This window comes from Kitasatospora sp. NPDC058444, from assembly GCF_042721415.1.
Classification (GTDB): domain Bacteria; phylum Actinomycetota; class Actinomycetes; order Streptomycetales; family Streptomycetaceae; genus Kitasatospora.
Map to the genome: position 1 here is coordinate 1 of NZ_JBHXLL010000035.1, position 87,275 is coordinate 87,275.

86 protein-coding genes and 2 pseudogenes are annotated in these 87,275 nt (G+C 70.4%); 31 read left to right on the forward strand and 57 right to left on the reverse strand.

Going from position 1 to position 87,275, the window contains the following annotated elements; genetic code table 11:
• Positions 1 to 630 precede the first annotated feature (630 nt).
• A complete protein-coding gene (locus ACFWP2_RS28835) occupies positions 631 to 3,204 on the forward strand; it encodes a Helicase associated domain protein (RefSeq protein WP_380456704.1) in 2,574 nt (857 codons plus the stop codon).
• A gap of 112 nt (positions 3,205 to 3,316) precedes the next feature.
• Here the strand turns inward: ACFWP2_RS28835 and ACFWP2_RS28840 are convergent, their stop codons facing one another.
• The gene (locus tag ACFWP2_RS28840) at positions 3,317 to 5,146 is read right to left on the reverse strand and encodes an SIR2 family protein (protein ID WP_380456706.1); all 1,830 of its coding nucleotides are present in this window, start codon (positions 5,144 to 5,146) and stop codon (positions 3,317 to 3,319) included.
• Positions 5,147 to 5,591: 445 nt separating this feature from the next.
• A complete protein-coding gene (locus ACFWP2_RS28845; RefSeq protein WP_380456708.1) occupies positions 5,592 to 7,043 on the reverse strand; it encodes a hypothetical protein in 1,452 nt (483 codons plus the stop codon).
• A gap of 256 nt (positions 7,044 to 7,299) precedes the next feature.
• Between ACFWP2_RS28845 and ACFWP2_RS28850 the strand changes: the two genes are divergently transcribed.
• The gene (locus tag ACFWP2_RS28850; RefSeq protein WP_380456710.1) at positions 7,300 to 7,437 is read left to right on the forward strand and encodes a hypothetical protein; all 138 of its coding nucleotides are present in this window, start codon (positions 7,300 to 7,302) and stop codon (positions 7,435 to 7,437) included.
• A gap of 259 nt (positions 7,438 to 7,696) precedes the next feature.
• Here ACFWP2_RS28850 and ACFWP2_RS28855 read toward each other — a convergent pair whose 3' ends face one another.
• The 8 genes from ACFWP2_RS28855 to ACFWP2_RS28890 form a co-directional block, all read right to left on the reverse strand.
• The gene (locus tag ACFWP2_RS28855; RefSeq protein ID WP_380456712.1) at positions 7,697 to 7,897 is read right to left on the reverse strand and encodes a hypothetical protein; all 201 of its coding nucleotides are present in this window, start codon (positions 7,895 to 7,897) and stop codon (positions 7,697 to 7,699) included.
• A gap of 268 nt (positions 7,898 to 8,165) precedes the next feature.
• Positions 8,166 to 9,266: a hypothetical protein gene (locus ACFWP2_RS28860; RefSeq protein ID WP_380456714.1), complete on the reverse strand. Its 1,101-nt coding sequence runs from the start codon at positions 9,264 to 9,266 to the stop codon at positions 8,166 to 8,168.
• A gap of 252 nt (positions 9,267 to 9,518) precedes the next feature.
• Positions 9,519 to 10,058 carry a hypothetical protein gene (locus tag ACFWP2_RS28865; RefSeq protein WP_380456716.1) on the reverse strand — a complete coding sequence of 180 codons (540 nt, stop codon included), beginning with the start codon at positions 10,056 to 10,058 and terminating at the stop codon, positions 9,519 to 9,521.
• Positions 10,059 to 10,300: 242 nt separating this feature from the next.
• Positions 10,301 to 10,822 carry a hypothetical protein gene (locus tag ACFWP2_RS28870; protein WP_380456718.1) on the reverse strand — a complete coding sequence of 174 codons (522 nt, stop codon included), beginning with the start codon at positions 10,820 to 10,822 and terminating at the stop codon, positions 10,301 to 10,303.
• A 375-nt stretch (positions 10,823 to 11,197) separates the two neighbouring features.
• On the reverse strand, positions 11,198 to 11,878 hold the full coding sequence (locus ACFWP2_RS28875; RefSeq protein WP_380456720.1) for a DUF1524 domain-containing protein: 681 nt from the start codon (positions 11,876 to 11,878) through the stop codon (positions 11,198 to 11,200).
• 270 nt (positions 11,879 to 12,148) lie between these two features.
• A complete protein-coding gene (locus ACFWP2_RS28880; RefSeq protein WP_380456722.1) occupies positions 12,149 to 12,703 on the reverse strand; it encodes a hypothetical protein in 555 nt (184 codons plus the stop codon).
• Between the two features lie 41 nt (positions 12,704 to 12,744).
• Entirely contained in the window at positions 12,745 to 12,939 is a 195-nt protein-coding gene (locus ACFWP2_RS28885) for a hypothetical protein (RefSeq protein ID WP_380456724.1), read from the reverse strand.
• A 146-nt stretch (positions 12,940 to 13,085) separates the two neighbouring features.
• Positions 13,086 to 13,622: a hypothetical protein gene (locus tag ACFWP2_RS28890; protein ID WP_380456726.1), complete on the reverse strand. Its 537-nt coding sequence runs from the start codon at positions 13,620 to 13,622 to the stop codon at positions 13,086 to 13,088.
• A 71-nt stretch (positions 13,623 to 13,693) separates the two neighbouring features.
• On the opposite strand from ACFWP2_RS28890, the gene ACFWP2_RS28895 reads away from it, so the two are divergent.
• The 3 genes from ACFWP2_RS28895 (at position 13,694) to ACFWP2_RS28905 (ending at position 15,452) form a co-directional block, all read left to right on the forward strand.
• Entirely contained in the window at positions 13,694 to 14,212 is a 519-nt protein-coding gene (locus tag ACFWP2_RS28895) for a helicase associated domain-containing protein (protein ID WP_380456728.1), read from the forward strand.
• 408 nt (positions 14,213 to 14,620) lie between these two features.
• Complete coding sequence (locus ACFWP2_RS28900; protein ID WP_380456730.1) at positions 14,621 to 14,746, forward strand: hypothetical protein; 126 nt, start codon at positions 14,621 to 14,623, stop codon at positions 14,744 to 14,746.
• A gap of 67 nt (positions 14,747 to 14,813) precedes the next feature.
• The gene (locus ACFWP2_RS28905; RefSeq protein WP_380456732.1) at positions 14,814 to 15,452 is read left to right on the forward strand and encodes a helix-turn-helix domain-containing protein; all 639 of its coding nucleotides are present in this window, start codon (positions 14,814 to 14,816) and stop codon (positions 15,450 to 15,452) included.
• A 418-nt stretch (positions 15,453 to 15,870) separates the two neighbouring features.
• Here ACFWP2_RS28905 and ACFWP2_RS28910 read toward each other — a convergent pair whose 3' ends face one another.
• Both ACFWP2_RS28910 and ACFWP2_RS28915 read right to left on the reverse strand, forming a co-directional pair.
• Entirely contained in the window at positions 15,871 to 16,368 is a 498-nt protein-coding gene (locus tag ACFWP2_RS28910) for a Pycsar system effector family protein (protein WP_380456734.1), read from the reverse strand.
• Positions 16,368 to 17,087 (reverse strand): adenylate/guanylate cyclase domain-containing protein, encoded by a 720-nt coding sequence (locus ACFWP2_RS28915; protein WP_380456736.1) that lies wholly within the window; start codon positions 17,085 to 17,087, stop codon positions 16,368 to 16,370. Before ACFWP2_RS28915 ends, ACFWP2_RS28910 begins: the two co-directional genes overlap by 1 nt.
• 369 nt (positions 17,088 to 17,456) lie before the next feature.
• Here ACFWP2_RS28915 and ACFWP2_RS28920 point away from each other — a divergent pair, with 369 nt between their 5' ends.
• Complete coding sequence (locus tag ACFWP2_RS28920; RefSeq protein ID WP_380456738.1) at positions 17,457 to 17,690, forward strand: hypothetical protein; 234 nt, start codon at positions 17,457 to 17,459, stop codon at positions 17,688 to 17,690.
• 484 nt (positions 17,691 to 18,174) lie between these two features.
• Here the strand turns inward: ACFWP2_RS28920 and ACFWP2_RS28925 are convergent, their stop codons facing one another.
• From ACFWP2_RS28925 to ACFWP2_RS28960, 8 genes are all read right to left on the reverse strand, one after another.
• Positions 18,175 to 18,639 carry a hypothetical protein gene (locus ACFWP2_RS28925; RefSeq protein ID WP_380456740.1) on the reverse strand — a complete coding sequence of 155 codons (465 nt, stop codon included), beginning with the start codon at positions 18,637 to 18,639 and terminating at the stop codon, positions 18,175 to 18,177.
• Between the two features lie 812 nt (positions 18,640 to 19,451).
• Positions 19,452 to 19,889 carry a hypothetical protein gene (locus ACFWP2_RS28930; RefSeq protein ID WP_380456742.1) on the reverse strand — a complete coding sequence of 146 codons (438 nt, stop codon included), beginning with the start codon at positions 19,887 to 19,889 and terminating at the stop codon, positions 19,452 to 19,454.
• A 62-nt stretch (positions 19,890 to 19,951) separates the two neighbouring features.
• On the reverse strand, positions 19,952 to 21,157 hold the full coding sequence (locus ACFWP2_RS28935) for a helix-turn-helix domain-containing protein (protein ID WP_380456745.1): 1,206 nt from the start codon (positions 21,155 to 21,157) through the stop codon (positions 19,952 to 19,954).
• Between the two features lie 168 nt (positions 21,158 to 21,325).
• Positions 21,326 to 21,604: a hypothetical protein gene (locus ACFWP2_RS28940; RefSeq protein WP_380456747.1), complete on the reverse strand. Its 279-nt coding sequence runs from the start codon at positions 21,602 to 21,604 to the stop codon at positions 21,326 to 21,328.
• A gap of 460 nt (positions 21,605 to 22,064) precedes the next feature.
• On the reverse strand, positions 22,065 to 22,499 hold the full coding sequence (locus ACFWP2_RS28945) for an ATP-binding protein (protein ID WP_380456749.1): 435 nt from the start codon (positions 22,497 to 22,499) through the stop codon (positions 22,065 to 22,067).
• Between the two features lie 261 nt (positions 22,500 to 22,760).
• Positions 22,761 to 23,609, reverse strand: a complete 849-nt coding sequence (locus tag ACFWP2_RS28950) for a helix-turn-helix domain-containing protein (protein ID WP_380456751.1) — start codon at positions 23,607 to 23,609, stop codon at positions 22,761 to 22,763.
• 39 nt (positions 23,610 to 23,648) lie between these two features.
• On the reverse strand, positions 23,649 to 24,176 hold the full coding sequence (locus tag ACFWP2_RS28955) for a DUF6879 family protein (RefSeq protein ID WP_380456753.1): 528 nt from the start codon (positions 24,174 to 24,176) through the stop codon (positions 23,649 to 23,651).
• The gene (locus ACFWP2_RS28960; protein WP_380456755.1) at positions 24,130 to 24,411 is read right to left on the reverse strand and encodes a hypothetical protein; all 282 of its coding nucleotides are present in this window, start codon (positions 24,409 to 24,411) and stop codon (positions 24,130 to 24,132) included. Before ACFWP2_RS28960 ends, ACFWP2_RS28955 begins: the two co-directional genes overlap by 47 nt.
• 386 nt (positions 24,412 to 24,797) lie before the next feature.
• Between ACFWP2_RS28960 and ACFWP2_RS28965 the strand changes: the two genes are divergently transcribed.
• From ACFWP2_RS28965 to ACFWP2_RS28975, 3 genes are read left to right on the forward strand one after another with little or no spacing between them, the layout of a single operon-like run.
• Positions 24,798 to 25,817: a hypothetical protein gene (locus tag ACFWP2_RS28965; protein ID WP_380456757.1), complete on the forward strand. Its 1,020-nt coding sequence runs from the start codon at positions 24,798 to 24,800 to the stop codon at positions 25,815 to 25,817.
• A complete protein-coding gene (locus ACFWP2_RS28970) occupies positions 25,814 to 26,581 on the forward strand; it encodes a hypothetical protein (RefSeq protein ID WP_380456759.1) in 768 nt (255 codons plus the stop codon). The genes ACFWP2_RS28965 and ACFWP2_RS28970 overlap by 4 nt, the downstream gene beginning before the upstream one ends.
• Positions 26,578 to 27,138 (forward strand): hypothetical protein, encoded by a 561-nt coding sequence (locus ACFWP2_RS28975; protein WP_380456761.1) that lies wholly within the window; start codon positions 26,578 to 26,580, stop codon positions 27,136 to 27,138. Before ACFWP2_RS28970 ends, ACFWP2_RS28975 begins: the two co-directional genes overlap by 4 nt.
• A gap of 237 nt (positions 27,139 to 27,375) precedes the next feature.
• Here ACFWP2_RS28975 and ACFWP2_RS28980 read toward each other — a convergent pair whose 3' ends face one another.
• The 3 genes from ACFWP2_RS28980 to ACFWP2_RS28990 are packed head-to-tail and all read right to left on the reverse strand — an operon-like array spanning position 27,376 to position 29,409.
• A complete protein-coding gene (locus tag ACFWP2_RS28980; RefSeq protein ID WP_380456763.1) occupies positions 27,376 to 27,765 on the reverse strand; it encodes a hypothetical protein in 390 nt (129 codons plus the stop codon).
• Complete coding sequence (locus ACFWP2_RS28985) at positions 27,765 to 28,190, reverse strand: restriction endonuclease fold toxin-2 domain-containing protein (RefSeq protein ID WP_380456765.1); 426 nt, start codon at positions 28,188 to 28,190, stop codon at positions 27,765 to 27,767. Before ACFWP2_RS28985 ends, ACFWP2_RS28980 begins: the two co-directional genes overlap by 1 nt.
• Entirely contained in the window at positions 28,090 to 29,409 is a 1,320-nt protein-coding gene (locus ACFWP2_RS28990; protein ID WP_380456767.1) for a hypothetical protein, read from the reverse strand. Before ACFWP2_RS28990 ends, ACFWP2_RS28985 begins: the two co-directional genes overlap by 101 nt.
• A 244-nt stretch (positions 29,410 to 29,653) precedes the next feature.
• Between ACFWP2_RS28990 and ACFWP2_RS28995 the strand changes: the two genes are divergently transcribed.
• The 4 genes from ACFWP2_RS28995 (at position 29,654) to ACFWP2_RS29010 (ending at position 33,270) form a co-directional block, all read left to right on the forward strand.
• Positions 29,654 to 29,866: a hypothetical protein gene (locus ACFWP2_RS28995; RefSeq protein WP_380456769.1), complete on the forward strand. Its 213-nt coding sequence runs from the start codon at positions 29,654 to 29,656 to the stop codon at positions 29,864 to 29,866.
• A gap of 103 nt (positions 29,867 to 29,969) precedes the next feature.
• The gene (locus ACFWP2_RS29000) at positions 29,970 to 31,157 is read left to right on the forward strand and encodes a response regulator (RefSeq protein ID WP_380456880.1); all 1,188 of its coding nucleotides are present in this window, start codon (positions 29,970 to 29,972) and stop codon (positions 31,155 to 31,157) included.
• A 347-nt stretch (positions 31,158 to 31,504) separates the two neighbouring features.
• A complete protein-coding gene (locus ACFWP2_RS29005; protein ID WP_380456771.1) occupies positions 31,505 to 32,221 on the forward strand; it encodes an AAA family ATPase in 717 nt (238 codons plus the stop codon).
• Positions 32,218 to 33,270, forward strand: a complete 1,053-nt coding sequence (locus ACFWP2_RS29010; RefSeq protein WP_380456773.1) for a ParB/RepB/Spo0J family partition protein — start codon at positions 32,218 to 32,220, stop codon at positions 33,268 to 33,270. Before ACFWP2_RS29005 ends, ACFWP2_RS29010 begins: the two co-directional genes overlap by 4 nt.
• A gap of 389 nt (positions 33,271 to 33,659) precedes the next feature.
• On the opposite strand, the gene ACFWP2_RS29015 is transcribed toward ACFWP2_RS29010, so the two are convergent.
• The 8 genes from ACFWP2_RS29015 to ACFWP2_RS29050 all read right to left on the reverse strand — a co-directional run bounded on the left by ACFWP2_RS29015 (position 33,660) and on the right by ACFWP2_RS29050 (position 40,039).
• Complete coding sequence (locus ACFWP2_RS29015) at positions 33,660 to 33,818, reverse strand: hypothetical protein (protein ID WP_380456775.1); 159 nt, start codon at positions 33,816 to 33,818, stop codon at positions 33,660 to 33,662.
• Complete coding sequence (locus tag ACFWP2_RS29020; RefSeq protein WP_380456777.1) at positions 33,818 to 35,080, reverse strand: hypothetical protein; 1,263 nt, start codon at positions 35,078 to 35,080, stop codon at positions 33,818 to 33,820. Before ACFWP2_RS29020 ends, ACFWP2_RS29015 begins: the two co-directional genes overlap by 1 nt.
• Positions 35,081 to 35,461: 381 nt before the next feature.
• Positions 35,462 to 36,133, reverse strand: a complete 672-nt coding sequence (locus ACFWP2_RS29025) for a hypothetical protein (RefSeq protein WP_380456779.1) — start codon at positions 36,131 to 36,133, stop codon at positions 35,462 to 35,464.
• Between the two features lie 190 nt (positions 36,134 to 36,323).
• The gene (locus ACFWP2_RS29030) at positions 36,324 to 37,181 is read right to left on the reverse strand and encodes an endonuclease/exonuclease/phosphatase family protein (RefSeq protein WP_380456781.1); all 858 of its coding nucleotides are present in this window, start codon (positions 37,179 to 37,181) and stop codon (positions 36,324 to 36,326) included.
• A 109-nt stretch (positions 37,182 to 37,290) separates the two neighbouring features.
• On the reverse strand, positions 37,291 to 38,163 hold the full coding sequence (locus ACFWP2_RS29035; RefSeq protein WP_380456783.1) for a DUF4097 family beta strand repeat-containing protein: 873 nt from the start codon (positions 38,161 to 38,163) through the stop codon (positions 37,291 to 37,293).
• Positions 38,164 to 38,275: 112 nt separating this feature from the next.
• The gene (locus ACFWP2_RS29040) at positions 38,276 to 39,067 is read right to left on the reverse strand and encodes an ASCH domain-containing protein (protein ID WP_380456785.1); all 792 of its coding nucleotides are present in this window, start codon (positions 39,065 to 39,067) and stop codon (positions 38,276 to 38,278) included.
• Positions 39,068 to 39,227: 160 nt separating this feature from the next.
• Complete coding sequence (locus ACFWP2_RS29045; RefSeq protein ID WP_380456787.1) at positions 39,228 to 39,446, reverse strand: hypothetical protein; 219 nt, start codon at positions 39,444 to 39,446, stop codon at positions 39,228 to 39,230.
• Positions 39,447 to 39,661: 215 nt separating this feature from the next.
• Positions 39,662 to 40,039: an AAA family ATPase gene (locus tag ACFWP2_RS29050; protein WP_380456882.1), complete on the reverse strand. Its 378-nt coding sequence runs from the start codon at positions 40,037 to 40,039 to the stop codon at positions 39,662 to 39,664.
• Between the two features lie 134 nt (positions 40,040 to 40,173).
• On the opposite strand from ACFWP2_RS29050, the gene ACFWP2_RS29055 reads away from it, so the two are divergent.
• Positions 40,174 to 40,728 (forward strand): DUF4262 domain-containing protein, encoded by a 555-nt coding sequence (locus tag ACFWP2_RS29055; RefSeq protein ID WP_380456789.1) that lies wholly within the window; start codon positions 40,174 to 40,176, stop codon positions 40,726 to 40,728.
• On the opposite strand, the gene ACFWP2_RS29060 is transcribed toward ACFWP2_RS29055, so the two are convergent.
• Both ACFWP2_RS29060 and ACFWP2_RS29065 read right to left on the reverse strand, forming a co-directional pair.
• Complete coding sequence (locus ACFWP2_RS29060) at positions 40,729 to 43,248, reverse strand: tyrosine-type recombinase/integrase (RefSeq protein ID WP_380456791.1); 2,520 nt, start codon at positions 43,246 to 43,248, stop codon at positions 40,729 to 40,731. It abuts the gene before it with no gap.
• The gene (locus ACFWP2_RS29065) at positions 43,238 to 44,479 is read right to left on the reverse strand and encodes a tyrosine-type recombinase/integrase (protein WP_380456793.1); all 1,242 of its coding nucleotides are present in this window, start codon (positions 44,477 to 44,479) and stop codon (positions 43,238 to 43,240) included. The genes ACFWP2_RS29060 and ACFWP2_RS29065 overlap by 11 nt, the downstream gene beginning before the upstream one ends.
• A gap of 306 nt (positions 44,480 to 44,785) precedes the next feature.
• On the opposite strand from ACFWP2_RS29065, the gene ACFWP2_RS29070 reads away from it, so the two are divergent.
• From ACFWP2_RS29070 to ACFWP2_RS29085, 4 genes are all read left to right on the forward strand, one after another.
• On the forward strand, positions 44,786 to 46,237 hold the full coding sequence (locus ACFWP2_RS29070; protein WP_380456795.1) for a site-specific integrase: 1,452 nt from the start codon (positions 44,786 to 44,788) through the stop codon (positions 46,235 to 46,237).
• Between the two features lie 104 nt (positions 46,238 to 46,341).
• Entirely contained in the window at positions 46,342 to 47,973 is a 1,632-nt protein-coding gene (locus ACFWP2_RS29075; protein WP_380456797.1) for a hypothetical protein, read from the forward strand.
• Complete coding sequence (locus tag ACFWP2_RS29080; RefSeq protein WP_380456799.1) at positions 47,970 to 50,081, forward strand: integrase; 2,112 nt, start codon at positions 47,970 to 47,972, stop codon at positions 50,079 to 50,081. Before ACFWP2_RS29075 ends, ACFWP2_RS29080 begins: the two co-directional genes overlap by 4 nt.
• A complete protein-coding gene (locus ACFWP2_RS29085) occupies positions 50,078 to 50,494 on the forward strand; it encodes a hypothetical protein (RefSeq protein ID WP_380456801.1) in 417 nt (138 codons plus the stop codon). The genes ACFWP2_RS29080 and ACFWP2_RS29085 overlap by 4 nt, the downstream gene beginning before the upstream one ends.
• On the opposite strand, the gene ACFWP2_RS29090 is transcribed toward ACFWP2_RS29085, so the two are convergent.
• The 19 genes from ACFWP2_RS29090 to ACFWP2_RS29180 all read right to left on the reverse strand — a co-directional run bounded on the left by ACFWP2_RS29090 (position 50,491) and on the right by ACFWP2_RS29180 (position 65,698).
• Positions 50,491 to 50,844 carry a cupin domain-containing protein gene (locus ACFWP2_RS29090; protein ID WP_380456803.1) on the reverse strand — a complete coding sequence of 118 codons (354 nt, stop codon included), beginning with the start codon at positions 50,842 to 50,844 and terminating at the stop codon, positions 50,491 to 50,493. The genes ACFWP2_RS29085 and ACFWP2_RS29090 overlap by 4 nt on opposite strands.
• A gap of 1 nt (position 50,845) precedes the next feature.
• Complete coding sequence (locus ACFWP2_RS29095) at positions 50,846 to 51,295, reverse strand: hypothetical protein (RefSeq protein ID WP_380456805.1); 450 nt, start codon at positions 51,293 to 51,295, stop codon at positions 50,846 to 50,848.
• A gap of 204 nt (positions 51,296 to 51,499) precedes the next feature.
• Positions 51,500 to 51,670, reverse strand: a complete 171-nt coding sequence (locus ACFWP2_RS29100) for an AAA family ATPase (protein WP_380456807.1) — start codon at positions 51,668 to 51,670, stop codon at positions 51,500 to 51,502.
• Positions 51,671 to 51,796: 126 nt separating this feature from the next.
• Positions 51,797 to 52,054 (reverse strand): hypothetical protein, encoded by a 258-nt coding sequence (locus ACFWP2_RS29105; RefSeq protein ID WP_380456809.1) that lies wholly within the window; start codon positions 52,052 to 52,054, stop codon positions 51,797 to 51,799.
• Between the two features lie 159 nt (positions 52,055 to 52,213).
• Positions 52,214 to 53,128: a hypothetical protein gene (locus ACFWP2_RS29110; protein ID WP_380456811.1), complete on the reverse strand. Its 915-nt coding sequence runs from the start codon at positions 53,126 to 53,128 to the stop codon at positions 52,214 to 52,216.
• A 194-nt stretch (positions 53,129 to 53,322) separates the two neighbouring features.
• Positions 53,323 to 53,703 (reverse strand): hypothetical protein, encoded by a 381-nt coding sequence (locus ACFWP2_RS29115; RefSeq protein ID WP_380456813.1) that lies wholly within the window; start codon positions 53,701 to 53,703, stop codon positions 53,323 to 53,325.
• Between the two features lie 554 nt (positions 53,704 to 54,257).
• Positions 54,258 to 57,131: a hypothetical protein gene (locus tag ACFWP2_RS29120; RefSeq protein ID WP_380456815.1), complete on the reverse strand. Its 2,874-nt coding sequence runs from the start codon at positions 57,129 to 57,131 to the stop codon at positions 54,258 to 54,260.
• Positions 57,132 to 57,360: 229 nt separating this feature from the next.
• On the reverse strand, positions 57,361 to 59,883 hold the full coding sequence (locus ACFWP2_RS29125; protein ID WP_380456817.1) for an FtsK/SpoIIIE domain-containing protein: 2,523 nt from the start codon (positions 59,881 to 59,883) through the stop codon (positions 57,361 to 57,363).
• 149 nt (positions 59,884 to 60,032) lie between these two features.
• Positions 60,033 to 60,551, reverse strand: coding sequence for a hypothetical protein (locus tag ACFWP2_RS29130; protein ID WP_380456818.1), 519 nt, complete (start codon positions 60,549 to 60,551; stop codon positions 60,033 to 60,035).
• Between the two features lie 59 nt (positions 60,552 to 60,610).
• Positions 60,611 to 60,946: a hypothetical protein gene (locus ACFWP2_RS29135; protein ID WP_380456820.1), complete on the reverse strand. Its 336-nt coding sequence runs from the start codon at positions 60,944 to 60,946 to the stop codon at positions 60,611 to 60,613.
• The gene (locus ACFWP2_RS29140; protein ID WP_380456822.1) at positions 60,943 to 61,362 is read right to left on the reverse strand and encodes a hypothetical protein; all 420 of its coding nucleotides are present in this window, start codon (positions 61,360 to 61,362) and stop codon (positions 60,943 to 60,945) included. Before ACFWP2_RS29140 ends, ACFWP2_RS29135 begins: the two co-directional genes overlap by 4 nt.
• 16 nt (positions 61,363 to 61,378) lie before the next feature.
• The gene (locus ACFWP2_RS29145) at positions 61,379 to 61,867 is read right to left on the reverse strand and encodes a hypothetical protein (protein WP_380456824.1); all 489 of its coding nucleotides are present in this window, start codon (positions 61,865 to 61,867) and stop codon (positions 61,379 to 61,381) included.
• On the reverse strand, positions 61,864 to 62,508 hold the full coding sequence (locus tag ACFWP2_RS29150; protein WP_380456825.1) for a hypothetical protein: 645 nt from the start codon (positions 62,506 to 62,508) through the stop codon (positions 61,864 to 61,866). Before ACFWP2_RS29150 ends, ACFWP2_RS29145 begins: the two co-directional genes overlap by 4 nt.
• Positions 62,501 to 62,626 (reverse strand): hypothetical protein, encoded by a 126-nt coding sequence (locus ACFWP2_RS29155; RefSeq protein ID WP_380456827.1) that lies wholly within the window; start codon positions 62,624 to 62,626, stop codon positions 62,501 to 62,503. Before ACFWP2_RS29155 ends, ACFWP2_RS29150 begins: the two co-directional genes overlap by 8 nt.
• A 136-nt stretch (positions 62,627 to 62,762) precedes the next feature.
• A complete protein-coding gene (locus ACFWP2_RS29160) occupies positions 62,763 to 63,278 on the reverse strand; it encodes a hypothetical protein (protein WP_380456829.1) in 516 nt (171 codons plus the stop codon).
• Between the two features lie 369 nt (positions 63,279 to 63,647).
• Entirely contained in the window at positions 63,648 to 63,926 is a 279-nt protein-coding gene (locus tag ACFWP2_RS29165; protein ID WP_380456831.1) for a hypothetical protein, read from the reverse strand.
• Positions 63,926 to 64,111 carry a hypothetical protein gene (locus ACFWP2_RS29170; RefSeq protein ID WP_380456833.1) on the reverse strand — a complete coding sequence of 62 codons (186 nt, stop codon included), beginning with the start codon at positions 64,109 to 64,111 and terminating at the stop codon, positions 63,926 to 63,928. The genes ACFWP2_RS29165 and ACFWP2_RS29170 overlap by 1 nt, the downstream gene beginning before the upstream one ends.
• Positions 64,112 to 64,113: 2 nt before the next feature.
• Positions 64,114 to 64,668 carry a hypothetical protein gene (locus ACFWP2_RS29175; protein ID WP_380456835.1) on the reverse strand — a complete coding sequence of 185 codons (555 nt, stop codon included), beginning with the start codon at positions 64,666 to 64,668 and terminating at the stop codon, positions 64,114 to 64,116.
• A gap of 175 nt (positions 64,669 to 64,843) precedes the next feature.
• Positions 64,844 to 65,698, reverse strand: a complete 855-nt coding sequence (locus tag ACFWP2_RS29180) for a hypothetical protein (protein ID WP_380456837.1) — start codon at positions 65,696 to 65,698, stop codon at positions 64,844 to 64,846.
• A gap of 368 nt (positions 65,699 to 66,066) precedes the next feature.
• Here ACFWP2_RS29180 and ACFWP2_RS29185 point away from each other — a divergent pair, with 368 nt between their 5' ends.
• The 6 genes from ACFWP2_RS29185 to ACFWP2_RS29210 all read left to right on the forward strand — a co-directional run bounded on the left by ACFWP2_RS29185 (position 66,067) and on the right by ACFWP2_RS29210 (position 73,457).
• The gene (locus tag ACFWP2_RS29185; RefSeq protein WP_380456840.1) at positions 66,067 to 66,798 is read left to right on the forward strand and encodes a GntR family transcriptional regulator; all 732 of its coding nucleotides are present in this window, start codon (positions 66,067 to 66,069) and stop codon (positions 66,796 to 66,798) included.
• A 264-nt stretch (positions 66,799 to 67,062) separates the two neighbouring features.
• Positions 67,063 to 68,076 (forward strand): AAA family ATPase, encoded by a 1,014-nt coding sequence (locus ACFWP2_RS29190; RefSeq protein WP_380456884.1) that lies wholly within the window; start codon positions 67,063 to 67,065, stop codon positions 68,074 to 68,076.
• On the forward strand, positions 68,073 to 69,284 hold the full coding sequence (locus ACFWP2_RS29195; protein WP_380456842.1) for an HAD-IA family hydrolase: 1,212 nt from the start codon (positions 68,073 to 68,075) through the stop codon (positions 69,282 to 69,284). The genes ACFWP2_RS29190 and ACFWP2_RS29195 overlap by 4 nt, the downstream gene beginning before the upstream one ends.
• Before the next feature lie 41 nt (positions 69,285 to 69,325).
• Positions 69,326 to 70,129, forward strand: a complete 804-nt coding sequence (locus tag ACFWP2_RS29200) for a DUF1932 domain-containing protein (RefSeq protein ID WP_380456844.1) — start codon at positions 69,326 to 69,328, stop codon at positions 70,127 to 70,129.
• Between the two features lie 1,172 nt (positions 70,130 to 71,301).
• The gene (locus tag ACFWP2_RS29205; protein WP_380456846.1) at positions 71,302 to 72,570 is read left to right on the forward strand and encodes a hypothetical protein; all 1,269 of its coding nucleotides are present in this window, start codon (positions 71,302 to 71,304) and stop codon (positions 72,568 to 72,570) included.
• A gap of 35 nt (positions 72,571 to 72,605) precedes the next feature.
• Entirely contained in the window at positions 72,606 to 73,457 is an 852-nt protein-coding gene (locus ACFWP2_RS29210) for a DciA family protein (protein ID WP_380456848.1), read from the forward strand.
• Between the two features lie 220 nt (positions 73,458 to 73,677).
• On the opposite strand, the gene ACFWP2_RS29215 is transcribed toward ACFWP2_RS29210, so the two are convergent.
• On the reverse strand, positions 73,678 to 74,928 hold the full coding sequence (locus tag ACFWP2_RS29215) for a hypothetical protein (RefSeq protein ID WP_380456850.1): 1,251 nt from the start codon (positions 74,926 to 74,928) through the stop codon (positions 73,678 to 73,680).
• 225 nt (positions 74,929 to 75,153) lie between these two features.
• Here ACFWP2_RS29215 and ACFWP2_RS29220 point away from each other — a divergent pair, with 225 nt between their 5' ends.
• The 5 genes and pseudogenes from ACFWP2_RS29220 to dnaB form a co-directional block, all read left to right on the forward strand.
• Positions 75,154 to 77,493, forward strand: coding sequence for a hypothetical protein (locus ACFWP2_RS29220; RefSeq protein WP_380456852.1), 2,340 nt, complete (start codon positions 75,154 to 75,156; stop codon positions 77,491 to 77,493).
• Positions 77,494 to 77,501: 8 nt separating this feature from the next.
• Entirely contained in the window at positions 77,502 to 78,503 is a 1,002-nt protein-coding gene (locus ACFWP2_RS29225) for a hypothetical protein (RefSeq protein WP_380456854.1), read from the forward strand.
• 133 nt (positions 78,504 to 78,636) lie between these two features.
• Positions 78,637 to 78,915 (forward strand): annotated as a pseudogene (locus tag ACFWP2_RS29230) (ATP-binding protein); the annotation flags it as partial.
• Between the two features lie 42 nt (positions 78,916 to 78,957).
• Positions 78,958 to 79,470 carry a DUF1877 domain-containing protein gene (locus ACFWP2_RS29235; RefSeq protein ID WP_380456856.1) on the forward strand — a complete coding sequence of 171 codons (513 nt, stop codon included), beginning with the start codon at positions 78,958 to 78,960 and terminating at the stop codon, positions 79,468 to 79,470.
• Between the two features lie 236 nt (positions 79,471 to 79,706).
• Positions 79,707 to 81,114, forward strand: a pseudogene (dnaB, locus tag ACFWP2_RS29240) (replicative DNA helicase); the annotation flags it as partial.
• A gap of 105 nt (positions 81,115 to 81,219) precedes the next feature.
• Here the strand turns inward: dnaB and ACFWP2_RS29245 are convergent.
• Positions 81,220 to 81,936 (reverse strand): hypothetical protein, encoded by a 717-nt coding sequence (locus ACFWP2_RS29245; RefSeq protein WP_380456858.1) that lies wholly within the window; start codon positions 81,934 to 81,936, stop codon positions 81,220 to 81,222.
• A gap of 107 nt (positions 81,937 to 82,043) precedes the next feature.
• Here ACFWP2_RS29245 and ACFWP2_RS29250 point away from each other — a divergent pair, with 107 nt between their 5' ends.
• Both ACFWP2_RS29250 and ACFWP2_RS29255 read left to right on the forward strand, forming a co-directional pair.
• Positions 82,044 to 82,787 (forward strand): hypothetical protein, encoded by a 744-nt coding sequence (locus tag ACFWP2_RS29250; protein ID WP_380456860.1) that lies wholly within the window; start codon positions 82,044 to 82,046, stop codon positions 82,785 to 82,787.
• 34 nt (positions 82,788 to 82,821) lie between these two features.
• Positions 82,822 to 83,145 (forward strand): hypothetical protein, encoded by a 324-nt coding sequence (locus ACFWP2_RS29255; RefSeq protein WP_380456862.1) that lies wholly within the window; start codon positions 82,822 to 82,824, stop codon positions 83,143 to 83,145.
• Between the two features lie 741 nt (positions 83,146 to 83,886).
• On the opposite strand, the gene ACFWP2_RS29260 is transcribed toward ACFWP2_RS29255, so the two are convergent.
• From ACFWP2_RS29260 to ACFWP2_RS29270, 3 genes are all read right to left on the reverse strand, one after another.
• The gene (locus ACFWP2_RS29260; RefSeq protein WP_380456864.1) at positions 83,887 to 85,035 is read right to left on the reverse strand and encodes a glycosyltransferase; all 1,149 of its coding nucleotides are present in this window, start codon (positions 85,033 to 85,035) and stop codon (positions 83,887 to 83,889) included.
• Positions 85,036 to 85,068: 33 nt separating this feature from the next.
• Positions 85,069 to 86,271: an MFS transporter gene (locus ACFWP2_RS29265; RefSeq protein WP_380456866.1), complete on the reverse strand. Its 1,203-nt coding sequence runs from the start codon at positions 86,269 to 86,271 to the stop codon at positions 85,069 to 85,071.
• A gap of 70 nt (positions 86,272 to 86,341) precedes the next feature.
• The gene (locus ACFWP2_RS29270; protein WP_380456868.1) at positions 86,342 to 86,953 is read right to left on the reverse strand and encodes a helix-turn-helix domain-containing protein; all 612 of its coding nucleotides are present in this window, start codon (positions 86,951 to 86,953) and stop codon (positions 86,342 to 86,344) included.
• Positions 86,954 to 87,275 lie beyond the last annotated feature (322 nt).

Sequence of the window (87,275 nt, forward strand, 5' to 3'; positions counted from 1 at the left end):
ATCAACACTCTACGTGTGGTGGGCAGCTTATGTTGTTTATAACAGACCCCCCTACGGGCCTTCGGCCCTCCGTTCGCGGCCGTCCTTCGGACGGCCGGCGGACCCGCTCCGCGTGTCCGCACCCGGGCTTCGCCCGGGTGGGCCCGGCGCTTCGCGTCCGGGCCGGCGCCACTCCGCTTCGCTCCATGGCGCCGGTGGGCTGATGTCTGATCAAGTTGTTGAGCTGGGATTTTGGCTGATCTCACGGCAGGCTGACTGAGGGGAGAGGTGGCGCTGAGGGGGCGCGTGCGGGACGGCTTCACTCCCTCTCGGAGTGGTCTAGGCCGAGATTCGGGCCCCATTCTGGCCGGTGGTGCGCTACTCTCGAAGTGCGAGTGACCAGTGCCGGTGTATCAGTCTTACCCTGTCATGAGATCCTGCCAAACACGGGGTCCGGATCCGCCGATTCAAGGATTCCCAGGAATTCTGCGCGGGACCTGATAGGCTATTTGAGGCCCGCTCGCAAATGGGCCCTTATTGCAATTCTGAACGGCCTCACGCGTTCGTCCGGCAATTGTATCAGAAACGCACCGTCAGTATTTCCTGCCAGATCCCGGGTCCGGTCCGGGGCATTCGAGGGGAGACCTTTCTGTGAGCGTGGAGACTTTCCTGGCCGAGGCTCAGGAGCCCGAGGGGATCACGCTGCGGGGGCACCAGGAGGAGGCCCTGGAGGCCATCGTGCGGGGGCTGTCGCAGCGGCCGGGGGTGGAGGTGCCGGTCGGGCTGCGGGTGAACGTGAAGATGGCCACGGGCACCGGGAAGAGCTACGTCGGGGCGGTGGCCGGACAGCGGATCGCGCCGCGGGGCTCCGTCCTGGTGGTGGTGCCGACCCTCGACCTGCTGCTGCAGATGATCGCGTCGTGGCGCAGGGCCGGCCGCGCGGGCGAGATGTACGCAGTGTGCTCGCTGGAGGCCGGCGAGCTGCCGTACGACGTGGAGCGCTCGACCAACCCGGTGCAGATCGCCTACTGGCTCACCTCCGCGGCCCGGAGGCACCGACCCGTCACGCTGTTCGCCACCTACGCCTCCACCGGCGCCATCAAGGACGCCTACCGGGTCGACCCCGCCCTGATGGGCGGGCCCGTGCCCCCGCTGGACCTGATGCTGTGCGACGAGGCCCACCGGTCGTCGGGATCGGTGGAGAAGACCTGGACGGTGGTGCACGACCAGGAGGCGATCCCGGCGGTGCGCCGGCTGTACATGACGGCGACGCCGCGGGTGTGGGCGCCGCCCAGGTCGGTACGGCGGCGCGAGGGCGCCTACCAGCCGCTGGAGGAGGGCCTGCTGTGCTCCATGGACGACACCGCGGTCTACGGGGAGTGCGTGTTCGACCTGGGGCTCCAGGCCGCGGTCGACCAGAAGCTGCTGGCACCGTTCGAGATCGTGGTGATGGAGCTGCGCGACCCGGTGAGGAACCGCGCGGCGGCGCGGCGTCAGCCCCTGCCGTACGGGCCGGGGGTGGGCGAGGACGAGGAGGACGACCAGGTCCACCCCGAACGGGTCGCCGCGATCCAGGCCGCGCTGATCAAGACGATGGCGGAACGGAAACTTCGGAGGGTCATCACCTTCCATACCCGCACCATCGAGGCCCGGTATTTCTCCGAGACGCTGAACCAGACCGTGGAACGCCTCAACGGCGAGGACCCGGACAAGTATCCGGAGGAGTTCTGGTCGCAGTGGATTTCCGGGGAGCACCCGACGGATTTCCGGCAGGAGGTCATCGGCGGCTTCGGAACGGCCGAGAACGAAGGACTTCAGCACGCTGTCCTCTCGAATTGCGTCGTCCTCGGTGAAGGGGTCGATATCCCGAGCGCTGACGGGGTGCTCCTCCGGGGCCACGGCTCGATGGTCCAAAACATCCAGCGGATCGGCCGGGCCGTCCGTCTCGACCCCGATAACCCGGATAAGGTCGCGTCCCTTCTTGTACCGGTCTTCCTCAAGGACGACGAGGAACCCGACGATTTCCTGGAGTCGGACTCCTACGCGCCCCTGGTCAAGATCCTCACCTCGCTGCGGGCCCACGACGCCAAGGTCGTCGAGAACCTCGCCGTCCCCCAGCACAGCGGGCACCGCACCAGCGGGCGCAGCGCCGAGGCGGTGCAGCCGCCCGGGCTCTCGGGGCCTGGCGGGAAGCCGTCGTTCAGCTTGCCGGTGCGGTTCCTGGCGCCGAAGGACCCGGATTCTCTGGCGCTTTTCGTGCGGACCCGGGTGCTGACCGGAGAGGGGCAGTACTGGCGTGAGGGGATCTCGCACGCCAGGGCCTGGCACCAGGAATTCGGGAATCTTGAGGTGCCCTATTCGGCGATGACCGGGAAAGAGGGGAAGTTCCCGCTCGGGAAATGGCTTTCGGGTCGGCGGGTGGAGTACGCGGCGGGTGATCTGGCGCCACATCGGGTCGACATGCTCGACGCGCTGGGGATGGTGTGGTCGGTGCCGGACGCGCGGTTCGAGGCCGGCCTGGACTGGGCTCGGGTCTGGGCGCGCGAGCACGGCGGCAGCCTGGCGGCGCCCGCCCGGGCGTCGATCGGCGGCTACCCGATCGGCACCTGGCTCTCCGCCCTGCGGGCTGCCGCCCAGGTTCCCGCCGACCAGGCCGGGGCGCTCTCGGCCCACCGGCGCCGGCAGTTGGAGGAGATCGACCCCTGGTGGTGCCCCGCCTGGCCGATCACCTGGCAGCGCACCTACGCCGCGGCCCGTCGGTGGTGGCTGGAGGCCGACGGCCGCGTCGACTGGAGGCAGCTGTCCGAGGATGTCGTCTTCGAAGGCGAGCCCCTCGGCCGCTGGGTGCGGGCGCAGCGGGCCGGCTGGGCCGAGCTCGACCAGGAGCAGCGGGACCTGCTGACGGCGCTCGGCATCGAGGAGGACCAGGAACTGGTGGCCGCCAAGGCCGCCGCCGAGGCGAAGCCGAAGGTATCCCGCACCGACCGGTTCCAGCAGGGCCTGGCGGCGCTCGCCGCCTTCGTCGAGCGTGAAGGGCACGCGGCCGTCAGGCGCCCGCACAAGGAGGAGATGGAGGCTGTGGAGGCTGGCCCCGGTGGCGAGGAGCAGGTGGTGGTGTCTCACTTCGCGCTGGGCACCTGGCTCAACAACCAGAAGAGCCGGCGGGCGAAGCTGACCCCGGGCCAGCTCGCGCAGCTCGCCGAGCACGGCGTGGAGTGGGCGTAGCGGGCCTCATCAGGGGTGATGTTGTGGCTCGGCGGTAGGCTGCCGAGGCCCTAAGAACGCGCTGGAGGCCGCCACCCTGATGGGTGGCGGCCTCCGGCCCGTTTGGGTCCCGTCAGTTCAGGTCGTTGGGGTAGAACGGCCCGGACCGGTTGACGGGCAAGGTGGTCGCGTCGATGCGGTCGACCCACTGGGTGATGTGGGTGGCCAGTGTCTGCTGCGCGGTGGTGATCCGGTCGGGATCACCGCCGAGGAACCCTGAGAGCAGCAGGGGATGCTGGGTGGCCATCAGCTGGGAGTGCGGATTGTCCCGGGGGCCGAGTTCGCGGTCGAGCCAGTTCGAGGCCAGCGGGCGGTAGTCGCCGCGCCATCCGGCGACGCGGAGATAGGGCGTTTCGACGGACTGCTGGGCGTCCTGTTGGACGAGGAGGCGCAGGTACTCGAACCGCTCCCACGCTTCGGTGAAGGCGCTCTCGTTGGCCACCACATGGCTGGTGAAGATGGGCTTGAGGTACTGGTACAGCTGCGCCGACGACGTGCGGAGGCCTAGGACGGTCTCGGGGCCCAGAAGGGCTGCGGCCGACTGGTCTTCCCGACGCAGGATGTCCTGGGCGCGGGGGCCGGTGAGCAGGCGTGCCACCAGAGGCCAGCGTTCGGCGGCGACGGCGGCTACCCCGGCGCTGTGCAGGAGCAGGGTGGCCGGCGCACGGCGCAGGTGGTTGAGCGAGGCCTGCCCGGTGTCCCAGGTGGTGGTGGCGAGGCGCTCGATGTCGGCGAACCAGTACCGGTCGGTGGTGTCGTTGCCCCAGTAGGCGGTGACTGCGGTGAGGGCGGCCAGCGTCTCGGTCTCGGCTTCCCATTCGGTGAGCCGCCGCCCGTGTTCGGCTTGCAGCTCGGGCTGGGGGATGTCGGAGGTGGCCGTGCGCAGCGGATGGTCGGCGATCCGGGCGGTTTCGCGGCGTAGGGCGTCGTGGAGGTTGATGGCGGGGCCCTGGCCGCGCAGTTCGCGCTTGGCGGTGGCGACCGCGACGGCGATGTTGTTGGGATTGTTGCGGTTACTCTCGGCGAGGGCCGTGACGGCGTCGGCGGTCCGGCTGAGGAAGCGGTCGGCATTGGCCGCGACGTAGGTGCCCTGACGGTGCTTCAGTAGCTCGGAGGCGGCGGCGGACAGGGGGTAGGGGTCGGCCCAGTAGGTGGCGAAGCGGCGGGTGGGGCAGCGCTTGAGGGCGGTGCCCAGGGCCGGGTCGTAGATGGCGGACCAGCCGGCGATGATGAGGCCGTACTCGTCGAAGACCTGGTCGAGGAAGCGGTTGACCTCCGGCTCGTACTCGGCCAGTTCCTCGGGGGTGTTGCGCATACTGGTGGGGTCGAGGTAGTCGCCGTGGAGGTGGACGACGACGCCTTGGCGCTGAGCATGCAGGGGAAGCATCCCGATCAGGTCGGTCGGGTGCCTGATGACGGCCGGGTTGAGGCCCTCGTTGCGCAGGGCGCTCTCGACCAGGTGGTCGAAGTTCAGGGTGATGATCACCCTGATGTGCCCGGAGGCGACCAGCCGGGCCAGGGCCCGGTGAGCGTCCGTCGGGCGCTTGAGGCCCTGCTCCCGCTCGGTCTCGTTCGGCTCGAAGTAGCTGCGCAGCAGAGCCTGGCGCTCGCTGCGGGTCTTGGCCAGGTCGTCCAGGAGGGTGTCGTAGGCGGGCTCGCGGTCGAAGCGGCTCACGTACCAGTCGTACGGCCCCGTGTCGGTGTCGGGTATCTCCGCGCCTTCGACAGTGGCGATCTTGCTGATCAGGTCGCACTGGACACCCCAGGCCGAGAGCATCCCGGAGGACACCGAGGCGCCGGCACCGAGCAGCACCGCGTACCCGCCGGGTACGGCTCGGAGACCGAACGCGAGATTCACATGGGGTTCCATCGACTGGTCGACCACGGCACGCCTCCTGGGCACGCGAGAGCAGGGTGGCCAGAGCTGACCACCCGCCAGCAGTTTATGTCACATTGACGAGAAGTGTGGCTGTCCGGCGAGCCTGCCCCCTGCTGGGCCACCTTCTGAGGCGCCGGACGGGAGTGTCCGTCGGCGCCGTACCGGCCGATCTCGGTGGGGATCGCGGCGCCCTCGACAAACTGCCCAACGCTCCAACCGGTGTCCAGGAGCAGACCGAGCTCGCCGCCGACGCGAACGGCGGCCGAGGCAGGGTCTGTGGCGCCAGCATCGCAGTCGGCACCGACACCATGGGCACGAGCCGGGATCGACCTGTGCCAGCTCGGGGTCCGGGGCGACAGGCCAGCCTTTCTCCAGCGAGGGAACGCGCCCCCTCCTGTGCCCGCGACTATGCCAGCGCGAAGGTGGACTCCGGTCCGGTTGGCGGCGCGAGCGTCCATCCGGTCTGGTCTCACATGAGGAAGAGCATCCGAAGAACGTGTTCGGCGCTCATCAGCAGGGCTCGCACGCTGTTGATGTCACCTTGGCCGGTGTGCTTGATGCTCTGAACTCTGCCTCTGATGTGGGTGTTCATCACGAGAATGCTCTCCACCATGCCGATGGCCACCTTGGCCTCCTCCTTCGAGGGGCCTGCGATGTATCTGATGCGCAGGGCGTGCGGCGGCTGCTTATCCGGGTCCGGCCAGAGCTTGCGGTCGAGTCCGGACGTGGGGAACCAGGCCTTCAGGACATCGTTCGGAGCGGCCTTGCGGAGAGTTCGGTCGAGTGCTTCGACGATGCAGCTGGCTGCTTTGTCGACAGCGCCCGGGCCTTGTCGCGCGATGTCGTCCCAGGCGCCGTCCAGAAGTCCGGGTACCGTCGGGTCGAACTCGCGAAGGTGAGCGTAGAGCTCGTCCACGACGTCCTGGCGGGCTTGTTGCCAAGGGGCCAGGATCTGCTGCTCGACATCGAAGGCGGCGTCATCGCGTTCGTCGGGATCCGCAGAGATTGCTACCTCGGCGGCCACGATGCCGAGAGAGGTCTGTCCAGAGACAAGGACGTTCTCGATGTGGCCGGGGGTGGGGAGCGGCGGAAGATCAGCGATGTAGTTCCGCCAGTGACCGACAGGTCGGGCGCTGAGATCTGGAGCGTCGGGGATACGGACCCGGGAGAGCGCGCCCGTCAGGTCGGCGTGGAGTTGTCCGATTTCAGTCAGCTGGGCCAGCGTAGCCGTGAGCGGGAGGGTGCGGTCTGCCTCGACCTGGAGGATCGCCTTCTGCGCCTGGATCGAGAGCCAGTAGCTGTTCTGGGGGCCTGCCGCCATGCGGGCTGCGTCGGCAAACGCGTTGCGCACTGACGCAGCCGGGTACCCGAGGACGGCCGACTTCGCGAGATCCACAAGAACCGGTCTTGCGTCCGCCCGACCGAACGATTCCGCAGTGCCGCTGAGCCCGAAGAGCCGTACCTGCTCGGCCGCTCCTCGGCCAAGCGACTCCAGGGTGGTATTCAGCCCTGAGGCCTTCAGCTGGCCCGCCATCATCCGGCTGACCGAATCCAGCGTGCCGCTCAGTCCGGAGAGCCGCACCTGCTCGGCCGCTCCTCGGCCAAGCGACTCCACGGCGGTGTTGATCCCTGAGAGCTTCAGCTGGCCCGCCATCATCCGGCTGACCGAATCCAGCGTGCTCTTCAAGCTTGCGGTCGCGATCCCGTGCTGGTCGAGGACCGACTGGGACTTCGATATGTCGGCGATCATGCGGTGGATGGGCATCGCGACTTCGGCCAAGCTCGCGCCGATCGCCGCCTGCGCCCCAATGGTGTCGAGTCCAACAACGTCGTGGGAGGCCGTGGAGCTGGACAGCGGGCGTGTCCGTCGACGAACTGGCGTTGTTTCCGTGCCGTCGGCCGGCGTGGGGTCAGGTCCCATCTGAGCTCCTCGCTGGGGGAAGCGGTGCGTCTCAGACGGACACCGCCATTCGGACCACCCTACGCGCGGGGTCCGACATTCTTACTTCTCGCACCGGGCCCGCCCCGCCCTGCCCGAGGCGCCGCGCACACTGGAACGTCGTCGTGTGCGGCTGAGTCCGTTCAGCCATCCACGACGGAGGGGATCCTTCATGACCACACGCAGTTCACGGCAGCGCCCCGCGCCGTGCACCGGCAGGACGAACCGGTACTCCCGGATGGCGACACAGCCGGAGCGGCCGGCCTGGCGGGATCCGGGCCGGATGCTGGGCTCGGTGCTGTCGAACACCGGCGCCGGGGCACTCCTCGCCGCGGTGGTGTTCCTGGTGCAGCACATCGAGGTGACCTGGCGCTGACACCTCGGCCGGGGCCGGTCCGCTGTCCGCTTGGGGGTTCGGGCGCGGACCGGCCCGTCCAGTGTGCGCGGGTCGGAGAGGCACGGCGGTCCGGGCGGGTCAGGCGGTGTCGCCGGCCCAGTTCCAGCAGCGCGGGTCCGAAGATCGTGGCTCGTAGCGGGCACGGCCACCGGCGCCGAACTTCCAGGTGTTGGTAGCCGTGGTGACGACGGCATAGCCGTCGTCACCTGGTGGGGATCGGCGGAGATCGGCGGCTGGGCTATCGCAGGCGCAGGTTGCCCCTCGTGTCCACGATGATGGTCAGCTCTCCGTCGAGGCTGTCCCGGAGGATCTTGGCGAGCTGCGGCCAGTCGAAGGGATGTCGGGGAAGCGGGAGCACCGCTCCCGAGCCGGGCGGTTCGAGTCCGCCGTCGCCCCAGGTGGAGTCGAACAGGAACGCATCGGCGATCGTGCGCGCCATGCTGGGCCCTTCTTCCGGCGAGGTGGCCGGGCGATCACCATAGATCTGCCTGTGACCTGAGGGAAGGGCCGCCCGCGGCATCGCCCCGGGTGTTGACAGTGCTGGAAGGCGGTGCGCCTGCCGGCCACCGGCCTGCCAGGCACCACCGCGCTATAGCGGGTGAACAAATCCTCGCTGTGCCAGGCCCGCGCCCGACTCGGCCCGGAGCCCCAGCAGGCGGGGTCGGCAGCCAGGGGGCCGGTGGCCGGAGCGAGCTTCCCTGAGGAGACTAGAGCGGCACTCCGAGGCGCGCCCACTGCGCGTGGACCTCGTCGAGCGCCGTCCGGTGGCGCTTGCGGCGCCGGCCCAGCATCAGATCGGCCACCACCTCGCGTACCGCCGGGCCGTCGAGCTCCAGCACCACGAGCAGCGATTCGAGGCCCGCCGCCATCTCGGCCGGCGTCGGGTAGTCCAGGTCCTCCCCGAGGAGCAACAGCGTCGGCCGCAGCGCGGGCCGTGGGTTCGTCTCGTCCTCGGCCGCGGTGCGCAGTGCGGCGGTGACGTCGCGTAGGGCGTTGAGGGCCCAGGCGGGCAGGGGGTAGAGGACGGCCTGGGTGGCGGTGTCTGGCGGGGTGTCGGGGAGGCTGGCCGCGAGGTCCTTGAGGAGGTCGGCCGCGTTGTCCAGGGTCAGGGCCGGCAGGGGGTAGTCGTGCGGACGGGCGCGGGCCGCGGCGGCGGCCAGGCCGAGGACGTCGGCGAGGTAGGGGGCGGGCCGGATCCAGGCGGGGGTGCCGGGCAGGATCCTCGGCAGGTCCAGCACCAGCGGCCTCGTGCGGACTGGCGCCGTGGTCGCGACGGTGCGCCGGCCTCGGCGCCAGGGCTCGCCGCCGGGCGGGAGGAAGACGCGGCCGGGTCGGGTGCGCAGGTCCTCGTGCTCGGCGGCGGCCAGGTGGCGCAGCAGGGTGGAGAGCTGTTCCTGGGTGTGCTGGCCGGGCGGGGCGGAGGCCGCGACGGTCAGGGCGGCGTCGAGGTGCCCGGCGATCTCGGGGGTCCAGGTCCTCTCCTGGACGTTGGCGCGCAGCCGGTCGACCCAGGTCCGGTGCTCGCCCTGCGGCTGGGGGGTGATGAGCCAGAGGCGGAAGAAGTCCTCCATGATCTGGGTGGCGGGGCGGTGGTCGAGCATGGTGCCGCAGGCGTAGTGCGTGCGGTCGGCGGCGTCCCGCGGCCGCAGGTGGTGAAGCCCCCCGAAGTCCCGGGCGAGGATCTCTCCGTGGTGGCGGCAGGAGTAGATCACCCATCGCAGGCGCGGGGGCTGGTGCCGGCTCTGCCGGGCCGTGGCGTGGGTGGCGGGCGCCGGACAGTGGGTGAGACGGCGGACGGTCGGCGGCACGGGGGCTCCTCGGTCGTCGGGGCGTGCTGCGGGGGTACCCCGGCGGGTAGTACGGCGCGGCCGCGCGGCCCACCAGGCCGTCCTGACGGCGTAACCCGGGCTGGCCCGGCGCGGGCCGGCCGCACCGATCCGGTACGCGTCCGGCGCGCGCAGTGGGCGGGCGGGTGGCTATCGCGTCGGCGCCGGCTGTCTGCCGCACGCCCGGACCGCCGAGCGGGCTACCGTCCGGCGCGGCGCTGGGTACCGCTTCGCCTACAGCTGGACCCCGAGGTGGACCCACTGCGCGAAGACCTCGGTGAGCGCCGTTTCGGTGCCGGCCTGCCACCGGTTCAGGGCCAGGTCGGTGGCCGCGGCCCGTACCGCCGGGCCGTCGAGGGCCAGGACCCCGACCACCGGCTCCAGGTCCGCCGCCATCTCGGCCGGCGTCCGGACCCTCGGGGGGTCCAGGCTCTCCCCGAGCAGCAGCAGCGTCGACCGCAGGGACGACTCCTCGTCCCCGGCCGCGGCGTGCAACGCCGCGAGGACTTCCCGCAAGGCCCTCAGGACCCAGGCGGGGAGGACGTAGAGGACGACCGGAGGCGCGGTGTCCTGTGCGACGGCGGTGAGCTCGGCGGCGATCTCGCCGACGGCCTCGCCCGCCGTCTCCAGTGTCAGGGCCGAAAGCGGGTACTCGTGCGGGCGGACGTAGGCCGCCTTGGCGACCAGGGGCTCTTTGTCGTCACGGGGCGAGTATCCCGGCCCCGTGGTGTCCGGCGGGCAGCTCCGGCGAAACCCCCTCCCCGCCGAGGACACTGCGGTATCCGACGGGGGCGGGGGCGCTCAACACCGACGGAGGCTGCCGGAACGACAGCGCGGCGAGCCGGACCGCGGCCGGACAGGCGGCACCAAGACAGGCGACGGCCGACACAAACGGGGACGGGGGACGGGGACGGGGACACAGCGGGCCGGACGACGGCCAGGCACTCAGCGCCGAGACGAGCCGGACGCCGGGCGGGACGACGCGCGGGCCCGCGGCGCGCGCCGGGAGGCGGCTCCTACGGGTGCTTCCAGGGTTCGTCGGGTGTGGTCATCGGCATGACCGCTCGCCGGTAGGCCGTCTCGGCCGCGGCCATCGCGGCCAGGACGCGCGCTTCCAGGTCCGCTTCCCGCTCGCCCGGGTCGACGAGCGACTCGGCCAGGGCCAGCGCGAGGTCGACCTGGTCGAGCGCCGACGGATAGTGCTCGGCCAGTACGTCGTAGCGGTAGTCGTGAGCGCTCCGGAGTCGGTGGACCCAGGTGCGCCGGCCGATCTCGCCGGTCGGCGGCTCCATGTCGGGCAGCCAGCCCCGGTGGTGCGCGTCCATGATCCGCTCGAAGGGCCGGTGGTCGATCACGGTGCCGCACTGGAGCGCCTCCGTGGCCCGGAACATGCCGCCGCAGCTGGCCGCGCCGGCGACGTACGCGACCCTGCGCCGGTGCGCGCGGCAGCCGAACGCCTCGAAGCCGCCGCCTCGCAGCCGGACAGTCTTGTACACGGCCAACTCGGTGCACGCGTTGAGGTTGCGAATGGACGGCACGGCGCTCTCCCCGGACTCGGCTCTCACGCTCTTGGACCGGAGACTAGACGCGCGGCGGCCACCGCTGCCTTCCAATGGCAGCACCACAAGCCCGACATCCGTGCTACAGGCTCGGCGGGGTTGTCGGTGTGACAGTCGGCGCCGCGCCGGAACGCGATCCGACCAACTGCTGCCGGGAGCCTCATGCCAGTGGCTGATAGTGCGGCGCGGCCGCGCGGCCCGCCAGGCCGTCCTGACGGCACGCCCCGAGGCATCAGCTGCCTCGGGGCGCCGGCAACGTACGCTCCACGCCGGTGCGGTCAGCCCTGCTGGCTGACCGCACCGGTCACGCGCCCGGGCGGATCAGAGGTCGGCCACCACCCGCACCGGGTGCTGCTACGCGCAGGTGTCGAGCATGTCGGCCAGGGCCTGCTGTTCGCTGGCGGTAACGTTGAGGTGGTAGAGGCTCTTCATGTGGACCCACGCCCGGGAGTAGGTACACCAGTAGGAGCGAAGCGGCGGGCGCCACGCCTCGGGGCCCTTGTCGGCCTTGGCGCGGTTGCTGGCGGCGGAGACGGCGACGAGCTGGGGGTCGACGAGGTCGTTGGCGAAGGCCTTGCGGGTCTTGGTGTCCCACAGGTCGGCGCCGGAGCGCCAGGCATTCGCGAGCGGCACCAGATGATCTACATCGAGATCTTTCGAGTTGGTGAAGGTCTTGCCGTCGTACGGGCTGGTCCAGACGCCGGAGACAGCGTGGCACTGGTCATCCTGGGCGACGTCCTGGCCGTCGCGTTCGAGGACGACCTCACGGGTGTCGCAGGTGCCGTACTGGAGGGCCCAGTGCGGGAACTTGGCGCGGCTGTAGCCATCCATGGAATGCGGTTCGGAGACGGGCAGATCGGCGAGTTCGTCGCGGGCTGTGTAGACCGGCGGCGGTTCCGGAAGCGCCCGATACGAGGCCGTCGCGCGGACGGCCGGGGCGGAGGTCTCGGCGTAGGCGGGGCTCGCGGCCGACACGGCGGTCAGGGCGAGTGCGGCGAGGAGTGTGGCGGTACGGCGCCACGTGAAACGGATCATGAGGCCACGACTACCTGATCGACCGTCTGATGAGGATGCGTCACCCGGCGGTCGGCGTGTCACCGCTCATGTTGACGCGGCCCAGGCGGCCGACCGGGCCTGGAGGTAGGCGGTCCAGTCGGTGGCCGCTCGGGCTCGCCACTTGGTGGCGGTAATGAGGTGGAGGCCGAGCATGGGGGCACTTCACGCTGATCGAGACCGGCACCCGGTGACAGCTGGCCGGCTGCAGGAACCGGCACCGTGCTGCGCCGCCGACGGTACGACTGGTGGTCAGGGGTTGTGGCCGTCGCGTACGACTTCTTCGGCTTCTTCCAGCGCTTCGAGGACGGCCTTGCGGACGTCGGGGTGGGGGTGGGTGGCGTGGCGGTGCAGGAAGTCGAGGATCTGGGGTGCGCTGTCGGCGAGTTGGGGGACGAGGAAGCAGACCCCCCGGAACTGGTCGAGGTCGGCCGGGTCTGCGGTGCGCAGGATGTCGGGGACGGCGTCCAGAATCCGGGCCCGGCAGTACGCGGCGGTGTCGACCGCTCTGCCGCCGACGAGGACCGTGGACCCCGGGGTCCTGGCGCTGAGGATCTCCTCCAGAGTTCCCAGCGCAGCGCTGTTCAGCCGCCCGCCGGCGCGGGCGTGCGCGGCGAGGAAGTCCGCGCACGCCGCGGCCGCGGTGTAGAGCTGTCCCTGGTTGGAGACCTGGCAGTAGAGGACCGAGCGGGCTCTGTGGCTCTCCTCGGGGCTACCGGTCACCAGCCGCTCCAGATATTGGGGGAGCTCGGAGGTCGGCCGGCTCATGGCCTTCAGGGACGACCAGTCCCACGCCTGCGTCATCACGTGCTCGACTCCTTCGCCGACGGTAGAGGGGGAGGGTGTGTTCACCACCCGGGCACCCAGGCCCGGACTTCGGAGTGCCGGATGCCGACGTCCTCGACAGCGCTGCCGGTCTCCATCGTCGGCGGCATGACGGCGTACAGGTTCCCGGTCTCCTCGATCGTGCGGGTGAGACGGACCCGGGCCTGGGTGAAGCCATCGAAGGCGATACCCACCAGAGCGGTGGCAGCAACGGTCACGGGCTCACCCTAGAGGTGGGCCCGGTCTTTGGGCGATCGGGTTCTTGCCGGACCCCGCTCCCCGTGTCAAGGCGGGCACACGGAGCCACGGCTACGGGCCTGCGGCGGCGCGTCTGTGGCCGGGCCGCGGCCCGGCCGCAGACGGGTCACTCGACCGAGGCGTCGTAGTGGTCCGCGTTCTCGGGGACCCAGGGGAAGTGGGCCCACGGATATCGTGCGGGCACGTGACCACTCGGATCGAACGCGAGGACCGCCTCGATGAAGGGCTGGGGCGGCCTGTATCCGTGGTCGATGACGTAGTGCCCGATGAGTGTCGGAGCGGCGAACGCTCTTCCCGGCCTGTCCGGGATACGGATCTCACCTGTGCCGACACTGCTTCGCTGATGTCCGGGCCGTGGCTTGTACGACTCGGGTGGCTGCCTGTCCGAGGGCGGGCAGAGCTCGCACTCGTGGAGGCCCAGCATCTCGTTGACGGCCTGCACGGCAAGGACAGCCTCAAGCCGCTGGACGAAGCCCGCCGGCGCCGCGCCGCCGGCCCACGGCCGGTCGCCCGACAACCAGCCGACGTTCACGCGCTCGTACGGGGGCTCGAACTTCAGAAACCGATAGCCCGTGGTCATGTCGGTGAAGGTCTCTCCACCGTTCCAGTAGGTGTAGGGAGTCATGTCCTCGTAGAACGTCACCGCGTGTTCCTACCACCTGAGCCTGCAACCGGTCAGCCCCGGGGCCGTCGTTCTCATGGCTCTTCCCTCTGGTGTGGTGGTGCCCGCACTGGCCAATCACCTGGCAGCGCTCCTACGCGGTGGCCCGGCAGTGGTGGCTGGAGCGCGACGGGCGGGTCGGCTGGGCGCGACTGCCGGTGGAGACCGCGTTCGAGGGCGAGGCGCTCGGCCGGTGGGTGCGGGCGCAGCGGGCCGGGTGGGCCGGGCTCGACCAGGAACAGCGGGACCTGCTGGCGGCGCTCGGCATCGGGGAGGACCAGGAGCTCGCCGCCGCACGGGCGGCGGCCGCGGCGAAGCCGAAGGTGTCCCGCAGCGACCGGTTCGCACTCGGGGTCGCCGCACTCGTCCAGTTCGTCGAGCGGGAGGGCCGCGGGGTGCGGGTGAAGCGTCAACACGTCGAGGAGTTGGAGCTGGTGACGGTCGGGGCCGGTGGCAAGGAATCGGTGGAGACGGTCTCCGTCTCGCTCGGCACCTTTTTGAACAACACGAAAGCCCGCCGGGCGAAGCTCACACCGGGCCAGCTCGCCGAGCACGGCGTCGAGTGGGCATAGGACGCCACGGGAGACGTCGGTAAGCGGTCGGGCCGGGCTTTGAGTGCACGGTGGCCGTCATCCTGCGGGGTGGCGGCCACTGGCGTTCCCAACCCTCTGGGCCGGGCGAAGCCGTTTGGGTGCTTGGTCGGCCGACACCGGTCGGACGGCCGTGAAACAGAGAAGACCGCCATTGAACAGGGCAGTCTCAGGACGAGTCTCAAGACGAAATGGCTGTGTTCGACCCGCTCACTATGGTTCTCAGTGACGGGATCGGCCGCCGCCTGAAAAGGCGACGGCCCCCTGCGCCAACAGGGAGCCGTCATCAGAACGCACTGACAACCGGCCATCCGTCCAGGAGGAATCATCAGTACTGACCACGAGCCTACGGGCATCACCGAGCCGACGGCACCCCCGGCCCGTGCGGCCGTGAGCCGAGCACGACTGGGCCGTCAGCTCCGCCGCATCCTCTTCTTCAGCTACGTCAAGGGCGCGGCCACCGCCGCCGGTGGGGCCACCATCACCCTCGCCCTCCTGTGGGCGCAGCGCCACTGACAACTAGCGAACGAGGCGGGGGACCATTCATGGTGCCCCGCCTTCCTGCTCTGACCAAGGAGGGAACGTGCCCACCCAACGTGGCAGGACCGACGTACCGATAAGCGCAGGGGGTGCCCAGTTCGCAGAGCTGGTCCGTGAACTGATCAGCACCACCGGGTTGAGCGTGACGGAGCTGGCTGAGGACGCGGCCGTGCCACGGTCCTCGCTGTACAAGGTTCTGGCCGGGCAGCGGATCCCCAGCCGCGGGTTCATGGATCTTCTGAGCTGGTCCCTGGAGAAGCACAGCACGCTGCTGGGACAGGAGCGGTCTGTCCTCATCGAGCAGCTCCTGGAGCTTCACCATGAGCTGCGCAGGGCGCTGCCTAAGCCCAGGAAGCCGGCTCCCGCCGTGCACGTCGAGGTCCTGCCCCAGCAGGTCGAACTCGCCGCCGCCTTCACTGCCTTCCTGGAGGAGTTGGAGCGGCGGGAAGTCGATCTCTGCGCGGACAGCTGGATCGAGCGGGACTGGCTTCGGCGCTACGCCCGGGGCGACAATATTCCGTCCTGGTCCACGCTCTACGACTTCATCAACCTGCTGGAGAAACGCGGCGTCGAGGACGCCAAGAACCTCGTCTACCCGCTGCAGAACCTGGCTGAGGCCGCTCTCCGAGCGCGTGCTGAGGCACGGCGGTGGGCACGTGTGCTCGCCGGAGGCGACCCCTGAAGCACCTCAGGGCGCAGTGCTGACGGTGACCTGAACGTGCTCGTCGGCAAAAAGCGAGCCGAGCGCCACGGGGCACAAGCTTGACCAGTCCGCCTACCGCAACCGGCACTTCGAGTTCATCGACGTCGAACTGCCCGCACCCGGCCAGACCGTGCCGAGGCAGCAGACGAACAGCCTCAGCATCAGGCAGGCCGTGGGCCGGATGATGGGCCTGGACCGCATGTAGAAGCCCACCGGCGGTGGCCACGCCGCAGGCGCCGCTGGGTCGAGGACCGGCCCGCCACGTTCCCGGTCCTGTTCCTTGATCCGTACGGCGCAGCCGCCGGCGACCGCGTTCCGCGGCACCACTGGCGGGTACCCCGGGGATGCATCGCACTCCGACCGGTGGGCCGGCCTCTTCGTGGCCGGCCCACCGGGTTCAGGAGAGCATCCAGGCGGCGAAGACGAACAGCGCCCCGAGGCCTGCGGCGGCGAAGGAGTGCTGGACGAAGCGGTGCTTGCGCCAGACGATCTTGCTGGTGTTGACGAGCTGGTGGCTGAGTACGGGGAGGAAGTCCTCGTACTCGAAGGCCTTCTGCAGGTCGTCCGGCTTCCAGTGCATAAGGTGGCCGAAGTACAGGAAGTTCCCCCGAGCCTCGGCCTTCACCTTGCCGGCCCGCAGCCGGGGGGAGACCACCAGGATGGCGAGGACGGCAGCGGCCAGGAGCAGCAGGACGCCCAGCCACAGCATCACCCGCAGGGCGGGTTGGTCGATGCGGGAGAGGAGCTTGTCCTTGTCGCTGAGGGCGACGATGCCGGCGAGCGCGGCGGACTCCAGGGTCAGGGCGAAGCCCGCCTTGGCGTCCACCCGGGTCGTCCACTCCCCGAGCGCGGTGTGGACGCGCCAGGCCTTCTCCTCCGGGTCGGATATCCCCATCAGGGCTTCCACTGCCAGGAGGACTTGTAGATCGTGATCTCCTCGCCGCCCACCTCCCGGCCGAAGGGGCCTTCCCACATGGAGTCGCGGTTCTTGCCGCCGTACGAGACGTCGTAGCCCATCCCGTCGTAGACCTCGGCGGTGATGTACGTGTTGTACGGGTGGGCCCGGACGTCGCTGAGCTTGGCGGCGACGTTGGGCGCCCGGCCGATCGAGACCAGGTCGCTGTTGTTCATCCGGACGCCGCCTCGGACGACCAGGGCCGAGCCGGAGGCGATGCCGGTGCAGTGCTTCAGCTGCCAGCCCTTGGTCACGAGGGAGGGCAGGTTGCGCTCGACCGTCGGCCGGACGATCTCCTTGACCACGTAGTTGATCTGGAGGGCGCACTTCGCGGCGGCGTCGTACCGGCTCTCGCCGACGAAGATGGCCATGACCCGGTCGCCGTCGAAGCTGCGGATCTCACCGCCCCGCGCCCTGATGACCCGGCAGACGGCGTCGAGGTAGCAGCGGACGACCTTCGCCGCGGTCTTCGGCGGGAACTCCCGGGCCAGGCCGGTGGAGTCCGCCATGTCCGCGTAGAGGTAGACGGCGTCCAGCTGGACCGCGCCGTTCTTCAGCGTGACGTCCTCGGTGCGCGGGACGACCTTGCCCGTCCTGATGTCCCAGTTCGCGCTCGCGATGGTCGTCACGGCGCTCTGGATGTCGTCGGCTATGCCCATGTTCCCCTTCTAGAAAACGGAGTTGAGTGGTCCGCTCGGAAGGTACCAGCCGGGTCCGACACCTGGGCCCCATCGTGCACGCAGAGATGTTCAGGCCATCCGCTTCGCCCCGGGGCGCTCGTCCCGCCCGGGCGCGGGCGGGGCGTTCCGCGACCCCGCGATCGAGCGGTCCCGGGGCATCAGACCGCGGCGACCGCTCGCGGCGGCGGGCACCCGCTCACCGCCGGCACGAACGAAGGAGCCAGAGCTCCCGGCAAAGGGCGCAGCGCCCGCCTTCGCGCGCCGGACTGCGGGGGTAGGCGACACGGCCCGTACTCGCCCGGGGGTGGCGGCGGGGATCCGTATGGGTGTGCGATCTACGATGTGGCGGTGTCCGACACTGACGACTTCCCTCTTGACCTGCTCGAACTCCAGCGGCGCTGGTACGTGGCTGAGGCTGCCTGGGCCGTCGACCCCAGCGAGGAGAACCGCGCGGCGTTCAGCGCCGTGAGCGCCGAGCTGCACGCCCACCCCTACTGGGCCGGTACGGAGGACCGGCACAAGGCCGCGATGAAGCTCAAGCAGGCCGGCCGCCCGGAGGCCGGAGCGCCGCCGTCTGTTTGAGGAGCGGCCACTGCGCCCGTCCCCGTCTTGGCCTTGGGCTCGCGTTCGACGCGGGGAGCGGGCACCGGGGTGGCCGGCGAGCGAGGAGGGCAGTCAGCGTCTCGTCGGGATATCCGGCCGCCGGCCGCTCCATCTCCTGCCCTGCAGCCCTCCATCGCCGTCCGGTCCGCGAGGCAGGTACGGCGGTAGGACGCCAGTCGACGGCCGGGGCGGTCCTGGGCGGTGGCGCGCCGTCGGCCACCGGGCGGCAGGCCGCTCCGGGCAACCCGCTCCGGCTGCCCCGGGTTGCGCCGACCTGAGTGCGGGCTGCCCGTACTCAGGTCGGCACGATGGCGCGGATCCGCTCGCCCAGCCATCTACCGTGCGCCGACGGCGCCGAACCCGAGTCGCCGGACTCGTCGCGCGCACCCCTCGTGATCGGCGCTCTCGACGCCTGACGTTCGACGCGGGAACCGCGCCCGGCCCCGACTGGGCCGAGACGGTGTCATCCCCCGGCGTCAGCGGTCCCATCGGGCTCACCTACCGACGGCGCGAACACGTCCCCGACCGACCCGAAGGACCCGGTGTCAAGGGGGTCGGGACCAGCGGCCGGATCCGCCGTGATCTCCTCGGGCAACCCCGCTCCCCGGGTCCAGTCGGCCAGGGCCCTCACCATCTCCAGCACCACCTGCTGGCGCCGCTCCGGCAGGAACGGCCAGCAGATCCACGCCGGTGCGGACAACACCACAACCACGACCACGGGCAACACCCTCAGTCCGGCCGCGGCATACCGGAAACCTACGAAACCCAACGAAAAGCCAGCCTCAATCCGCGCACAGCGCGGGGTCAGGCCCTGCCTGATCTTTGGCTCAAACTCGGGGTCAAACAGTGCCCCGAGGCTGGAATTGATCAAATTGCAGGGTTTTTTTTTGAGACGGCCGTTGGGGTCGGCGAGCGCAACGGACGACAAGCGGGCACAAGGGCCCGTACGAGAGCGTAGAGGGCAAGCCGCCCTCGGTCCAACTCGGCCCTGTGCACGGCACCACAGTCCTGTTCAGTCCTGCCCGACATCACCCGCCGAGCAGCCCTGAGCAGGGCCGTTGAGTGGGGGCACCCGGCCGGTGATGGCCCCGGGGACGATGTGCGTCTCTCGGGTCCGGCGGGCGCCCCCTCGGGCAGGTACCCGGCCATGCGGACCCCAGCCGCAGGACCGGGAACGGCCGCGGTGTCAAGTCGGTCCCTGCTGCCCAGCGGGAGAGACGAACTCGGCCCCGGGAGACGAGGTGCGCGCGGCATAGTGCGAGAGTGACCGCGACACCGAACCCCCTGACCTGCCCGCCCGCCGACGCCGCCACGCACGGCTGATCGCTGCCCTGACCGAGCTGATCGGCGCCGGCGCGGCCGGCGAGGTCTACCGGCCGATCGCCGCCGCCCTGCCCGACCAGGAGGCGGTGGCAGTGACCCTCCTGCCATGCCTCCAGGTCTCCCTCGGCGCCCGCTCTGCGTCCCCGGGCCGGTGCTCGGGGTGGCCGGGGTGGGAGCGGGAGAACGGAACTGCGCTGGTCACACCCCCACAATAAATCGAACATGCGTTCCCATCAGGCGCCGGGCACTGGCCCCCGGCGGCCAGCGCCAGTTAAGCAGCAGGGCGAGGAGGGTGCGGGCTTCGCGGCGGCGCTGCGAACGTGAGAAGACCGCCCCGGTACGCGCAGGGTCGGAACAGCGTCTGCTGTTCCGACCCTTTCGGTATGCACGGCCCCAGCCCGTCCGGAGCCGAAGCGGTCAGGCGCCGTGATGGGAGTGCGCGATCGCGAGGATCTCGGCGTACACGGCGGCGGTTTCGGTGCCGGTCAGGTTCGCGACCTCCTCCGCCGGCAGCGCGAGGGCGTGGTGCAGGAGCACGATGTCCTGCTGCCGGGGGGTGAGGTGGGCCAGGGGCCGCAGTGGGCCGGGGCCTGCGAGGAGGCAGACCCGGTGGCGCAGGGCTTGCCAGGCGAAGGCGCGGGGGTTCGCGGTGCCGACGGCGTGGGTCCATTCGGAGGTGAGGTAGTCCTGGGTGGCGCGCAGGGCGAGGTCGGCGTCGGTGGGGGCGAGGAGGAGGTCGGCGTAGTCGCGGTAGAGGTGTTGGTGGAGGTCGTAGAGGGCTTGCAGGCCGAGGTCGTGGTGGGGTCGGCGCTGGCCGGCGGGGGAGGCGGTGGGTTTGGGCGGTGTGGTGGGCATGGTCTCTCCCTCCGGGGGTGTGGTTGGGTGGGCCGCTCGAGGGGGCGGCCCACCCGGCGGGTTCAGCCGAAGGCGGCGAGTACGGAGCGGGAGCCGTGTTCGGGGGTCCAGTAGGGGTCCTGCGCGACCTGGACGTGTTCCCACAGCGGGCGAACCATGTCGGCGTCGGCGTTCAAGGCGTCGACGACCTTGTCGATGGTGGGCCAGTCCGGCAGGACGGCTCCGGCCTTCTTGTCGAGGAGGTCGGTGATGTCGCGAGGGGTGAGGGGGCCGCGGGCCAGTTCGCACAGCAGGGAGGGCGGTGGGCTGAAGGCTGCCAGGTGCAGGCCCCGCAGGGCGGACCGCAGGGTGGCCAGGGCCTCGGTGACCAGTTCGCGGTCGTTTCGGCGGATCATCGGCGGCCGGGGGCGCGCCCCTTGGGCGGTGTGCCACAGGATGCGGACGTCGTCGGGGTTCGCGCCGCATGCTTCGGCGATCGCCTGGGTCACCGCCCAGGAGGGCATCTTGTGCCCGGACAGGACCCGGCAAACGAAGGACGGGGATACCCCGGCCGCTCTCGACAGTTTCTTGATGGTGGTGCCGGAGCTGCGCTGAAGGTGGGACAGGGCGCGGGAGATCAGGGCGGTGTCGCGGCCTTCCGCTCGGCGGCCCGGTGGTGCGCCGTCTTCGGCGGGGTCGGCCTCGGTGCTGGTGTCGCCGCCTGGCTCACCCCCCTCGGCCGAGCCGGACTCCGGCGTCCGGCTCTCGACAGCGGCTGGGTGGGCGAGGGCATTGGGCAGCCCGGTGTCGGGCAGCTTGGCCTCGGCCGCCAGTCGGAAGGCGGGCGGCTGGATCTGCGCGCGGCGGCGACGGTTTTGGCGGCGGCGGCTCAGGTGCCCGCCGGTGAACAGGCGCCCCGCGTACTTCGCGCTCAGGTGGAGCGTGCCGGCGATCGTCTCCCAGGAGTTGCCCTGCTGGCGGGCCTGTTGGACGGCGTGGGCTTTGAGGTCCTTCAGGTCGTGCTCGATCAGGGTGATCTGGTCGAGGATCCGCAGGGGCTGGCGCATGCGGCTCAGGCGTTCGATCTCCGCTCCCCGCTCGGCTACGGAGCGGGAGACGGCCACCGCGTCCGCGTCGCGCGCACGCACGAGCTTGCCCAGCTTCTGGCCTCGGCGGGTGGCGTTGCTCTGGCGGCGGCACTGCTCCGTGCAGTACTGCGGGATCCGGCCGCGGGTGCTGGGGCGCTGAAACGCCGCCTTGCATCCGTGGCAGATGAGGTTGGTCTTCATGGTGACGGGTCTCCTGGCCCGGCCGCGCCCGGACGGGCGCGGTGCGCGGGCGATCGGGGTCGTAGCGGCCCTGCCGGTGATGCCCGGGGGAAACGGCTCAGGCGTGGCCCGCCGGAGCCGGGAGTCGGGCCGCCGTACCGGTCGGAACCGGTGCGGCGGCCCGGGCGTTCACAGACGGGTGGTAGCGCTCAGCCGCAGGTACGACCCGCTGAACCAGGACAGAAGAGCCGCCACGGCCAGGCCCAGGGGTGCGCCGTCGAGCGCGGACGAGAGCAGCAATGGGGCTGCGAGGGCCGTTCCGGCGCCGGTTGCCCGGACATTCACCACCAGGTCAACAGCCAGCCGGCGGCGGTGCGTTTGGAGACCCGCCGTGCGCGGGATGCTACGGTCGAACCCATCGCCCGGCAGTGCCTGTGTGCTGCCGAAACTGCTGCGGAGTGCGGACATCAGTCCTCCTCAAAAGGACGTGGCAGGGGGTAGCGGAGCCCCGGCACGCAGTTTTCGACGACCGGCTGCCGGGGCCCGCAGACCAGCGACAGTAGCGGGGACGACACGCACAGTGGTAGCCGCGCAGCTCATAAATGCGATTCACAGTCATATGCACCAACGTGAATGCGCGTCTGACCGATCGCTCCGGAAGGACCCGGTCATAAGCGGTCAGAACCAGCTGAACTTTCGCCAGAACCGGACGATACCGACGATCAGGCGGACTTCTACCGATCTGAGCCGTTTTGAGCGTTCTGCCCGTTACGGCACGCACGCGGCACCCATCGACCGCTGGTCCCCGACGGACTGACCAGCACCTACGACTGCCCTCACCAGGTCGGATCATGACGGCGGGCCCCATCGGCATTGAGGGCGGCCCGCGCGGGTCCCACGGGCGGGTGCCCAGTTGGGCAGCAGGAGGTCAGCCGGATGCGGTGGGGCCGGTGCGCAGGTCGGCGTGGACGGTCTTACCGTAGGTCTCCAGCTCGGCGCCCCAGTGGCCGCCCGTGAGATGGTGGACCAGGGCCATGCCGCGGCCGGACTCGGCAGCGGGGCCTGCGTCGATCAGGCAGGGCAGAGTGCGCGAGCCGTCGCGGACGCTGATCCGCACGCACCGGTCGGTGATGCGCTCGACGGTGACCGCCATCTCCTGTCGGCAGCCAGTCTTCGCGGCGTTGCCGACCAGCTCACTGACGATGAGCTCGGCGGCCTCGACCAGGTCCTCCAGCTCCCAGGCGGGCAGTGTGGTGCGCACCAGGCGGCGGGCCTTGCCGGCGGACTGCGGGTCGTACGGCAGCAGCGTTCGGGCGGAGTCGGTGGCCTCGGGCTGTGCTGGGGTCTCGACGGCGGCGGTCACCGTGGGCCTCGCACCCGCCGGCGCCGCCCGAGTGCGGCCGCAGTCGTGACCGGTGGGCGCGGTTCGGGGTGCGTGGCCACGGTGGCTCTCCGTTCTCTCGTCGGCGGTGACGGCTGCACGGAGTCGATAGGGGCTGGCCCGCGCGGCGGCCTCGGTTCGCCCGCCGGGGTCCGGGCGTCCGGCTCGTCACGTCAGGCGACGGATCGACGGTAGGGAATGCGCGGCCTGGCACTCAACGAGGTTGCGCCATCTTGCACGAAGTCACCCGAGAGTAGCTATCGCCGCGGTGATCAGCTGACGGGCCCCGGCCCCGTGAACGGCCATGGAGGCCAGGTCGGTGAAGGTGCGCACGTAGTAGGCGATCTCGCGTGGCTGGGTGATCCGCAGGTAGCCGGAGGTCAGCTCGACGGCCACCTCGGCCTCGTCGAACAGGTAGAAGTCCTCGACCGGCAGGTGCGGGCGGTCGGGGCCGGTGGGGATGACGCCGACACTGACGAATGGACTGGAGGAGACGGCGAGCAGGTGGCCGAGCTGGGCCGCCATCGTCTCCCGGTCGCACACCGCGGCGCGCAGCACCCATTCCTCGATGAGCAGGCCGAAGCGGTGCCGGCCGGAGAACAGCATCCGCTGGCGCTCCAGGCGGGCCTCCACGGCGTCGGCAACGTCGTCGACCTCCACGCGGACACGCTGGATCGAGCGCAGGACGGCGGCGGTGTACTCGGGGGTCTGCACCATGCCGGGCAGGACGCGGCTGGCGTAGACGCGGAAGTGGCTGGTGCGGCGATAGAGGGCGGCGACGGACTCCTGGGCGGCGCGCAACCCGGTACGCTCCATGCGGCGCCACTCGGTATACATGGAGTCGACCGCGCGGGCGGCGGCGATGAGATCGGGCGCCTGGTCGGCAGCGTCGCAGGCGGTGCACCAGGCCCGCAGGTCGTCCTCGGAGGGGGCGGACTTGCCGCTCTGGATGCGGGAGGTCTTGGCCGGGTGCCACCGGCAGCGGGCGGACAGCTCGTCGCCGGTCAGGCCCGCGTCCTTGCGCAGGCCAACCAGGCGGCCGGCGAGGGCCTTGCGCGCCTGGATGACGCTGGACGACGGGGACGACGACATGGTGCTGGCTGCCCGGCGGGGTGGCGGTGGACGGGTTGGTCAGACGACGTACTGCGCGTGCGGGACGGCCCGGGCCCAGACCGCCTCGAAGGCGCCGGTCACCATCTTCACGACGGCCGGATCCTCGGTGACCTCGTGGCCGGCCCACTCGCCGTCGCCGGTGAACCAGTGGAACAGGACCAGGCGCTCGTCGACGAGCCACAGGTCATTGCCCGGCAGGGCGAGGTGGGAGGCCTTCGACCTGGACAACCAGCGGACCTGCTCTCCGAGCGCGACGTTGTGCCGCTCAGTGATCGCGTGCTCCCACCGGATGTACGCGGTGACCGGCTCCGAGACGATCCGGGCCCGGCGCATCACCACACCCCGGGCAACCGTTTCCCGCACCAGGGCGGCCCAGGCCGTGTACTCCGCCGGCAGGTCGTACGCCTCGACACGGTCCACCGGCAGGCCGGCGCGCCAGTCGACGAAGACCGGGTCGTCCATGTAGGAGTCGCGCATCTCCAGGTGGCACGCGGAGCGCTCAGCACTCCTCAGCAGGGCGCCAAAGTCCGGCACGCTCGGCTTCATCGCACACCTTCCTCAAGAACGGGATCATCCGCACCGGAATCCGGACCACGCCCTCGTGGTCCGGTACGCCGGTGGCGTGGCCCTCCACCCACTCGGTCTCGCTGATCATGCGGTACATCTCCATGTCGGGCAGCCAGCCCTGAATGACGATCTCCGCCTTCTCGTCCTCCAACCACACGGTCGGAGAGCCGCCATTGGGCGTGTCCGGGTCGATGCCCCTGAACCGTAATGCCACGACCGCTCCTTGTGCCAAGCCAGTTGCGGATCCTTGCGCCTCCACCGTTCCGCTCGGCTGGCGCATCGTCAAGAGTGCGGCCAGAAGGTTGTTCCTCCTTCGGTCAAGTGTCCGTCACTGGGTTGGCCCTGGGCGGGCAGCGTTGACCGGCGCCTTGATCTGCTCGGCTATCTGCTGCTCGGCTGCGTTGCGGCGGCGCTCCTCTATCAGTTCGCTCGGGGGCCTTGAGCGCACCTTGACGGCGGCCTCGGTACTGAGGGATCTGATCCGCAGGCCGTCGTCCACACAGCTCATAAATGCTACTTATCACCCCATGGAGTGCATTCTGCGCTCCCCGAGCATTCTGGGCTGCGCTTCTGACAGACCGTACCCGTACCGTCACGCGCATGGACCAAGAGCCGATCGAGCCCGGCGACGCCACGAACTACAGCGCCGCCCAGGTTGAACGAGGACGCCAGCTTGTAGCCCGCGACGACAATGCCGAAGCCCAGCAAGTGCACACGCGCCTCGAACTTGGCGACCTCGTGCTAGAAGCCGTCGGCGGCAGTCCCGTCAGCCGGTTCGCCGCAGACATCGGGATCACCATCGGTATGGCGAATGAGTACCGGAGAATCGCCGTGGCCTGCGACGCCGAGCTGAGAACGCTCCTGGCCACGTCGGCGGTGATCGTTCCCTACTCGGTCCTGCGCGAGGTCGCGGTCGGATACTCGCTCGACAAGGCCGCCAAGGAAGAAGAACGGGCGTCCGCGGAGGTCGCGGAGAGCAACCGGCGGGGCCGCGTCGAGAAGCTGCGCGCACTGATGGGCGAGGACGGACGCACACGCGTGACCGCGAAGGAGATCCGCGAGGCTATCGGGGCCGTACCGATCCCCAACTCCGCGTCCGCCATGACCCCGGCAAGGTACGTGGAACAGGTCGCGACGCGGGTCGACGTCCGCGAAGCCGTCATCGCCCACCTCGCCTCGGACCCCGAGTCGGTCAGGACGGTGACCGCGGCCTACCTTGTGGACAGGCCGGCCGCGCTGAAGGCCGCGGTGAAGGCGGATCCGGAGATGGCGGCGCACGTCCGCGCCGCCGTTGACCGCCGCCCCCAGCTCGAGACTGGGGCCGTGATCCCGACGCAGAACCCAAGCCCCGAGGACACCCTGGCCGAACTGGTCTCGGCGCTCGGCGGCGGAAAGCCCAGCGAGGACGCCCAGCTCGCCCAGTGGCGCAAGCAGTTGAGCGACCGCCTATCTGGCATCCGTCTCCTACTCGACCAGTTCCCCGCCTCGGATGTAGCCGTCCGGGCGGACGGGGCCCTACACACCCGAATCAGGCTCCTGGCCTCAGACATGACCGCATGGGCCGACGAGGCCTGCGCGGAGACCCGCCCCGCCCTTCGGATCGTTGGAGGTACCTCATGACCGCACCCACGTTCGGCGCGACCCGCCACGTCCTTTCGCGGTACTCGGCGCACACCTCGCGCCAGCTCATCAAGATGCTGGAGCGGGTCGCCGCCGCAAATCCCGGCAGGCCGGCCGTGTGGAAGAGCGAGCTCACCGCCGAGCTGGAGAGGCCGCTGACGGGCCTCCAGCCTCACGAGCAGGAGGTCTTCAGGATCGCCGTCCCCGCGATCGCGAGCTACGTCGTCGGCCGCTACCTCGCGGCGCGGGAAGAGGAAGTGCCCGTCGTCTCGAAGCCGGGGGGCTGTGGTGGCCCCAGCACCGTTGTGCCGCCGCAGACCGGGCCCCGCGGCGAAGGCGCGATCCCCGTCCCCATCGTGCCCGGGCAGTCCACCGGCGGCGACGGCGTGGTCATCGTCCACCCAGGCGCCACCGGCCCGACGGACACCAACGCGCCCGTGGCCATCCAGGAAGCGCTCTTCGTCCTCTCCCAGATCGACACCCTGACGGCCGCCCTGCCGATGCAGATCGCCGCCAAGAAGACCGAAATCGATCACCTGGGCAAGCAGCGCAGCGACACCGAGGCCAAGCTCACGAAGGCGATCGACGACCTGCGGGACATGGAAGAGGCGGCAGCGCAGCTTCCCCGGCTGCGCGAGGTCGCCGTGTCGCACCCCCTCGTGGAGACCCTGGAGCAGGTCGTCGAGATCACCCAGGAGATCTCCGCCGAGGTCCCGCTCACGCAGCGCGCCCTGCGGTGGATCCGCTCGGCGATCGCCGCATGATCGAGGCGGTCGCGTACTGCCCCCACTGCGGGATGCCGCTCGACGCCGGCCCGGCCCCGGGAGGCGAGACCGAGTGGCACCGTTGGTGGAAGAACCGGGCCCCGCGCGACCGCCAGGAGGTCCCCTTCCCTCCGCGCCGTGCCGACGTGCTCGCCCACGACGGCACGGTGGTGGAGATCCACCGGAAGTCGATCTCACCCGACGAGATCGCGGGGCGCGAACGGCACTATCCGCAGATGGTGTGGATCGTCGACGCCCGGGGACCACATCAGGAAGGACGGCTCGTCCTCGGCCTCCAGTCGCTGATCGTCGGGTTCCGCTGGCGCTCCCCCCGCACTACGTTCGCCACGAGCCGCCGCGCCGTGTACTTCGACCTGGGGGACTCTCCCCAGCCCAACCAGCACGTGCTCCTCGCCGCAACCGGGGCGGACGCCGCCCGCGGCCGGGGTACAGGCACTCTGGTCACCGCCACCGCAATGCACGCGTGGATCGCCCACGGCGTCCCGCTGACGGCCTGGAATCCACCCACCGACATCCCCCACATCCGCCTCGTCTGACCGCAAGAGCGTGTCGGCTCCTGCCGGGCCCAGCAGGTTCCTGAGCGAATTCCGCATGAGCCGCTCTCCCAGGTCGACCGGCGGCAAGGAGAGCACCGTCACCAAGGCCGAGCTCCACCAGGACGCCATCGGCCTCGGTATCCCCCGCCGCCCCACCATGACCCGCGACCAGCTCCAGCACGCCCGGACGACGCCATCGGCAGGCGGCGTCGTAGCCCTGTCGGCGTGCCGGTGGGGCTACCCGACGTCGAAGAGCGACTGCAGGATTTCGCGGATCTGCGCTGCGTCGGCCCCCGCTGGGAGGGTGCGCACGCTGTCCGGGTTCGACTCGGTCATGGCGATCGCCCGGGCATCGGCCGGCAGGAGGCCGAGGAACCAGGCCGCGGTGTCGGCCCACAGGTCGGCGTCGCCGTCGTCCAGGATCAGGTGGCCGCGCTCGAAGTAGCTGCCGTGCCGGCTCGTCCCGTCGAGGTCGACCTGGAATGTCAGGTAGTCCTTCCCGCTGGCGGGCGCGTGTTCCTGCCAGGCCTTCAGGTCGGGGAAGCGGGCACGGAGGTGGTCCTCGGCGTCCTGCGGCGAAAGCGCCCAGGTGGTGCCTGGGGCCGCCGCGAGATGAATGGTGTCCATCAGCCCTCCTCGGGCTCCGGCGCGGGCATGGTGACGACGCGGACGTTGCTCTTCACATGGTGCTTGGCGAGCAGGTACTGCCAGTAGCCCACGGTCGCCGGGTCGGGTGTGTCGACCTCAAGGTACTGGGCGTGGTTCGCCGGATTGTCGATGGCGCCCTTGTAGCGGGCGAGTTCGTCCTCGTCCTTGTCCAGCACGAGCCCGGTCTTGAAGTCGTTCTCCTGGAGGCCCTTCAGCGACCGCGGACTGCAGCCGGCCTTCCTCACGTTCTTCGCGTCGATGAGCGCACCGTCAGCCGGCCGGAACCCGTCCGCCCAGACCTCCTTACCGTCCGCGCCCTGCACGCGCCGCTCGGGCCTGCCCGCCGTGTACACCTGGTAGGCACGGTCCTCCGCCGTCCCATAGTTCGGCGCGCGCTCCGGCATCCCCTCGATCCACGTCTTGGCCGCCATCTGCTGCGCCCCGTCGTAGAGCGGGTAGGCCGGCGGCTTGGGCGGGGGGATCGGCCCGACGAGCGGGTTGGCGAGCGGACTCTGACCGCCGGCGGTTCCCGCCTCGTCGCCCCCCGGGTTGCTGGCCCGCCGGGTCGGGCAGCGTGGCCGCGCCCGCCGAGTCGATGCCCGTCACGGCCGGCACCGCGGCGGCTGCGGCGGCTGTTCCGGCGAGCACCACCAGGCGCGACGCCAGGGAGGAGACGACCGCCTCGGCCTCCGCGACCGCGGCGGCCGCGGCCAGCTCCGCCTCCGCCGCGGCAAGCGCCTCGGCGGCCAGCGCGGCATCCGCCGCCAGGGCCGCATCGGTGGCCACCGCGGCCGCATCCGAAGCCCCGAACGTGAAGAAGGTGAGGACCACCCCGGCCGTGGTGACGACACCGGCCGCAACCCCGAGCCCGATCAGCGTGTCCTGGCAGGTCTCAATCGCCTGCGCGTACTGCTCGCAGATCGCCTGCAGTTCCCGGCAGGCCGACGAGATGTTCACCATCAGCGGCTGCGACGCCGCCACCACGGTCCCGCCGGGCGGGCACGGGTCGTACACCGTCGCCGCATACGACTTGAAGCCCTCGAACGCCGCACCGGTGCACTTCTCCATCACCCCGGCGGCATGCCGGCCAGCGTTGCGCTGCGCCGTGTCGATGACCGAGGCGCACTGCGCCCACACCTGGGCCGCGCTGCGCAGGCGCTTCGGGTCGCCCTGGGGCCAGAACTTGCCGATCACCGGGATCTCGTGGACCTCCTTCGAGCCGGTGACCATCGGCAGGCTGTTGTGCGCCTCGTTCTCGGCGCACTGCTGGGCGCCCTTGGCCAGCGGCGCCGACGTGTTGATCTTCCCGGTGAACGCGGCGGCCACCGAGTCCTGGACGGCCAGGTAGCCGGCCGCCATCGTCAGCAGGCGGCTGGAGATCGTCGCCATGCCCTGCCCGGCGGTCCCGATCGCCTTCACCACGCTCTTGGCCGCCGGCTCGTACTTCTTCGCGAAGCTGTGGGCGATCGTGTCGTCGCCGGCCATCCCCGCCGAGGACGCCAGGTCGCCCGCCACCCCCGAGGCGATGTTGTAGACGAAGTCCTTCGACCCGAGGAACTGAACCGACGCCCGGAACACCACGTCCGGATCGACCTCAAACCCTCCCGACGCCGTGTCACCCAACGTTCGCTCCCTCCCCCGCCCACCTTCGGGTACCCGCAACTCCCAACGAGCGAACACGCCCTTCGGAGCAACACGTCGACCAGGAGCAGGTAGCAGGGGTCGGTGTTTCCATTTGGTGTTTCCGCCCCGGAAACGGAGGCGCAACACCTTCTGCCCCGTCCATTGTGTGACACACCGTCAGACCGGTCCGGCTGGCGGCCAGGTCGTGGACGGCGAACACCGCCACGGATCGAGGAGGTTCAAAGTGCAGCGTGCACTGCTGTCGACCAGGGCGACCCTGGTCCTGCTGATCGGCATGCTCACGGGTATCGGCGCGGGACTCCTGGCGGCCGCAGGCGGCGTGCACCTGGCCCAGTGCGTCCTGTACGGCGCCGGCGCCTTCAGTGTCGGCGTACCACTCGTCAACCAACTCGTCGCCAGCTCCGAAGAGCCGGTGGAGGACGAGCACGTCTCCTGATACCGACGCGGGCCCGGGGGCCGGAGCACCCGGGCCCGCACCGACGCAATACTGCAAGGATGGCGATGCCGTGGCGGCCAACAAGACCCCAGGGGGTGGACAGGTGGGGAACCTGCAACCGCTGAACCCTGACCTGAACAACGAGTGCCGCGCCTTCGCCGAGGCCCTGCGCAGCCTGTTCGCGGGCCTGCGGCCCACCGTCTCGATGCGCCGCTACAGCGCTCGCCGGCACCTGAGCCCCGGCGCTCTGTCCCGCTACCTGTCCGGGCAGCGGATCCCACCCTGGCAGTTCGTCCAGGACCTGCTCACCGATGTCGGCGCCGACCGAGGCAGCGTCGCGACCCTCGACACGATCGAGCTCCTGCGCTCCCTGCACTCGGCCGCGCAGAAGACCAGCGCCTCGGTCGGCCACGCCCTCCAGCAGCTGCAGTTCCAGCTGGCCGAGGCCGACCGCCTCTCCCGGCGATCCGCCGCCCACAGCGACGTCCTGGGCGAAGCCTTGCTCGACAAGAACCACCGCATCGCCGACCTCGAACTGCGCCTCAACCAGCTCGAGAGCGACTGGGCGCACGAGCGCGCCCGCGCGGACGAGATCGCCCTGTACACCGGAGACCGCGAGGACCTGCTGCGCGAGAAGCGCGCCCTGGAGGAAGAAGTCGCACGGCTGACGGCCGAACTCGGAGAAGCACGTCGACGCCAGTTCACCGCCGAGACACGCTGCGAGCTGCTGGAACGCCAACTCCTCGTGGCCGAGCAGCAGGCCGGCGAGGACATGCTGCGCATCGAACCCCCGGCCCCCGCCACAGGTCCCGCCTGCAGGCCACGAGTCCTCGTGGTCGACGACCAGCCGGCGAACCTCGTCGCCTTCGAAGCCGTCCTCGCGGCCGCCGACTGGGACGTGCTGGCCGTCGCGTCCGGTCCGGACGCCCTGAAAGCACTGCTCCAACACGACGACATCGCGGTGATCGTCCTGGACGTGCAGATGCCCGGGATGGACGGCTACGCGACCGCCGCCCAGATCAAGAGCCGCGCCCACACCCGCGACATCCCGATCATCTTCGTCACCGCGATCGGCGACGACCCGGAGAACTCGCTGCGCGGCTACGACGCCGGGGCGGTCGACTTCATCGTCAAGCCGTTCGAGCCCTGGGTCCTGCGCGCCAAGGTCACCGTCCTGACCGGCATGTACCTGAACTACCGGGGCACACCCCGCTCGATGCCCGCAAGCCAGCTCGCCAGCACCACCGACTGGCTCCTGCCCGCCACCCGCCAACCACACCAACCGTCCTGACCACCCGCCCCCCAGAACCAGGCAACGCCCAGCACCTGGCCAGCCCGCCCACCCGGCCGATCCACTTGATCGTGCTGACCTGGCGGGCCCGGGCGACGCTGTGCAGTAGCCCGCCACGCCCGGACGCGCCGAGCGCTCTGTCGCGGTCGTTGTACTGAAGGACGGTGTGATGTCCTGCGATCCGCTCGATCTCCCACATGAATCGTGGCATCGGCGTCCTGTCACAGGGCTGCTGCTCTGGGGTCCGCCACGCCGGAACTGGCTACCCATGTGCGCCCTGAGCTGGATGTTCTGACATCCTGTGTTGGTCCGAAGTACCAGCACACTGGGAATCACACGGAGCTTCCATGGCACACGTGCATGTTCTTCTGAATCAGAAGGGCGGCGTCGGCAAGTCGACGCTGACTGTCAACCTCGCCGCCGTCACCGCCGAGGTCATCGGCCGCAAGGCCGGCGAACAACCCCCCGTCCTCGCCGTCTCCGTCGACCCGCAGGGCTCGACCGCATGGTGGTCCAACCGCGTCGGCGACGAACTTCCCTTCCTCTTCACCCAGGCCCACAACGACCTCGGGTCGCTGCGCAAGCTGCGGGCCGTCAAGAGTGTCCGGCACATCTTCGTCGACACCCCGGGTTGGCTCGACCTGTCCGACGACGACACCACCGCCGACCCGCTCGGCGACGGCAAGGCCGCGGACATCCTCCGTGCTGTGCTGGACAACGCCGACAGCGTGATCCTGCCGATCGAGCCGGAGCCTCTCGGGTTCAAGCCGACCGTCCGCACGGTCCGCCAGATCGTCGAACCGCGCGGCCTGCCGTACACCGTCGTCATCAACAACTGGGACCCGCGCGACGGCGACGTCGACCTCCGCCAGACCCAGGAGTTCGTGGAGAAGAACGGCTTCCCCCTGGCGAAGACCGTAGTGCGCCACTACAAGGTGCACTCCCGCGCCGCCGCGGAAGGTCTGGTCGTCACCCAGTACAAGCCGAACCGGGCTTCCTTCGAGGCCCGCGAGGACTTCTTCAAGCTGGCCCTGGAGCTCAACCTGAACGGAAACGCCCGATGAGCCGCCGCGTCAACCTCGCCGACATGCTCGACGGCGAGCCCCTCGACGAGCCCACCCACGCCGCACCCCGGCCCCCGGTCCTGAACGTCGCGCAGATCGCGCACAACCCGGACAATCCCCGAGGCGAGATCGACGAGACCGACCAGGAGTTCCTGGACCTGGCCACCAGTGTCGAGAACGTCGGCGTGATCACCCCCCTGACGGTCTGTACCGCTACGGCGTTCCTGAGGCACAACCCTCAGCACGCCGACCGGATCGCCGGCTACCAGTACGTCGTCGTCGCGGGACACCGCCGACTTGAGGCGGCCCGCCGGGCCGGGCTCGCCGAGGTGCCGGCGTTCGTCAACGAGAACGCGGCAGAGGACCCGCTCGTCTGGGCGGTGGCGGAAAACCTGCTTCGGGTGGGGCTCACTCCGATCCAGGAGGCCCACACCCTGCGGGTCCTCACGGACAAGCCTCCGGCGGGGCGGGGGATGTCCCAGAGCAAGGTCGCCAAGGGCATCGGCAAGACCCAGGCGTTCGTGTCTTTCCGCATCGCGCTCCTTGGCCTGGTTCCGGAGCTCCAGGCCAAGGTGGCCTCCGGTGAGCTCGGGGTGAAGGCCGCCCGGGCGTACACAAGTCTTCCGGCCGAGGAACAGCTGGGCGCCTATGAGGCGGCGCTCGTCAAGCCCACGGCCGCCCCGGTGCCTGCGGCTAAGGAGGCTGCTGCCCCGGCCAGCGCGGGAAAGAACGTTCCGGCTAATCCCCCGCCGGCGGCTGATCCCGCTCAGCGCCCCGCCGATGCGGCCCCGGTGCCGCCTGCGCCGCGCCCCGAGAGCCCGGCCAGCGGACCTGTGGGTTCCCGCACACCCGCGCACCAGGAGACTGCGGTGGCCGTCGCCGACGCGGCCGACGTGCCGGAACCGCGGGCGCCGCACGCGGAGCCCGCGTCGGTGCCGGACGTCGACTGGCACGACATCGACGCCTTCGCGAGGGCCGTGCGGTCCGTCCTCGACAAGACCGAGGTGTACGAGCTGGCCGAGGCACTGATCGACAGCCTCCGGGACTGACACCCATAACCGGGTTATAGCTTCCCTGGTGACAACACCCAGGGTTCGGGCCTCCTCGCTATAACCGGGTTATGAGTCCAGCCCAAACACCGATGGGCCCGCATCCTCAGCTCAACGCTGAGGATGCGGGCCCATCGGTGTTCCGGCCGTCTGAGGCGCCGCCGACCACCCGCCCGAACGATGGTGCAGCCCGCGGCCGAATCACTCGGATGGTGAACACTGTGGCCATCCGGGAGCAGGTCAAGCACCCGGGCGAACGCCAGGCTGGCGCTGCAACAGTCGCCACGCTGGCCACCGAGCTGGGTACAGCTCCAAGCCTACGGAGGCAGAAGTCGCTGCCCACTCGCGGCCGACGACCGTACGCAATCTGGCTCCGGTGGGGCAACGTTCTACCGGTGGTCCCATTCCTCGCGCGGCAGCCAATCCCAGAGGTTCACCCAGTCGTACAGCAGGAAGAGCGGTCGGGTCAGATTGACGTCGCCGGCCCGCTGGGAGCGGATCGCAAGACCAAGGTCGAGGAAGACCGGATCGGCTGCCGGGCTGTACATCAGACGGCCGTACGCCGTGCGATGGACGAGCCAGTCCTCCACCCGCGACGGAGCGCAGCCGGTGAGTGGGGTGCCGTCCAGCCTGACTGGGGACCGGTGAGTGCGTCCACGGCCAGGCATGCGAGGTGGCCGTTCTGGAAGAGGGCTCTGATGCCGGTGGTGGTGAAGTCGGCGAAGTTGATCTTCTGGGTTCCGTCGTCCTGGGTGTACCAGGACGACCTGGTCGGTGTCTCGTCGAGGGCGGTGGTGAGCTCGTCGAGGGTCATCCCGAAGTGCAGTGGGCCGACTCCGATGTACGGCGTGAACGTCCACTCGGCGCGTTCCTCGTCTCGGGCGATCCGCCATGGGCCTCGGTAGCCGGGCTCGTGTCCCTGGGCGGTAGTGGGCTGCTCGGGTACTGGCTCGTCCGGGGTCGTGGTGACGGGTGCTGCCCAGTCTGGGTGCCAGCGGCTCGGCGGCTCCGCGGCGGCGGTGTCCTTCGACTGGGCGGCCAGCCAGTGAATCGCCTGTATCTGGCCTTCGTCGAACGGGTTCTCGGCCACGGCAGACGCCTCGCTTCTGGCGTTCCGGTCGTCTTCCTCCGTGGTGAGGGGAACTGCCACGTCTTCGCCCCAGGCCGTCAGCCGGTCCCTGGCGATCCAGCGGTAGTACGAGTTCGCGCTCTCGGCCAGGACGCTCCAAACGGCGGGCGCGTGGTGGGGTACGGATGGGGCGAGGACCGGGTCCGCCAACAGCAAGGCGACGGCCGCGACGGCCGCCTCCTTCACCTGCGGATCGTCGTCCTGGCAGAACCCGACGATGCGGGCGTGGAGCGTCGGGCGTACCGCTCGGGCCGCGGCGAGGTCCTGCGCTGCGCCGACGCCTTCTTCGGCAGGTCGACGGGCGACGTCGGCGAACGAGGCCAGCCAGTTCAGCAGCTCCGCGCGCAGGGGCCTCCTGCCTGGGCGTCGGTCCCATTTGTCCTCAGTGAGGGTGCGGGAGTCCTCGAGGAGGGCGGCGACGATCAGGGCCGCCGGAGCGGTCGCGGGGCAGACGCTGTCCTGGTTGAGGAGCAGTCGGTACAGGTCCTCGACAGCTCGTATCCTGCGGAGTCGGTCGGTGTCGAGGATCCTGAGGAGGATGTCGGGGGTGTCGGGCACGTTGTGCTGGCCGGTGCGGAAATGGGGCAGCTCTTTCCAGGCGGTACCGGTGAGCTCGGCCAGCGCGATGGGTGGCAGGTCGGCGGGGGTGTGGGGGCGGCTGGGGGGTGTCTGGTCAGTCACGGCTGGCAGTGTTCCAGCCGGCTCCGACATTCGTTCCGCCGTTGCCCGGCAGGGAGTTCGGGGCTCCACCCATAACCCGGTTATAGCCGTGCCACTGGTGCCGCCCTGGGATGACCGGGGCTCCGGCAGTCCTTGCCCATAACCGGGTTATGGCCGCTCAGCCCTGAAAGTACGAAAGGGCCTGGCTCCTCAGCGCTGAGCAGAGGAGACAGGCCCTTCACGGTGCAGGGGGTCAGCGGAGGACGTCAGCTGCGAGTCGATCGATACCGATCGCGTGGCTGACGGTGGCGACGGAGTCGGCGGTGTCGAGGGCGGCGCGGATCGCAGGGGTGCGCAGGGTCTTGGTCATCGGGGTTTTCTCCTCGGTGGGCCGGCGGGTGGTCAGGGCGTGGGTCGGTGGGCGGTGGTGAGGAAGTCGGTGGGGGAGGTTCCGGTGGTGCGGGTGGCCAGCGCGGCCGCGAGCCGGTCGTTCGGCTGCAGGGTGGTGCCGAGGTGGGTGCGGGCCGCGGTCATGGCGTCGTCGGCGGTGGTGTGGAAGCCGTGGTCGGCGACGGCGAGGTCGACGGCGGCCAGGGCGATGAGGTCGTCGGGGTCGGGCCCGGCCGGACTGGCGGCGGTCAGCTGGTCGAAGGCGGCCTTCCACCCCTGGTCGGCTCGCTTGCGGGTGGTGGTGGCGCCGAGCGTGGTGGTCCCGGCCCGGCCGAGGCCTGCGATCCAGTACCGGACGGGAACCTCGAGGGTCTCGGCGAAGAGGATCTCGCGTCGGGTGGATTCGCCGAGGTAGAGGTTCGTGTCGGTGACGACCAGGACCTCGTCGGCACAGTTGATCTTCGCCAGGTGCAGGGCGTCGAGGCGGGACTTGAGAGCGGCGGCGGCCGCCGGGTCGGCCCAGAGCGGGTGGTGGTCGCGCATGTTGATGGCCGGGGCGAGCACCATCCGGCCGGCGGCGGTCTCGTGGAACGCGGCTTCGGCCATGGCCTCCCCGAAGCGGGTACTTCCGCAGATCGTGACGGTCGGCGGCAGCAGGTCCGGGAGGTCGGGTATGTACGGCAACGGGCTCTCCGGTGGAGAAGGGGTCGGTCGGTTCAGGCGGTCGGTGGCCGGGCGGCCGCGCCGCCCACCATGGCACCCCTCCACCGGGCCTGGCTGGCTCGGAGGGCGGGGTGCCGTGGCGGGCAGCGTCAGTGCCTGGAGGGGCGACGGCCGAGGTCGGCGGGCCGGACCCGAAGCGGGTGGCAGGCAGTCACTGGTAGGTCCACGGGCGGGTGGTGTCGATGCGGTCGGTGTCGAGGGTGACGGCCAGGCCGTGGTGGTCGCTGGCGCCGCGCGGGTCGTCGAGCAGGGTGTAGGAGTCGATGGCGGGGGCGAGCGGGGTGGAGACCCAGAGCTGGTCGATCCGGTCGTCGTTGCCGGTGCGGCGTAGCAGGTCGGTGTTGCCGGTCTGTTGGTGGAGGTGCCAGGCGGCGTCGGTCAGGCCGTTGGCGGCGAGTTTCCAGGCGACGCGTCGGTCGGGGGTGGGTTGCTCGTCGAGGGCCGGGTTGGTGAGCAAGGTACGGGAGCCGCGGTTGTAGGGGCGCATGTGGTGCCAGGCGGGGGCGGGTCCGGCCAGGGGCGGGTAGTTGATGTCGCCGCCGAGGATGCAGTAGGGGCCGAGGCGGTAGGTGCGGCTCGCGGCGAAGTCGGCTTCGGCGATGGCCTTGTCGGCGCTGTACGGGGTGAGGTGCACGCTGGCGACGGCGAGCGGTGCGGGCAGGCCGGGGAGGACGAAGCCGGCGACGCCGAAGCCGTGGTGCATCTCGGTGTCGGTGTAGTCGGTGTTCCAGGCGATGCGTCGGCCGAGCGTTTCGCGCCGGTAGAGCAGGGCGGTTCCGCGGCCGGAGCGGGAGGGGGCGAGGAGTCCGTCCATGCCGAGGTCGTGCTCGGCGCGGACGAGCTGGCGGTGGCCGGCGTCGGCCCATCCCTCGGCTTCCTGGAGCAGTACCAGGTCGGGCTCGACGCTGCTGATCCGCTGGGCGAGCTGCGGCCAGCGGTCTTCGCGGCCGCCCTCGCTGTCGAACAGGCCGCCGCGTTGCAGGTTCTGGACGACGATGGTCAGCTTCATGGTCCTCTTCTTCGGGTACGGCGGATCGGATCCGGGTGTCGGTCGCGGTGGTGCCGCCGCCCCGCGGGTGGGTGCGGGGCGGCGGGAAGAGTGGGCGCTTGGTACGGCGTCAGCGCCGGATGGAGACCTGGCCGGTCATGGACGTGGCGTGGGCGTCCGGTCCGCCGGCTGGGGCGTCGGGGGAGGCGGTGACGGTGACGTCGCCGGACATGGAGCCGGCGGTCACCGCGGCGGGGTTCGCCGCGCGCGCCCGGATGTCGCCCGACATGGTCTGCAGGTCGGCGCCCGCGCCCAGCCAGTTCGCGCGGATGTCGCCGGACATCGTGTGCACCTCGGCGTTGACGGCGCGCTCCAGGACGACGTCGCCGGACATCGTGCGGGCGCTGACGGTGCTGGCCGTTCCGACGGACACGCCGCCGGACTGAGTGGTCGCGGTCACCTGGTCGACGAAGGTGTTCGTCGTGGTGACCCGCAGGTCCCCGGACTGGGTGGTCACGGCGACGGCGGTCAGACGGCCGGTGGTGGTCAGGTCGGCGGACTGGGTGGTCACGGCGACGGAGCTGCCCTCCGGGACCCGGGCGGTGACGACGACGGGAGCGGGGCCTTGGACCAGGGCGGCACCGTGGCCGCCCACGATGGTCAGGTCGCCGTCGATGACCATGCCGGTCACCGAGCCGTACACGGTGCCGATGCCCTGCATCGTGATGGTGTGTCCGGGGCGGGTGATGATGGTGGTGGTGCCGCCGCCGGTGCCCTGGCCCTGGACGCGGGCGACGAGAGCACCGCGCGGGTCCCAGTGCAGGTCGGCGCCGGTGACGGCGTCGGCGGCCTCGCCGGTGTCGTCGGTGGTGCTGATGGTGATCTCGGCGGTGGCGAGGCCGGGGACGGCCTGGACGTCGACCCTGCCGCCGGTGCCGAGCAGGGACAGGTCGACGGTGGTCGCGCCGGTGGTGGCGGCGGTGATGGTGCGGGTGGTGGCCATGAAGTGTTCTCCCTGTTACGAGGTCGGGGTCCGGCCGGGCGGCCGGGCGGCCGGGGCTGGTGGGCGCGGCGGTAGGCAGCACGGCCGCCCGGGCGTCAGCAGCGGGGGCGGCTCAGCGGTGAGCGAGGGCGGGCAGGGCGTCGGCCCGGTGGCGGTGGAGCAGTGCGTGCTGGCCGGGGTCGAGCCGCCAGAGGCCGAGGCGGCCGGCGGCGGGGATGGGTTCGGGCAGGGCCTGGACGTCGGCCAACCCCCAGTGCCACAGGCCTGGCAGGCCCCAGGGGCGGCAGCAGCCGGTGTCGCGGTGGCAGTCGGTGATGCTGGCGGTGGCGACGAGGGCGCCGGTGGTGAGGGCGGGGGCGCCGGGGCGGGCGAGGACGGCGCGGACGAGCGGGTCGGCCTGGCCGTCGCGGGCGAGGGCGCGGGCGGCGTGCAGGACGACCGGGCCGCGGTGCTTCGTGGGCCAGGACCGGTTCTCGATCGTCTTTTCTCCGGCGAGGATCGCGGCCAGCCAGGGCTGGCGGATCGTCAGCGCGGGAGCGTCTGCGGCCGGCTGCGCTGCCGGGGCACCGCCCTCGCCGATGCGGTACAGCGCTTCGGCCAGGGCGGCGTCCCAATTGCCGGCGAAGAAGAGCGCGCGGTCACAGATGTACAGCGCGGCACCGAGCTTCAAGTTGGTGACGATGATCTCGCTGCCTCGCCAGTAGGCGCGGTCGGGGTCGTCGTTGACGATGGCGTCGAAGCCATGGCGGATCAGCCAGGCCGCGATGGCGGGGTGGTGCTCTCGGCCGCGCGCCGTGTAGACGAAAACGGAACGGTGGGCCTGAAGGGTGCGCAGGGCCTTGAGGGCACCGGGGATCGGGCTCCCGTAGATCCGGCCGTCCTGCCAGCCGCGATTGTGATCCACGAGCGTGAGGTCAAAATCCACCCCCACGGCGTGGCTGGCAGGGGAGTCGGGGTCGAGCGGGACAACGGTCAAGAGGCTCTCCTCTGGTCAGGGTGATGGGGTTCGGAGCAGGGGTGGTCCGGCCGCACCGGGTGGCGGCACGGCCGGACCGGAAGGGTGGTCAGCAGCCGTAGGGGCCGTACCAGGCGCAGTTCTCCAGGTGTCCGCCGGCCTTCTCGATGTGCCGCAGGAGCTGGTCGAGGGCGTCCTGGTGGCGGTGGTCGCCGAGGAGGCGCTCGCGCAGGGTGTCGATGTGGAGGGCCCAGTCGGTCCAGGTCCCGATCGCCTCGGGAACGCGGCGAGGAGGGTGCCGGAGTGGTGGCCGAGGCGCCAGCGGCACGGGCCGTCGCGGTCGATGTCGGCGGGCAGCTCGTACAGGTAGAGGCCCGGGGCGCTGTTGAGGAGCTCGGCCTGGACGATCCGGCGGCCCTCGATGCAGCGGATCTCGTGCGGGATGGTGGTCGTGGTCGTGGTGGTGGTCATCGGGTTCTCCGATCGGGTGTCAGGTGGTGGGCGGGGTGCCGCGGGCGATCTCGCGCACGGGCTCCTCCTCGGTCAGGGGATGGGGGCCGGTTCGGGGCAGGCCGGGGTGGTGACGGTGATCCGGTCGACGTGGGCGAAGCCTTCGGCGAGCAGTTGCTCGGCGGTGGGGACCAGGCGCTCCTGGTCGGCCAGGACGTGGTCCGGGACGACGCGCTCGCGGCCGGCGTTCAGCAGACGGCGGGTTTCGAGGGAGACCTCGAAGAGCACCGCCGCGCACGGCCGCTGCCAGTAGCGGGCGCGGGCGAGCAGACCGGCGCGCACGTGGGTGAGCAGAGCCGTCGAGTCGGCCACGGTCGTGAGGTTTCGCGAGAGCCTGGCGTCGAGCAGCAGTGCCTGGACCTGGTCGGCGACCGAGGTCGCTTCTCTGAACCAAGCAGGGAGCCCTGTGATTGGTGTGCAACGTGCCTAAGCACCAGTCTGTCGTGACTGAAAGTAGTGAGCTCCAGGTATTAAGTGCAGGGCACCAGATTGACCGGTAGGGAGTCGAAAATTTCGTGGGCGCTGGGCGGGGTACTGTCGCGGGCATGCATAGTGATCGTCCTGCCTGCCGTTGCGTGATCTGCCACGACTACGGTGACCGTGATGCGGCCGATCGCATGGATCTGGGGACGGTCGAGCAGGTCCAGGAGCATGGCTGGAGCGTGGTGATGGTTCCGGCCGACGACGAGGGGCCGGCGTTCGCGTACACCGTCGGGCTATGGCACACCCACAGGTCACCTGAGCTGGCAATGTTCGGCCTGGACGTCCGCACGATGCACACACTGCTCAACACACTCGGCCACAAGGCTGCGGCAGGGACATTGCTTGCGGCCGACCAACAGCACCACGACATCATCAAGGGCTACGCAGTAGCGCTGAAGAACGCCGATCTCCGCTGGTACCGGACGTTCTTCGGTCGGGCGATCGCCTTCTACCGGCGACCTCCATTCCCGGTCCTGGAGGTGGTGTGGCCCGACACAGGCGGTTTCTTCCTGTGGCAGTCCGAGAGCGACGAACGCTACCGGCAGTCCCAGCCGCAGCTGTGGTTGGCGCCTGCCGAGCACCCGGAAGGGGTCTGGGCCGCACTCGCGGACTCCTGATCAGGGTCGTGACTCCTCGATAACCTGTCCGTACGGGGATTTGAATGTGGGCATTCCGAGATCGGTTGTTCGACCGTTCTTGGAGACAGCCTGCATCGCCGCGAGCTTCTCCATGGCGGAGGACAGGCTGACTTCAAGGCCGGCGACTTCGCCGGTCCAGCCTTCGCGTCGGGCCTCGGCGATGCGGGCATCGAGGTTGGTGATGATCTCGGTGAGGCGGGGCATCTGGGCTGGATCCGGCCGCAGGAGCGGGCAGCGGATGCATGCGTGCTCGTGCTGGCACGGAGTACCGAAGCCGCGTCCGCAGACACCGAGGGAGACCTTCCTGAGCTCGAAGTGCCCAAGGAACTCATCCCATTCGGTCTCGGTGGGCATGCGGTACTCCTCGCCGGGCCGCAGGCTGCGGCGTCGGGCGATGAACCCTCGATGGCTGTTGATCACCTCCTCCGGGTAGATCGCGGCATAGCCCATCGTGGTGTTGACGTTGGCGTGCCCGAGGATCTTCGCGGCGATGTGCGGCGGGATGCCGGCGCGGATGGCGTCGGTGGCAAAGATTCTCCGGAAGTCGTGCGGGGTCATCTGGACCTCGCTGCCGTCCACAGCGGTCAGGCCGGCGGTGGTCATCGCGGCGAGGAGCCACTTACGGACCGTGGTGTAGGCCACGACCCGGTTCGTGCTCATGGAGTTCGGGCCGGCGGGGCGGCGTTGGAACAGGAACGGCATCATCGGGCTGTAGACCCGTTCATGGCCGTCGTAACGGGAGACCAACGGGAGGTACGGCTTGCCGTTACGGACACGGCCAATAACCTCGGCCAGGACCTCGCCCAGTTCGGGCGATACCAGCAGCACCCTCTCGGCGTCTGTCTTCGATGGTGCGATCTGCAGCATGGGGACTACCTCGCCGGTGCTGGGCAGCCGGTAGGAGAAGAAGCTGTGGTGGGTGATTTCCAGCAGCTCTTCGATGCGTACTCCGGTGTGACGAAGCGTCTCCACGATCGCCCAGGTCCAGAAGGCCTGGTCTTCCTCCCCGGTCAGGTCACGGGTCTGCCCGGTTTCCTCCTCGATCGCGTAGACCTTTCCGCTGTAGCCATTGGGCGGCTCGAACCTGCAGAACATCGATCCGTCGACGGTGAAGTGCTCGCCGGATGCTGTGGCGATGGCTTGTTCAAGCAACTGCCGACTCCTGCGACGGGTGTCGTCGACAGAGCGGACCAGCGCCGGGAGCAACGGTGCCAGGGTGCGGGTCCGCTGGTGCATCGCGGCGCGGATCCGTTGCCGTCGCTTGTTGTCATCGCACTCATTACGGCGGATCGGACACGGGGCCACCCATGGGCTCCAACGGACCGGGTCCTCGGTGGCCCAGTGGGTGATGTCGAGATAGAAGCCCCGAACCGTGCGAAAGATCTCCTCGAAGAGCTTCCGCTCCTTGCCCATGCGGTGAGGAGCGTGTTCGTGGCGGATGATACGGACGCGTTCCTTCCATGCCGTGACGACATCAGCCGGAAGGTCGAGGCTGTCGATGCCGGGGTGGTGGCGCTCGAGGTCTCTCCAGAAGAGTTCGCCGAGCACTCGGGCTCTGCTGAGCAGGGTGGTGTAGTCGAGATCCGGGCGCCGATAGTTCAGGTAGTCGATCAGTACTTGCCGGACCGGGGCACAGGCGATGTCGTAGCGGTCAATCAGCTGCTCGCAGCTGAGCTGTCCGGGAAGCAGGGCAAGCCGCAGGTTCGGCGGCGCCTCCTCGGACAGGAAGCCAGCTTCGTGCAGCAGCGTGTAGAACAGCGTCCGGCCGTGCCCGTCCTTCAGCCGGTTGTCCATTTCGACCCGCAGCTCCACGCAGTCGGCGGCAGTGATCTCCCGAAGACTGCCGCCTTTGACGATGAGGATCCAGACCAGGCGGGTGAAGGCGCTCCTCGTCGCCTTGTGAGGTCGGCCGGTCTCCGCGCAAATGGCGTCCAGCCGCGCGAAGCCTTCGGGATCGAGGACCGGCTTCGCTCGCGCGGTCAGGTAGTAGGCCCAGGACTGACCCATCAGCCAGGTATAGGACGGGCGTACCGCCCGGCCGAGGACCAGCAGCAACATGGCCCGTTTGAGGTTGGCCACGTGGTCACGCGACTTCGGCCTGGAGCCGGGCACCGCGTCCGACACGAGCTGGGTCCACTCTTCTGTGCCACTCTCGCTGGCACCGCTGGCCAGCCATCTGTCCTGCCAGGTCGCGCCGGGATGGCCCTCCAGCCAGTCGAGCATGAGGTTCAGGGCCCGGGCCACCTGCCGAGTGCCTGCGGTGGCATCTGACAAGAACGGAACCTGGAAGAGCCGATCCATGAGTTCGACGCGGGGCAGGTGCGTCTCGGGCCAATCTTCGGGAGCCGGCCGGGGTTCGGCATCCCAACGTGGGTGCTTCAGGTCTTGGGCGGCAGCCAGGTCAGGCCGCCGGTGGGCGTGGATCCGGCGGTCAACGAGTCTCTCTCGTGGACGCTTCGGCTCGACCAGCATCTCGGTGCCGGTTGTGTCAGTGGACATCGGCCGGCCTCCCCAGCAGCGCGGTCAGGACTTCGGGTCGGTAGCCGCCGGCCGAGGGTGCCGGTGGGACCGGCCGCGGCACGGCGGCCGCCGCGTGGTGAGTACGCATCCGTTCGATGACCGCGTCGGGGCGGGCTTCGAGGTAGACCTGCGTGGTGGTCAGCTGTGCATGGCCAAGGACCCATTGCACGTCGGTGAGGGAGACCTTGGGATCTTCAGCCATGCGGTAGGCCGCGGTATGGCGTAGATCGTGCAGTGTCCAGTTCGTTCCGAGTACCGCGTTGGCCCTCACCAGTACGGCCCGCATGGCGTGGTACGTGAGCGGCCTGTACGGGCGACGGCGGGTCCACCACAGCCCAGCGTTCGCGCCGAGCCGGGGGCCGTGAAGTTCCTGCTGGTAGAGCCGCAGCCAGACGAAGGCATCCGCTGAGGCGGGGACCCATTGAAGTGCGCGGCTACCCTTGCGGATCACGCCGATCGTCTGGTCTCCAGGGTTGACCCGGGCCTGCGTGACGCCGAGCAGTTCCGAGGGCCGGACCCCGCTGGAGACAGCGAACGCCAGGATCGCCCGGTCCCGGTTGCTCGGCATCGCGGTGAACAGGTCGTTGAACAGGGTGTCCGGCAGGCTGCGGGGTGCCTGCTTCGGTTCCTTCTGCCGCAGCGGGGCCCGTCGGTGTGGGTGGAACGGATCCATCGGGTTGTGGTGTGCGTAGAGCCGGTCCCCGTCGACCCGGCGGGCTGCAGGGACCGGATTTCGTACCGGGCCAGCTCCCTCCTCGATCTGGAACTCGTAGAACTCCCTGATCACCGACAGCGCATGGTTGATGGTGCGCGGCGCATACCCGGCACTGGGGTAGCGCTTGCCTGTGGTTGGGTTGACGCTGCCGGGAGCCGGACTGCCCGGCCTTCGCTTGGTCGGCTTACGGGCCTGCTGCATCCACAGGACGAAGTCACGGACCTCCACCAGCTGGGCTCGGTGCCAGCGCACGTCGACGGCCGCGAGGAACCGCCACCAGCGCAGAAGATCCATCCCGTACGAGCGAAGACTCAGCGGGCTGCAGTCGCAGGCCCGCATGTTCCTCAAGAACGCGTTCACGACCGCTACCTCCTCCCCGGCACCGTCGATCAACCGATATGGCAGGACCGGATCACCCGTCTCCACCACAGCACCCACGCGCGGCACTACCAGCGCCGAGACATCGCGGACGGACTCTGCTGCGACTGCGCTCACTTGCCCTCCACCTCACTGCGACCAGCCGTACGGCCGTGATCACAGCACAGTCGGAGAACTCAGCAATCGCCCTTGCCCATGGAGCGGACACCTTTCTGTGACTCTCCGCAGAGAAGCCACTGACCTGGACAAATGCCCCCGTAGTTCAGTCAACAAGACGGACTGGTCGGCCTCGTCGTCTTCCCTGTTGGATCGGCGTGTTGAAGCCGATCGAGCAAGGGTGGATGCGTGCCGGGTTGGCGTACGTTCTGGGTGCCGTCGGAGCGCCGAGTGATGGGGGATCGGGTGCCTGTGCTGGCGGGGTGGATGGACCTGGCCGTGCGGGAGGATCGGGTGGGGATTCATCCTGGGGATCCGATTCTTCTTTCTCCGGACTACCGGGTGGACGAGGTGTTGAGCCGGTACTTGTGCCGGTCGTCGTTCGTTCGTCTCGCGCCGGAGACGAAGCGGAACTACACGGACGACTACTGCTTGTTCTTCGACTTCCTGTGGGGGCGCGGGAAGACCTGGTCCGATGCCACGGCAGACGATCTGTGGGATTTCGAGGACTGGCGGACCCGGTCGCCGCGAAACCCGCGCCGGGTGGGCGGGGCGCGGTGGAACCGGGGGCTGGCCGCGCTGGCCCGGTTGTACGAGTGGGCGGTGCAGCAGGACCTGGTGGCGGTGAGCCCGGTGGTGTTGCGGTCGGTGCCCGGCCGGGGTGGCGGGCGCGTGCAGGTTCCGGCGGCGCGGGCGAAGAACGCGCGGGCCAGTGAGGTGCGCTGGCTGACTCCGCGGGCGTTCCGGCGCTGGGTGGAGGTCGGACTGCGGGGGTTCGGCGCCGATGGCACGCCGTCGCCTGGCTGGTCGGGACGGATGGCGGACCGCAACGGGGCCTTCGCCGATCTGCTGTTCTCCTCGGGGGTGCGGCTGACGGAGGGGGCATCGTTGCTGACCGTGGAGGTTCCGCGGCTTCGGCTGGAGGGCGGCCGGTACTACGCGGGGCGGCTGGCGCGGGTGGTGACGAAGTCGAAGCGGGCGCGCACGTTCTATGCCTCCTCTGTGGTCGTTGGAGAGGTCGAGGGATACGTCGAGTCCTCCCGTGCCCGGGTGGTGCGGCGGGCGCAGGCGGCGGGGCGTTACGACGGTCTGCCGGTGCGGCTGGTGACCCATGAGAGCGGTCGGCACCGGCGGGTGCTGCACTGGCGCGACCGTGATGGCGTGGTCGGCCGGACAGCGCTGACGGAGGCGACGGTGGACGAGCGGATGACCCTGTTTACGGAGGGGCCGGCGGGGCCGGAGCCGCTGTGGCTGTGGCTGAGCGAGTCCGGGCTGCCGTTGCGGCCGTCGTCGTGGGAGGGCGTCTTCCGGACGGCGAACGAGCGCTGCGAGGCGGTGCTGTCCGCGGTGATGGACGAGCCGCCGTTCTGCACGCCACACATGTGCCGGCACAGCTTCGCCCTGTGCATGCTGGTGGTCCTCAACCACGTGATGGACCGGCGGATGGGGCTGACGCCGCAGGAGCGGCGGGACTTCCGGCTGCTCTATGGCGATCCGTGGCGGATGGTGCAGGATCTCCTCGGCCATGCCCAGCTGGAAACGACGAGGTGGGTGTACCTCGCGCCGGTGGCGGACCTCCAGCTGCGGTCGCTGCTGGCCGACTTCGTCTCCGCCGAGGGACCGGTGTCGGAGCAGGAGCTGGTGGTGCTGTTCGCCCAGCTGGCCCGGGAGAGCGAGCGCATCCAGGACCTGGACGAGCAGTTGGTCGGTGCCTGGTGAGCCGGCGCGGCCGCGCGGCGGCTCTGCCCGAGCAGCCGCACCGCCGCCCGGCGGTCCGGCCGGGGGACGGCCTGGTTGTCGAGCACCGGGACGGTCAGGGCCGCATGCGGTCCTACAACTTCGCCACGCTGCCGCTCCCGCTGCCGTTCCAGCGCTCTCTGGCCGCTCTCTACGCGGCCAAGTGCGCGCCGGGCGGCGGCTGGGACAGCGTCAGGACCAGCGAGGGCCAGTGGTACGTGGTGCGGCCGTTCGCCAGGTTCCTCGCCGGCTTGGGGGACGTGCCGCAGGACGTGGACCGGCTGACGGCCTCGCACTGGGCGGCATGGCGGTTGAGCCTGCCGGCGCGCACCGGGGGCTACAACAAGTACTCGGTTGTGGCCGGGCTGCTCCAGGCCGACGCCCGCCTGCCGCGTCCGGTGCGGGAGGCGATGGCCCGGCGGTTCACCTGGGAGCCGGGCCGCGAACAGGCCTTCCGCCCGGAGGAGTTCCAGGAGATCCGCGCGGCGGCGCGACGCACGTTCCGGGCGGCGCTGCTGCGGATCCGCGAGAACGCGGGTCGGTTGGCGGCCTGGCGCGCGGGCGAGGTTCCTGCGGGCGGACCCGAGTGGCTGTTGGGCGAGGCTCTGGACGTGCTGGCGCGCACCGGCGATGTGCCGTTGTACGACTTCCGCCGTGTGGTGCGGCGCGAGTACCGCGAGGCGCTCGGCGGGGGCTCGGCGGCGTGCACGTGGATGCGGCTGTTCCTCAGCCGCAAGGAGGCGGCCGCGCTGGGTGTGCTCATCGTGATGGAGCTCGGTCTGAACGCCACCACGGTCTCGGAGCTGCCCTTGCCGAAGGCTCTGCCGGGCACCGCGGAGGCCGGGATGCCGGTGTACCGGCTGCGGTTGGAGAAGCGGCGCCGCACTGGGCACCGCGGCCGGTACGAGAGCCGCAACCTCACCGACTCCGGCGCCGACTCCTCGGGACGGGTCGTCACCGAGGCGCTGGAGGCGACCGCGCCCGCCCGTGCCGCGCTGGCGCCGTTCGCCGACGTGCCGGACCGGCTGCTGGTGTGGCACCAGACCACCGGGCACGAGCGGCAGGCGTACCTGCGGGCGGTGCGGGTGGGCCAGTTCGGCTTCGGCGTCGACGAGCTCGCCGGCCGCGACTGGGCGCGGTCCGTCGGGCTGGCGGGCTCGCCGCTGCGGCGACTGCGCAAGACCGTGAACGTGCTGCACCGGCGCGAGCCAGGGCAGAACACCCAGGACACCCACGACAGCGTCTACGTACTGACCGAGCCGCAGGTCCGCGAGGCGGCCGTGCCGGTGATCGCCGACGGGGCGTTGGACGCGGTGGCCTCCGCTGGCCGCACCGTCTTCGGCGCCCGCCTCACCGACCGGCCCGGCGAACGGGACCGGCCGACCGCGACCGCGGACTGCACGGACTACGAGCACGGCCCCTTCGGGCCGCCCGGCCGCGGCTGCGCGGCCTCCTTCCTGCTGTGCACGGCCTGCCCCAACGCTCGGGTCACTCCGGCCCACCACCCCCGCCTCGCCTACCTGCACCAGGCCCTGACGAGTCTGCGGGGAGCCCTCGACGCTGCGGTGTGGGAGGCGGACTGGGCCGACGGCCACGCCCGGCTCGCCGACCTGCGCGTCCGGCTCGGAGAGCCGGTCTGGTCGGCCGCCCTGGCAGCGGTCACCGACGACGACCGCGCCGTGATCGCCCACCTCCTGCAAGGGGACTACGACCTGTGACCGCCCTGCCGGCCGAGCCGCCGCTCCTGCCCACGTGGAGAACTCCCGTCGTCGCACCGACGCTGGTCGTCGCCCCGGGCCGCCCCTTCCTGTCGATCTACGCCGACGACGACTGGTCGCTCGCCCCGATGATCGCCAACCCCGGCGCGGCCCGGGTGCGCATCGACTGGTCGCCCGTCCCCGCCGCTCTCCGGGAAGAGATGCGGCTGGCGGCCTGGATGATGATCAACACGGAGCTCCCGGCGGGAGTCCTGGTCGGCCACCCCGCCTGGCACTCCCGCCTGGGCCCGCACGGCATCTACGACACCGTCCGCCGGTGGCACCGCTTCGCCCACTGGCTCACCGAACAGGGGATTCCCAGTCTCGCCGGGTGCACGGCTGACTCCTTCACGGCCTACGCCGCGCACCACGCGAACCGGCCGGGAGCAACCCGGGGCGACGCCACCAAGGAGCTGGTGGCGCTGACCCGCCTGTGGGCGTTCGACGCCGCGAGCGCCGCCCCGGCCGGACCGGCGATGCCCCCGTGGCAGCGGTACGGCGTCGACGACTACCTCCCGGCCGTGCCCGCCGTCGGCCGCGGCGAGAACAGCCGCGAGCCGCTCGCCGAAGGCACGATCGGGCCGCTGCTGATCTGGGCGCTGCGCATGGTCGACGACTTCGCCGCGGACATCCTGGCCGCCCGTCAGGAGGCCCAGGACCTGACCGAGCGGGCCGAGCAGACGGCGGGCACCCGCGAGTCGATGGCGCGCCTGGCCCGGTACCTGGACCGGCTCGTGGAGCGCGGTGAGCCGGTGCCCGCCCGGCGGCACAAGGGCGAGCACCAGGTCAGCCTCATCTACATCGCCGCCCAGGCCGGCTGCCCTCCCCGCCAGGTCAACAGCCACCTGGCCACCGACCGCCGCAAGGGCCTGCGCGACTACCTCCGCTCCCGCCCCGGCCGGTGCCCGCTGTCCACTCAGGTGACCGGCACGGTCGGCGGCCGGCCCTGGGCCGAGGCCCTCGACTTCACCGAGATCCCGCAGCTCATGCGGCACCTGGCCACGGCCTGCTTCATCGTCCTGGCCTACCTGACCGGCATGCGGCCCGGGGAGGTGATGGCCCTGGAGAGCGGCTGCTGTCCCGAGCCGGACCCGCCCGGGCGGTACCTGATCCACGGCCGCGTCTTCAAGGGTGTCCTCGACCCGGACGGCAACCACCACTCCCCGGGCCAGATCCGGGAAGTGCCGTGGGTGGCCATCGCGCCAGTCGTCAGCGCGATCCGCGTACTCGAACACATCGCCCCTGACGGACTGCTCTTCGACACCGCCGCCCACACTGTCCCGCGCGGCCGCGCCGCCACCGGCCGGACCATCCACTTGCAGGCGATGCGCACCCGCATCGAGGACTTCGCCGCCTTCGCCTCCGACCTCGCCCGGCGCCTGGACCGCCCCCACGAAGTGGTCCCCGCCGACCCGCACGGCGCGATCGGCACCGCCCGCTTCCGCCGCTCGCTGGCCTGGCACATCGCACGCCGCCCCGGCGGCCTGGTGGCCCTGGCTGTCCAGTACGGGCACCTGCGCACCGCGGTCAGCGCCGGCTACGCGGCCCGCGGCCGCGACGGCATCCACGAACTCCTCAACATCGAGACCGCCCGGGCCACCGCCGACACCCTCACTACCCTCAACGACGACCTCGCCGCCGGAGCGGGCATCTCCGGGCCGGCGGCCCGCCGTGCCATCCACGCCGCCGCCCAGGCACCCGCCTTCGCCGGATCCGTGCGCACTCACCGCCAGGCCCTCGACATCCTGAACCAGGCCCTGACCGTCCACGACAACCCCCAGGCGTTCCTGATGTGCGTCTACCAGCGCGACCGTGCGCTGTGCCACCGCACCGACATCACGGACGCTCCGCGTCTGGACCGCTGCCGGCCGGCGTGCGCGAACATCGCCCGCACCGACCGCCACGCCGACGACCTCGTCCGGCACGCCCAGACCCTGGAGAAGCAGGCCGCCTCGCACGCGGTGCCCGGCCCGCTCGCGGACCGGCTCGCATCCCGTGCCGCCCGCCTCCGAGGCATCGCCGACCACCACGAACACAACCGCATCAGCCTCCAGGAGCCGACACCGTGAGCCCTTTTCCAGACGAACGCGAGCGCATCCGCGCCGCCATCGACCGCATCCTGAGCCAGGCACCGGAGCACTCCGACGGCGCGCTGACCATCGTCGCCCTCGCGCGCGAAGCTGGTGTACCGCGCAACGCGCTCACACAGCGGCACACCGACCTGAAGAACGAGTTCTACGACAGGATCCGCACCCTCGGTGGCACCCCAGACAGCGAGCAGCGCCTGCGCAAACAGGTCCGCCGTCTCAAGGAACTCCGGGCCGCCGACGCTGAGGAGATCGCCCAGCTCAAGGCGGATGTCGAAGCCCTCGTCGGCGCCCTGCACCAGGTGACGGCCGAGAACCAGCTCCTGCGTCGGCAGGGGGCAGAACGCACCACCGCGCTTCGCGCATTGCCTGCCCAACCGGGGCCGTCGGTCTAATCTTCCCAGACGGTATCTCCGGCCGAGTCGTCCACTTTTACGGTAAGAAAGAGAGCCAACACTGCAGAACTATTCTCTGTCGAATGCCTTTCCATCGGCTCAATAACAAGGAGATCGCCAGCCTTCACATCGACAACCCCCGACCCGAATCGATAGCGACACTCGCCCTCCAGGAAGAAGATGTACTCCGTTTGCCGCCTGTGGTAATGAACGGGAACCATTTCCCCAGGTGCGACCCTTGTCAGCTGAACCTGCGTTGCCCCGTCGCGCGACGCCTCAAAGGGAAGAAGAATCTCGCGCGCATAACCGCGCTCTTCGGTCCAAGCGTCAGAGATTCGAACGTGCTTCATTTCATGCCACCCATGCATATACCGTGAGATAGACAAACACGACGCATGCCGCCACGTGGCACGCGAAGGCGACGAAGGTTGAGCTCACCTTGAACTTCGGGGGATATTTGGCATCGAGCTCGCGCGGCGTCGTCGGAAGCTCCTCCTGGTCAGGGTTGAATTTCTCAAGGGCTCGCTCAAGAGTCTTCATGAGCGCTCGGGCACGCCAGACGTTCAATGAGATAGCGATCACGAAAGACGTCACAAGCAAAAGCACTAGACGTTGAGCAAGGCGCCCCTCAGGAGACAGCTCAGAAACATCCTTGATCGACTTCCCGAAGCCTGCAAACAAGGCAGCAAGGACCGTCAAGATAACTCCCCACTGCCAAATATACCCCTCCCATTTTCGACGGTTCTCGTGAGCCTGCTTATACCTCTCAATGATCATCGGATCATCTTCCGCGGCAGACACTCCGGCCTCCTACTGGCGGCGCAGCTTCCGGAACTCAATCGATTTCTGGGTACGACCCCAACTCGGTGGAACGCATTCGGAAAGTACCGGAAGCAGAGGTCGGTCTCACGGACGAACCGCCGGAGAGTGCGTCGCCACGACCTCCGGCTCAGCTCGACACCCATCACGCAGGGTGCCGATGACATTGCCATCAGCCGCCACCCTCTACACGCACAACTTGACAGAGAAGGAGTCGGTCGCCATGGCCCGGTAGGCGTCCAGGCTCAGGCGCCAGGTGGCCGGCCAGCGGCTGGCGAACGTGGTCTTCCCGGCGCCGGATCCGCCGACCAGAACGATCAGCGAACCGGGGACGGGGACGAAGGTGGTGGGGTTCACGGGGTGGTGCCTTTCGGATCGGGGACGAGTGGGCCGGGGTGGGCGCGCCGCTCACCACCGCGCGCTGCCGTCCCGGCCTGGCCGGTGTGGGGGCGGGGTTCGGTGGTGGACGGCGCCGAGGCGTCGTCAGGCCGTGGTTCCGGCGGGGCTGGTGGTGGTCGCCACGGCGCTCACGGCCGCGGTGAGGATCTCGGCGTGGTCGAACGCCAGCTGCTCCGGGAGGCCGTCGACCGGCCACCAGCGGGCGGTGCGGGCGTCGTCTCCGGCGGTGATACGGGCGTCGTCCGGGACGACGGCGAGGTAGGCGACGGTGACGTACCGGCCGCGGGGGTCGCGGTGCGGGGTGTCCCAAGCGCCGAGCTGGAGCAGGTCGGCGGGCTCCACCAGCCCCGCTCGATCAGCAGGACACGGCCGTTCGGTGTGAGGGCGACCACGTCGGCGGTGTAGCGGATGGACTCGGAGGTCGTCTCGTCGGTCATCTCGATCTCTCTCGTGTGTGGTGGATCCCGCCGGGCGGGCGCCGACGGGCGGTTGGGCAGGTGGTCAGGGGCGGGTGGCGGCCGGCTGGCCGAGGACGTAGCAGCGCAGGTCCATGTCGGTGGGCAGGGCCGGGGCGTCGGTACCGAGGAGGAGGTCGGCGACGGCAACGGTGAAGACCCTGGTGACGGCGTCGCTCCCCTTCTTCATGACCGGGGCCTGGACGAGGAGGTAGCGGGCCGTCAGGAAGAGCTGAGGGGTGAGGCCGGGGCCGGCCAGGATGCGCAGCGCTTCGGTGCGCAGCAAGGTGGCGTCGGCCGGGTCGGGGGTGGCGGTGTAGAGGGGGTGGCCACCGGTTTCGACGTGGGTGGTGGAGAGGCTGCGGGCGGCGATGCGGGCGGTGAGTTCGGTGGCGGCCTGGCGGGCGGCCTGGCCGCGCAGGATCCGGTTGCCGGCGATGGTGCGGCCGTCGGGCAGGGTCACCCAGTTCTGCAGGATGTCGGCGGTGGGGGCCTCGCGGGCGAAGCGGCGCTGGGCCACGGAGCCGTAGTGGGCCAGGGCGCGGGATGCGGGGGTGTCGTCGCCGCCGCGGTAGGTGCGGGTGGCCGGGTGCCAGGTGGATCCGTCGCGCAGACGGCCGACGGGGCCGAGGCGGTCGTAGTTGGTGCCGGCCGCGGCGATGGGGGTGCGGAATCGTTCCGTGTCATAGGCGATGCCCTGTCCGAGGCGGCCGGTGGCGCGGGCGGCGGCCTGGTATCGCCAGTCGGTGACGGAGGTGTGGACGGCGGTGAGGGCGGCGACGCGGTCCTCGGTGCCGGTCGTGGTGGCCAGGAGGTCGGCGAGGTGGTCGCGGGCGGTGGTGGCCGCCCGGGCCATCTGGCAGGAGAACGTGCGGCGGCGGGCCTGGTCAGCGGGGTTGTTGGTGCGCAGGGCCAGCGGTGAGGTGGGGAAGCGGTCGAAGGTGATGGCGGACGCGGGCATGCGGGTCTCCGGTTTCGGCGGGTGGTCGCGTGGTCTTGGCCGGGCGGCCGGTCCCTGTCCCCGGGTGCGCGCCGCCCGCCGGGCTGGGTGCCGGGCGGGCGGGGCGGTTCGGGGGCGAGGCCGGTCGTACGGGGCAGGCAAAGGGCCCCCTGCTCCGGGTGGAGCAGGGGGCCCGGTGGCCCGGTGGCGGGCTGTCAGGCCGTGGTCTCGGCGGCTTCGGCGGTGCTTTCGGTCTTGCTCGTCTTCCGCTGGTGCCACCAGGTCTTGGCGTCCCATTCGGTGGCGTAGGTCAGGAGCAGGTAGGACGCCGTGGCGCCGATGGCGAGGATCCCGTGGGCCCATCCCCACTGGGTGGCGTGGAAGCTGGCGTCGATGGCGCTTCCTCCGCCGATGGCGCTGGCCAGCGTGACGACGACGGCGGCCACCAGCAAGGCGAACTCGGGGTCTTTGGTGTGGCCGGCGCGGACGCCGTGGTGGATGGCGTAGCGGACGTGGAGGGCGAGCACGGTCAGCTGGACCGTCCACAGGGCCAGGACGACGGCGGCGGCGCCGGACAGGGTGACGAGGTGGTGCATCGGGTTCCCTTCGTGAGTGGTGCGGTCATCTTCGGCAGTGGTGCGGTGCGTGGTCTGGGAGTTGGTGGCTTTCGACCGGTACGAGTGATGCCGTGACGCCTCGCTGGTCGTTCGTAGTCAGCCGAGGAGGGCGAGGAGCAGGACGGCGAGCAGGGCGAGCACGGCCAGGGCGACGTCGCGCGGAATGTTGGTGCAGTGCTGGAGGCGGTCGATTTCGTCGCTGATGGCCTCGCACTCGTCGGCGAGGCGGTGGTGGGCGCGGTTGCCGGGCGGGAGGTTGGCGAGGGTCTGGCTGCGTTCGTGGAGCAGGCGGCGCTGGGCGGCGATCCGGGTGTTGCGCTCGATGGCGATCAGGGCGGTGGTCCCTTCCGGGTTCGGGGTGGTTCGACAGTGGTTCGGGTGCGGGACGATGGGAGCGGCCCGGGGACGAGACCGGCCCGCCGGGCATCGACTGCCCGAACCGGCCCCGGGGTGGTGTCTTCACCCGGTGAACCGGTTCGCGGTTCGCGGTTCGGCGCGGTGAACCGGTTCGGCGGTTCGCCGAACTGGGCGGGTCAGGCCGTGACCCGGTTCAGGAACTCCTTGCGGGCCTCGGAGAGCCTGTGGTGCGCGGTGGTCTTCCTCAGGTCGAGGTTCGTCATGACGAAGTCGAGGTCGACGGCGTCGTAGCCCTCGGTCTCGATCAGTTCGAGGACCCGGGCGACCTGCTGCTCCGCGGCGAGCTGTGCGGCGCTGCGCCGGTTCGAACCGGCGCCGGTGGCCGGGGTTTGTGCCTGGTCGGGGCCGGTTCGCGGTTCGGGGTCCGCCGGGGCCGATCCGCCGGTCCGCGTGGGGCGGTTCGCCGCTTCCAGTTCGCGACGGACGGCCGGTTCGCCGGAGCGCGCGGCGGGCAGCGCCGGGTTCGGCGAACCGCCGGAACGGTTCGGGTCGTGGTCCGGCGAACCGGCGCGGGTGAGGCGAACCACGAACCGGGGGACGGCGACCGGGTTCGCCGAACCGGTCAGCGCGAGGGCGACGCTGGAGTTCGGGACACGGGGCAGGGCGCGCAGCGGCACCCAGTCGCCGACTCCGATGATCCGGGCGGCGAACCGGCGAACCGGTCCGAACCCGGTTCGGCGAACCGCGGCCCGGTGGTTCGCGGCCGCTGTCCATGCCCGCTCGGCCGTGGACAGGGACTCGTCGGTGATCGCCAGCGACCACGCGGTGAAGGAGTGCGCGGGGTACCGGAGCCAGCGCACCAGGCCCATCTGCGGCCGCACCCGGGCGAGCTGGCCCTGGTCGCGCAACGTCTTGCGGTGGATCAGGCCGGCGTACAGCTCCCAGAGCACAATCCCCACGATCGACATGACGGCGAAGCTCACGGCCTTGGGGGTGGCGTTCCAGTACGTCACCGTGTCCGTCCATTTGCCGAGCACCGGGTCGAAGGTGCGGCCGACGACCTTGCCGGAGGCGTGCCAGAAGTTCATCGTGGCGGCCGCCACGGCGAACACCCAGGTGCTGAGGCGGTACAGGGTGCCGCCGTCGCCGGCCGTGCGCGCCTTGTTGTACATCCACGCCACGAACATGGTGGAGAGCTCCCACGCGGCGGCGAACAGGACCGTGTACGGGCTCTGCCAGCCGAGGATGTCCTTGGCGAACTGCGCCTGGCCGGTCCAGGCGACGGACATCGGCGCGGTGATCGGCACGATCGCCAGCAGCCGTTCGCTGTTAGAGAGCACGAACGCCTTCACCCGGCCGGCGAGAGCCGGCCTCCCGGCCCGCTCTGCCTGCCGTGCCTCCCGCTTGAGCCGACGCTTCTCCAACTTCCTGGCGGTACGGCTGGTGGCCCGGCGCAGCGTCTCGCGGGCCGCGTCGCGCTCCTGGAGCGCGAGCTGCTTGCTCTCCTCCGCCTCGGTCTTCAGCTTCTGCGCCTGACCCAGCGCCTTGGTGGCGCCGGCCTTGTCCGCGGCGGCGGCGTCCTCGGCGGCCTTGCGGATGCGGTCCGCTTCCTGCCGGGCCTCCTGCCGGAGCCGCTCCGCCTCCGCGGTGGCCTCCGTGCGCCGGCGCTGCGCGTCGTCCTCGGCGGCCTTGCGGATCCGGTCAGCCTCGGCCACGGCCCCGGTGCGGACCTCGCGGGCCGCGTCCGTCGCCTCGTCGATCTCCCGGTCCGCCGCCTCGCGCAGCTCGCGGGCCTCGCCACGCACCCGGTCCGCGTCGGCCTGCGCCGAGCTCCGCACTTCCTCGGCCCGGGCGCGGGCATCGGCGAGCAGAGCGTCGGCCTTGGCCCGGCCCTCCTCCAGCACCATGTCGGCCTGCTCGGCCGCGTCCTGCCGCATCTTGACGACCTGGCGGCCGGCCTGGTCGCGCAGCTCGGCGGCGTCGCGCTGCGCCCGGTCACGCACCTCGGCCGACTGCTGCCCGGCGGAGCGGGTAAGAGCGTCGGCGCCCTGCCGGGCCTGGTCGCGGATGCGGTCGGCCTCGGCGCGGGTCTCGCTGCGTACCGCGTCGGCCTGGTCGGCGGCGTCCCGGGTCAGGGCAGCCGCAGCCGTCTCGGCGTCGGCCAGGACCGCCTGGGCCTGCTCGGCGGCGGCATCGAGGATCGCCTTCGCCTCCTTGTCGGCCTCCGCCAGGCACTGCAGGGTGCCCACGCGGGTGTTCTCCTGGAGCTCCTCGGCCTGCGCGCGGACGGCGTCGGCTTCCTCGCGCTGCTCCTGGGCGTCCTCGGCCGCGGCCTGGCGGATCAGGTCGGCCTGGTCGGTGGCCATGTCGAGGATCCGCCGGGCCGTCTGCTCCGCGCCGGCGAGGACCGCCTCGGCCCGGTCGCCGGCCTCCGCCCGCAGCTGTTCGGCCTCCGCCGCCCACTGCTCGGCGGTCGCCGTCTCCCGGCCGGCCGTACGGGCGGCCTCGGCGAGGATCCGGTCGGCCTGCTGCTCGGCCTGGGCCCGGATGTCGGCGGCCCGGTCGGCGGCGTCGGCCAGGAGCGCTCCGGCCCGCTCGGTGGCGTCCGCGATGAGGAAGTCGGCCTCGGCGTGGGCCTCGGCGGCCGTCCGATCGCGCTGCTCCCGAGCGCTCTGGGCGGCCTCGGCGAGGATCTGGTCGGCCTCGCGGTCGGCACGCTGCGTGACCGTCTCGGCCTCGGCGCCGGCGTCCGCGCGCAGCTGCTCGGCCTCGGCCGTCCACTGCTCAACGGTCGCCAGGTCGCGGCCAGCGGTGACGGCCGCGCACTTCAGGACGGCGAGCGCCTGGTCCTCGGCGAGGGCCAGAACGTCGGCGGCCCGGTCGGCGGCATCGGCCAGGACCGGGTCGGCGGCCGACCGGGCCGCGGGGACCTCGGCCGGGGTGTCGGCGGAGGGCTGTGGGCGGGTCGAGGGCGCCTTCGCCGGGGCCTTGGGGGCGGTCTTCTTGGCGGGGGTTCGGGTTCGGCGGCTGGTGGTGCGGGCCGGGGTCATCGGTCGGTTCTCCTTCTGCACGCGGGTGACGGTGCGTGAGGGCGTATGGGGTGTCGGGGTTGTCGGGGGCGGGCGCCGGGCGAGGCCTGTCTGGGGCCCACCGGGCGTGTTTCCGGGGGTCTCCTGGACCCCAGACACCCCATACGCGCAGGTCAGGGACCCCTACAGGCGCGGCATCCCAGACAGGCCGTCTGGGATGCCGCGTAGGGGTTGTACGGGGTGGAGCTGGCTACCCTCGGTACCGTTCGATGGCGGTCTCCAGGGTCTCGGCGTAGTAGCCGAGAGCAGGCTTGTCGACGCCGGGGACGCGGAGCTGGCCCTGCGCCGGACGCTCGACGCCGACCTCCTTGAGGTACCGGTTGAGGTCGATTCCGAGCTGTCGGGAGTCCTCGAACCCGAGGGCTCGGGCGAGCGGTCCGGTGTGCATCCGGCCGCCGGCCGCGACCACTGCGTCGTAGGCGCACAGCAGGAGGAAAGGCACGCCTTCGTCGTTGAACTCGGCGGCCTCGGTGTCGTCCAGCTCGGCGTCCGAGTAGCCGTCCTCCCAGTCCTCTCCGAACTCCTCGCCCTGGCCGTCCTCGTCGAAGTCGTCGGCCGGAGAGGTCGGTGCGGGTGACGGAGCGTGTCCGGGCGACGGGGTGCCGCAGCCCTTGCTGCGCATCGCGGCCTCGATCGGGTCGGCCCACTGGCCGCGCAGTCGGCAGGCCGCGGTGCGAATGCGGGTGATCTTCTCGATCATGCGGATCATGTCCGTGCCGTCGATCCACAACGAGCGGATGCGGCGGTAGCGGTCGGCGAGCAGGATGCCCATGCCGCGGATCGAGGGGTCGAGCAGCGAGGCGTCCCAGCCGGACCTCGCCGCGCTCTGGGACAGGGCCATGTTGGACTCGGTGGTCTCGGTGACCCGCATGCACCACTTCCAGGTCACGTTCCCGGAGACCATCCGGGGCAGGACGCCGTCGGCGCCCTTGGTGACGACCTGGGTGGCGACAACCAGGATGATCCCGAACGCCAGGCCCCGGGCGGCGAGCGAGGACAGCGCGGTGCGGATCGCCGGACCGTGCTTCTTGTCGCCGGTGAGCTCCTGGAGCTCGTCGATGACGACCAGCTCCAGGCCGCCGAGCAGCTCGATCAACTTGGGGTCGTCGATCTGCTCCATGCCGTGGGCCTTGAGGATCGCGGCCCGGCGGGCCATGTCGACGACCAGGGCCTCCAGCAGGACCCTCGCCCGCTTGGCGCCCTTGGTGCCGGGCTCGTCCACGAAGCTGGCGGCCAGGTGGCGCCACCGGTCCTGGCCCGGCGTCTTGCCGTCGACCAGGCGCAGGTTCACCCGCAGGTCCAACAGGGCGCCCGCCATGATGGCGCGCAGCGCCGCGCCCTTGCCGGAGCGGGAGGCCCCGCCGAGCGCCAGGCTGGTGTCCTTGAGGATCAGGCTGACCAGGTCGCCGAAGGCGTCGAACGCCACCGGGATGCCGTCGAGCCAGACGTCGATGGACTCGGCGTCGACCAGCGGCGAGCGCCGCGGCTCGGTGAACGGGTCCTGCTCGAACGCCGCGACCGCGACGGTCTTGGCGTTCCCGCCAGCCGAGGCGTGGACCGGGTCCATGAAGAAGCGCGCCCGGTCGAGCCCCATCTCTCCGGCGATCTTGCCGAGCTTGGGCAGGACGGTCTCCACCGTGACGCCGTCGCCCTTGGGCAGAACGACGTGTGCCAGCCACCCGCCGTCGACGCGGGTGATCGAGTCGGGCCGGGCCAGGCGCAGCGTGCCGTCGCTGATCGCGCCGGCGGCGAGCATCGCCTCGGTGAGCTGGTCGGTCTCCGGGCACTCCAGCGCCCCCGGCTCCGGACCGGCGGGACCTGTCGGCGGAGTGAAGCCGGGCGCCGGCGTCCAGGTCGCGGTGTAGCCGGGCGTGGCGGTGGGCGCGGCCGGCTTGGTGAAGCTGGGTCCGGTGGCCGGACCGGCGGGACCGGCGGAGGCCGTCGTGGTGTTCGCGGCGCCGGGGGCGGCGGGGGCCTTGTAGTCGAGCGCGGGGACGTCCGGCGGCACGGCGCGCCAGCCGGTGAAGCGGCCCTTGCCCCAGGCGAGGGCGGCGAGGCCGGCGGCGATCGAGGCGAGGAGTATCGGGCTGCCGGTCTGGAGGATGCCCCACCCGGCGGCGACGCCGAGGGCGATGCCCTTCCAGCGGCGGCGGTTGGCCATCCGGCGGCGGTGGGCGGCCAGCTCGGCCTGGGCGGGCTCGCGGTGGCCGGTGTAGGGCTGCTGCTCGACCTGCTGGATGCGCTCGCGCCAGGCCATCGCCTCGGAGCGCAGCCGCTCCACGTCCTTGCCCGCCTGCTTGTGCTCGCCCAGGTCGGCGTCGCCGCCGCGGCCCTCGGCGTGCCGCTCGTCGGCGGTCTTCTCCAGGGCCTCGGCCTTCTCGGTCAGGGCCTGTACCTCGCGGGTCTGCTCCTGCTTCCACTCGGCGTAGCGGGTGTTGAGGAGGTCGGCGCGCACGTGGTCGTCGGTAATCAGGTCGGAGTTGAACCAGGCGCCGCGCTCGGTGCGCAGCACGCGGGCGCCGTTGCGGATGGCGGTGGCCTCGCGGGTGGCGGCGGCGCTGAGGAAGGTGGCGATCCGGGCGGCCAGGCCGGGCTGTTCGGTGTCGGGCCGGCCGCTGTCGGCGGGCTGGTCGGTGGTGGGCTCGTCGTCGACGAACTCGTCGTCGACGAACTCGGCGTCGACGATGATGCGCTCGGGCGGGTAGGTGGTCATGGTGCTGCCTCCAGGGCGCGGTCTCGGGCTGGGGGGGGTGGCCGGGGGCCGGGCAGTTGCGGCCGTCCGCACGCGCCGGCCCGGCCCGGCCGCGCGGGGCGGCGAGCGGGGTGGGCGGGTGTGGGCGACCGGTGGCGTCCGGAAGCGGGCTAGCCGACGGCGCCGAGCAGCTGCGCGCCGAGGTTGTTGACGGCGGGGATGACGCTGACCGCGACGGCGCCGCCGAGGACGGCGGACAGGCCGAGCAAGACGCCGGCGATGATGCCGCGCTTGGCGAGCTTCTTCTCCTCGGTCTTGATCGCCTTCCAGATGCCGAAGATGGCGATGGTGACGAGGAAGAGGATGATGTTGCCTTCGGCGGACAGCTCGACCGGGGTCGCGCGGACGGCCCTGGTGGTGTTGCCGCCGGCCAGCCCCCACAGCGCCAGCGACCCGGCGCCGTTGCCGAGCCAGGTGATGGCCCCGGCGCCGAAGCCGATCAGGCCGCCGGTGCACATGCTCGCGAGGCCGCCGTAGGCGATGCCGCCGGCGAAGGGGATGAGGGTCTTCCAGTCCTTCTTCTTGGCCCTGAAGTTCGCCTTGGCCCAGCCGGAGGCGAAGTGGACGGGGATGGCCATGCCGATGGCCAGGCCGCCGGCGGTCAGGGCGGTGGCGGGGATGTTGAGCACGGTGGTGACCTCCGAAGGAGAGGGGAAGGGAAGAGCGGCCGCCGGCGGGCGGCCGGGGGTCAGGGCTGGTCGGTGTGCTCGGGGTTGTCGCCCCAGCGCCGCCGGATCTGGACGGCCAGGGCGGCGACGGCCGCCGCGGCGACGACGCAGACGGCGGGGTCGATCCACCAGGGGTGGTCGATCAGGACGACCCAGGCGGCGTGGCGCAGGAGCGGTGTGCACCGCACGACGCCGATCGCCGCGCCGAGGCCCGCGCCCCACAGGACCGGGCGAAGCCAGCCGAGGCGGGTGGCCCGCCAGGAGGGGATCGGGACCACGTGGTAGAGGAAGGCGCCGAACCCGGCGGTGAGCGCGGTGGCCAGGGGCAGGCGGTAGAGGTCGTCCACCCCGCTCATGCCCCCAGGACCAGGCGCGTGAGCGGGGTGGCCAGGGAGCCGATGACGGTCAGGCCGGCGCCGATGACGAGCAGGGCGAGCGGGGTGCTGAGCTTCTCGTACGCTTCGTGGTGGGCCGTGCTGAGGTTCCGGGGCACCATCACCCAGCCGATGCCGGAGACGAGCAGCAGGTAGGGGGCGGCGAGGGCGACCAGCTCGCCCGGTACCGGCAGCGTGTCGGCGAGGTGCGGCCACCACCAGGCGGCGGTGACGGCGAGGGTGGCGAGTGCCGGGGCGTTGCGGGCCAGGCGGGCGCCGCGGTCGGTGACCTCGGGGCTGGTGGCGATGCGCAGCGCGCAGGCGAGGTAGGGGACGGCGAGGGCGCCGAGGAGCGCGCCGACCGGGACGGGCAGGTCGGGCAGGATGAGCGGGTCCACCGGGGTCTCCTGACGGTCAGTGGAAGGCGGCGAGGATCTGGTCGCCCGCCGAGTTGACGGCGGGGATGAGGGTGGCGGCGGCCAGGCCGGAGATGCCGCCGGCGAGGCCGAGCGCGGAGCCGGAGAGGATCCCGGCGGTGAGCTGGCGGCGCAGCTGGTGGTCGCAGCAGCGCCAGGCGAGTACGACGAGGACCAGGAGCGCGGTGGTGGCGACGCCGCCGCCGATGCTCAGTCCGGCCGGGGCGGCCTGGGGGAGGAGCTGGGCGGCGCCGGTGCCCGCGATGCGGTTGCCGAGAGGGTTGGTGACCTCGCGGACCAGGCGGTGCGCGGCCCAGCCGAGCAGGCCTCCCGTGCACAGGGCGCTGAGGAGGCCGACGAGCAGGCCTGCGGCCAGGGCGGCGGCGCCGGGCATCTCGGCGCCGCGGCGCCACCAGCGGACGACAGTGAGGACCAGGACGGCGACGCCCAGAGCCAGGCCGCCGAGGGAGAGCTGAGCGGGGGTCACCAGGTGGCCCGCGTCATGACGTAGCTGACCAGTTCCTGTCCGGCCGGGGTGATGGCCAGCGTCCAGCACCAGGAGAAGGTGAAGACGCGCACCGGCCAGACGCGGTAGCGGCGCCAGCGCCATTCCAGGACGGCCGAGACGATCAGGCCGAGCATCGGCAGACCGGACGGGTCGTCCGCGGTGTGGAGGAGCGGGTTCCAGACGGTCCGGGCGATGACCGCCCCGGCGATCAGGCAGACGCCGTTGGCGACCGGCCGGATCCGGCCGATCTGGAACCGGGGCGGCGCGGCGGCCGGTGCCGGAGTAGCCGGGTAGTAGTGGTGGTGGTGGACCTCGGCCGGCGGCGCGTACACCGGGGCCGGGGCCGTCGCCACCCCGCCGCCGCGCCCGCCGCCGGGCCTGCGCCACCACTCGCCCGGCTCCGGCAGTCCCCCACCCCCGGAACCCGGCGGCGGACCCGACGGCGGCGGTGGAGCGGAGGGCGGCCCGAACGGCGGCGGCACGTCGCTGCGCCGGGGCGGCGGAACGGCCCCGGTCGGGACGCCGACCGTCGGCGGCTCGGACGGCGGCGGGGGCGGCGTGCTCCCGCCGCGCTCGCCGGCGAGTTCGACGCGTGTCGGCTCGATCGGCTGGTCAGCCATCGGAGTCCTCCTCGGTCTGCGGGGTGGAGACGTGCTGGGCGGCCTCGGCGACGAGCAGCAGGAAGCTGGTGACGGCGGAGACGGCGAAGAAGCTGAAGAAGACCTGGTCCAGGTCCACGGACGACCTCCTGCGTGGGGTCTGGGGTGGTGGTGCGAAGGGCGCCACCAGGCCGGTCGTGCCAGCCAAGGCGCGGAGAAGATGAGGGGCGGGGCCCGAGGCGGGCGACAAGTGGAGCTGGCGGCGCGGCAGCCGGCTAGTCCCGGGACGGGACGGGACCGGACAGGGCCCGCGCGGTCTCGCTCCACCTCCGACCGTTGTGCCAGGGCGACCAGCGCTCGACCTTGGTCTGCTCGGCGGGGGTGCGCCCCGAGTTCTCGGCGGCCTCGGCGACGATCCGGCCGGGCACGGGGGCCGGGCTGGTGGGCAGGACGGTGGTGCGCTCCAGCTCGGTGTCGGTCGCGGCGACGGCGGCGGCGGTGATCTCCTCGGCGGCGGCGACCAGGTCCAGGCCGAACGCCTGCTCCTGGTCGGCGGCGTGGGCGAGCAGCGCGTCCGCGCCGGCCGCGAGGACGGTCTGCCAGTCCTCGTCCGAAATCTCGCCGTCCCAGCGGATGGGCTCGGTGCCGGTGAGGCGGGCGATGCGGCGGACGGTGGCGCGGCGGGTGCGCTCCTGGCCCTCGGCCTCGGCGACCCAGGCCCAGGTCGACGTCGCGCCGGTGATCTGGGCGACGGTGGCGGCCTGGCGGCGGCCGGTCAGCGTGCGGGACATGCGGGTGCCTCCTGGATCGGGATGGGGCGAGGAAGAGAAGTTGGTGGTGGGCCCTGGCGGGCCCGCCGCACCACTCCCGGCACCCGTCCCGGCATGGGCATGCCAGGACGGTTCCGGTGGCAGGCGGCGGGAAGCCGAACTGCGGAGAGAGAGGGGAAAGGCTTCCGGGGCTACTTGCCGGAGCTGGAGCCGCCGGCCTTCGCCGCATCGCGGCGGGCCTGGTCCTCGCGGACCCTGGGCAGGGCCTCGTCGGCCTGGTTGGAGAGGATCACCGGCCGGTCCCCTTCTTCGAGGTGATCGGCGGGTGCGTCTCGGCGGGCTTGCTGCCCTGGCCGTTGCTGCCGCCGTACGAGCGGAGGTGGGCGATCGTCACTGCGCACCCCCGTCGTCCTCGCGGTACGGCCGGCCGAAGTTCCGCCGCGTCCTGCTGTCGGGCCGGCTGTACGGATCCGCCGACACCACCCGGCGCCCGAACCGGCCCGTGCTCGCCGGAACGGTCGACACCTGCGCCTCGCGGTGGTGCCGCTGCGCCTCGGCCGGGTCGTAGGAGTGCCAGCCGGTGGTCGACATCCCGCTCGTACGGGTCGACGTCCCGGAGGAGGAGCGGGACTGGCTGGAGCCGAGGCCCAGGCGGGACTTGATGCCCATTACTGCGGCACCCCCTGTCCGGTCGGCTGGCCGTTGCGGGCGTTGTAGTCGGCGGACGCGGCGACGCAGACCTCACGGATCTGGTCCGGCGTCCGGGCCGTGTGGATCGCGGTGTGGAACGCCTCGGCGCGCTCCGCGATCGCCCTGGTCTGCTCCGCCGTCTGCGGCGGCGTCTGCTTCGCCACGGTCAGCACCCCGCCATCTGGATGTCGCGGGCGAAGGTGGCGATGGCGTTCTGGACGAACCAGCTCAGGTGGGCCCAGCCGGTACGGCCGGCCTTGGCGAGGTGCTCCTCGGCCTGCCGCCAGACGTCGGCGACGAGCCTCATCACGACGCTCTCGCCGGCGGTCGGGGCGACGGTCGCCAGGTCGTGGATCACCAGCGAGAGGACCTGGCCCTCGAACTGGTCCTCCAGGGTGGCGGGGCCGGCGGTGGTCTCGGGGGTGGCGGCCGTTGCAGCGGAGCTGGTCAGCAGGCCTGCGGGTTCTTCCCGCAGCGGCTCCTCGATCCGCTCGGCGCAGAGCCAGTCCAGGATTTCCAGCAGGGTGGTCCAGGACGGGACGGTGGGCATGTGGGCGGCCCAGGTCCACACGTCCTGGGTGAGGTCGTCGGCGTCGTCCGCCGGGGAGGGGCTGGTGCCGGCGAGCCGCTCGGTCGCGGCGGCCAGCAGCTGGGCGGAGTACTGGTGGTAGAACCGGCCCAGGTCCGGGACGGCGGCGGGGGGTGCCATGATGGTGGACACGATCGTCTTCCTCTCGCTCTGCGGGTGATGGGTGTGGGCGGTCGAACGACGGCCCCGGGGTTGCGCCCCCGGGGCCGTCTTGCTGCTCTGGTTGCTGTACGAGCAGCCACGGCCGCCGCCCACCCCGTCGTGCTCGGGATGGGCGGCGGCCGTGGTCGTTCGTGCTGGTGGCGGGTCAGGCGGAGAGCGTCTCGGGCTCGTCGGCGACCTGACGGTGGTTCTTCCGCAACGGGCTCGCCGCGAGCACCTCGTCCGTGCTGGCCCTCTGACCGATCGGCCGGGCCCCAACCGGCACCGCCGCGCCCTGGATCGGGGACCGCGCGCCGACCAGCGGCGCGCGGCGGGCCTTGTCGGCCTCGCCGACGGCCTGGTCGACGGCCTTCCACTCCCCCGCCCGGCGGGCCGGGAACTGCCGGACCCGGGCACGCTCGACGTGGCGCTGCTCCTGCTCGGTACGGGCCTGGGCCGCGCGGCGCTCCGGCTCCTCGCGCAGCAGCTGCAGGTAGGTGGATCCGAGGCGCTGACCGTCGGCGCAGCGCTTCTTCGGGTCGGTGCAGTCAGCGCAGCGGCTGCGGTGACCGATGTAGGCCGCGTGGGCGGTCTCGGCGGTGGCCGGGGCCGGAGCGAGCTGGTGAAGCGCGACTGGCTGCGGCGCCTTGACCTTCTTCAGCACCGTGGTCGGCCGGCGGGCGGCGACATCGGCGACGGCCTCGGCGCGCCGCACCTGCCACACCGCGATCGGCACGTCGACGACGAACAGGCGGTTGGAGCCGATGCAGCGGCGGGCGCCGGGGGTGCCGGCCGGGAGAGTGTGGTGCGGGACGAGCTTCCAGTCCTTGGTGCCCTTGTGGGTGGTGAGCGGGCACCAGGTGTTGCAGTCGGGGCAGGCCAGGTGTTCGGCGCGGGGCGTGAGGTCGACCAGGCCGAGCGGCAGCTTCGACAGGAGGAGGGCCGGCCTGCAGGAGACGTTCGTCGTGCGGGTCCGGGGCTTGCGCGGCTGGGCGGCGGGGATCGCGGTCGGGGTGGTCATCACAGGCTCCTGGGGGGGTGCGGAGACAAATGAGGTGGCGGGCGGATGCTCTCTCCGACCGTCAGGGAGCCGGGAAGTCCCGGTGCCCTGACGAGCGGGCAACGCATCGGCTGCGGGGTAATCGCGGGGGTTTGGTGGAGCTACCCGGCGCCCACTCGGGCGGCGACTACCTACGGTTTCGGCCAGGCCGATGCCTGGCTCTTGAAACGCCCATGGACTGCCTCTGTGGCTGTCGGTGGGCGCCACAGGACAGACTGTAGACCACTAGCTCTTACTTTCGCTACCAGTAGCGCTAGATGTGCCTCTGGCGTACGATTAGCAGGTGCACTCCTACACTCGGCGAGGTAGCGCACAGGAAGGAGGCAGATATGCCCGATAACATCGGTTATATGGAGATTGCTTCTCACTACGAGAAGCTCATCCAGAACGGGACGCTCAGGCCCGGAGACACCATGCCGTCCCTGCGTGAGGTCTGCGAGCACTTCGACGTGGCCCAGACAACGGCCAATCGCGCTTACCGGCGACTCAAGATGAAGGGTCTGACCCTGCCCAAGTTGGGCGTTGGCACGATCGTTGCTGGCCCTGCGTCCAACAACATCTCGACCCGAGTTCACCTCCACGCCACCACGGGCAGGGCTCTCGACACCGGCGAGACCTCCCAGATCTTGGAGGTCGGCACCACGGGTGCGGATGAGCTGGTCGCCCCCCGGCTGGATGTCGCCCCAGGAACTCCTGTCCACGTGCGCCGGCGCCTCGTGAGCCGTGGTGACGTGCCGGTACACCTCAGCAGTTCCTACTACCCGGCCTACGTGATCGCTTCGACCCCGGAACTGACCCAGCCCGTATCCACCGGGGCCAGCCGGGAACTTGCCGCCGAACGACTGGGCGTCGCCCAGGACACGGTGCTGGAAGAAGTCACATCTCGATTCGCCAGCGAACAGGAGAAGACCCTCCTCGGCCTGACCGCTGGGGACGTGATCGTGACCCAGGTCGTCCGGACAGTGACCCTGGCCGATGGCCGCGTTGTTGAGGTAGCCGTCAAGATCGTCGGCGGATCGACGATTCTGCGATGGTCGACCTCGCTTCGCGCTCAGGGCTAACCGATGGACAGAGCGGTGGCGAGCACCACTGGCGGCCTGTTGGACGGGGCAGCTCGCCCCATCTGAGCCAGTACGCATCTGTCGCCCCTCCGGTTCGGCTGTCTGAGGAGATCAATCACAGCCGAACCGGAGCCAGCCAGAAATCACAGGTGCGTCATCAGCTCCTTCAATGGCGCCGTACACACGTATTCACATCTGCATACACATGGGTTTTGGCTGGTCAGCCCTAGGCTGCCGGGCATGGTGACACTGGAGGGTGGGGGGATGGCGAGGGAACGTGCGGGGTGGCGGCCTGACCTGCTGCGTGCGCAGCGGGAGGCGCACGGGCTGACGTTGGAGCAGGCGGGAGAGAAGCTGCGCCAGGTCGCCGAGGAGGCGAAGCTCAAGGGCATCCCGGCCGCGAACCCGCAGACGTTGTGGCAGCACGAGCAGGGGGAGGTCTATCCCGGGCCGCACTACCGACGGGCCTACTGCCTGCTCTACCGGGCGACGGATCCCGAGCTGGGGTTCCGGGCCGCTCTGCCGGGCGAGGAGACGAGGTTCCGTCTCACCCCGGCGAGCGACGATCACAACGGAAGCCACGTATTGGCTGTCGAGCGGGCGATCCACCGGATCGCGCCGGGTGGCGGCGAGGCCGATCACATGGGCGTGCAACAGCGGATCCTGGACGCCTGGAAGCGCAGGCACACTGGCGGCGATCCACACTGTCCGGTCGTCGTCCTGGTCGGCGGCTACGCTGGCAGCGGCAAGACCGAGTTCGCTCGGTTCCTCACCCAACTGACCGGCTGGCCACTGCTGGACAAAGACCCCCTGACCCGGCCACTGGTGGAACGGCTGCTGGTCGCGCTCGGCGGCGACCCGAACGACCGGCACACCGACCTGTACCGCGAGCAGGTACGCAACCTCGAGTACGACTGCCTGATGCAGGCCGCCTGGGCCAACATCAACTGCCGGATCTCGACCGTGCTCACCGCCCCCTTCATCTCCGAGATGACCAACGCGGACTGGATGCAACGGCTCACAAACCGCTGCGCCTCGCTCGGCGTCGACGTCGCACCGATCTGGGTCAAGTGCGACCAGGAGTCGATGCGCGAGTACATCGGGTTCCGCTCGGCAGCCCGGGACGCCTGGAAGCTGCAACGCTGGGACGAGTACCTGGGGACGATCGACGTCGACCTGCGGCCAGCCGTGCCGCACTTGGTCGTCGACAACCGGCTCGGAGCCGCTATCAGCCTCGCCGACCAGGCCCGCCAGGCGATCCGGGAGGTCTACGTATGAGCGGGGCACCCGCCGCACGCGGCGTGATCCTCTACGGACCGCCAGCTGCCGGGAAGGACACCGTCACCCGGGCGCTCGTCGCGGCGGACGCTGAGTTCGCTCTGTTCTCCCGGGTGAAAGTCGGCGCGGGCCGATCGGCCGGCTACCGGATGAGTACACCGGAGCAGTTGGAGGAGCTGCGGTCGTCGGGAGCGGTCGTGTACGAGAACTCGCGTTACGGCAGTACGTACGTGACGGACCGGCCCGGCCTGGACGCCGCCGTCGAGGCCGGGATTCCGGTAATGCACCTGGGCCAGGTCGACGGAGTCCGGGCGGTACTCAACGGCTACCCGGCCGACTGGCTGACCGTGCTGCTGTGGTGTCCACGGGAGGTAACCGAGGCCCGGTCGGCTGACCGGGGCGACGCAGACACCCCGGCGCGGCTGGCCGCGTGGGACGCGACCCGCGCCGATCTGGACGCCAGCCCGGACTTCCGGTTCGACCTGACCATCCGTACGGACGAGGTCACGCCCGCGGTGGCGGCCGCGCAGATCCACCAGGCGCTCGCCGCTCCGCGCGGTGACGGCGAGCTGGTCATGGTCGACTTCGACGACACCCTGGTCGACCGGCTCTCGGCGGTGACCTCCTGGGTGGTCGGGTACTGCGCGGGGCACGGCCTGGGTGCGGAGGTCGAGCAGCGGATGTTGGAGGCCATGCGGATCCGGGCCGACCCGGACGTGGTCGAGCAACTGTGCGCGGAGCTCGGCCTCCCCGAGGATGCGGGCGAGTTCTGGTCCCGATACGAATCTGAGCTCGCCGCACTGGTGAAGCCCTTTCCCGGTGTGATCGAGGCCCTGGCCGCCGTCCGCAAAGCCGGCCACCAGGTGGTCGTCGTCACCAACGGCGGTTCGCAGATCCAGCGCGCGAAGCTCGCCGCGTCCGGCATCGCCGACGTGGTCGACGCCGTGTGCATCTCCGAGGAAGCCGGCGCCCGGAAGCCCAGCCGCCGGATCTTCGAGGCAGCGGCCGCCGCCGTCGGTCGGGACTTGGCCCAGGGCGGGTGGATGATCGGGGACAACGCCGCCCTCGACGTCGTCGGCGGCAGGGACGCCGGGCTGCGCACCGTCTGGATCTCACACGGCCGTTCCTGGCCTGGCGAGCCGAAGCCGGACCTCATCACCGAGACCGTCGTCGGGGCGCTCGCTCACGTCCACGGCGGTGCACCATGACATCGAATCAGCTGGTTCTCGGGGTACTCCACCCAGGAAGCATGGGGGCGGCCGTGGCGGCCTGCGCGGTCTCGGCCGGGGCCCGGGTGCTGTGGTGCCCGATCGGACGCAGCGCAGCGACCAGGGACCGTGCCGAGCAGGCCGGGCTGGAACCGGTAGCCGAGCTCTCCGGGCTGCTGGAGCAGTCCGACGTCGTACTGAGCCTGTGCCCGCCGGCCGCTGCCGAGGATGTCGCCCGTGATGTCGCCGAGCGTGGGTTCGCTGGGGTCTACGCCGAGGGCAACGCCATCAGCCCGGAGCGGTCACGGCGGATCGCCGACCTGGTGGGTCGCAGCGCGACGGTCGTCGACGGCGCGGTGATCGGCTCCCCGCCGATCGCTGGCAAGACGGCCCGGCTCTACCTCTCCGGCCCGTCCGACGCCACCGCCCTAGTGGGCGCGCTGTTCACTGGCACTGCCGTGTCGACTCCGGTGCTCGGCGAGGACATCGGGCAGGCCTCCGCGCTGAAAATCTCCTACACGGCCTACCAGAAGGCCAGCCGCGTGTTGGCCGCGCTCTCCTATGGTCTGGCACAGCACCACCAAGTCGACCAGGCGCTGTTGGAGGTGGCCGGCAAGCGGCAGGGCAGCTACCTGACCGAGACCGGCTACATCCCGAAGACCGCGGCCAGGGCGTGGAGGTGGGCACCGGAGCTGAAAGAAGCCGCCGATACCCTCCAGGCGGCGGGTCTGCCGGACGAGGTGCTACGCGCCGTGGCCGAGACGCTCGGCCGGTGGACCGATGCGAAGGACAACGGCGAGCTCTCGGTCGACAGCGCGCTCAAGATGCTGCAGGAGCCCAGGTGAGCGGGGACTTGTCGAACCGTCTGGCCGCTGGACCGTCAGATCGACACAGTGTGCTGGCGGCTACGCTCAGCGTTACCCGCAAGGGTAAGCTTTGCCATGCAGTTATTAAAAAGCTTTGCCGTCCGGGCCTTGGACAAGCCCGGACGGCATCAAGGTGGATCGGCGCCCCTGGCCGGGGGCCCGTCCCGGTCAACCACGCAAAGGGTGGTGACGTGATGAAGGGTACCCGTAGCGGCGCCCCCTCATACGTACGGCACCCCGCCGTGGAGTCGACCGGGTCGTCCCGGGTCTCGCTCCGGCGGGGTGCCGTCTCTGTATGTGTGGCCGGCCACGGCGGCCCCCTGGGTGGGGGTGTTCCGTGACCTAGCCCTCGTCTGCGGTGCCTGACCGTTCCACGGTCTAGCTCCGCCGGGCCGCCTCCCGGGGTTTTCCGCCCCGGTTCTCAGCAGCCCACCTGCTTCATCCCGCTCTCGGGCTTCCACACCGTTGAGCAGGTTGCTGGAGATCGGACTTTCCACCGGTCGCCAGCAGTAGTACCGGCCTCCGCCAAGAGGCCAACCCAACACGGTCCCTAGCCAGGACCAGCACCACCACCGGCTTCCAACCGGTTGCAGCACCGGCTCCGCTAGGAGCCATCCGCAGTCGGGGCCTTTCCAGGGGCCTCGGCTGCACCGCACCACCACGACCTGCACGAGACGAACGCGAGCGAGCGAAACGAGAGGAGGCAGTTCGGCACCCCCCGGAGGGGGTCTTACCAACACCCACGGGGGGTGCTTCTCACGAACACCCCCGAGGGGGCGCCGTTGCGTCCCCATGTACCTGTAGGGAGCTTTGTCATTATTGAGCAGGTCAGCGGGCCTTTCCAGTCTCGTGGTGTCCCCGTCGTCGGCGATGGGGTCCCCGGTTTGAGCTCGCACGATGAGGGAGGGGAGGGGGGAGAGTTCTCCTCCCCCCGTCCTGCCTTGGCATTCGTCCAGGGACCGGTTGGCGGACCGGTTGGCGGACCGGGCATCCACAGTCCCGGTACTGTGGCGGACATCACACGATCGGGTGAGCGCGTCGGAGGTCCCATTGACGGCCTCCCGGGTGTAGTTCCGGCCGCCCCGCTGGTTCCCGGCCAGCGCCAGGAGTCAGCCGACGCCTCCGCGACGGTCCCGACCCGGGCGGCCTGGGTGCCAGCCGAGCACCAGATGGTCACGGGTACGGCGGGCCGGGTCGCGCCGGACGGCTACTCGTGGATGCAGGCGGTGCACTGGCTGCACGGCACCGGCTTCTACGTACCGACCCACGGCCCGAAGTTCGGCGAGACCACCATCAAGCTGGCCGAGATCCTGTCGAAGCTGACGCCATGCCGGCCGACCATCGGCTACCTGATGCGGGTGCTGCGGTGCAGCAAGCGGACCGTGCAGTACCACCTGGAGATCCTGCGGGCGACGGGCCTGCTGGCCTGGCGCTCGGTCGGTACCCGGCTGCCGATGCAGAAGGGCCAGAGCCGGGTGGAGAGCCTGGCGTCGGAGTACGAGCGGCTGATCCCCCGCTCCTACGACCAGGCGCTCGGCATCCGTACCGCGGGTGAGGGCGTGGAGCGGCGGATGACTGGGATCTCGGAGGAGGGCCGGTCGGTCATTGCGGAACTCGGGAAGAAGGCCACCAGGAAGCTGCGCCGCACCCGCCGCACCACTCGTCACAGCCGTGCCGAACAGTCCGTCAGCACTCCGCGTTGCACCCCAATGGAGGGCGGTACCACCCACTACGCAAGCTCTCCCTCTGCGGATAACCAAAAAACTACGGGCGCAGCCCGTGACGCGAATTCGATCACCAGGAAGACGCGCGTTGCCCGGCCGATGGGGCAGCGGCGGCGCACGGTCCTCGGACAGGTCGTCACAGCGGCGATGATGGCCACCGGCGACCGGCTCGCCCGCATCGCCTACCGGCAGGTGCCATGGGTACGCCAGGCCAGCCATGACCAGCTGCGATGGGCTCTCAACGACCTCGCCGGCCGAGGCTGGACCGAGGACCGCGCCATCGCATGGCTCCACGAAATCGCAGGCCAGTTCTGGTGCGCCGGCCTGCTGTGGCGTCCCGAACGGCCCCACGCCCTTATCGCCCACGCCCTGCGCCAGGACGTCGACCAGGAGCAGCACGACCAGGAGCTCGTGGCCCGGGCTGCTCTCCGGGTGAAGGACACCTCCGTGGCTGCCGTCCGCGAGCGCACCAGCGAGTTGGAGTTTCTCTCCGACCTGTTCGGCGAGGCCGCCGCCCTTGCCCCAGCCCCCGTCACCGAGCAGGACCGGCAAGAAGCGCACTACCTCCCCGCCGCAGCCGCGGCCCGGATGGAAGCTGCGGGCGACCAGGCCATCGACCTGTTCGGCGTCGACATGGTCGCCCGCTACACGGCGCTGGCTGCCAACCCACACATCCGACTCGGCGTCACCCGCTGACCACCCCCACCAGGACCCGAACGGAGGTCTCCCGCATGACCAGCACCCCCGGCCAGGCGCCCACCGGCGCGGACCTCGCCCGCACCGCCCTGCGCGCCGCCCGCCACTCCGCGCGACTCAACGGCAACGCCCCGGCGAAGAAGACCCCGATGACCCGCCAGCAGATCGCCCGCGCCGGCCGTGACGCCCGTGAACCCTCCGCCATCGCCGCCGTCCTGCCCGCGATGGCTTCCGCACACGGTTGGGCTCTCGGCACCGCCCAGGGCACCATGCGCGACAACTGGGCCCAACTCGTAGGTCCCGAAGCGGCACTTCACTGGTACCCGGCCGGGTTCAACACGGCCACCCGCACCCTGCGCGTCACTTGCGACTCCCCGGCCTGGGCCACCAAACTCCGTCTGGAGCAGCGCGCCATCCTCGCCAAGCTCAACGACGCCCGGCCTGACACCGTCCGCTCCCTCGAAATCCGCGTCAGCGCCACCCCCCAAGCACCCGACGCCGGTCAGGGAACCGTTCCCTCCCAACCGCAGGCCGACCCGGCCCACACGCCGCAGGGACCTCCGGTCGCCGACAACCCCCTCTACCGGCAGCTCCGACAACGGATGCGCGACCAGGCCGTCATCCGCCAGACCGCGCTCGAGGAAGCCACTGCCGAGCGCGACGCCAACCTCGAGAAGTGGTTCCTCGGGCACTGCGGCTGGCTACGCGAGCCCGAGGACGTCCACCAACGCGTCCTTGAGAAGGCCCTGGCCACGGACAACACCGAGCACGCCCGACAGCAACGCGAACGTCACCAGGCCGCGCTCGCCGTCGCCCGCGCCAGCCGGTCCGGAGCGATCCCGCTGCACACTGCCCGCCCGGCCTGGCCGCGTACCGGAGCAGCGTGAGCTGCAGCCCGGGCGCAAGCACCTGGTGCAGGCTGGAGCACCGCCGACACCCGCGCTCGCGGGGAGGGCGTTGCCGGGGGCCTGGCCAACGTCGTACTGCTAGCTTCCCGGGCCCTCCTCCGCCGGAGCGACGTGGTGAGCGTTGTGCTGGCGGGCGAGGTTGCTGTGGCAGGAAAGGCGGACGGCTCCTGCCTTGCTGCGGTTCGGTCGGCGGTGTTATTCACCAGCTGCCGTAGCGGGCCCGGCACGGGGCGCAGGCGTGGGCGGTTCGCGGACCGTAGCGGTTGATGGGTGTACCGCAGCCGGCACAGGGCCCAAGTTCCCATGGTTTGCAGCCTGCTTCGGCGGCGGCGGCCTGGCGCTGGTCCCAGGTGATGTTGATGGTCGGGCATTCGCTGGGTGGACGGACGGCGGCGGGCTGGGGTGTGGGCGGGATCCGGGTGATGGTGATGGCGGGCCGGATGGTCTCGCCCGAGTCCCGGGGCGGCTGCGGCGCGGAGCGGCAGTCCGATTCGGTGCGTGTCCGGATGCATTCGGCGTCCCGTTGTACGGGGATCCGGATCCGCTTCTTCTTCGGAACGGTCTCGGGAGGGGCCTCCTGGCCGCCGTTGTCGGTGAACTGGTCGAAGTCGGTGCGCGATATCCAGAACCGCAGGGTGCGCTGGCTCTGCTTGGTGGTGAGGGGGACGTAGTCGCCGGCGGCGATGTCGCGGACCAAGTCGTCCAGCTGGCGGGCGCGCGGCTCCCAGCGGGGGTGCCAGCCGCCGCATCGTCCGCTCCGGCGGACGGGGCACGGCAACGGGTTGGTGTGGTCGCACTTGTCGAGTTCGAGGTGACGGACGCCTCCGCGGACGAGCATGTCGCGGTCGTTGAGTATCGCCTCGGGCGGCAGGTTGTCGGTGCGGCTCCAGTGCACGTGGTCGATCAGCGGGGCCTTGGGGTCGAGGACGTGCCAGACGGGGGTGACGCCCTCTTCACGGGAGATGAGGTCACGTTTGCGGACCGCCGGGACGGTCGAATACGCGAGCTGGGGTTCGAAGCCGATCTGCCGCCCGTCGGCGCCGGTGACCAGGACGTCAGTGCGTCGCCGGCCGTCCGCAGCGCGCACCTCCAGTTCGGCGTGGAACCCGCCGAGCTCGGCCGCCCGGGCGAACCGCTCCTTCAAAGCCTTGTGCTGGTCGCTCTCGCCGTCGCCGTGGTCTCGCTGGTCACGGTTGTGGTGGGCCGCGATCTTGAGGCCCCGTTTGGCATAGACGTACATCCACTCGATCTGGCCGGGGTTCTGCTTGTAGCAGGTCGGGCAGTAGAGGCCCCTCTGTTCAACGGGGCGTTTGTCGGCGAGCAGGAGTTCCCAGAGGCCTTTGAACTGCGGGTACCCGAGGTCGGAACGGTCGAGGTCGAGGAGTCCGTCGACCAGGACGCAGAAGACAGGGTTGCGCTTGTAGTAGGACGGGCCTGCCGTACTGTCCATGGAACCTCGTCTCAGTTGTCAACTGCACACGAAGAGAAGTTGATTGTGCCTTGCAGCACTGACAGGTCGGCCCCTGTCCGTTCTGCACCGAACCAGCAGCCGACCCCGCAATCGCTTTCCCGAACAAATGAACGATCTCCTGTGTGGGTAGAACTGCGCGTCTTGCCCTCCCTCACCTCCGGTAACCACGAGCAAAGGATTGCAGTGGGCCACTAGAGTGAAACGATGGCGGACACGGACACTCCACGCGACTTGGACGAACTCGCAAAGCTGATCCCGGAGATCCGCCCTATCGACGGGGCGCCGCAAGAGGTCGTAGCGATCGGCGAACGCTACTGGGCGCTGGCCGGCTTCGTAGAAGGCCAGCCCGTACCGGTCTGGTCCGAGAGGACCAGCGCGATCGACACCACGGGCTGGGGCCGACAGCACTACGTCATCGCCGCAGCCGGCGTACGCGCTACCATCCCGGGACGGTGCTGCCCCAAGTGCGCCGGCCCCCTCACACTCACCTCGCGTAACGCCTTCCAACAGGTCTGCCTCGACGCCACCCCAGACTGCGTCGACTGCACCACGTCCATCACCACCGCGGCGCAGCTCCTCACCAGCCCTACCCGCCTGGCCAAGGTTGAGGAGAGACGTGTCGAAGCCGAAGCCCAGCAGGTTGTCGTGAAGGCGCGGACCGCCTGGGCCCAGCAGCAGCAAGCCGTCGTTGACGAGCAGCACCCGACCGTCTTCCCCTCATCCCGGCAGCAGCTTCCGAAGTCGTCGGTCCGGGCGATGCTCGGGACTCTCGCTGTCCTGCGCTACGCACCGACCACCACACCCATCACCGATGTCGCCTCATGGCCGGTGCCGCTTCACCCGGACCCCGACGCCATCGCCACGCTGCTGGGCGATGCGGTCCAGGCAGGGCTGCTCGCGGTCCACTCCTCAAGCCCGCTGAACGCCTTCCTCTGGGAGCCGGCCTCCTACGACGACGCGCTGGCCAAAGCCGGCGGCGACCTCGGCGCCGCCGCCCCTCCGGTGCTCACCCACTCCTTCTATCCCTCCCGGGCCCACTACTTCGCGCCCTACGGCGCCAGCTTGGGCAAGTCCGCCGAGGCCCTCGATGCACTTCTCGCGGAGCACTTGGACATCGGCGCGCTGACCGTCGGCCAGCAGGACGACCTCCTCGTGGTCGCCCGGGAGCTGATCGCGGCCGAGGCTCTGCGCTATTTCCGGTCCCGGCTCGAGCACGTGCTCCTGCCCGTTGTACCGGACAACCATGCGGCCCGGCTGCACGAGGCGGCTCTCAAGGTTGCGGAGCATCGGCCTCTCGGCGAGATCTACAACCTGGTGTGGAGGGCGACCCGGGCAGCGGCTGAGGCCGCGCAGGCGAATCCCCGGGCACCGAGAGCCAACATGACCACCTACGCCGTCAACCACTTCGAGACCCAGTCCCAGCGGGCGTCGGTGGAAGCGGACTGGCCGATCAAGCCGTTCAGCGAGCTCAGCGGCCAGGGACCGGCGGCGATGACCCGGGTCCTGTTCTATGGGCTCTTCGACAGCAACCCGGTCGACTCCGGGCTGTCCCGGCTCAGGGACCGGTTGCCCACTCCTGCGGCCGAGCCGCTGCCGGCCTCGGCTTCGTCGCCGCAGGCGCGGACGACGGAGCCGGCGACGGTAACGTTCCCTCTGGCCTGGCTCTCGGAACACCCCACCCGGTGGAAGCCCAGCGATGTACCGGCCGCCCTCAGCCACCTGACGAAGCGCTGGGCCGACGCCGAGGAACCTCACGAGGGACTCGACGGTGTAGCCCATGCCTCGTTCCAGCTGGCGGCCCTGTTCGCTGAGCTCGCCCCGGTGATCGGCGGGCGCGAGGCGGCACTCGCGGTGGTCGCCGCAGTTCCGCAAACCGTCGCTCGCGAAGCCGACGCCGCGAATCTGGCGAGCTGGATCACCGCCCAGCTCGGAGTGCTGCTCCTGGAGCTCTCCGGTACGGCGGGCGGGTTCCCCGGAGCACCGTACGTGGCAGACGCCTCCGCGCTGGAAGGCTGGGAGGAGGAGTCGCTGCCACTCCGCAGGATGCGGACACTGGACGATCCCGAGGTCGTCGAACTGGCCGACCGTTTCGTGGACCTGCTGGGTGAGCAGTTCGCCGAACTCGACCTGGATGGGCTGGACGATCGTTCGAGGTCGCACCTGGGAGCGAAGATCCGCTCCGAGGTCAAGGCCATGTTCAACTCCGGCTACTCGTTCCCGCTGATCGAGGAAGCCGTGAGGGCCAGCGCCCCGGACCTTGCCTCCGGGGTGTCCCGGTATGTCCGCGGATCCGGCGACCTTCGGCACGATGCCGCCACCGTTTGGCTTCGGGCCTGGCGCCGGTCGCCGGTCGAGGCGAAGAGGTGGAATGCCTGGCCGTCCATCGAAGACTGGGCTTCCTTCAAGGAGAGCCTCGAACAGGTCATTGCGGAGGAAACAGACCCAGCCGAGATCCTTCGGATGGCCCACAGCGCGGGCACCGACCAATGCCAGGGGTTGTGGCTCGTCGGCAGCGACTTCGAGATGCCGCCCTCCCTACGCTGAGAGAATCGGTGCGGGCTGAGCTGGACCGGGTGGCTCTGCTGACCGGGAAGGCCAGCGCCACGGCCGCGCCAGCCGACCGGCTGCATATCCAGGGCGGCAGCGCCCTGGTGACCGACCCGATCGGCTGGCTGCTCGCCAAGGGCCTGCCCCAGCGCGCCGAGTGCGCCCACCCGGCCTGCGACGACGGACTCCGCCTGGACACCCGCACCGACTGCGTGACCTGCGAGAAGCAGCTCACCAACCGCCGCTCGATCCGCCACGCCCTGGTCCGCGAAGCCGTCGCCCAGCTCCCGGACAACGCCACCGGCGACCAGCGCCGCACCGCGGTCGACGAACGACTGCACCGGCACGCGATGCTGCGCGCCGAACAGCAGGTGTTCGACCGTCAGCGGGCCGCGCAGCGGCGGGCCGAGGCGGACGCCCGCCGGGCCGTGCAACGAGCACAGGCCGAGGCCGCCGAGGCGGCCCACAGGGCGCTGCCGTGCGAGGACTGCGGCACTGAGCAGGCCGGCGGGCTGTGCCCGTCGTGCTGGGCCGCACGCTCGACCCGTAGCGTGATCCGGGAGTGCGTGAACCTGGCTTTCGCCGGGTCCGCCGACCGGGCAGACCTCAACACGACCGCCCGCCGTGTCCAGGCCGAGCTGCGCGAGACGATGCTCCAGGCCCGTCCGGCCGGCGCGAGCCGCGAGGACGTCCGCGCGTCCGATCTGCTCGCCGCCCAGGGAGCCGTCGCCGAGTACCGGGCCCGCGCCCTCGACCTGCTGGCCCGATCCCCGCTGGCCGACGTCGAGGCCGAGCTCGCGCACGACACCGCAAGGCGCTCCGCCCACCGCCACCCCACCCGCGCCTCCGCCCTGGCCGCCGCCGACCGGGCCGCCGAGCAGGCCCGCACGGCCACCGCCCGGTACCTGCTCCTCCAGCGCCTGGAAACCGTCCAGAGGCTGCGCGAGCGCGCCGACCGAATCCGCGCGACCGCCGCCGCTCCGACGCGCGAGGCGGTGAACGCCTGATGACCCAGGCCCAGACCAGCGGCGCGGACCTCGCCCGCGCCGCCCTGCGCGCCGCCCGCCAAGCCGCCCGTACAAGCGGCACCGCCCCGGCCCACCGCACCGCCCGGGCCGTCCGGACGACCACGTCCGCCCCGACGTCCTCATCCTCGACGACTTCGCGATGCGCCAGCTCACCGCGGCCCAGGCCGACGACCTCTACGAGCTGGTCAGCGAGCGGCAGGGCCGGTCCCTGATCATCACCAGCAATCGGGCGCCCAGTGACTGGTATCCGCTGTTCCCGAACCCCGTCGTCGCCGAGTCGCTCCTGGACCGGCTGATCAACACCAGTCACCAGGTCATCATGAACGGACCCAGCTACCGGCCCAACAAACGACCCAAGAACCCGACCGACAGGACCGACGGACCCCGATGAAGTAGCGGCAAATCCGGTGGACAGCGTCGCGATACTGCCGTCATGGCCGTCACCCAGCAACTTGCCCGAGTCCCGGCGGAGTACCTCGCCGCCTGCCGTCAGTCAGCCGCAGAATCACCTGACGGAGATCATCACTGGGATCCGCCGTCCGCGGACTGTCTTGATCTCGACTGGGCACCGGCCATGCTGGAGCGTGCCTGCGAACTCACGCGACTCGACGCTGTCCACCTGGAGGCGCTCAAGCGCGCGACCGATGGCGACAGCGGCATCGATCTGGACTTCCTCAACGCGAACCCACATGCGATCGCTTTCTTCAGCAACTCCACTCCGACGGCCCTCTGTCCAGACGCAGTTGCCCGGGTGTCGGCACTGCTCGGAGAGATCGATATGCAGGCGATCCTCCAGTCGGTCCTGGACAGCGGCGCAGGATCCGAGCTCGGCTACGGGTTCATCGGCGATCCAACGGAGTACCTGCTGGGCCACTTCGGTGCGCTACGTGAGTTCTACGCGGAGGCTGCCCGGAGGGGCCTTCTCGTCGTGCTGTGGTGGGACTGACCCAGTAGGCCTCCTCGATCAGCCGACAGCAGGGACCGGAGCGGCCGGCTCAAGCCCGCGGGCAAGGCATGGGGAATTACGTGACCACAGCCATGGGGAATTACCTGACCGTCGACAACGTCGCCGGCCTCGGCCGCGCACTGCTCCCAGGGACCAGGAATCCACACCGCAGCCGTCCGCGCCGCGGAGCATCCACCCCCGCCGATCCTCCCGTTCGGCGGACACACGGCCACGTGATCGGCGATCCTTTCGTTCAAGCCGGGCACAGGGGACGAAACCGGTGCAGGCGCTACCGTGGGGATCGGAAGTTGAGCGACAGCGAGCCGCCAGCGAATTCGCAGGACGCCACCTTCGAGGTGCCGTACGACCTGGGCGCCGAGCAGGTCGTCCTCGGCACGATGATGCGCTCGAAAGACTTCATCGCCGACGCCGTCGACACAATCCGCCCCGCCGACTACTACCGCGTGGCGCACGAGCTGATCCACTGCGCCATCCTCGACCTCTACGCCCGCGGCGAGCCGGCCGATCCGATCACCGTCGCCGCCGCTCGACACGCGCGGTGAACTGACACGATGCGGTGGCCAGAGCTACCTCCACTCCCTGGTCAACAGCTTCAGAAGCATCGCCCACGCCGACAAGATGCTCGACCGGGTACGGGAGACAGCCCTGCGTCGACGGCTCCTCCAGGCCGTCCTGCGGATGGACCGGGCCGCGCAGAGCGATGCACCGGTCGAGGACATCCTCGCGGCCTGCACGGCCGAGTTCTACGCGGTGACCAGCTCCCAGCCGGAAGTGGAGGGGCTTGCCGACACCCTGGTCGGCGCTCTCGACGAGATCGAGGCCCGAGGCTCCTCCGGGACCGTCCTCGGAATCCCCACCGGGTTCGCCGACCTGGACCTGCTGATCAACGGTCTCCGTCCAGGACACCTCGCGGTGGTCGCTTCCCGGCCGGCCATGGGCAAGAGCACCTTGGCCCTGGACATCCTGCGCAGCTGCTCGATCCACCACAAGTTGCCCTCCGTCGTGTTCACCCCGGAGATGGGCCGCAACGAGGTCGCGATGCGCCTCCTTGCCGCCGAGGCCCGCGTTCCTCTGCACCACATGAGGGCCGGCAAGATGACCGACGACGACTGGACCCGCGTGGCACGGCGGATGCCAGACGTTGCCGAAGCACCGCTGTTCATCGACGACTCGCCGCACATGACGCTCACCGAACTCCGGGCCAAGTGTCGGCGCCTCAAGCAGCGCAACGACATTCGCCTCGTCGTGGTCGACTACGTACAGCTCCTCGACTACGGGCTGCGCAGATTCCAGAGCCGCTACGAGGAGATCAACGAGATCACCCGGCACCTCAAGATCATGGCCCGTGAGCTCCAAGTGCCGGTCGTCGCGCTCTCGCAGCTCAACCGCGGCCCGGAGCAGCGGCTCGACAAGAGGCCGATGGTCTCGGACATGCGGGACTCCGGCACCCTCGAGGACGACGCGGACCTGGTGATCCTGCTGCACCGTGCGGACGCCTACGAGAAGGAGTCCCCGCGCGCCGGGGAAGCCGACCTGATCGTCGCCAAGCACCGCAACGGGCCCACCGCCACGATCACGGTCGCGTTCCAGGGCCACTACAGCCGCTTCGTCGACATGACCCGCGACGCCGACCTGCCGCAGCAGAACACCGGGGAGTCCGACGAACCGGACAAGGAGCCCCAGCCCTCCCCGTAGGGGACGTGGTGCCTGTCTCCCGCAGTCCCGGGATCAGAGGCTGGTTCGACGGGCGCTGGGCCGAGTTCGGCCGCGACGGGCCAGCACGGAAGGAGAACGCGGCACCAGCACCGGGATCCCCGCACGCTCGGCAGCGCGACGGCGCTCGACCCCCATGCAGAAGATGCAGGCGTCGCCCGCCGTCGGGTCGGTGGGCGCGCCAGGGTGGATGTTGCAGCCCGAGGTGTTGCGCGGGCGGGAGAGCTCACGCGCGACACAGAACGCCTGATGGAGCGCGTCGGCTACCTCCGCGAACTCGCTGTCCGACGAACGCAGTGACAACGAGTAGGAGAGATGGTTGACGGCGTCCAGGTGATGGCGGAGCAGAGGAAGGTCGTACGGGCCGTCGGGGACCGGGTAGCCCAGGCTGTTGGTGCGCGCCGGCGGGGGAACGTCCGCCGGGTGGGTGCCGCGCCGGCGAGCGCTGTTGCACAGCAGGCATCGAGTCCAGCCCTGCGGCGCTTCGGGGTCGACCGCGCCGTCGGGATGGGTGGTGCAGCCGGTGCGGCTCCGGGGCGGGGCGAGGTTGGCGGCGGTGCGGAACGCGGCGTACAGGTCGTCAGCAACGGGTTCGTACTCGGCCGGGTGCGCGTCGGCCCACAGGCCCAGCACGGCATCCCCGATCGAGGCGACCTTGGACCGGAGCTCGCCCAGGAGGAACGGCCGGCCGGTGGGCACGGAATAGCTCTGGGACCGCAGAGTCTCGCTCATCGGACCAGAGTGGCACGCGCCTCGCGCCGTTCCAAACGCGGGAAGTGACGATTCGGATAACGTGCCCTGGGACCGGTGCGTAGCGGTGATGGGGCGGGAGAACAGTGATGAGCGATCATCAGGGGACCGAGGCGGCACTGTCCGGACTGCCGGAGCAGCGAGGGCTCACAGGAGCCTTCGACCTCCTCGGCAAGCGCCACTTCAGCTGTCCTTGGCCGCAGCTCGACCCCGTCCTGGACCTCGGCCCGGGACGACTGGTGGGCATCGGCGCCTACCACGGACGCCGCGAGGCCGTCGCCGGGCTCGACATCGCGCTCCACACCGCCGCCAACGGGCACAACTCCGTGCTCTTCGCCCCCGAGCTCCCCGCCCGCAACAACGTCCCGAACCTGCGCATCGAACGGGGGCCGGAACCGACACCCGACCGGATCCGCGAGACCGTCACCAACCTCACCGCCCTCCGGCAACGGCCTGAGGTCGTCGTCGTCGACGACTTCACCCTCCTGCGCCTCGACCCCCCAACGCACCACACCGACGCCTACGACCCCTGGGACGACCCCGACGACGAGGACGAACTGGACCCAGCAGTGCGCGAAGCCGACGAGATCGGCCGCCAACTGAAGCTCCTGGCAACCCACCACGACCTGGCGGTCGTCGTCATGGCCCACATCACGCCGCCCTTCAACCGCACCACCGTGCTCACCACCGAGCACCTCGGACTCGCCGCCTCCCTGGAGTACGACGCCGACGTGCTACTCCTCCTGCGCCGTACGGATGCCCGCAGGGTCGATGTCCACGTGGCCAAGAACCGGAACGGTCCCACGCCGCACCACTTCACCGCGGACTGGTAGCAGAGCCGCACACCCGGGAAGCCCGAGGAGAAACATGCACCGGAACCGGTGTGACGAGTGCGGTTCGACGGGGACAGCAAAGCCCCGAAACGGCGACCGCGACCTGATCGCCTGCGACGACTGCTGGCCTCCCGAGCGTCTCTCTGCCGTGGAACGAGGCTGGCGCCGGCAAGACGACTACGGATACGGGCTGGAGTACGCCCCAACCGAATACGACGACACCTCCCACCATGAACCGGTCGACGACCCCATCGGCGATCCGGTCGAGGAGGCATTCGAGCGAGCCTGGAGAGAAGGCCACCTGCGACGAGACAGCCCAGCCGCCCGCGCCTGGAAAGAACGACGCTGGCAGAGGTGAACCCCGGTCCTGGTCCTACTGGCCTGGCCCGACTCTGGCCCTGGTGGATGAAGCCAGACCGCTCTGCTCGAACAGCAGCATGCAGCCGTCGGTGAAGTGCTCGCAGGCGTAGTCGCACCGGCCGCGTCCGTCGGGTCCTGCCAAGCGCCGCGCCACACTCGCTCGCGGGTGCCCGGCCACCGACCGGGCACCCGCACTGTTCTACCTCAAGCGGTTCAGGGACCGGGCGCTCATGCCGAACAGCACATTTGGCTGCTCGTACGGCTGACCCCCGCGCGTGCGGGGAGGACGTGGTCCTCTTCTTCTCCGCCGAGCGTGACGACGGCTGACCCCCGCGCCCGCGGGGAGAACGTCCAGGCCGGGAGCGTCAGCGGCTGAACCCCGCGGGCACGGGGAAACCCCGCCCGTTCTGCCTGCGACATTGCAGCCTGCCGGACGCCAGCCGATCCCTTCCTACTGTGAGCGGACAGTTCAAGATCCGTTCTGGCGGACAGCCCAGGTCCTTCTTCGTGGACAGCTGATCTCCCTGTCTGCTGGGCCGTTCGTGTCGGTTCCAAATAGGTGACCCGGCTGCGGCTACGCTGGCGGCGGTGGTTTCAGCCCGCTGGCGCTCGACGATTGCGTGATTCTCCAAGGCGCGGTGCGAGGTTGAGGTGTTTCCCAGGCCCTGACTCATGACGGGAGTCGATCACTTTTCAGCGCGATCAACCGGGAACAGGTTCGTCGGCTCGAATTTTTGTTCTATTTTCCGTCCTTCAGAACTTCTTCGATGTGATCTGCTGCCGCGATATTTCCCCTGGTCTTGGACAGGCGTGATCCTACGGTCTCTACTTTTTCGCGAAGCTGGCTATCCTGGACGGTTTGGAATAGGAACTGCGCATCCGCGTCGGCCGGGATTTTGTGCGCTACGCCGGCACGGATGCACGATTCTGCGAGCAGGGCCTGTTCGCCGCCAGCCGGGGCGACGGCCATGGGCTTGCGTAGAACGAGTGCATTCAGCACCGGGGCTGACGTGGCACTGGTTATTACCAGCTCAGAGCTGTCGACGAGTGGCGACATCCAGGGGAGCCTGACGACGCAGATATCTGCTGTCTTGCTCGGCGCGGGCGTGTCGGTCCGTCCCACTTCGACGACAGCCTGGAACGGTCCGTCGGAGAAAAGCCTGTTAAGTGTGGGCCATGGGTTGGCTCCGTCGAACCACCTGCCCAGGTGAACGTAGATGAGGGGTTTGCCCCGCCTGGCTACGGTCTCCATCACTCTGTCCACGTCCACCTTTGACGGTGCTGGCTCCCACAGGCAGGGGCCGATGTGGTGGACGTTCTTCGGGAGCAGAGCGCCTGGGTGCTCCAGGGAAGGGTCGCCTTGCAGAAGGAAGCGGGCGCCGAGGAGAGCTCGTTCCGCTTCGCTGTCCTTGATTCTTCCGAAGCCAGTGGCATCACGAGCTTCCTGCAGGAACCGGATGGTTTCCCGGATGCGCCACTTCCTCCTGGCAGGGAGTTCGGATTCCCCTTCCGCTCCTGACATGTAAGGCCAGAGATGAGCAGCTTGCCCGAGTATCACCACCGGTACGTCGAGTTTCTCGGCGGCGAGCAGTGCGCCGTGGCATAGAACCGAGGTGACAATGATGTCAGGGCGCGTTTGCCGGGCCGCTTCAATTATCACACGGTACTGGTCGGGCTGATGGCGGAACCAGAACCTCACGGACATGGACCCCTGGCCGTCGTCTGTCTCCTCCAGTTTCGCTGGTATGCCCTCCGAGGCGGCCGGTGGAGCAATTGATTTGCTCCCGACGATTGTGACTTGGTGTCCACGCCGGATGAGCTCGGTTCCTACGGTGATGGACGGATACAGGTATCCGGGGTCACTCAGGGGGCACAGGAGAATGTTCAAGTCCGCGTCCTGTCCTGTCGGGGCGTGTACGTGCTACACGTAGTTAGTTTCAATAGCCGCAGTCTCTTCGCTGGGCGCTGTCTGCCTGGAAGAGCGGAACATGGCTGCGGTGGCGATGGCTGCGATGGCTGCGTTCGCGAGGAATGCCGTCTGAGTGCTGGCGAGGTCTGCAACGGCGGCGAATGCCAGGTAGGAAACCGGAGTGAGGCCGGCGGATGTGAAGCTGACGACACTGACGACGCGGCCTATGTAGGCGCGGTCGGTTCCGGTCTGGATCAGTGCCACGAGTATGGACCCGGCGGGTCCCAGAGCGAGGCCGACTGCCGCAGAGGCGACGCAGACTGCGACGGTGTTCGGTACGAGGCCGACGGCAGCCAGCAGCGGCGGCTGAATCGCGAGGAAGCAGGCTGCGGTCAGGGCAGGGTTCTGCGTAGGCCGGCGCATAGCCAGCGCGAGGGAGCCGGCGATGGCGCCGGCGCCGAAGCAGGCCTCGATGATCCCGTAGGTTGTTGACGTCCATCCGCGGAGTTCGACGAGAAGCGGCAGGCCGACGTTGAAACATCCCAGAACGGTGAAGTTGAGGCAGGCGATCACTACGGCCAAGACCCTGAGCTGTGGGCGGGCCAGCACGTAGCGAATGCCTGTCGGGTCGACACTGCGAGCCTTCGGACTGTCTGCGGTTGGGGAGGAGCGGCCCGGCAGATGCGCGACCAGGAACGCGCCCAGGGCCAACGCGAACAGCACCGTACAGGTGATGGTCGCGGCCGGGGTCTCACCTACTGCGATGATCAGTCCAGCAGCTGGAGCGCCGATGATGGTGGCGGTTCGCTGAGCGGCCTGAAGGATGCCGGTGAGCCGCGGTAGTTGCTCGGGCGGGGCCAGCATCGCTGGCGCCGCACCCAGTGCGGGGAGGTTGATCGCGTCGATCGCACCGAAGACCACGGCCACCACTGTCAGTGCGACCCAGGAGTGTGGGACGGCGAGTGTGACAAGGGCGGCCGCCGTCATCACGGCGACGCGACCCGCCTGGGTCGCCAACGCCAGGCGCCGGATGCCCAGGCGGTCCACCAGGTTCCCCCCGAGAAGCATGAGGAGAGCACGCGGCACGGTTCCGGCTCCCATGACCAGCCCCGCGCGCAGTGGATCGTCTAAGTGGCTGGCTGACCACCCCAAGGTCGTCAGCCATACCTGGTCCCCGACCATGGACGCGGTGTAGCCCGCGAAGAACGTGCCCATCCGCCTGGAGCGGACCGATGACATGCCGACAGGTGTCTTCACAGCAAATCCCCCCTACCAGTTCAGGCTGTCACTCGTGATCCGCGGCGGCATCATCAGCCAGCGGAAAGGCGTGGATCATTGTGAAGACCCGCCGGCGCGAGCTGTCCGCCCCAGTTGGTGTCCGCCGGGACCACCGGCGCACCACACTCTGAAGCTCGGCCGCCATCTCTTCCAGCTCGTCTGGCGTCAACTCCAGCGACGTGTCCGTCTCCACCGCCGCGTTCAGCCACTCCTTCGGCCACTGGTCCCAGGTATGAAGCCATTGGGTCAAGCGCTCCATGCGGCGTTCGCTGAACATCTGCTGTGCCAGGGACGAGACCCGGCGGTGTGAGGGGGAGTCGACGAAATCCGCCGGCGACCACTGCAGGCCGCCGGGGACAGCCTTCCACCAGTGCTGCCTGCGGTCGGTTCCCTCCTCTGCGGCTTCCATGACCAGCCCGGCTTTGTGGAGCTGTGACAGGTGGTAGCTCACTGAGCCGATAGCCAGATCCGATCGCCGGGCCAGCTCGGAGACGGTGCTGGCGCCGTGGTGCACGAGGAGCTCGTACAAGCGGATGCGAGCAGGGTGCGCCATGACGCGCAGGGCGTCGATCGAGGTCGCCGGCGCAGTCACCTCACTCGTGGGCATCTCTTCAGACATGCCCCAAGGGTAGCAGATGCACAAGAAATCTTGTGCAAACGAATTACTCAAGATGCCTTGTGCAAAAATCGTTGACCTGCCTACGATCCTTGCATCGCGAGTGGTGAGGGGAGGGGACCATGAGCGGCATCACGATCTACGTCGAGGAGACCGACGTCTTCTGCGGCATCCAGTCCTGACGCCGGCCTGACGGCCGAGGAGGACAGCCCGTCTTGCTGTCCTCTGGCATCGCGAGTGGTGAGGGGAGGGGACCATGAGCGGCATCACGATCTACGTCGAGGAGACCGACGTCTTCTGCGGCATCCAGTCCTGACGCCGGCCT

Coding starts and splice junctions, on each gene's coding strand:
- ACFWP2_RS29075 (WP_380456797.1), top strand. CDS start 46,342: ATGCGGTCCTACAACTTCGCCACGCTGCCGCTCCCGCTGCCGTTCCAG.
- ACFWP2_RS28935 (WP_380456745.1), bottom strand. CDS start 21,157: ATGAAGACCAACCTCATCTGCCACGGATGCAAGGCGGCGTTTCAGCGC.
- ACFWP2_RS29060 (WP_380456791.1), bottom strand. CDS start 43,248: ATGTCCACTGACACAACCGGCACCGAGATGCTGGTCGAGCCGAAGCGT.
- ACFWP2_RS28940 (WP_380456747.1), bottom strand. CDS start 21,604: ATGTCCGCACTCCGCAGCAGTTTCGGCAGCACACAGGCACTGCCGGGC.
- ACFWP2_RS28955 (WP_380456753.1), bottom strand. CDS start 24,176: ATGAAGCCGAGCGTGCCGGACTTTGGCGCCCTGCTGAGGAGTGCTGAG.
- ACFWP2_RS29135 (WP_380456820.1), bottom strand. CDS start 60,946: ATGAGCGGGGTGGACGACCTCTACCGCCTGCCCCTGGCCACCGCGCTC.
- ACFWP2_RS29030 (WP_380456781.1), bottom strand. CDS start 37,181: ATGAAGCTGACCATCGTCGTCCAGAACCTGCAACGCGGCGGCCTGTTC.
- ACFWP2_RS28850 (WP_380456710.1), top strand. CDS start 7,300: ATGGCGACACAGCCGGAGCGGCCGGCCTGGCGGGATCCGGGCCGGATG.
- ACFWP2_RS29195 (WP_380456842.1), top strand. CDS start 68,073: ATGAGCGGGGCACCCGCCGCACGCGGCGTGATCCTCTACGGACCGCCA.
- ACFWP2_RS29270 (WP_380456868.1), bottom strand. CDS start 86,953: ATGTCTGAAGAGATGCCCACGAGTGAGGTGACTGCGCCGGCGACCTCG.
- ACFWP2_RS28845 (WP_380456708.1), bottom strand. CDS start 7,043: ATGGGACCTGACCCCACGCCGGCCGACGGCACGGAAACAACGCCAGTT.
- ACFWP2_RS29035 (WP_380456783.1), bottom strand. CDS start 38,163: ATGGCCACCACCCGCACCATCACCGCCGCCACCACCGGCGCGACCACC.
- ACFWP2_RS28875 (WP_380456720.1), bottom strand. CDS start 11,878: ATGATCCGTTTCACGTGGCGCCGTACCGCCACACTCCTCGCCGCACTC.
- ACFWP2_RS29165 (WP_380456831.1), bottom strand. CDS start 63,926: ATGGGCATCAAGTCCCGCCTGGGCCTCGGCTCCAGCCAGTCCCGCTCC.
- ACFWP2_RS29190 (WP_380456884.1), top strand. CDS start 67,063: ATGGCGAGGGAACGTGCGGGGTGGCGGCCTGACCTGCTGCGTGCGCAG.
- ACFWP2_RS29015 (WP_380456775.1), bottom strand. CDS start 33,818: ATGTACAGCCCGGCAGCCGATCCGGTCTTCCTCGACCTTGGTCTTGCG.
- ACFWP2_RS29120 (WP_380456815.1), bottom strand. CDS start 57,131: ATGACCCCGGCCCGCACCACCAGCCGCCGAACCCGAACCCCCGCCAAG.
- ACFWP2_RS28970 (WP_380456759.1), top strand. CDS start 25,814: ATGACCGCACCCACGTTCGGCGCGACCCGCCACGTCCTTTCGCGGTAC.
- ACFWP2_RS29265 (WP_380456866.1), bottom strand. CDS start 86,271: ATGGGCACGTTCTTCGCGGGCTACACCGCGTCCATGGTCGGGGACCAG.
- ACFWP2_RS29220 (WP_380456852.1), top strand. CDS start 75,154: ATGGCGGACACGGACACTCCACGCGACTTGGACGAACTCGCAAAGCTG.
- ACFWP2_RS29180 (WP_380456837.1), bottom strand. CDS start 65,698: ATGACCACCCCGACCGCGATCCCCGCCGCCCAGCCGCGCAAGCCCCGG.
- ACFWP2_RS28985 (WP_380456765.1), bottom strand. CDS start 28,190: ATGCCGGAGCGCGCGCCGAACTATGGGACGGCGGAGGACCGTGCCTAC.
- ACFWP2_RS28930 (WP_380456742.1), bottom strand. CDS start 19,889: ATGCCCACCACACCGCCCAAACCCACCGCCTCCCCCGCCGGCCAGCGC.
- ACFWP2_RS28965 (WP_380456757.1), top strand. CDS start 24,798: ATGGACCAAGAGCCGATCGAGCCCGGCGACGCCACGAACTACAGCGCC.
- ACFWP2_RS29245 (WP_380456858.1), bottom strand. CDS start 81,936: ATGAGCGAGACTCTGCGGTCCCAGAGCTATTCCGTGCCCACCGGCCGG.
- ACFWP2_RS29115 (WP_380456813.1), bottom strand. CDS start 53,703: ATGCACCACCTCGTCACCCTGTCCGGCGCCGCCGCCGTCGTCCTGGCC.
- ACFWP2_RS28910 (WP_380456734.1), bottom strand. CDS start 16,368: ATGGGGATATCCGACCCGGAGGAGAAGGCCTGGCGCGTCCACACCGCG.
- ACFWP2_RS29160 (WP_380456829.1), bottom strand. CDS start 63,278: ATGTCCCGCACGCTGACCGGCCGCCGCCAGGCCGCCACCGTCGCCCAG.
- ACFWP2_RS29150 (WP_380456825.1), bottom strand. CDS start 62,508: ATGGCTGACCAGCCGATCGAGCCGACACGCGTCGAACTCGCCGGCGAG.
- ACFWP2_RS29005 (WP_380456771.1), top strand. CDS start 31,505: ATGGCACACGTGCATGTTCTTCTGAATCAGAAGGGCGGCGTCGGCAAG.
- ACFWP2_RS29210 (WP_380456848.1), top strand. CDS start 72,606: ATGACCAGCACCCCCGGCCAGGCGCCCACCGGCGCGGACCTCGCCCGC.
- ACFWP2_RS29185 (WP_380456840.1), top strand. CDS start 66,067: ATGCCCGATAACATCGGTTATATGGAGATTGCTTCTCACTACGAGAAG.
- ACFWP2_RS28855 (WP_380456712.1), bottom strand. CDS start 7,897: ATGGCGCGCACGATCGCCGATGCGTTCCTGTTCGACTCCACCTGGGGC.
- ACFWP2_RS29090 (WP_380456803.1), bottom strand. CDS start 50,844: ATGAAGCACGTTCGAATCTCTGACGCTTGGACCGAAGAGCGCGGTTAT.
- ACFWP2_RS29250 (WP_380456860.1), top strand. CDS start 82,044: ATGAGCGATCATCAGGGGACCGAGGCGGCACTGTCCGGACTGCCGGAG.
- ACFWP2_RS28980 (WP_380456763.1), bottom strand. CDS start 27,765: ATGGACACCATTCATCTCGCGGCGGCCCCAGGCACCACCTGGGCGCTT.
- ACFWP2_RS29200 (WP_380456844.1), top strand. CDS start 69,326: ATGGGGGCGGCCGTGGCGGCCTGCGCGGTCTCGGCCGGGGCCCGGGTG.
- ACFWP2_RS29235 (WP_380456856.1), top strand. CDS start 78,958: ATGGCCGTCACCCAGCAACTTGCCCGAGTCCCGGCGGAGTACCTCGCC.
- ACFWP2_RS29110 (WP_380456811.1), bottom strand. CDS start 53,128: ATGCCCGCGTCCGCCATCACCTTCGACCGCTTCCCCACCTCACCGCTG.
- ACFWP2_RS28975 (WP_380456761.1), top strand. CDS start 26,578: ATGATCGAGGCGGTCGCGTACTGCCCCCACTGCGGGATGCCGCTCGAC.
- ACFWP2_RS29255 (WP_380456862.1), top strand. CDS start 82,822: ATGCACCGGAACCGGTGTGACGAGTGCGGTTCGACGGGGACAGCAAAG.
- ACFWP2_RS28915 (WP_380456736.1), bottom strand. CDS start 17,087: ATGGGCATAGCCGACGACATCCAGAGCGCCGTGACGACCATCGCGAGC.
- ACFWP2_RS29055 (WP_380456789.1), top strand. CDS start 40,174: ATGCATAGTGATCGTCCTGCCTGCCGTTGCGTGATCTGCCACGACTAC.
- ACFWP2_RS29070 (WP_380456795.1), top strand. CDS start 44,786: ATGGACCTGGCCGTGCGGGAGGATCGGGTGGGGATTCATCCTGGGGAT.
- ACFWP2_RS28950 (WP_380456751.1), bottom strand. CDS start 23,609: ATGTCGTCGTCCCCGTCGTCCAGCGTCATCCAGGCGCGCAAGGCCCTC.
- ACFWP2_RS29010 (WP_380456773.1), top strand. CDS start 32,218: ATGAGCCGCCGCGTCAACCTCGCCGACATGCTCGACGGCGAGCCCCTC.
- ACFWP2_RS29125 (WP_380456817.1), bottom strand. CDS start 59,883: ATGACCACCTACCCGCCCGAGCGCATCATCGTCGACGCCGAGTTCGTC.
- ACFWP2_RS29215 (WP_380456850.1), bottom strand. CDS start 74,928: ATGGACAGTACGGCAGGCCCGTCCTACTACAAGCGCAACCCTGTCTTC.